The organism is Antribacter soli (assembly GCF_021568775.1).
Classification (GTDB): domain Bacteria; phylum Actinomycetota; class Actinomycetes; order Actinomycetales; family Cellulomonadaceae; genus Antribacter; species Antribacter soli.
Map to the genome: position 1 here is coordinate 114444 of NZ_JAKGSG010000025.1, position 113141 is coordinate 227584.

Sequence of the window (113141 nt, forward strand, 5' to 3'; positions counted from 1 at the left end):
CTGGCGCACGACGCCGGCCTGGCCGTCGGCCAGAAGAACGCGGCCGAGATCGCGGCGACCGCCCGGGACGACCTCGGCTTCGACTTCGCGATCGCCGAGGAATGCCTCGCCTACGACGAGTGCGGCGCCTACACCGCCGCGTACGGCGAGCACGTCCTCGTGGTCGAGTACCCGGACACGCTCGGCACGCCGTTCGAGGAGGCGTGCGCCGCGCCCGGCACCCTTCCCCTCACGATCCTGCGCGACCGTGCCCTCGGGACGCCCGACGACCCCGGGTACGTCCACGAGCAGTGCTGAGGGTCAGCGGAGGCTGCGGAAGAAGTCGCGGATGTCGTTCGCGAGCAGCTCGGGCTCCTCCATGGCGGGGAAGTGGCCGCCCTCGGTGAACTCGCTCCAGTGGCTGACGGCGTTCCACGGGTCCAGTGCGCGGCGCATGAGCGGGTGCGTGTCGAACACCACCCATCCGGCCGGCACGCCCGAGGGCGCGACCCAGTCGAGCCCCGAGTGCTCCGACTCGTAGTAGAACTGCGCGCTCGACGCACCGCTGCGGGTGAACCAGTACAGGCTGACGTTGGTGAGCAGCTGGTCGCGGTCGACCGCCGCGTCCGGAGTCGCGTGCGCGCCGCTGGTCCAGGTCTGGAACTTCTCGGCGATCCACGCGAGCTGCCCGACGGGCGAGTCGGTCAGCGCCGCGCCGATCGTGTCGGGGCGATGGTTCTGCATCTCGAAATAGCCCCGCTCGGCGGCGTCCCTGGTGCGGACCTCCTCGATCTGGGCGACCTCGTCCTCGGACAGCCCTTCGGGGTAGGGGAACTTGTCGCCGACCATCCCGAGCATCCTGCCGTCGCTCCCGACGTGGGTGCCGATGACGCGCTCCGGATAGAGCGCCGCGAGCCGGCCGGTGGTGCCCGCGCCGATGTCGGTGCCGTGTGCGGCGAACCGCTCGTACCCGAGTCGCGTCATGATCTCGGCATACGCCTCGGTCGTGCGGGCCACCTCCCAGCCCGTCCCCGACAGCGGGGTCGAGAACCCGAACCCGGGCAGCGACGGGATGACCACGTGGAACTCGTCGGTCAGCAGCGGGATGAGGCGCTGGTACTCGACGAACGAGCCCGGCCAGCCGTGGCTGAGGATGAGCGGGGTGGCGTCCGGGTTCGCCGAGCGCACGTGCACGACGTGGAACGTCTGCCCGTCGACGACGGTGGTGAACTGCTCGTACTCGTTGAGCGCCGCCTCCTGTGCGCGCCAGTCGAACCCGTCGCGCCAGTACTCGGCGAGCTCCGTCAGGTACGCCTGCGGGATGCCGCGGCTGAAGTCCGTGCGGTCGTCCCGGCCCGGCACGGGGAGGGGCCGACGGGTGCGCGCGAGCCGGTCCCGCAGCTCGTCGACGTCGGCCTGCGGGATGTCGATGCGGAACGGGGTGAGTGCGCTGTTCTCTGTCATGACACTCACGATGCCAGGTGAAGCGGACAGGTGCTGTCCGCTACTGCGCGAGGCTCGGTCGGTGACCCAGCGCGCCGGCGGCCGCCGGGGAGCAACTGGGGCGACGGTCACCCCTTCCGTCGCGCCTCTCGCCGGCGCTTCCTCGCCTCGGCCGCACGTTCCTCGGCGTCGTCCAGCTCGTCCTCGGCCGCCGAGAGCTCCGTGCGCGCCTTGTCCTCGGCCGCGTGCGCGTCGTCGAGCGACTCGCGGGCGGCATCGCGCTCGGCGACGAGCCGTTCGATCTCCGCCTCCAGGCGCGCCACCTCGTCCTCCCGCTGCCCGACGGCGTCGATCGCCTCGCGCAGCCGCTTGCGAGCGTCGTCGTGGCGAGACTCGAGCCGGTCCACCTCCGCGGACGCCTCCTCGACCTCACGCTCGGCGGCCGCCAGCCCGTCGCCGCCGTCGGCGTCGTCCCCCTTCGCCGCGCCGCCCTTCGCCCGCTCGCCGCCCGCCACCTCGGTGCGCAGCGCGACGACGTCGGCCGGCTCACCACCCTCGTCGACGACGCCGAACCCGACGTACTGCAGCGCCTGCGACAGCCGCCCCGCCCGGACGGCCGCCGCGGCGTCCGCGTCCATGACCGCCGCGGTGAGCGTCTCGGCAAGCCGGTCGAGCACGCTCGCCGACACCGGTCGCCCGTCCACCTCGCCCGCCTCGCGCAGCGCGCCGACGAGCGCCTCCGTCCGCTCGCGCCGCAGCCGGTCCAGCGCCTTGATCCGGCCCCGGTCCCGGTCAGCCGTCGCGGCCCGCAGCTCGTCGCCGATCGACGCCAGCGCCTCGAGCTCCTTCGGCTGCTCCCGCGCGACGTGGTTGGCCACCCACGCGGCGACTGTCGGCTTCGTGAGCTTCTTGACGCGCTCGGCACCGACGCGGTCGCCGCTGCCCGCGACGCGCTTGACCACCGCGTCGCGCGCCGCGACGAAGTCGTCGAGGGGTCCCGTGTACAAGGCGTCGACCAGCGCGTCGACGTCGGCTCGCTCCTGCGCGCTCACGCCTCCAGGGTGGCACGACGCGGTGGGGACCGGCGCAAGGGAAGCGTTCGTTCCGGGTGAAAAAAGCATTCAACACAGCTCGCGAGCGCCGGACCGGGTAGTTCACCCCGCACCGGATGATGACGGCCCATTGCGCCGATGCCACCGTCGAGAGGAGAGCCAGGGGGGCTTCCCTCCGCAGACAATGGCGTCTGCTGACCCCCTGGCTCTCCTTGACCGGGAACGTCACGCGAAGCTCCGCATCCGGCCGGTCGAACCCACCGGCCGGATGCGTCAGCCGGTCGCCGGCTCAGCTCCCGCCGGCCTCGAGCTTCACCTCGAGCGGCTCGTACTGCGCACCCATGACGTCCACGCCCGCCTCGACCAGCTCCGCGGTCGCCTGCTCCACGTACTCGGTGGTGTAGGCGGACTCCGGCGGCTCGGAGGTGATGACGGTCGCGCCGGTCTCGTTCTTGGTGCCCATCGCGATGGCGACGGTCTGCTCCCACTGGTCGGCGTTCATCAGGCCGATCCCGCTGGTGGAGGGCCAGATCAGCTTGTTGACCTCGTTGGCCTGCCAGAGCTGGTGCGAGGCACCGAGCGTCGAGCCCGCGGCGGTGACGATCGTGGCCGCCTCCTCGGGATGGTCGCGCACGTAGACCCAGCCTTTCAGGGATGCCTTGAGGAACGCCACCGTGGTCTCCTCGTACGCGGGGTCCTCGGCGAGCCGGGCGGAGTCCGCCCAGACGGCGTCCTGCAGCATGGCCGTGCCGTGGTCGTTCCAGTCGATGACGTTCAGGTCCTCCGGCTGGTACAGCTTACCCGTTTCGGGGTTCTCGGTCTCCAGCACCTGCGCGTACTCGTTGTACGTCATCGCCTGGGCGGCGTCGATGTCCCCGGCGAGGAAGCCGTTCATGTCGAACGCCTGCTGCACCAGCTCGATGTCGCTCGACGTGTCGACGCCCGCCTCCTGCATGCCGGCGAACAGCTCCCACTCGTTGCCGTAGCCCCACGAGCCGACCTTCTTGCCCGCCAGGTCCGCCGGCTCCACGATGCCCGAGTCCTTGAACGCGATCTGCATCGTCCCGGACCGCTCGAACACCTGCGCCACGTTCGTCACCTGGGTGCCCTGCTCGATGGACCCGAGCACCTTCGGCACCCAGGAGATCGCGTAGTCCGCGTCACCGGACGCGAGCACGTCGATCGGGACGGTGTCCGTTCCCGCCTCCTGGATCGTGACGTCCAGGCCCTCGTCCTCGTAGTACCCCTGGTCGACGGCGGCGTAATACCCGGCGAACTGCGCCTGCGCCACCCACTGGAGCTGCAGGGTCACGGGTATCAGGTCGCTGTCGCTCTCCGGCGTGCCGGCCGACGCGCCTCCGCACCCGGTCAGCGCCAGGGCGACGGCGCCGGTGACAGCGGTGAGCACATACTTGCGATGCATGTCTTTCCTCTCGTTCGGGGGCTTCTCTGGGGTGCCCGGCGCCGGACGTGTCACCTCCGCGCGGAAGGTGACCCTCCGGCGTCGGGCAGCCTTTCGAGAAGGGTGGTCACGGCGTAGAAGACGAGTCCCGTCACGACCGCGCCGACGACGTACGCCCAGGCGAGGGCGTACCGGCTGGAGGCGACGGCGGACGTGATCGCCTTGCCCAGGCCGTCGACAGGTCCGCCGAAGTACTCGGCGACGAGCGCCGAGATGACGGCGAGCGAGGACGCGACCCGCAACCCCGTGAAGAAGAACGGCAGCGCTCCGGGGAGGGTGACGTGCCGGGTGGCCTGCCAGGGCGTGGCGGCGTGGGCGCGCAGCAGGTCACGGTGGACGGGCGCGACCGTGCGCAGGCCGCGCAGCGTGTTCACGTACACGGGCACGAAGACGGCGATCGCGGCGACGACCACCCGCGCTGTCTGCGCATCCGTGCCGAACATCGTGTAGAAGACCGGGGCCAGGCACACGATCGGTACCACGGCCGTCGCCGTGACCAGGGGATTCGCCGCGTCAGCGGCGAGGCGCCACGCCGCCGACACCCCTGCGGCCACGAGCGCGGCGACGGTCCCGACCAGGAGCCCGAGCGCCGCGTTCCGGGCCGTGCCGAAGGCCGCGGTGGCGACGACCTGCAGGTTCGCGGCGAGCTCGGTCGCGATGTCCGCAGGCGCCGGCACCACGTAGGCCGCGATGCCCAGGCCGGTCACGGTGGCCTGCCACAGCACGACGGCCGCGACGCCGACGACGGCCGGCGCGCCGACCGCGAGCGCGCCCTCGCGCACCCGGCTCACCGGCCCGCCCGGTCCGGCGCGCCGGCGGCACCCCGGTCCCGCGCCGGCAGGCCGGCCTCGCCGGCGTGCAGCGCCTCGCGCACTGTCGACACCCGTTCGAAGAACGCCGGGTCCTCGCGCAGCGCGATGCCGCGCGCGGCCCGCTCCGCCGGGGAGCCGAGCGCGATCTCCAGGTCCGCGACCACGCGACCGGGCCGGGGCGTCATCACGACCACCCGGTCGGACAGGTACACCGCCTCCGGGATCGAGTGGGTCACGAACACCACGGCGGCACCGGTCTCCGCCCGGATCTTGAGCAGCTCGTCCTGCAGGCGTTCGCGCGTCATCTCGTCCAGGGCGCCGAACGGCTCGTCCATGAGCAGCAGCCGCGGCCAGCGGGCCAGGGCCCGCGCGATCGCGACGCGCTGCTGCATCCCGCCGGAGAGCTGGTCCGGGCGGTGGCCGGCGAAGTCGGTCAGCCCGACGAGCGCGAGCAGCTCGGCCGCCCGGGCCGCACGCTCGGCGCGCGACGCCCCGTGGAGCTGCAGCGGCAGCTCCACGTTGGCCTGCACCGACCGCCAGGGCAGCAGGCCGGCCTGCTGGAACGCGATGCCGTAGTCCTGGTCCGCGCGGGCCCGCGCGGGCGTCTTGCCGAACACGGTCAGGCTGCCCGACGTCGGCGTGTCCAGGTCCGCGACGAGCCGCAGCAGGGTCGACTTGCCGCACCCCGACGGCCCGATCAGCGACACGAGCTCGCCCGCCGCGACGGTGAGGTCGACGTCGGACAGGGCGACCGTGCCGCCTGCTCCCCCGGCCGGCCCGAACACCCGGCCGACGCCGGTGGCGACCACCGCGCTCACCGTGCTTCCTCCCCGGTCTGGTACCGGCGCAGCCCGGCGCCCAGCAGGGCCACGACCCCCGTCGCCGCCAGGCCGACCAGCGCGGCGCCCGCGATGGGCGACCACTGCTTGGCCGGGTCGGCACTGGCCGACGCCCCGAACTCGACGATCATCCGGCCCAGCCCGCCGCGCAGTCCCGTGGACACCTCCGCCACGACCGTGCCCACCACGGCGTTCGCGGCGGCCAGCCGCAGGGCGGGCAGCAGGAACGGGACCGACGCCGGCACGCGCAGCCGCCAGAACGTCGCCCACCAGCCGACGCCGTACGCCCGGAACAGCTCCAGGTGCACGTCCGTCGAGGCGTGGTCCGGGGAGGTGAACCCCCGCAGCGCCCCCACGGCGACCGGGAAGAACGCCAGGTAGGACGCGATGACGGCGACCGACATCCAGTCCTGCCAGTCCAGCGCCCCGATCTCGAGCCGGGAGCCCCACCGCTTGACCAGGGGCGCGATCGCGATGAGAGGCACGGTCTGGCTCAGCACCACCCAGGGCAGCAGACCCGCCCGAGCGGGCAGGAACCGGGCCATGAGCACGGCCACGAGCAGCCCGACGGTCACGCCGGTCAGCCACCCGACCGCGGCGACCCCCAGCGTCGAGCCCGCGCCCCGCAGGGTCGCCAGCCAGAGCGGTTCCGCGTCGGCGGCGGACGTCAGCGGCTCGGCCGCGCGCGCCACCATGTCCCACAGGTGCGGCATCGCCACGTCGGTGGTGCGCGGGAGGATCCGGGTGTCCCCGAGCACCCAGCCGTCGTCGGGCAGGAGGGCCTTGTACGCCTCCCAGGCTGCCGCCAGGGCGAGGACGCCCGCGAGCCCGGCCGGCACACCCCGTGGCAGGGCCCGCGACGTCGGGCGGCTCACCCGGCGGCCCCGCGCAAGGCGGGCATGACCTGCTCGCCGTAGGCGCGCAGGGTCTCCTCCTTCGCGTCGTGCTGCAGGTAGACGGCGAACTGGTCGCAGCCCAGCGCCTCGAGCTCCTTGAGCCGGGCGACGTGCTCGTCCGGGGTGCCGACGAGGCAGAACCGCTCCACGACGTCGTCGGGCACGAAGCTCGTGTGCGTGTTGCCCGCGCGCCCGTGCTCCGCGTAGTCGTAGCCCTCGCGGCCCTTGATGTAGTCCGTCAGCGACTTCGGGACGGCGGAGCCTTCGCCGTACCGGGCCACGATGTCGGCGATGTGGTTGCCGACCATGCCGCCGAACCAGCGCACCTGGTCGCGCATGTGCTCGCGGTCCTCGCCCACGTAGGCGGGGGCGGCCACGCAGAACTTCAGGGCCTCGGGGTCGCGGCCTGCCGCGGCCGCCGCCTTTCGTACGGCGGCGATCATCCACGCGGCGATGTCCGGGTCGGCGAGCTGGAGGATGTACCCGTCGCCCACCTCGCCGGTCAGGGCGAGTGCCTTGGGGCCGTATGCGGCGACCCACACGTCCAGCCGGGAGCTGTGCGCCCAGGGGAACCGCACGGTGTGGCCGTTCACCAGCGCCTCGCGGGAGCTCGCCAGCTCCCGGATGACGCCGATCGCCTCACGGAGCGTCTCGAGGTTCGCGGGCTTCCCGCTCAGCGTCCGGACGGCGGAGTCACCGCGCCCGATGCCGCAGATGGTGCGGTTGCCGTAGGTCTCGTTGAGCGTGGCGAACATCGAGGCGATGACCGTCCAGTCCCGCGTGGCCGGGTTGGTCACCATGGGTCCGACCATCACTCGCTGCGTCGCCGCGAGGATCGCCGGATAGATCACGAACGGCTCCTGCCACAGCAGGTGCGAGTCGAAGGTCCAGACGTAGTCGAACCCCGCCTCCTCCGCGGCCACCGCCAGCCGCACGACGTCCGACGCCGGCGGGTCGTTCTGCAGCACGATCCCGAAGTCCATCGCTCCACTCCTTCGTCCGGCGGGTCAGACCAGGTACTGGCTGAGCCCGCGCTTCACGAACCGGCCGTAGCCGGCCCTGCCGTGGAAGACGCCGTCGTCCACGACAACCTGCCCGCGGGAGAGGACGACGTCGACGTGCCCGTCGATCTCGAAACCCTCCCAGGCGGAGTGGTCCATGTTCATGTGGTGGGTCGCCGCGCCGATCGAGGTGTGGCCGGCGGGGTCGTAGACCACGACGTCGGCGTCGGCCCCGGGCTGGATGACGCCCTTGCTGCCGTACATGCCGAACATGCGCGCCGGTGTCACCGAGGTGAGCTCCACCCAGCGCTCCAGGCTCAGCCGACCGGTCACCACGCCCTGGTACAGCAGGTCCATGCGGTGCTCCACCGTGCCGATCCCGTTCGGGATCGCCCGGAAGTCTCCGCGGCCCAGCTCCTTCTGGTCCTTCATGCAGAACGGGCAGTGGTCGGTGGAGACCACCTGCAGGTCGTTGGTGCGCAGCGCCTGCCACATGGCGTCCTGGTGCCCCTCCGCACGCGCTCGCAGCGGCGTGGAGCACACCCACTTGGCGCCCTCGAAGGCGCCGTACTCCTCGCTGGACGCGCCGAGCTGCTCCTCCAGGGAGAGGTAGAGGTACTGGGGGCAGGTCTCGCCGAACACGTTCTTGCCCGCGTCGCGCGCCGTGGCGATCTGCGCCACGGCCTGCTTCGCGGACACGTGGACCACGTAGAGGGGCGCTCCGGTGAGGTCCGCGAGCATGATCGCCCGGTGCGTCGCCTCCTCCTCGAGCTGCCAGGCGCGCGCGACCCCGTGGAAGTACGGGTCGGTCTTGCCCTGGGCGACGAGCTGTTCGGCGAGCACGTCGATGGCCGGGCCGTTCTCGGCATGCATCATCGTGAGCAGGCCCTCGTCACGGGCGACCTGCATCGCCTTGAGGATCTGGGCGTCGTCCGCGTAGAACACCCCGGGGTAGGCCATGAACAGCTTGTAGCTCGTGATGCCCTCGTCCACGAGACTGCGCATGGCGGCCAGCGAGTCGGCGTCGACGCCGCCGATGATCTGGTGGAACGCGTAGTCGATCGCGCAGTTCCCGTCCGCGCGCTTGTGCCACGCCTCCAGGCCGTCCTGCACGCGTTCGCCGTACCGCTGGACCGCGAAGTCGACGATCGTCGTGGTGCCGCCGTGGGCCGCCGCGATCGTGCCGGTCTCGAACGTGTCGCTCGCCGCCGTGCCGCCGAACGGCAGCTCCATGTGCGTGTGCGCGTCCACGCCGCCCGGCACCACGTACTTGCCGCTCGCATCGATGGTCCTGTCCGCGACCAGCCCGACGGACCCGGCCACGCCGGGAGCGAGCAGGGCGACGATCTTCTCGCCGTCGATCACGACGTCGGCCTCGGCGGTCCCGGTGGCGTTGACGACGGTGCCGCCGGAGATGATGAGGTCAGGCATGAGACTCTCCTAGGGTTGCGCCGGATCAGGGCGCGGTGAGCGCGTCGTAGGCGTCGGGGCGGCGGTCGCGGAAGAACTGCCACCGCTCGCGCACCTCGCGGACCAGGCCCAGGTCGAGGTCGCGGACCACCAGCTCGTCCTGCGTGGACGAGGCGATCTCACCCACGTAGTTCCCGTCCGGGCCGACGGCGTACGACGACCCGTAGAACGGGACCGCCTCGGTGCCGTACTCGTTGTCCTCGGTGCCCACGCGGTTGCTCGCCACGATGAACACGCCGTTCGCGACCGCCGCCGCCGGCTGCTCCAGCTCCCACAGCCGGTTCGAGATGCCCGGCGCCGTGGCGTTCGGGTTGAAGATGATCTCGGCGCCGTTCAGCGCGAGCGCGCGCCAGCCCTCGGGGAAGTGCCGGTCGTAGCAGATGTAGACGCCGATCTTCCCGACAGCCGTGTCGAACACGGGAAAGCCGAGGTTGCCAGGGCGGAAGTAGAACTTCTCCCAGAACTTCGGGAGGTTCGGCAGGTGGTGCTTGCGGTAGGTGCCGAGCATCGTGCCGTCGGCGTCGATCACCACTGCCGAGTTGTACAGGACGCCCGGCTGGTCCTCCTCGTAGACCGGCAGCACCATCACGAGCCCGAGCTCCGCCGCGAGCGCCGCGAACCGCTCCGTCGTGGGGCCCGGGATCGGCTCGGCGTACCGGTAGTAGGCCGGATCCTGGGTGATTCCGAAATACGGCCCGTAGAAGAGCTCCTGGAACGCGATGACCTGCGCGCCCCGGCTCGCGGCCTCGCGGGCCCAGCCTTCGTGCAGGGCAAGCATGGACTCCTTGTCCCCGGTCCATCTGGCTTGCGTGAAAGCAACTCGCACCGTAGTCATTCCAAGCCCTTCGCCTCGGCAGGACCCCAGCCAAGTGGGCGTCGGTTTCGCCTGGCACACCCTGCTCGTTACTACAGTGTGACAAGTGTTCCGGGAGGCCGCCCGGCTGGCACAGGAGTTCAGACGGGGTCGGGAGAGCGCCTCAGGCCGTGGCCGTGGTCGGCTCCTGGACGGCCTCGACGACTGCTGCAAGGTCCGCGCCGGCCCGGAGCAGCGCGACGGTCCGCGCGCCGATCTGGTCGAGACGCCGGTCCAGGATGCGGCGGGTCTCCTCGACGCCTTCGAGCCGGTGGAGGGTTGCGGTGATCTCGCGGACGGCGGGGATGCCGTAGCCGCTGCCGCGGAGGGCGGCGACGATGCGCGCCTCGCCGATCGTCGCGGGTCCGTACCGACGGGCCCGCAGCGACGTCACCCGCTCCGGGTTCACGAGCCCCTCCTGCTCCCAGTACCGCAGGGTCGACGGGCGCACGCCGAGCGCGGCCGCGAGCTCGGTGATCGTCATCGCGTCACCGGCGCGCCCGCCGTCGGACGCGGTCGCTTCGGCCTCGATGGCCCGCAACGCCTCCTGAGCCCGCAGCGCCTGCGCCCGTTCGCGGCCGAGACCTGCGTGCACCTCGCTGATCGCGGCGGCGGCTTGCGCGATCGTCCCCGATCGCAGCTCGGCGAGCACGCGGCGCGCGACGACGGGCCCCGTCGCCTGCGCGAGCCCCCGGTAACCACGAAGGGCCTGCACATGGATCGCCGCGAAGCGCCGGTAGCCCTTGGCCGAGCGGGTGGCCGGCGGGATGACCCGCAGGCGTTCCAGGTCCCGGACCTGTTGCACCGAGTACCCCGACTCCCGTGCCACATCGATCGACCGCAGCGGCCCTCGGCGGCTGCTCGCCTGACCGTCCATCGCCTCAACCCCACAGACGCACTTGAAGGTGATGCTTGAACCATGAGTATGGAGCAGATCATCGCGACCGTCCGCGGCTTCGACGGCGCGCTCGTGTTCGTCCCGGGGCCGGGCGGCGACTCCCCCGAGATCGCGTGGGGGGATGCGTTCTTCTACTACGCCCCCGACGGGCGGATGCCGCAGCACGTCCAGCCCTACGCGACGATCGTCACCAAGGACTACCCGGACGACACGGCCTCCGACCTCGACCCTCCGGGCCGCTGGCGCGTGAACGTCCACGTCGACCGTGCCACCTTCCGCGAGCTGACCGGCGAAGAACCCCGCGGCCCGCACCGCCCTCGGAACTTCGCGGCCGCCGACGTCTTGCTGCCGCACCCGGTGTACGGCGCGCTCGGCTGGGTTGCCGTCGTCAACCCCGGCGAGGAGTCCGAGGGCCTGGTGGTGGCGCTGCTCCGCGCCGCGCACGACGCCGCCCGCGCGCGGTTCGAGCGGCGAGGCGGGGCATACTTCACGTCACCTGACCAGCCCGGCGACGGGACCAGCCCATGACCGATGGAGGCCGCCCGTGAGACGGCACGCGCACGCAGCACCGGCCGAGACCGCCTCGCGGCTGCCTGCCGGCTTCCGGCTCGGCGTCTCGACGTCGGCCTACCAGATCGAGGGAGCCGCCCGCGAGGACGGCCGGGGCACGAGCATCTGGGACACGTTCGTCCGGCGCCCCGGCACGGTGCGCGACAGCGGCACGGGCGAGGTTGCCATCGACCACTACCACCGCCTCGAGGAGGACCTCGACCACGTCGCCGAGCTCGGCGTGAGCGACTACCGCTTCTCGATCGCCTGGCCGCGCGTCGTCCCGGCCGGTCGCGGGACGGCCAACGGAGCGGGGCTCGACTTCTACGACCGCGTCGTCGACGGGCTCCTCGCCCGCGGTGTCCGGCCCGTGCCGACGCTCTACCACTGGGACCTGCCCCAGCCGCTCGAGGACGCCGGCGGGTGGATGGGACGCGACGTCGCGTACGCGTTCGCGGAGTATGCCGACGTCGTCGCGCGGCGCCTGGGCGACCGCGTGCGCGACTGGATCACGCTCAACGAGATGAACGTGCACACGCTCTACGGCTACGCCCTGACCGACCATGCGCCCGGCCGCGGCCTCGGGCTCGGCGCGCTGCCGTCCGCCCACCACCAGCTGCTCGCCCACGGCCTCGCCGTCCAGGCCCTGCGGTCGCACGACGCCGGCCGCGTCGGGATCGCCGCCCAGCACTTCCCGGTCGAACCGGCGTCGGACGATCCCGCCGACGTCGAGGCGGCGTACCTCTTCTCGGAGCTCACCAACTGGATGTTCTCGGACCCGATCCTGCGAGGTCGCTACCCGAGCGACGAGCTGCGCGGCCTGCTGCCCTGCTCGGACGAGCAACTCGACGAGGACCTGCGTGTCATCTCCGCGCCGCTCGACTTCTACGGCGTCAACTACTACGAGCCCACCCGCGTCGAGGCGCCGCGCGCAGGCAAGGACTACTCAGGGGTGCTGGAGGTGGACGTGCCGGACGGGATGCCGTTCTCGCCCGTGCCGTACGGCGCGCCCGAGGCCACCGACTTCGGCTGGTCGGTCGTGCCCGGGGCGCTGACCGCGATCCTCCTCGAGCTGCGCGACCGCTATCCCGCACTGCCTCCGGTGATCGTCACCGAGAACGGCGCGTCGTTCCACGACGTCGTCGATCCCGACGGCGGGGTGCACGACGAGCCGCGCGTCGACTTCCTGCGCCGGCACCTCGGCGCGGTGGCCGACGCCGTCGAGGCGGGCGTCGACGTCACCGGGTACTACTGCTGGTCGGCGTTCGACAACTTCGAGTGGGCGGCCGGCTACGGGGAACGCTTCGGACTCGTGCACGTCGACTACGCCACGCTGGAGCGCACGCGCAAGGACTCCTGGTACTGGTACCGCGACCTCGCCCGCGCCGTCCGGGGCGCCACGCGGGACGCTGGGAAGGACCACGCCTGAACCGGCCCGCCCCGCCGGCGCGATCACGCGCCCGCGCGGCGGAAGCCCGTTGCCCGCGAGCCCGCTCACAGATCTGGGAGAGAGCTAGAGCGCGGTGTACCCGCCGTCGACGGGGAGGACCGCTCCGGTGACGTAGGACGACTCCGACGAGGCGAGGAAGAGGACGGCGTCTGCCACTTCCTCGGGCGAGGCGAGGCGTCGGAGCGGGATCTGGGACTCGCGCTCGCGTCGGTACGCGTCGGGGTCGGACCTGCGCTGGAAGGATGATTCGACGACCGGGGTGGCGGTCAGGCCGGGAGCGACGACGTTGACCCGGATGTTGCGCGGTGCCCACTCGATCGCCGCGCCCTTGGCAAGCATGATCAGACCGCCCTTGGCCGCGGAGTAGAGCACTTCCCCAGGCATGCCGACCATGCCGAGCCGTGAGCCGACGCAGACGAACGATCCCCCTGCGGGGGGCATCAGCGGGGCGAAGTGCTTCATCACCAGGAACGCGCTGAGCAGGTTGCTGCGGAGCACGTTCTCGGCGTCCTGGTAGTCCATCTCCATGAGCGGGCTGCTCACCTGCAGACCGTGGTTGAGGACGACCACGTCGACGGTCCCGTAGGTCTCGGCGGCTCGCGCGGCGAGACTGCGCACGAACGCCTCGTCGTTGAGGTCCCCGGCGACGTACAGATCGTCCGGCTCCGCGGTGTCGAGCTGATCCCTGCGACCGGTGAGGAGCAGGCGAGCGCCCTCGCGGCGGAAGTGGGAGGTCACCGCCTGTCCGATCCCGCTGTTGGCGCCGGTCACGAGTGCGGTGACCTTCTCAAGTCTCATCTCAGCTTCTCCTGGTGGGTTGGGAGTGGATACATGGGGCATGCTTCGTGGGCAGTCAGCTGAGGAGTCCACGGGCGGCGACCGGCCAGCGCTCCAGCATCGTGCCTTCGGTGTCGGTCACGACCAGCTCCTCGAAGCTGTTCACGACCGGGCAGACGTGATTGGGCACCACCGGGACCACCGCGCCGACGCTCGGACGCGCTTCGCCGCCCGGTACTGCCGCAAACCCGTGGTACTCGTTGAGCTTCGCGAGGACCGCCTTCTTCCCGGCGATGCCGCCGTACCCTCGTTCGGGGTCGCCTTCGCGGCCCAGGGCCTTGGTGCCGACGTCGAGGATCACCTGACCGGGGACCCGGTCGCTGACCACGGTGGCGGCGACGAACAGGGCGATCTGGTCCTCCTCGCACGCGCCGAGCCGGGTGTTGTTCAGGTCGCCGAAGACGTACTCGCCGGCACGGATCTCGGTGATCACGCTGCTGGTCGAGAACGCGACCGTCGGCGTCGAGCCCGCGCTGACCACCTCGGCGGTGATGCCGACGTCGCCGAAGCTGCGCACAGCGGCGGTCAGCGCGGCCTGCTGGTCCTGCGCCGCCGGCTCACGGGAACCGGGACCAGAGCTGCCATGCCCCGGATAGGTGTAGACCCCAACCGGCACCAGCCCGCGCTTGCGGGCCGCACGTGCGAGGTCACCCGCGGCCTCGGGCGGGGCTCCGGACCGGCGGGCGCCACAGTCGACCTCCACCATCACCTGGAGCCGGTCCGGCTCCTGCCTCATCGCTGCGGCGAGGGCCTCGATCGCGGCAAGGTTGTCCACCCCCACGCGCATCCGGGCGGTCTGCGCCAGACGGCGGATCCGGTCGCCCTTGGTACCCGACGGCCAGACCGGGTAGGCGAGGAAGATGTCCTCGAACCCGGCCTGGGCAAAGACCTCCGCCTCACCGACGTTGCCGGCGGTGATCCCGACCGCCCCCGCCTCGAGCTGGCGGCGACCGACCTCGACGCACTTGTGCGTCTTGACGTGAGGCCGCAGGTCCAGACCGTGCTCGACGGCGAAGCCTTGCATGCGGTCGATGTTTCGCTGCATGACGTCGGCCAGCACGATCGGCGTGGGGGTGTCCACCCGCTCGACCAGGCGGTTGAGTACTCGTTGAAGCCGGTGCATGCTGCACTCCTCGAAAAGCTGGCGGTTGAACGGCACGGTGCGACCCCCCACTGAGAGGCCGGTCGCGCATGTCGGCTGGTCCTACACCGCCGTGCAGACCATCTGGATCTCGACCGGGCTGTTCAGCGGCAAGCTGGCGACGCCGATGGCAGTGCGAGCGTGCCGTCCGTTCTCGCCGAGCACGTCGACGAGCAGCTCGCTGGCCGCGTCGGCGACTCTCGACTGGTGACCGAACTCGGCCGTGCTGGCCACGAAGACCAGCATCTGCACGATCCTGACCCGGTCCAGGCCGCCAACCGCTTCCGCGGCAACAGCGAGCGCGTTGAGCGCGGCGTGACGCGCCAGCCCGCGGCCGGTCTCGAGGTCGACCTCCCGACCCAGGACGCCCTGGCCCAGAAGCCGGCCGTCCTTGTAGGGCAGCTGACCCGCCACATACACGCTGGAGTCAACCGTCCGGTGGTTCACGTACGTCGAGCTCTTCCCGACGGCGGGAAGGTCAAGACCGAGAGCCTTGAGTCGCTCCACGGCCGAACCAGACGTGGCCTGGATGGTGGTCATCTGCTCTCGTCTCCTGCCGGGTCACTATCGATTGTCGATTGTCGACCATACGCCACCGTGGTCGACTGTCAACACGCTTCGTGGGACGCCCCTTCGGGGCGCTGACGCGCCCTGCGCTCAGGCGGGCCCGGCGTCCTCGGTGCCGGCTCGCAGCGCTGACTGGAAGTGCTGTGCCAGCTCCCGCCGGAACACATCGATGTCGCCCTCCAGGGCGACCGCGGCCAGTCTCTCGTGCTCGACAGCGAGGTCGTGAAGGTTGTTGTAGGAGCGGTGGTCGACCGTCAGGTACAGGCGCAGCTTGGCTTCCCAACCTGCCCAGAGGCCGCGGAGAACACCGTGGCCCGAGAACTCGTAGAAGAGCCTGTGGAACTGAAGGTGCGCATCGATACTGGCCGGGATGTCGTTCTGTTCCGTCGCCCGATGAAGCTCCTCGATCGTCCGAGTCAACCTGGGCCGCTCGGGACCGCGCAGCGCTTCGAGGGCCAGCTCCGCGGCGTACGGCTCGACGAGCAACCGGATCGAGGCGATCTCAGCGACATCCTGAGCGCTCACCTCCATCACGAACGCCCCGCGGAAGGGGATCCTCACGATCAGGCCCTCCTCCTCGAGCCTGGTCAGTGCCTCGCGGAGGGGCGACCGACTGATCCCGAGGTCCTCGGCGATGTCCCTCTCGCGCAGCTGTCCACCGGGAGGGACGGTGCCATCGAGGATGGCTGCCCGCAGCACCCGGTACACACCGTCCGGGGTCGTCGTCCGTGCCAGCCCACCGAGCTTGAGGTCCATCCCCGCCGCCTCTCCTGGTCGTTTGTCGACCATACCGGACGACGAGCTACCTCGGCTCAAACCAGGTTGACCGTCAAGGACGCGGAAGGCCCAGGAGAACGGGCAGGTCGGCGATGTCGGTGATCCGCTCGTACCCGAGCCACGACTCGTCGTTCTCGAAGCCCCGGTCCACGTACACCTTGTGCTCGATGCCCATGACCGCCGCAGGGCGGAGGTCGTACATCGGGCTCGCGGAGACGTGCACGATCTCGTCGGGGGCCACGCCGAGCTTGTCCAGCATGTACTCGAACGCACGGAGCCGGGGCTTGTAGACACCCATCTGCTCGGCGGTGATCACCACATCGAACGGGGCCTGGAGATTCTCCACCAGGCGCGACGCGTGCGCGTCGTCGCTGTTCGTCACGATCACCAGCGGGTACGCCTCTGCCAGGCGCTTCAGCGCCTCGGTGACACCTGGGTACGGGCCCCAGGTGGGGACGTGGTCGTACACCGCGCGCGCGTCACCCTCGCTGTACTGCAGGCCGAACCTGTGCATGGCGCGCTCCACGGAACGGCCGACGATCTGCTCGAACGACTTCCACTCGCCCATGCACTCGTCGATCCGGTACGCCTTGCAGGCCTGCAGGAACTCGGCGGCCACCTCCGCCGGCAGCCGGTCGCCCAAGACCTGGCGGATGGCGTCGTTGATACGGAACTGGATCAGCGTTCCGTTCATGTCGAACGTCACGAACTTGGGATTGACATCGAATACCACGAGTCCTCCTGGTTTCAGGGCCGAGCGGTCTGGAGCCGCCCTGGTCGATTGTCGACCATATGTGTATCGTGGTCGACTGTCAACAACTTCTGGGCCAGGCCGCGACTCCCCCGCAGGCGCCGTCTGCCCCGTGCCTCGGCGGCCGTCGCCGGCCCTGAGCCCATGTGAGGAGTACGAATGAAGGTCACGTCCTACTGGCTCGACTCCGCGCCCGAGGGTCCCCCCGAGCGGTCGACAACCACTGTGGAAGGGCGCACCGACGTGGCCGTCGTCGGCGGTGGCCTGACCGGCGTCGTGGCAGCGCTCCATCTCGCTCGACGCGGGGCGAAGGTGGACCTGTTCGAGCAGCACACCGTGGGGTTCGGCGCCTCCGGTCGCAACGGCGGCATGGCAACCACCGGCATGTCGATCGGCATCAGGGACGCGGTGGCCAAGATGGGCTTCGACAAGGCCGCGCCGTTGTACCGCGCCTACGGCCAAGCGATCGACCTGATCGAGAGGCTCGTCACCGAGGAGGGCATCGACTGCGACTTCACGCGCCCCGGCAAGCTGATCCTGGCGTCGAAGGCGGCGCACTACCAGGGATTCGAGAAGACCGCCGAGCTGTTGAACACCCGTCTGGACGCGGAGACGCAGCTCGTCCCCAAGGACGAGCTGCGTCGCGAGATCGGATCGGACGCCTTCCACGGCGCGATGGTCGATTCGAGGAGCGCCGCCCTCCACGTTGGCAAGTACATCCGGGGGCTCGGCGTAGCGGCGGAGCGTGCCGGCGTGACGATCCACGAGAGGGCGCCGGTGCTGAAGCTGACCAAGCTGGGCTCAGGCCACGAGCTCCAGACCCCTCGCGGCCGGATGCAGGCCGACCAGGTGCTCCTGGCAACAGGCGCATACACGCGCAGGCCGTTCGGCTGGCACCAGGTCCGCATCGCCCCGGTCGGCAGCTTCATCATCGCCACCGAGCCGCTCGGCGCACGTGTGTGTGATGACCTTCTGCCCACGCGAAGAGTGGCCTCGGACTCAAAGAACCTCCTCAACTACTTCCGGATCACGCCCGACAACCGCCTGCTCTTCGGCGGCCGAGCACGGTTCGCGATGTCCAGTCCGCAGTCGGACGAGAAGAGCGGCAGGCTCCTCCGCGACGCCATGGTCCACACCTTCCCGCAGCTGTCCGACGCCAGGATCGACTACTGCTGGGGAGGCCTGGTCGACATGAGCATCGACCGTCTGGTGCATGCCGGCGAGCGTGACGGCGTCTACTACTCCATGGGGTACGCCGGCCACGGAGTCCAGATGGCCACCTATATGGGGCGCCAGATGGCCGAGCACATGTCCGGAGTTCCCGAGGCGAACATCTGGCGCGACGTCGAGTTCCGTCGCATCCCTGGACACTTCGGTCCGCCCTGGTTCCTGCCCGTCGCCGGCGCCTACTACAAGCTCAAGGACCGCGTGAGCTAGGTGTGATGTCCAGGGAGGTTGTTCCGGGTTCGTGACGACACGGGCTCGGGTTACCGGGTGACGAAGGCCTCCGGTTGTGGAGTGGAGCTGTCGAGGAACCACTTTCACCACCGGAGGCCTTCGTGTCACACGCTAATGCCCTGCTGACCCCGCGTTCGCGTCTGAGGTTGGCGCGTCTGGTCGTTGATTCCGGCTGGACGTATGCCGCCGCGGCGAAGATGTTCATGGTCTCGCCGCGGACCGCCAAGAAGTGGGCCGACCGGTACCGGGCCGAGGGCGCCGCGGGCATGGTCGACCGCAGCTCGCGCCGCGCCCGCACCACAGCCCGACCCGGACCCCGCAGCACCTGGTCAGGGCGATCGTGGCCCTGCGCTGGCGCCACCGCCTGGGCCCGGTGCAGATCGCCGGACGCCTCGGCATGCCGGCCTCCACGGTGCACGCGGTGCTCGTGCGCTGCCGGATCAACCGGCTGTGGCGTATCGACCGGGTCACCGGTGAGCCGTTGCGCCGCTACGAGCACGACCACCCCGGCTCGTTGATCCACGTGGACGTGACCAAGTTCGGCAACATCCCCGACGGCGGCGGGTGGCGCTACGTCGGCAAGCAGGAGGGCAAGCGCAACCGAGAGGCGACCGCACGCCGCACCGGACGACGCGGCAGGCAGTATCGCCCGGCGATCGGTACCGCGTTCGTGCACACCGTCATCGACGTCCACTCCCGCCTCGCCTTCGTCGAGATCTGCGCCGACGAGAAGGCCGCCACCGCCATCGGGGTGCTCGAGCGTGCGGTGGCATGGTTCGCCGAGCACGGCGTCAGCGTGGAGCGAGTGCTGTCCGACAACGGGTCGGCCTACAAGTCCCACGCCTGGTCACAGGCCTGCGCGCGGCTCGGGATCACCGTGAAGAAGACCCGCCCCTACCGCACGCAGACCAACGGCAAGATCGAGCGTTTCCACCGAACCCTCGGCGAGGGCTGGGCCTACGCCCGCTTCTACACCTCAGAGACCGAACGCAGAGCGGCCCTGCCCGGATGGCTGCACTTCTACAATCACCACAGGCTCCACACCGCGATCGGCAACCAGCCACCCATCAGCCGACTGACCAACCTCCCTGGACATCACAGTTAGGCCGTCTCTCCTGGGGCCGCCGCTCTGCCCGGACCGGCGCCCACGGGGCGATACAGCAGCGGCCCCCGCGCCCTGACCGGCGCGGGGGCCGGCCCCATCGTCGGAGCCCCGGTCAGGCGGAGAGACACTCCTCGATGGCCGGCCCGAGCAGGGATTCGAGCAGCACGAAGTCGGCGTCCGTCAGGTAGTTGAACGGAGGGACGTCCTTGCCCTGGTGCGCAGCGCCGCCCCCGGCGACCGCCCGGCTGTGGATCAGCGGCTCCTCGGTGAGCCCCTTGGCGGTCATGAAGTCGGCGACGACGCCGTCGGCCACGAACGCACACTGGGGCAGGCCGAGCTCTTCGGCGATCAAGAGCTCGCCGAGGTCGCTGAGCGGCAGCCACGCCGTGCCGCCCTGACCGAGGTGCGCGTACGCGGCGTCGTTCCAGTCCTCCTTGTAACAGTGGAAGGCCGACGCCGTGCCGGCGAGGGCGACGGACAGCGCGGCCGTCCCGGCGACCACGGCGAGCAGGCGCCCGGTGACGCGTCTGGTTCTGGACATCCTTGTCCCTCTCTCGGTGGCCGACGCCGTCGGCCGGGTGGGTAGCAGCGCCCGCCCCCCTCAGCAGCGTGAGCCGGTCGGGCGTGGCTGTCCATCCAGGGCAGCGAGTTCACCCACCCCTCAGGCGGTGCCCTGGGAGAACCACGGAGGATTGGCGCCAGGCCGTTCGACCGTGGCCGCCGCGATGTCGCGGGCGAAGGACACGATCTCCTCCAGAGTCGGCACCGGAACCGTTCTCAGGAGGGTCCGGCGGTCTGCGCCGTCGAGGTCCGCGGCCAGCAGACCATGGATCAGCCCGCCCATGAACGCGTCGCCCGCCCCGATGGTGTCCACGACCTGCACGGTGCGCCCCGGCACGTCGAGCTCGACGCCCGGCGCCAGGAGCACCGCGCCCCGAGCGCCTCGCGTACCGACGACGATGGCGGGCCCGGCGTCGGACCAGCGACCGAGCACCGCGCCGAAGCTGTCCCCGGGATACAGCCAGGCCAGGTCTTCGTCCGACACCTTGACGACGTCGGCGAGCTGGACGAGTCGCTCCACCCGGCGCCGGACCGCGGGTCGGTCCGGGCAGATCGACGGCCGCAGGTTGGGGTCGTACGTGACGATCGCCGTCGCGCGTGCCTCCTCGACGAGCCGCAGCACGTCGCCCGCACCCGGCTCGAGCAAGGTCGAGATGCTTCCCACGTGGACGATGCTCGCGACCCCTGCCCGGGGCAGGCTCGGCGCCCAGCTCAGGGCGAACTCGTAGGTGGCGGCGCCGTCGGGGCCGAGGCGGGAGGCCGCCACGGAGGTCGCCCCGCTGCCCTCGCTGCCGGGCACCAGCTCGACGCCGGACTCCGTGAGCCACTCGTGGATGCGGCGACCACGATCGTCCCGGCCGATCGAGGTGGCGAACCGCGGTCGATGGCCGATCCGGCCCAGCGTCACCGCGACGTTCGCGGGGCTGCCGCCCGGGTGCTCGCGGTGCGTCCCGTCAGCCGTCGTGACGACGTCGGTGAGCGCCTCGCCGACGACGAGGACCCGGCCGTCCTGGTACGCGTGCACAGCTTTCTCCTTCAGCGTCGGCGCGGAGGGGCGCCCGGTAGTCCGGGCGCCCCCGCGCAGGCCGGGGCGGTCAGGCCTCGGCGGCGCCGGTCATGATCGCCACGGCCTCGGTCATGGTGTGCGACTTCGGCGTGATCGTCGCCACGCGCTTGCCAAGCCGCTGGATGTGGATCCGGTCGGCGACCTCGAAGACCTGCGGCATGTTGTGGCTGATGATGATCACCGGCACGCCCTTGTCCCGCAGGGTCCGCACGAGCTCGAGCACCTGGCCCGACTCGCGGACGCCGAGCGCCGCCGTCGGCTCGTCGAGGACGACGACCTTCGAGCCGAACGCCGCGGCCCGCGCGACGGCGACCGCCTGACGCTGGCCACCGGACAGGTTCTCGACCGGGACCGTCACGTCCTGCAGGGTCGAGATGCCGAGCTCGCGCAGCTCGCGGCGGGCCCGTTCGCGCATGCCCGCCCGGTCGGTCATGCGGAACACCGAGCCGAGCACGCCCTTGCGCCGCACCTCGCGGCCGAGGAACAGGTTCGAGGCGACGTCGAGCGACGGAGCGACGGCCAGCGTCTGGTAGACGGTCTCGATCCCCGCGGTCCGCGCGTCCTGCGGACGCTTGAAGTGCACCGGCTTGCCGTCGAGGAGGATCCCGCCCCGGTCGGGGATCTCGGCCCCGGTCAGGCACTTGATCAGCGTCGACTTCCCGGCGCCGTTGTCGCCGATGATCGCGAGGACCTCGCCCCGGTAGAGCTCCAGGTCCACGCCGTCGAGGCCGACGACGCGACCGAAGGTCTTGACGAGACCGTGCGCCTCGAGGATGGGGGTCGTGGCCGGACCGCCGGGGCGGTCGGTCTGCGTGGTGGCGTCGATGGTGGTCACTTGCGCACCTTCCTGATCCACTGGTCGAGCGAGACCGCGATGATCACGAGGACGCCCACGGCAAGGGTCTGGTACAGCACGTCGAGGCCGGCGAGCGACAGCCCGTTGCGGAACACGCCGACGATCAGCGCGCCGAGCAGGGTTCCCCACACCGTGCCGCGGCCGCCGAACAGGCTGGTGCCACCGATGACGACGGCGGTGATCGAGTCGAGGTTCAGGTCGACCCCGACGTTGGGGCTCGCCGCGTTGGAGCGCCCGATCTGGATCCAGGCGGCCAGTGCGAGGATCGCCCCCGCGGACAGGTACACGCTCAGCAGAACTCGGTTGACGCTGATGCCCGAGAGCCGCGCCGCGTCCTTGTCGTCACCGACCGCGTAGACGTGCGTACCCCAGGCGGTGCGGGAGAGCACGAGGGCGACCAGGAGGTAGGCCCCGAGCATGAGGAGCACACCCGTGGAGATCCGGACGCCGAACACCGGGAAGGTGGTCCCCGTCCAGGTCATCAGTGAAGGCATCTCGGCCCCGCGGACGGTGGCGCCCCGCGAGTACAGCAGCGTGATGGCCAGGAAGATGTTGAGCGTGCCCAGGGTGGCGATGAAGGGCGGCAGCTTGAGCCGGGTCACCAGCAGGCCGTTGAGCCCGCCCGTGGCGAGGCCCACGACCAGCCCGATCATCAGCGCCGGCACGGCCGGGACGCCGGCGGCGCTCGTGACCTGGGCGATGACCATCGAGGCCAGGACCATGGCCGAGCCGACCGACAGGTCGATGCCCGCAGTGAGGATCACCAGCGTCTGGGCGACGGCGAGCGTGCCCACCACGGCGACCTGCTGCGTGATCAGGGACAGGTTCCCGGGCGCCCAGAACCGGTCGTTGAGGAAGCCGAAGACGATGACCGACACCACGAGCACGATCGCCGGGCTCAGGGCCGGGTAGCGGTGCAGGAGGCCGCGCGCGCGGTCGATCGGGGTGCGGTGGTCGAGAAACTCGAGGGCCGGGTCGTGGGCCGGCAGCATGGATGTGCTCACAGGAACTCCTTGGTCGTGCGGCGGGACGCGGCGCCGCGCCGCCCGGAGGCGACGCGGCGCTCCGTCGTCAGCCCCAGCAGATCTCGGACGCGGCGGCCGAGTCGATGGACTCGACGCCGTCGACGGGGGTGTCCGTGACGAGCGCGACACCGGTGTTGAAGAAGTCGAGACCCTCGGTGGTGTCGGGCTTGGTGCCCGTCGTGGCGAGCTCGGCGATCGCCTCGACGCCCAGCTCGGCCATCTTCACCGGGTACTGCTGGCTCGTGGCGCCGATCACGCCCTGCTTGACGTTGTCGACGCCCGCGCAGCCTCCGTCGACGGAGACGAGCAGGACGTCGCCCTCCTTGCCGGCCGCCTGGAGGGCCTGGTAGGCGCCATAGGCCGCAGGCTCGTTGATCGTGTAGACGACGTTGATGTCCGGGTTCTTGGTGAGCAGGTTCTCCATGGCGGTGCGCCCGCCGTCCTCGGCGCCCTGGCTCGCCTCGTTGCCGACGATCTCGTAGTCGCCGCCGCTGTACGTGCCGGTCGACTCCTCGTCACCGTTGACCTCGGGGTCGGCCACGTCGATCCCCATACCCTCGAGGAAGCCCTGGTCGCGGTTGTAGTCGACCGAGACGACCTTGTCGTCGAAGAGGTCGAGCAGCGCGATGGTGGCCTTCTCGCCGTCGAGCTGGGCGGCCGTCCACTCACCGATGAGCTGGCCGGCCTCGCGGTTGTCGGTCGCGAACGTGATGTCCACGGCGTCGGCCGGGTCCGGCGGCGTGTCGAGGGCGATGACGTAGAGGCCCGCGTCGCGCGCCTTGGCGATGGCATCCACGACGGACGGGCCGTTCGGCGTGATGAGGATGCCGGCGTCACCGCGGGCGATCGCGTTCTCGATCGCCTGGATCTGCGTGTCCTCGTCGCCGTCGGCCTTGCCGGCGGCCATGGTGAGCTCGACGCCGTGCTCCGCAGCGGCCGCCTCGGCGCCTTCCTGCATCGCGACGAAGAACGGGTTGGTCGTCGTCTTGACGATCAGCGAGACGCCGACAGCGTCGCCATCGCCATCGCCGCCGCCCCCGCCGGAATCGTTGCCGCAGGCGGTGAGGCTGAGCGCCCCGAGGGCCATCACGCCGGTCAGTGCCACACCTCGCCGCAGCGAGGCTCGGTTGCTGTTCACAAGGTTCACCGTCGAACTCCTCCGTGGGGGGCTTGCGCCCGACAACGTTGTCACGTCACTGTCTACCTGACTCTCCGGGTAGGGTCAAGCCAACGAAGGCAAGGAGTGACCATCTCGTGACATCGGTGTCAGGCGATTCCTCGCCGTCGGCCACGCGGCGTCGGCCGACGATGCGCGATGTCGCGCGCCTCGCCGGCGTCGGGATCAAGACGGTCTCGCGCGTCGTCAACGGAGAGCCCAACGTCTCCGCCGCGACCGCGGAGCGCGTGCGCCGCGCCGCCGCGGAGCTCTTCTACGAGCCGGATCTCCACGCCGGCAACCTGCGGCGTGCCGACGGCCGGTCCCGCACGCTCGGCCTCCTCGTCTCCAGCGTCGCCAACCCGTTCGCGGCACAGGTGCACCGCGCGATCGAGCGCGTCGCGACCGAGCGCGGCTACGCGGTCTTCGCGGCAAGCCTCGAGGACGACCCCGGCGCCGAGCTGAGGGCCGTGACGGCGCTCGCCCAGCGCCGGGTCGACGGGTTCATCGTCACGCCGGTGCGCGACGACCAGTCGTACCTGCGCGTGCACACCGACCGCGGGACGCCGCTGGTGTGCCTCGACCGCGAGCCGCACGGCATCGAGACGGACAGCGTGGTCACCTCGAACGTCGAGGGGGCGCGCGACGCCGTGCGCCACCTGGTGTCGTACGGGCACCGGCGGATCGCCTTCCTCGGCGACCTCGAGCGGATCAAGACGGCGAGCCTGCGGCGCGACGGGTATGTCCGCGGGCTCACCGCTGCCGGGATCGAGGTCGACCCGGCCCTGATCGTGCTCGGCCTGCACGACGACGCGACCGCGACGGCCGTCGCCCGCAGGCTGCTCACGCTGCCCGACCCGCCGACGGCCATCTTCTCGAGCCAGAACCTGATCACGATCGGGACGATCCGCGCCCTGCAGCAGCTCGGCCTGGAGCACGAGGTCGCACTCGTCGGGTTCGACGACGTCGAGACCGGCGACCTCATCAAGCCCGCGATCACGACGATCTCGCAGGACGCCGACCGCATCGGCCGGCTCGCCGCGGAGCGCCTGTTCGCACGCCTCGACGGCGACACCAGCGCCCCACGGCACGTGGTCGTGCCCACGCGGCTCGTCGTCCGCGGGTCGGGCGAGATCCCGGGCCCGGCGGCTCTCCACAGGACCAGGTGAGTCGTGCGACCGGTCCGGACCGGCACGAGACGGCCGATGGGACAGCGAGAAGGCCGGGGCTCTCGGCCCCGGCCTCGCTGTGTTCGACCGACCTGACGGTCAGCCGGTGATCACGATGTACGGGCTGCTGAAGCCCGCGAACGTCAGCGTGTAGGTGAAGCTCGCCAGCGTGATGCTGCCCGCGAGGACCGAGGGGGTCCAGTTGGGGTTCGGGCAGTCGGCTTGCGTCAGGACCTGGGCCGCGGTCGGGGCCGTCGAGGTCTGCGCCGGGACGGCGAGCCGGCCGTTCTTGGTCGGGAAGACCTGCGCGGTGGTCGAGGTGGTCACCGAGTCGTCGTGGGACTCGACGAGCTCACCGCCCCGGTTCGTGCACTGGATGGTCGCCGAGTAGGTCGCCACCAGGGAGACCGTCGCGTTGGTGTTCCCGACACCGGCGAGCTCGAACGCGGAGCAGCTGACACCGGTGGCGGTCTCGGTACAGCCGATGGCTCCCGCCTGCAGGTGCGTGCCGTTGGGCGCGAACTGCGGGAAGGTGGCCGCCGTCGCCGGGCTGGCGAAGACCAGCACGGCGAACAATGCCGTGATGGCGGCCAGACAGGCGCGCAACGTACGCGTGGAAATGGACATGGGTGCACTCCTTCGTGCTCCTGGTGCTACAGGGTGCGCCCAGAGGGCGCTGGATTGTTCGGCGCGATTGGGTTCTGCGCACGTGGGTCGCTGGCCGCGACGCGCGAGAACATTTGCCGTTCAACACTGAGCGGTTCGGTGGTCCCGCCCCCTCGACCCAGCGAATCCCAAACTCGTCCCGCTCGCCACTCGGCAGCGCAGGTTTCGCTTCATTTCGAATGGCACTTGATTGCCCCTGAGAAATTGCCCCTGAGAAACATGAGCAAATGCGAAATGAGATCTGAATTCCGGGAATTCACGACATGGCGCCACCTCCGGTCCCCGATCGTGACCAAGCTCGCTGCTCCTCGTGCGGCGCTCGTCCCCGGCGTGGCAGCATGAGGCCCCGTGCGAAGAACCCCTCTCGTCGAGGTCGTAGGACCAGCAGGCCCCGTCCGATGAGCGAGCTCGCCCGCCGGCTCGGGACCACCGACGCCGTCGTCGTCGGCCTCGGCTCGATGATCGGGGCCGGCGTCTTCGCCGCGTTCGCGCCGGCCGCGCAGGCGCTGGTCGTGCGCGCCGGTGCCGAGGCGGCTGCCACGGGACTGATCCTCGCGCTGGTCGTCGCGGCGGCCGTCGCCTACGCGAACGCGACGTCGTCGGCCCAGCTCGCCGCGCGGTATCCGACGTCGGGCGGCACGTACGTGTACGGCCGGGAACGGCTCGGGCCGTGGTGGGGGTACGTGGCTGGCTGGGGGTTCGTCGTCGGCAAGACGGCGAGCTGCGCAGCCATGGCGCTGACCTTCGCCGCCTACGCCGCGCCCGCGGGCTGGGAGAAGCCGGTCGCCGTCGCGGCCGTGGCGCTCCTGGCGGCCGTCAACTACCGCGGCGTCACCCGCACGGCACGGCTCGCCCGGTGGATCGTCGCGTTCGTCCTTCTCGCGCTGGGCCTGATGATCGCGATCAGCCTCTCCGCGGGCTCCTTTGGCGGTACGCAGTGGAGCACACCGGCGGCGTTCGCCACGCCGTCGGGCGTGCACGGGCTGCTCCAGGCCGCCGGGCTGCTCTTCTTCGCCTTCGCCGGCTACGCGCGCATCGCCACCATGGGCGAAGAGGTCCGCGACCCCCGGCGGTCCATCCCTCGGGCCATCGTCGTGGCGCTGGCCCTCACCGTCGTCGTGTACCTCGGGGTCGCCGTGACGGTGCTCGTGACGCTAGGCCCCGCCGGGATCGCGTCGTCCCCGGTTCCCCTCGCCGCCTCGGTGGAGCGGGCCGGGATGCCCTGGGCGGAGGTGCTGGTGCGAGCCGGCGCGGCGGCGGCCTCGCTCGGTGCGCTGCTCGCGCTGATCGCCGGCGTCGGCCGGACGAGCCTCGCTATGGCACGCGAGGACGACCTGCCGAGGTGGCTCGCTGCCGTTCACCCGCGGTACCGGGTGCCGCACCGCGCCGAGGTGGCGCTCGCCGTCGTGGTGTGCGTGCTCGTCCTGCTCGTCGACCTGCGCGGCGCCATCGGCTTCTCGTCGTTCGGCGTGCTCGTCTACTACCTCGTGGCGAACGTGTCGGCCTGGACGCAGCCCACCACGGAGCGACTGTTCCCTCGCTGGTTCCAGGCGGTCGGCATGGTCGGCTGCGTGGCGCTGGTGCTCTCGCTGCCGGCGTCGGCCGTGATCGGCGGGTCTGTCGTCCTGCTCGCCGGGATCGCCGAGCGCCTGGTCCGGCTCGGGCGAGCCCGGCCCGACTGAGCGGCCCGGTCTGGCCCGAAGTGCGGTGGAGTACGCTCTGCTGCTGCAGGACGATTCACAGGCACCGATGGAGGTTGCTGACGATGGACCCCGAGTCGGACCTGACCCTTTCCGCCGGCGATGGTGATGAGACCCTGACCCCGGTGACGCACCTGGCCGACACGTCGCCCGGTGCCGCCAACCGCCTTCCGCCGCGCGCCTGGCTGCGCACCGACGCGCCGCAGCTCAGCCTGAACGGCACGTGGCAGTTCCGCCTGCACGATCGCGCCCCGGTGGACGATCACGGGTCGGTGCCCGCGTTCGTGCTGGACGACGTCCCGGCCGACGGCTGGAGCGAGATGCCCGTGCCCGCGCACTGGGTGCTCCAGGGTCACGGTCGCCCCGCGTACACCAACGTCCAGTACCCGTTCCCGATCGATCCCCCGCACGTCCCCGACGAGAACCCCACCGGGGACTACCGCCGCTGGTTCGAGGTCCCGCGCGCCTTCGACGACGCCGCGCGCGTCCTGCTCCGCTTCGACGGGGTCGAGTCCCTGGCGAAGGTCTGGCTCAACGGCGTCGACGTCGGCTGGTTCACGGGGAGCCGTCTCGCCACCGAGCTCGACGTCACCGATCTTCTGCGCCCGGGGTCCAACCTGCTCGCTGTCCGCGTCCACCAGTGGTCCGCGGCCAGCTACCTCGAGGACCAGGACCAGTGGTGGCTTCCCGGGATCTTCCGCGACGTGACCTTGCTGGCGCGGCCGTCCGAGCCCGTGGACGACGTGTTCCTCCACGCGGACTACGACAGCGCCACCGGTGCCGGCCGGCTCGACGTGGCCGTGACCGGCGCGTTCCCCGTGCGGGTGCGGTGCCCTGAGCTCGGGATCGACGCCACCTGGCAGACCCCCCAGGAGGCGTCGCCGTTCGAGATCGAGGCGGTCGAGCCGTGGTCGGCGGAGGTGCCCCGGCTGTACGACGTCGAGGTCGCCTCACCGGGAGAGACCGTCCGGCTGAGGGCGGGGTTCCGCCGGGTCGAGATCCGTGGCGAAAGCCTGCTGGCGAACGGGCGCCCCCTGGTGTTCCGGGGCGTCAACCGCCACGAGACCCACCCGGACCTCGGCCGGGTCTTCGACGAGAGCGCCCTGGTGCGCGACCTGCACCTGATGAAGCGCCACAACGTCAACGCGATACGGACGTCGCACCAGCCGCCGCACCCGCGCACCCTCGAGCTCCTCGACGAGCTGGGCTTCTGGGTGATCCTCGAGTGCGATCTGGAGACCCACGGGTTCTGGGACGTCGGCTGGCAGGGGAACCCCACGGCAGACCCGGCCTGGCGCGAGGCGTGCCTCGATCGCATCCGGCGGACCGTCGAGCGGGACAAGAACCACGCGAGCGTCGTCCTGTGGTCCCTGGGCAACGAGTCCGGCACGGGAGCGAACCTGGCCGAGATGGCAGCCTGGATCAGGAGCCGTGACTCGTCCCGGCCCATCCACTACGAGGGCGACTACGCGGGCGCCTACACCGACGTGTACTCCCGGATGTACCCCACGCTCGAGGAGATCGAGTCGGTGTGCGGCACCACGACGATGCCCGTCCACGAGGTAGGGCCGGCCGAGGGCGCCCGGCAGCGGGCCAAGCCGTTCATCATGTGCGAGTACGCGCACGCCATGGGCAACGGGCCAGGATCGCTGGCGGACTACGAGGCGCTCGTCGACCGCTACCCGAAGCTGCACGGCGGCTTCGTGTGGGAGTGGCGCGACCACGGGATCAGGCACCGCACGCCGGACGGCACGGAGTACTTCGCCTACGGCGGTGACTTCGCCGAGCCGGTCCACGACGGCTCGTTCATCATGGACGGCCTCGTCCTGTCCGACGGGACCCCCTCCCCCGCCCTCGAGGAGCTGGCGGCCGTGTGGGCGCCGGTGCGCCTCACCCTCGGCGCGACGACGCTCACCATCGAGAACCGCCGCCACACGGCGAGCACCGACGACGTCGAGCTCCACTGGCTGCTGGAGCGCGACGGGCACGACGTCGCCTCCGGGCGGCTCGCCCTGCCGAGCACGGCGCCGGGCGCCACCTCGACGATCGTCCTGCCCGAACAGGCGCTCGACGTCGGTGGCACGGGCGAGACCTGGCTCACGGTGCTCGCCACCTTGCGCGACGGAGCCGCCTGGGCGGAGCCGGGTCACGTCGTCGCCCGCGCGCAGCGGCTCCTGGCCGAGGCCGCACGTCCGGCGGCCCCCGCGGCGGGTGCCTGGCGCGGGCCGTACCGCCTGGGCGACGCGATCTTCGACACCGACGGCGACCTCGTCGCGTGGGGCGACCTGCCGATCCGCGGCCCGCAGCCTGAGCTGTGGCGCGCGCCCACCGAGAACGACCGGCACGCGAGCCAGGGCTCCTACGAGACCGCCGACCCGGCCCTCACCGCGGGTCGCGGGGACCCGGACGCCCCGCCGTCGGCCACGCGGTGGAGGGAGCGGGGGCTGCACCGGCTGCGGCACCGCACCCTGTCGGTCGTGCGCACCGAGCACGGCCTCGTGCGGCGCCTGCGCTCGATGCCGGCCAACGCCACGTACGGGATCGAGTCCACGTTCACCTGGGCGCTGCGGACCGACGGCCTGCACCTGGCGTTCCAGGTGGTCCCCTTCGGTCCCTGGGACTGCACGTGGCCGCGGGTCGGCGCGCGGTTCGAGCTCGGCGCCGAGATGGCGCGGCCCGAGGTGGAGTGGTTCGGCACCGGCCCCTCCGAGTCGTACGCCGACAGTGCCGACGCGGCCTACGTGGGCAGGTTCCGGGCGCACGTCGACGACCTGCGGGTGCCGTACGCCAGGCCGCAGGAGTCGGGGCACCGGCCAGGGCTGCGGAGCCTGGAGATCGGCGCGCTCCGCCTCGACACCGTCGCGTCGGGCACGTCGCCCCGCCCCGGCTTCCAGCTCGCGCGGCACACGGCCCAGCAGTGGTCCGAGGCGGAGCACGACCACGAGCTGCCGGCGTCGGACGCCCTGTACCTGTACCTCGACGCCGCGCAGCACGGCCTCGGGTCGCGCACGTGCGGCCCCGACGTCCTGCCACGTCATGCGCTGTGGCCTCGCGCCGCCGGCTGGGAGATCGTGCTGCGGGCCTAGAACCTATGGCCGCAGCGCGCTCCAGACGGTTACGGCGCCCGAGTGGCCCGCGCGCACGACGAAGAAGGCCGCGGTGGCTGCCAGGAGCAGGACGAGACCGGAGAGCACAGAGGTCATGGCGCTGCCCCAGGCGCTTCCGACGAGTACCAGCACCAGGGCAAGCACGCTCAGCCCGACGGCGGAGGCAACCGCGGGGACACCCCAGCGCTCGTGCTGGGCGATCCTGGTCCGTTCCGCCTCGACGGCCACGTCGTAGCGCTCGGTCTTGAGCTTGTCCCCGCTGAACTTGGTCGCCACTGCGGCGAGGGGTGTGACGACGGCCAGGGCGATCACGGCCCAGTCGAGCACGCCGGACCAGGAGGAGACGGCGACGCGCGTCAGGCTGACGGCGATGAGCAGCGGTGTCAGGACCACGGAGGCGTGGACGACGAGCGGGTGCAGGGGCGGGATCTGAGCTGTCATGTCAGGTCCGTTTCTCGGTGGTCGGGTGCGAGGGCCCCGTCCCCATCACGATCACCTTCCGGCGGCGTGAGGTTGTCGATCATCAGTCGGATCGTCTTCAGGAGGGCGTCTGCCTCGTCCGGATCCAGGCCGACGACGGCGGAGCGGTTGATCCCCCGTCCGATGCGGACGAGGTCGTCCTCGATCTTGCGGGCGCGGTCGGTGAGCCACACCTGCGCGCTGCGGCCGTCGTCGGGAGCCGGCGTCCTCGTGACGAGGCCGTCCCGTTCCATACGACGCAGCGTGTTGGCCATCGTCGCCTGCGCGATCTGCACCCGTGCGCACATCTCGCGCTGAGTGAGGCCGTCCTCTTCGAACAGGCAGAGCAGCGCCGGGAACTGTCCCGGAGTCACCCCGAACGGCGCGATCTGCACCCGAAGCGCGGCCTCGTAGACCCGGGCCAGGTGGTTCACCTGATAACCGAGCGACACCTGGCGAAACGACGGCCTCGCACCCATCCCTGTCCTCCGAATCTACATCGCTTGCTATGTAGCGTAGCACGGGGCCATCCGGGGACCCGTCGGCCAGACAGACGCGACCATGTAGTTGTTCACGTTCTGGGCCGCAGCACGTGGACAAAAAAAAGGGGGGGGGTTGAAAGACGGCCCCCGGCCGGCCCGGGTGCTCTGCGTCGCCTTCCTGACGTGCTCGGCGATGAGCGCGTACGTCTCCCGGGCGGTGTCGACGTCGTTCATGTCGTAGGCGTGGTCCACCCCGGGGATGTCACGGTGGGTGACGAGGGCGCCCGCGTCGCGCAGCCGTCGTGCGTAGGCCGCACCCTCCTCGCGGAGCCGGTCCAGCTCGCAGGTCAGGACCACCGCCGGCGCGATGCCTGTCAGATCGGCGCTGTCACCCGCATGGGCCGGTGAGGCCAGGCGGTCGGCGCGCATCGCACGGTCCGGGATGTAGGCGCTGTCGAACACGTCGCCCATCCAGGGCATGAGCAGCGGCTTGACGGCCAGTGCCTCCTTGTCCCGTGCGGCGGTGACAAGGTCCAGCGGAGGGTAGTGGAGCACCTGGAGCGCGATGGCCGGGCCACCCTGCTCGAGGGCCTGGCGTGCCACGGCCGCCGCGAGCGCCCCGCCCGCGCTCTGGCCGCCGACCGTGAGCCGCGTCCCGTCCCAGCCGTGGGTGTCCCCGGAGTCGGCGACCCACCGCACGACGTCGTAGGCCTGGTGCGGCGGCGCGGGGAACCGGTGCTGCGGCGCGACGGCGTAGTCGACGTTGACGACGACCACTCCCGCCTCCGCCGCGAGGTACCGGCACAGCGGGTCGTCGATCTCCACGTCGTTCATGACGAACCCGCCGCCGTGGAAGTTGACGTGCACCGGCGGGTTCGGGGCGTGGTCGACGGGCCGGTAGACGAACGCCCTCGCCGGGCCGATCGAGGTCGGAACGCTGATCTCCTCGACCTCTGCGCGGTACTCGGCGAGCGGCGCCTCCTTGCCGCGACTGGCCAGCCGGCGACCGGCCAGTGCCAGGCGCTGCATCCCGAGCGCCACCGCCGAGGCCACGTACACATTGCTGAGAGCGGACATCTCCTCTTCCTTTCCCGGGGGGGCCGGCGTCGTCGCCGGCCACGGTGCGTCAGTAGCGGTAGACGGTCTGCGCGGTGTGCACACCACGCGGCCCATAGGGCGCCTTCTCGAGCCAGGTGGACGCGGCCTCGTCCTCCGGGGCGCGATCGGCGGCGGCCCGGACCTCTGCGGCCTTCTCGGGCGAGGGGCGCAGGTGCGCCAGCGCCTCCCCCGCGGCGTCGCGGTTGAACAGCGCTGCGGACCGGCGGGCCCGGGCGAACGACTCCACGGCCGTGCGAGCGGACGCCCTCGCGCCCGCCGCGAGCGCGAGGACGACGGCCGACGCCGCCGCCTCGGCGTCGGGCACGCCCGAGTTGAGGCCCCGCGCGCCGAACGGCGCGAACAGGTGGGCCGCCTCCCCGACGAGCAGCACCCGGCGGGCCGGGTCGGCGAAGTCGTGCGCGACGAGCTGGAGGAACTGGTACGTCGACACCCACGAGGTGCGCTCCGAGTACCCGGGCGGGAGCACCGCGTCGAGCCACTCCTGCACCCCGTCCGGCGAGGCGAGCTTGTCCGGGTCGTCGCCGTCGACAAGCTGCAGGTCGACCCGCCATCCTCCGGCGAACGGCACGATGAGGACGTTGCGGCCGTCGACCGCCGGGTGGGCGTAGTGGAAGTGCCGCTCCTGCGCCAGCGTCGGCTGCTCGAGCTCGTCGACGTCCACGACGATGTACCAGCCGTCGTCGCGCCCGCCCTCCATCCGGGTGCCGATCTGCTTGCGCACGGCCGAGCGCGAACCGTCCGCGGCGATCACGTACTGCGCCTGCCAGCGGTCCCCGCCGAGGGTGGTGAGCCGCACCCCGTCGTCGTCGGCGACGACCTCGTCGACCTCCTGCTCCCAGGCGAACTCGACCCCCGCGGCGACCGCCCGCTCGTAGAGGTATCGCTCGATCTGCACCTGCGGCAGGCTCGTGAAGTGCGGGTACGTCCCCGGCGCGGGGTCGGGATAGGTCTTGGCGTAGACCTCCTTGCCCTCGTAGAACGTGCGCTGGGTGTTCCAGTAGACGCCGTGCTCGTACAGCTCGGCGCCGAGCCCGGGGCTGAGCCGGTCGAGGATCTGCAGCGTCTGGCTGTGCGTGAAGATCGCGCGGCTGCCCGGGCGCTGACGCCCCTGTGGCCCTGCCTCCAGGACGGTCACCGGGCGGCCGAAGGACCGCAGTGCCAGGGCCGCGACCAGGCCGACCGGCCCCGCGCCCACGACGAGCGTCTCGCGCTCGCGGACCTCGCCCCGCTCAGGCGTGCTGTTCATGGTTCTCCTCTTCTGGGGTCCGGACGACGACGACGGCGTCCAGGACGACCGGACCGCGGGCCGTGACCCGCACCGGGTTGAGATCGATCTCGGTGACGTCGTGATGCTGCGTGAGCACGTCGCTCACGGCGAGCAGGGTGGTCGCGAGCGCCGCGCGGTCCACGGGTGGCGCCCCCCGGAAACCGTCGAGCACTGCTGCGGGCAGCGCGTCGACCATCTCGGCGGCGCGCTCGGCGGACAGCGGCGCGAGCCGCAGCACGGGCTCGGAGCCCGGGCCGCCGGCGAGCTCTACCCCGACGCCGCCGAGGCCGAGCAGGACGACGGGCCCGAAGACCGCGTCGCGGACCCCGCCGACGATGAGCTCGGTGCCTCGCGGCGCCTGCTCCTCGACGAGGTAGCGGCGCCCGGCGGTCCGGCCGTCGATCGCGTCGATCGCGTCGAGGGCCGCGTCGAGCTCCGCGTGGCTGCGGACCCCGACGTGGACGCCGCCGACGTCGGACTTGTGCAGCACCGCCGCGTCGAGGACCTTGACGACCACGGGAGCGTCCGGGCCGCCGAGCTCGTCGAGGCCGTCGTGGGCGGCGTCCCGGTCCGCGACCGCCCGCCGGCGCATGGTGCGCAGGCCGTGGGCCTCGAAGAGCGCCTTGGCCTCGTCCTCGTCCAGCACGCGCCCGATCGTCCGCGTGGCGGTGACGGCCGGTGCGTCGGGCACGGCGCGGGCGGCGGCGTCGCTGACCAGCGCGGCCAGGCCGACGGCGAGGTCGCCGGGGCTGGAGTACAGCGGGACGCCGATCTCGTCCAGCCGCGCCTGGTGCCGCTCGACCGCCGAGGCGGGCCCGCCGGTCGCGTAGAGCACCCGGCCGGCGGCTCCCCCGACGGCGGTCACCGGGTCCAGGACGCCGGGCTCGTCGAGCGCGTACACCCCGATCGCGGCGATCCCGGGCTCGGCGGCGATGGTGCGCAGCACGGCGGGGAACGTCTCGGAGGGCCGCCCGGTGTCGACCGGGTTGCGCTGGTAGGTCAGCGGGGGCAGCAGCTCCCCGAGCAGGTCGAGGGTCGCGGGCGCGAGCTCGGGGACCCGCACGCCCCGGACGCCGAGCGCGTCGGCGACGACGAGGCCGGGCCCGGCCTGACCGGTGAGCACCGCGACGCCGGTCGCGGACCGGGGCGCGGCGGGCAGCCGCACGGACCGCAGCGCCTGGAGGGCGGCGACCATCTCGTCGAGGCTGTCGACGACGACGGCTCCCGCCTGCGCGAGGGCGGCGCGGGTCAGCGCGTAGGAGCCGGTGAGCGACCCCGTGTGTGACTTGGCGAAGTCGCCGACGTCCGAGCGCCCGACCTTGAAGGCGACCACCGGCTTGCGGGCCGTGACCCGGCGCAGGGCCTCGACGACCGCGCCGCCGTCGGCGATGCCCTCGACGTGCAGGCCGACGGCGGTGGTCGCGTCGTCCTCCGCGTAGAAGTCGAGCATCTGCGCGAAGCCGACGTCGGCCGCGTTGCCCAGCCCCACGCCGAGGCGCAGGCCGATGCCGGCGCGGTCGAGGAGGAAGGCGATCGCGAGGTTGACGCCGCCGGACTGGGCGACGATCCCGACCGTCCCGGGCCGCAGCCCGGCGGCCGCGGGCATGAAGTTCGCGAACACGCCGTCGACGGGGTTCATGAAGCCGGACGTGTTCGGGCCGAGCAGCCGGACACCTCCGCGCCGCGCCGCCTCGACGGCCTGCTCCTGCAGGTCGTGGCCCTCGGGGCCGCTCTCGGCGAAGCCGCCCGCGCACACGACGGCGGCACGCACCCCGGCCGCCGCGGCCTGCTCGATCGCGCCGGGGACGACCTGCGGCGGGACGACCAGGACGGCGAGATCCACCGGGCCCGGGAGCTCACCCAGGCCGGTCAGCGCGGTGCGGCCGAGCACGGTGCCGCCGCGGGGGTTGATCGGGAAGAGTTCCCCGTCGAAGCCGTCGAGCGCCTGCATCATGGCGTGCCCGGCCTTGTCGGGGCTGGCCGAGGCGCCGATCACCGCGATGCTGCGCGGTCGCAGCAGGGCGTCCAGCGGGTGCGCGGAGCGTGCGGACGAGCCGAGGGGCGCCTCACCGGCGCGCGTGGCGGTCATCGTGCGCCCGGGCGACGCCCGTAGGGGATCGCCCCCTCGTCGGTCACCGGGACGTCGAGCCGGCCGAGCCGGTCGATCTCGACCACCACGCGCTGCCCCGCAGCGATCGGACCGACGCCCGCGGGGGTGCCCGTCGCGATGACGTCGCCGGGGTACAGGGTCATGACGTGGCTGGTGTAGGCGACGAGCTCGGCGACGTCGAAGATCAGCTCCTTGGTGCGCACCTGCTGACGCAGCTCACCACCCACCCAGCAGCGCAGCTCCAGGTCGCCGGGGTCGCCGACCTCGTCGGCTGTGGTGATCCAGGGGCCGAGCGGCGTGAACGTGTCGAACGACTTGCGGGTCGAGCGGTCCTCGGTGGACCGGACGGTGATGTCCAGGGTCGGGGCGTAACCGAGCACGTGGTCGAGGGCGTCGGCGACGTCCACGCGGCTGGCCGTCTTTCCGATGACGACGGCGAGCTCCCCCTCCTGGTCGGTACGCACGTCGCTGTACGGCAACCGGATCGAGTCGTCGGGGCCGATGACCGAGGAGTTCGCCTTGAGGAACACCCCGTACTCGGCGATCGTCTTCTGCTCGCCCATCTCGGCCTTGTGGTCGAGGTAGTTGACCGGAGCGCCGACCACCTTGCCCGGCCGGGCGATCGGCGCGGCGAGGCGAGCGCCGTCGAGCGGGCGGGTGGGCAGCCCCTCGAGCGGCAGGGCGGTGAGCTCGGCGAGGGTTCCGCCGCGTTCGAGGAACGCGAGCAGCGGACCGCCCGCGCCGGCCCCCGCGACCCCCAGGGCATCGGTCAGGTCGACGAGACGGTCGCCCACGACAGTGTGCAGGCGTGCGTCGACGGTGCTGGCTAACCTCATCGTCAGTTTGCTCCTTGGAACGGCATTGTGTGACACAACTATTGGCGAACGGCGTAAGATATGTCAAGTATCGAGCGAGGACCACAGGAAGGTCGCCCATGACGAAGGTGCCCGGCGGGGAGCACCCCCGCCTGCCCCGCACACGCCAGGGCTCGCCGCCGAGCCTGCTGCTGACCCTGCTCGGCGACTACTGGTGGGGGCACGCCGAGCCGCTGCCCTCCGCCGCCCTCGTCGAGCTGCTCGCCGACTTCGGGGTCAGCGACGTCGCCGCCCGCGCCGCGCTGAGCCGGATGGTCAAGCACGGCCTGCTCGCGACCACGCGCTCCGGCCGGAACACCTTCCATGCGCTCACGCCGCGCGCACAGGAGGTGCTGGGCAGCGGCGCCGCCCGGATCTTCAGCTTCGGCGCCGACGACGGCGCACCCTGGGACGGCCGCTGGAGCGTCGTCGCGTTCTCCGTGCGCGAGGCCAACCGGTCGGTCCGCGAGGCGTTGCGCACGCGCCTGCGCTGGCTGGGCTTCGCGCCGCTCTACGACGCGCTGTGGGTCTCCCCCCGCGAGCACCACGCCGAGGCGCTCGCCGAGCTGGTCGACCTCGGGGTCGCGGCGGCCACCGCCTTCGTGGCGACCGCGCCCGACCTGCCCGCGAGCGTGCCCCCGCAGAGCGCCTGGGACCTCGACGGCCTCGCCGCGGTGTACGAGGAGTTCGTCGACGCCTGGGAGCCGGTCCACGCAGCGCTCGGCCGGGGCACGATCGACCCGGTGGACGCGCTCGTGCGCCGCACCGAGCTCATGGACGCCTGGCGCGCGTTCCCCGGCCTCGACCCCGACCTGCCGACGTCGCTCCTGCCGGCGGGCTGGCCCCGGCCGCAGGCCCGCAACCTGTTCCTCGACACCTACGAGCGGCTCGGCGTGCCCGCCTCGGCACGCGTGCGCGAGGTCATCGCCCGCCACGCGCCCGAGCTCGCCGACAACCTGGCTCCGCAAGGCCCGCTCGTCAGCTGAGCGGCCCGTCCGCGAGCGCTGCCCGCAGTTCCGCCGGCACCGCGCACGGAAGGCCGTCGTCGTCCACGTGGACGCAGGTGGTCGAGCCCTCGATGCAGCTCACGCCATCCTTGAGCACCCGCCACGCGTAGGTGATCGACGTCCGGCCGACGGCCGACGCCGCGATCTCGACGACGACCTCGTCGCCGAAGTGCAGCGGGCCGACGAAGTCCACCTCGATCCGGCGGCGCGGGAACCGCGTGAGCTCGGGCGAGCCGAGCGCGCGGAGCAGCTGGTGCTCCGCGCGCTCGGCCCAGCGCAGGGCCGCCGTGTGGTGGATGCGCCCGCCCGCGTCCGTGTCGACGAACTCGACACGGACCGGCTCACGGTGCGAGGGCATCGGTCTCCAGCGGGGGCAGCGTGATGCCGCTGGTCTGCGTCGAGGGGGCGAAGGTCGACGCCCACGCCTCCGCGATCTCCTCGGCAGGCCACCCGCCCTCGCGGTAGGTGACGGCGAGCTCCTCGGAGTACGAGTACAGCGAGAGCTTGTCGCCGCCGACGCCGATCGCCTGGCCGGTGACCTCGGCGCTGCTGTCCGAGGCGAGCCACACGATCAGCGGCGCCACGTCCTCCGGGCCGCCGAGCGCGTGCTCCTGGCGCACGACCCGCGGCAGGGACTCGCCGCGCTGGTACGCCTCGGCGACCTCCTTGTACACGGGGATGGTCGCGGTCATGGCCGTGATCGCCGTCGGGATCACGGCGTTGACCGTCACCCGCGCGCGCGCCAGCTCCAGCGACCACGTGCGGGCCATCGCGATGATGCCCGCCTTGGCCGCCGCATAGCTCGTCTGGCCGAAGTTCCCGTGCTGCCCGGCCGGCGAGCCGACGACGACGATCCGGCCGCCCTCGGCCTGGTCGCGCAGGCGGATCGCGGCCGCGCGCACCGTGGTGAACGTACCGCGCAGGTGCGTGTCGACGACGAGGTCGAAGTCGGCGTCCTCCATCTTCCAGAGCACCCGGTCGCGGATCACCCCGGCGTTGGCCACGAGGATGTCGAGCCGGCCGAACTCCTCGACCGCGGTCCGCACGAGCAGGTCGGCGGTGCTCGACGGGCCTACGGGGGCGACGACGGCGGCCGCCGTACCGCCCGCTTCCGTGATCTCCCGCACGGCCCGCGCGGCCGCGGCGCCGTCGACGTCGTTGACCACGACCTGCGCGCCGGCCTCGGCGAGCGCCTTCGCGTAGGCCAGGCCCAGCCCCTGCCCGCTGCCGGTGACGATCGCCACCTTGCCGGTCAGGTCGATCTGCGTGCTCGGCTGCTGGTTCATCCGTAGTACCTCACGATCATCACGGCGACGGCGGCGGGCTTGGTCTGGTCCTCCACCTCGAAGGTGTTCTCGAACACGACCTGGTACCCGCCGGGCACGTCGGCGACCTCGCGCAGCGTGGACGCCACGCGGATCCGCGCGCCGACGCGCACCGGGGCCGGGAAGCGCAGGCGGTCCAGGCCGTAGTTGATGCCGGTCGCGACGCCGGTGACCTCGAGGATCTCCGCCATGAGCGGCACGACGAGGCTCAGCGTGAAGTAGCCGTGCACGATCGTCCCGCCGAAGGGCGTCCCCGCGGCGAACTCGGCGTCGAGGTGCACAGGGTTGTGGTCGCCGGTGAGGTCGGCGAAGCGGTCGACCTCCTCCTGGGTGATCGTGCGCCACGCGGACGGGCCGAACACCGTCCCGACGTACTGGGGCAGGTCGGCCAGGGCCACGGTCGTAGGTGCTGTGGGCGTGGTCGGTGCTGATGTCATCGGCTCGCTCGCAATCGGGGTGGGTGGATCAGTCAGGTGGGTGGGGTGGGGTTGGGTGAGGTGGCTATCCGTCGACGCGGACGACGACGGCCCCGGCGGAGTCGCCCGCCGCGCACCCCGTGAACAGGCCGATGCCGCCGCCGCGCGCGTGCAGCGCGTAGATGAGCTCGGTGATCGCCCGGGCGCCGGTCGGACCCTGCGGGTGCCCGTAGACGAGCGAGGACCCGTACGGGTTCATCCGCTCCAGCGAGTAGCCCATCTGGTCGGCGAACCAGAGGTCGTTCACCGCGAACGGGTTGTGCGTGGTGACGACGTCGACGTCGGACATCTCGATCCCGGCGTCCGCGAGCGCCACGCGGGCGGCCGCGACGGGGGCCTTGGGCATGTACGCGGGCTCGGCGCGGCCGAACCCGGTGGCCAGGATCTGTGCGGTGATGCCGTCCTGCCCGATCTCGCGGGCCCGGTCGGCCGTCGCGACGACGACGCCGGCGCAGCCGTCGGCCGGGTGGGTCTGCGCCCCGTAGGTGACCACTCCCCCGGGCTTGACGGGTGACAGCTTGGCCAGGCCCTCGGCGGTGGTCGGGAAGACGCCGTGGTCCTCCTCGACCCAGTCCTCGCCCTTCCTGCGCGGGACGCGCACGGGCACCATGTACCTGCGCTGGATGGCACGGTCGTCGGCGAGCGCGCTCACGTACTGCTCGTAGCGCATCAGCGCCACCTCGTCGACCTGCTCGCGCGTGTAGCCGCCGTCGACGGCGGTGTTCTCCGCGGTGTCGTTCATGCTCTGGCCGGTGGTCGGGTCGAGCTTCATGGGGTCGAGCACCCAGTGCTCGGCCAGCGGAGCGCCGCCGGTGCTGCGCTGGCTGGAGTAGAGCATGAGCGGGCCGTTGCTGGTCCGGTCGGTGATGACGCCGATCGTCGTGGCGTGCGCGCCGAGCTCGACCTGGGTGGCCAGGTGCTCCACGACCACCGCCGACGTCGCGCAGGCCCGCGAGAGCCACGGCCCGCCGTACTGGCCCGCGCCCAGGCGGCGGGACACGAGGGTCACGCCGTAGAACCCGTACTGCTGGGGCACGGTGCAGCCGAGCGTCCACTCGGTGATCTCCTCGGGCGGCAGCCCGCGGGCCTCCAGCGCCCGGCCGGTGACGTCGACCGCCATGTCGAGGCTGTTCACCTCCGCCAGGGGGCCCTGCCACTTGGCGAACGGCGAGGTCCAGCTCAGGCCGAAGGGGATGTGCGCGTCGCGAAACTTCATGAGTGCTGACCTGCCTCGAGATCGGGGACCTGGGCGCGCAGGGCGCGCATGCTGAGCTTTCCGCTGGGGCTCCGGTCGAGGGCGTCGACGAAGAAGACCTTGCGCGGCTTCTTGTAGCCGGCGAGCCGCCGTCCGACCTCGTCCTGGACCTCCGCCGCGGTGAGGGGCGATCCGGGCACGGTGACGACGTACGCGGTGACGACCTCGCCGTACAGGGGGTCGGGCGAGCCGAAGACGACCGCGTCGGTCACGTCCGGGATCTCGAGCAGGGCGGACTCGACCTCGCCGGGGAAGACCTTCTCCCCGCCCGTGTTGACCACCCCCGACCCGCGGCCGAGCAGCTCGACGAACCCGTCGCCGAGGACCCGGACGTAGTCCCCGGGCATGACGTACCGGACGCCGTTGATGGTCGGGTAGGACTGCGCGGTCTTCTCCGGGTCGCCGTCGTAGCCGAGCGGCATCGCCCCGCGGTAGGCCAGGACCCCGGTGGCCCCCGGGACGTCCTGGACCTCGCGCAGCTCGGCGTCGAACACGACGGTGCCGGGGGCGAGCCGCGGCCTGCACGGGATGTCCTGCGGTCCTTCGACCACCCCGTAGGCGAACGGGCCGCCCTCGCTCGAGCCGAAGATGTCGACCAGCGTCGACCCGGGCGCGTGGGCGATGAGCCGCAGCTTGAGCTCGTCGGACCACGCCATCCCCGAGCTGAGCACGGTCGTGAGGCTCGACACGTCGAGCCCGGCTCCCTCGGGAGAGTCGAGCACGTCGACGAGCGGTCCGACGACGGCGTTGCCGGCCACGATCAGCCGGGTCACGCCCTGCTCGTGGATGGTCCGGGCGGCGGCGAGCGCGTCGTAGCGAGCGGACGGCAGGAAGATGACCGATCCGCCGAGGACGAGCGTGTTCATCACGTTGAACAGCGCCATCGCGTGCATGAGCGGGGTGAGGGGCAACGTCACGGTGGGCGGGAGGTCCGTCCGTGCGGCGATGCGCGTCACCTCGTCCAGGTCGGTGGGGACGTCGACGGGCAGCGAGCCGTAGATCGAGAAGAGCTGGCTGTCGAACAGGTTGCCGTGGGTCCACACGACGGCCTTGGGGGTGCCCGTCGTGCCGCCGGTGAACATGAAGATCTGGTGGTCCGGCGACAGCGGCTGCGGGTCGAGCGGCTCGGCGTCGAGCGCCGTGGCGAAGGGCCGTCCGGGCTCGGTGGGGCCGTCGTCGTCGGGCACGGCGAGCACGAGGTCCGGCAGCGGGACGTGCGCGGCGGCGTCGCGTACGTGCTGCCCGAGGCTCGTCGGGTGGACGAGGGCGTCGGCCCGCGAGGCGCGCAGCAGGGCGGCGAGCTCGCCGCCCTGGTAACGGAAGTTGATGTTGACCGGGATCGCGCCGATCTTGTACGCCGCGTACACGGTGATCAGGTACTCGACGCGGTTGTACATGAAGATCGCGATGCGCGACCCGGCGCGCAGGCCGTGGGACTGCAGCGCGCCGGCGAGCCGGGCCGCGGCGTCGTCCAGGTCGCGATAGGTCATCGTGCGCCCGTCGGCGAGGACCGCCGGACGGTCGGGCACCGCGCGGGCCACGGACTCCCAGATGGTCGCGTAGTTCGCACGGCTCAGGTGGTTGCTGGGGATCGGCTCGGTCACTGCTCACATCCTCGTGGGCGGGCCGTGGTCGACGCCCTGGGCGGGCGGCCGAACCGGCGGCGAGGACTCGATCGTGCCTCACCACCCACGCGAACGTCAAGCGTTCTCGTGACGCCCGTCACGAGATTGTTGAATGTCAGGACTCCCGGACGGCCCGCCCGCCAGAGCCTTCGAGCTCTTCGAGGTCGGCTCGCGCCGGGCCGCCGAACGCCGCGCGCAGGCGCCGGAACGTGGCCGCGGAACGTTCGGACGGCCAGTCCGCCGAGAGGTGCTCGGCCGGCAGCCTGGGGTCGGCGCGCAGCAGAGCGAGCCAGTCGGCGCCCAGGGCCGTCATGTCCCGCAGCGGGTGGGAGGAGGCCTCGACGTCGGCCCAGGCCCCGAGAAACTCCAGGTGGTGCGCGCGGATCTCGTCCAGCCGCCAGGCCGCGCGGACCGCTCGCGTCGCCGAGAAGCCCTCGATCTCGTACGCGCGGAACGCGGACAGCTCGACCGCGGCGAGGTCGTCGTCGAGCGGGCGGAACGCGGACGCCACGTCGACCTCGCCGGGGGCGATCCACAGCCCGTCGCGCAGCAGGCCGAAGCCCGCCCAGGTCAGGGTCGCCCGCACCCGGTGGCGCGCGTCGCGCTGGCTCTCCGGCACGGAGAACGTCACGAGGGTCCAGCCGGTGCCGAGGGGCGCGAACGGCTCGTCCGCCAGCACGCGGACGCGCGCCTCGCGGAGCACGGCCTCGCTCGTGGGGGTCAGGCGGTACGCCACCTCGCGGCCCGAGCGGACCTTCGCGAGCAGGCCGCGGCTGACCATGCGGGCCAGCGTCGCGCGGGTCGCCGCCTCGCCGACGCCGAGCTCGGCGAGCAGCCCGATGAGCACGGCCGCGGGCACGCGCTCGAGGTCGGCGTCGAGCACGAACTCCCCGAGGAACGTGAGGAGCAGCTGTTCGGGGCGGCGCGCCGCCCGTCCCGCGACAGCGCGTTCGGGACCGTCCTGAGGTTCCGGCATGTCGCGGAGTATTCCAGAGCGAGCCCGACGACACCGGGCCGTTGACATGCATGACACGAAGCGACCGGACCCAGCAGCCGGCCTGAGCGCGCCCGACCTTCGTCAGGCGTCGTCGTTCGCGTGGTGGCCGTGCGCGTCGAGGATCCGGGTGAGGAGCCGGCGCAGCGTGACCGTCTCCTCCTCGGTGAGCCCCGCGGTGAGCGAGGCGTCGACCTGCGCGGCGTGCGGGACGAGCCGACGCACCTCGGCGGCGCCGGCTTCCGTGAGCCGGACCACGTTGCGGCGGCGGTCGGCCGCGGCCCGGGCCCGCTCGACCAGCCCCCGGGCCTCGAGCCGGGCGACGAGCCCGGCGACCGTCGAGCGGTCGAGGTCGAGCGCGTCGCCCAGCTCGCGCTGGCTGGCGCCGCCCGTGCGGCGGAGCACGTTGAGCACGCCGAACTGGACGTTGCTCAGCCCCGGACCCACCTCCTCGGCCCAGACGGCCAGGTGGACCTGCTGGGCGCGCCGGACGAGGAAGCCCATGTGCTCGGGCAGGTAGAGGGAGAGCCGCTCTCCGACGTCGTCGGCCGGGGCGGCGCTTCGCTGGGTCATGGACAGATCATCACAGCCAGCGCGGCGGGGGCGGCACCGCACCGCCGTCGGAGGTGAGCACACCGGCGGCCCCGCGGCCCGTCGCCCACCGGGTCAGGGCCGCGGCGGTCCCGCGGAGCGTCACCGTCCCACCCGGCACCGCGCCGGGCTCGGCGACAGGCACCTGGTGCTCCCGGTCGACGGGTTCGAGGACGAGGGGCGGCAGCCCGGCCGGGCCGAGGCGGCGCCGCCAGGCACCGACGACGTCGGCCAGCAGGGCGTCGACCAGCTCGGCCGGGAAGTCGTCGAACGAGCCGCCGTTGTCGAGGTCGACGGCGTGCACCCACACCTCCCGCGTCCGCATCCAGACGGTCTCGGACGCGGGCACGACGCGGCCGAGCGCCGTGCGCACCGGGGCGTGCCAGGCCTCCTCGGGCAGGTCCCGCCACTCCACGTCGAGGTGCACCGCGGCATGGGCGCAGAGGTTGCGCAGGGCCCGGGCGGGGAGCGTCGCGGCGAACTCGATCTCCTGGTCGCGCTCCTCGGGCGAGGCGTACATCGGCGTCTCGACGCCCGTGGCCGCCCACTCGGTGAGCCGGGTGAGCGCACGGGCGTTGAGGCCGACGTGCGCGACGACGTGCCGTCGCGTCCAGCCGGCCACCAGCGACGGCGCGTCGAGCTGGTCGCCCGGCAGCTCGTTGAGCTTGCGGGAGAAGTACGCCTGCCCGCGCCGGGCGAGCAGCAGGCCCGCGAGGAGCTCCGCGTCGGTGGTCTGGTCGGTGCGGGCAGGCATGGCTCAGCCCTCCTTGACGACGGCGTTGCGCAGGGTGCCGAGCCCGGTGATGGACGTGACCAGCTCCTGCCCGGGCGCGAGGTAGCGCGGGGGCTTCCGGGCGTGGCCGACGCCGCCGGGCGTACCGGTGGCGATGACGTCGCCGGGGTGGAGCGTGACGATCGCCGAGATGTAGGCCACGAGCGCGGCCGGGCCGAAGACCATGTCGTCGATCGCGGTGCGCTGCACCGGTTCGCCGTCGACCTCCGTGACCAGCTCGCCCCCGGGCTCGACGGCGTCGAGCGTCGTCAGCCAGGGGCCGAACGGCGTCGTCGCCTCGAACGTCTTGCCCTGCAACCACTGCGGGGTGCGGTACTGGAAGTCGCGCATCGTCACGTCGTTGATCACGGCGTAGCCGGCGATGGCGTCCTCGGCCTCCGCGACGGTGAGCCGGCGCGCGGTCCGGCCGACGACGACGGCGACCTCGCCCTCCCAGTCGACGGCGTCCGCGGCGTGCGCCGGCAGGACGACGGGGTCGTACGGGCCGATCAGCGCCTCGGGGAACTTGGCGAAGAGCGTGGGGTGCTCGGGCAGCTCGCGGCCCATCTCGAGGATGTGGTTGCGGTAGTTGAGACCGACGCAGACGATCTTGGACGGGCGCAGCACCGGCGGCGCCCAGGCCTGCGGGTCCAGGTCGGCGAGGTCGTGCGCCGGGCCGCTCGCGGCGCGCGCGACCGAGGCCCACCGCGGGTCCTGGAGCAGGTGGCCGACGTCGGCGTGGCCCGGTATCTCGACCGCGACCTGCTCGTCGACGCGGACGGCGACGGTGCTCGCGTCGAGACGGAGGGTTGCGAGTCTCATGCGAGGTCCTCGTTTCGCTGGCCGGGGCGGTAGGTGCGCGTGAAGTGCAGCCGGTCGACGATCGGGCCGTCGTTGAACCGGAACAGGTCGAACTGGGTGTCGGCGTGCAGCGACCACGGGACCCAGCTCGGCACGGCGAACAGGTCGCCGGTGTGCAGCACGTGCTCGGTCTCGCCGAGCACGACGGTGCCCTCGCCCTCGAACACCTGCCACACCGAGGAGCCGACCTCGTGCGTGACCGGCGTGGAGGCGCCGGCGCGGAGCCGGTGGAACTCGCAGCGCAGGGTCGGCATGACGTCGCCGCCGGTGGTCGGGTTGACGTAGCGGATTGCCGCGTGGCCCTGCCCGACGGTCGCCGGGTGCCCGGCGTCCTCCAGCGCGAGCTGCTCGGTCAGCGCCCGGTCGGTGTGCTCCCAGCGGTAGGCGGCGAGCGGCGAGCTCGTGGTGTCCTCGAGGCCGCTGAGCGGGCGCAGGCCGGGGTGGGCCCACAGCCGCTCGGAGCGGGAGACGTCCGGGGACGCCTCGTCGGTGACGCGCTCCGAGCCGAACTCGAAGAAGCCGACGTCGGCGTAGTGCGAGAACGGCACGTCGAGGCCGTCGATCCACGCCATCGGCTTGTCGGTGTCGTTGTGGTGGCCGTGGAAGTTCCACCCGGGGGTGAGCAGGAGGTCGCCGCGGCGCATCGCGACGGGGTCGCCGTTGACGACCGTCCAGACTCCCTCGCCCTCGACGACGAACCGAAAGGCGTTCTGGCTGTGCCGGTGCTCCGGCGCGGTCTCGAACCCGCCGAGGTACTGGATCGCGCACCACAGGGTCGGCGTCGCGTAGGCCGTGCCGGGGAGCCCGGGGTTGGCCAGGCCGATCGCCCGCCGCTCGCCGCCGCGCCCCACGGGCACGAGCTCGCCCGAGCGCTCGGCGAGGCCGAACAGCGTGGACCACTCCCACACGTGCGGCACCGCCTTCGGCGACGGCGTGAAGGGCATCAGGTCGTCGCGCTGGGTCCACAACGGGGACAGGTTGTGGGTGTCGAAGTCCGCGTAGAGCTGCTTGAGCTCTGGGGAGTCCCCCGTGCCGTCCATCTGCTGCATGGTCACTGCTCCTTGGCCTCGTCGCCATTCGTTGGTATGCCAACTATATGGTCCGAAGCCCGCCATGGGAAGCACGGGTCTCAAGGGGGTTCGACGGCGGGGCGTGTCGCGGATCCACATGGTGAGAAATCCCGGCAAACCCCTGGCGGTCCCGGACACCACGGGTAGACCTCGCGGCAAGGCGCCGGCACCCGGCGCGATCGACCCAGCTGCGAGGTACCGATGACAGACCAGAACCCCTCCCTCACCGTCGTCGCCGTCGCCGGGAATCCCCGGCCCGGCTCCCGGACGCTCGACGCCGCACGAGCGGCCGCACGACGGATCACCGAGCTGCTCGGCCCGGATGCGGCCGGGGCCGACGACCTCCCGATCGACCTCGCCGAGCTCTCCGGCGAGATCTTCGCCGCCGACCGGCCCGCGGTGGCCGCCGCGCTCAGGCGGCTGGCCGCCGCGTCGGTCGTCGTCGTCGCCACCCCTGTCTACAAGGCTTCCTACACGGGCCTGCTCAAGTCGTTCCTCGACGGGTACGGTCCCGACGGGCTCGCCGGCGTGGTCGCCGTGCCGCTGGTCGTGTCGGGCAACCCGGCGCACTCGCTCGTCGGTGAGGTGCACCTGCGGCCGGTACTCGTCGAGCTGGGCGCGGTCGTGCCGACCCGGGCGCTCACCGTCGTGGAGTCCCAGCTTGCCGACCTGGGCCCGGTGATCGATGCCTGGGCGGACCGGTGGGGCGACACGCTGCGGCGCGCCGCGGGGCTGCGTGCCGCCGCCAGCCTTGCGGAGGTCGTCCGATGACCGCCGACCTGACCGAGCTCGAGGCGCGTCTGGCCGAGCAGGACGAGCCGCACCTGTCCCCCGACGAGTACAAGGCGGTGTTCCGGCAGCACCCGGCCGGGGTCGCCGTCGTCGCGCTCAACCACCGGGGCCGGCCGGTCGGCTTCACGGCGACGTCCGTGATCTCCGTGTCGGCGGCGCCGCCGCTGCTGGCGTTCTCGCTCGCGTCGACGTCGTCGTCATGGCCGGCGCTGGCCGAGGCGCGCACCCTCGCGATCAGCTTCCTCGCCGACCACCAGGACGACGTGTCCGCACGCTTCGCGACGAGCGGCGTCGACCGCTTTGCCGCGGGAGGCTGGTCTTCGCTGCCGACCGGTGAGCCGGTCGTCGACGACGCGCTGTCCTGGGTGCGCGGGCGCGTCGTGCAGCGCACGCCGGTCGGCGACAGCTTCCTCGTCTCCGTGCGGGCGCTCCGGTCGAGCGTCAGCCAGGGCACCTCGCCGCTCGTGTACCACGACCGGACCTATCACCGGATCGGCGACCACTCGGCTCTCTGAGCACACAGGTGGCCCGGGCGACATCGCCCGGGCCACCTGCGTTGCGTCCTACCTCGGCAGTTCCTTCGGCGGGCCGTCAGGCGGTCGCCGCGGCACGGGCGGGTAGGGTCGCGTACCGGCTCGCCGGGCGGGGCAGGCCGAGCGTCTCCCGCAGGGTCGTCCCCGGGTACTCCGTGCGGAACAGCCCGGCCTCCTGGAGCAGCGGGACGGTCCGGTCGACGATCGCCGTCAGGTCCGTCGTGAGCGACGCCGGGCGCAGGAGGAAGCCGTCCGCGGCGCCGAGCAGCACCCACTCCGCGACGAGCGCGGACAGGGCCTGCGCGGTGCCCGCATGGATGAGCGAGTCGGTGTCCCAGGTCGCCCCGTCGAGCTGCTCGAGCAGGTCCAGGCGAGCGTGGGCGCTCCGGGCGTCGTCGCCGATCACGACGAACGCCTCGACGAGGACGCGCAGCTCGGACCGGCCGCGGCCGGCCGCCTCGGCCCGGTCCAGGATCTCGGTCCGGAGGGCGGCGGCCTCGCCCAGGCTCGTCGCCCGCACGCGGACGACGTCGGCGCGGCGCGCAGCCAGGTCGAGCGCCTCCGGTGACGTCACCCGGATCACCACGGGTGGCCGCCCCTGCGGTGAGCGCGGCGCGATCGAGGGCACCTTCTTCACGAACCGGACGCCCTCGTGGTCGAGGGTCACGTCATCCGCGAGACGGCCCGCGCGGACGTCCCGGGACCCGGCGTCGTTCTCCCCCGCGTCCCACAGCTTCGAGACGACGTCGATCGCCTCGGCCGCCGTCGACCGGCCGACCTGCCACGCGGCGCGGCCCTCGCTGACATGGTCGATCGTCGTGATCGCCTTCGACACGTGGAAGGGCTCCGTGTGGGTCGTGTCCACCGTCGGCACCAGGCCGATCCCCGAGCTGCGGGGCGCGACCCGTGCCGCGACGAGCGCGGCGTCCAGGCGGCCCTGCGCTCCCCGCCGGACGGGCTGGAGCGAGAACGCATCGTCGAACGTCACGAGGTCGAGCCGACCCCGGCGCGCCGTCGCGACCAGCTCGACGAGCCGCTGGGGGTCGAACAGGCGCTGGGCCTGCGACCCGACCGCGCGCCAGACCGCGGGGCGAGCGCCGGCGTCGGACAGGTCGACGCCCAGGTGGACCGTGCGGCTGCGGCTCTCATGGAGCCGGTCGTGGGGGCGGGGTACGGAGGTGCTCGTCATCGCTGTGTCCGTTCTCGGGGCGCGCGTCAGGGCGCGACGAAGCCGTCGGGGACGGCAGAGGGACGCCCGCGCCCGGCGGCAGGCGTGGCGGAGGAACGGCCGGTACGGCCGTGATGCTTGGGTCTACCCAGGGCGCGAGCGGCGGCCCTGTCGGATCAGCGCGGGATCAACAACAGGTGCAGCAGCCGACGAAGCAGGAGCGACACAGGAGGGCGGCAATGGCGGTCGTCGCCGTGCCGTTCGTCTCACGGTGCATGTCGTTCTCCTTCGGCCCGGATGTGCCGGAAACTACGATCCGGGCACCCGCGTGTCAATGGCTGGTCGACGAGTCCCACATGCTGGACCCTCGCCACCGGAGGTCCGCGCGGCCCCGGCTACCTGCTCTGCAACAGGGCTCCGGTGACGGTCAAGCCCGGGCCGAACGCCATCGCGATCACGTGGTCGCCGGCGTCGACGGGCCCGATCGAGGCAAGATTCAGCAAGATCGTGGCGGAAGAACAGTTGCCGTAACGGGACAGGATGTCCCGCGAGTGCTCGACGTCGGCGTCCGTCAGCTCCAGCGCCCGTTGCACGGCGTCGATGATGCGCGGGCCGCCCGGATGGATCGCCCAGTGCCGGACGTCCTCCCGACCCAGCCCGCGGTGGGACAGCAGCCGGTCGACGAGCGCGGGGACGTGCCGGCCGACGACGGCGGGCACCCGCCGGGACAGGGTCATGCGGAAGCCGTGGTCCGTGATGTCCCACGTCATGTCCTCCGTGGAGGCGGCGTCCGTCAGGGTCTCGACCGCCACGACGTCGAGACCCTGACCCGCACGGTCGGAGGGTGCCACCACGACCGCAGAACAGGCGTCGGCGAAGAGCGCGTGGGCGACCGTCTGCTCGGCGTCGTGCGGAGGCGGCTGCACGTGCAGGGACGGCAGCTCGGTGCAGACCAGCACCGCGGGGCGGCGATGGGCGGTCACGAAGTCGCTGACGGCGGCAAGCCCCGGGATGGCCGCGTAGCAGCCCATGTGCCCGATCGCGAGCCGTCGCAGCGACGCCGGCATCCCGAGATCCTTGGCGAGCTGGACGTCCAGGCCGGGGTTGCTGTACCCCGTGCAGGACACGGTCGCGAGCAGGCCGACGTCGTCCGCGGAGAAGGGCGCCGTCGCCAGGGCGCCGCTCACGGCCTCCTTGGCGAGGGGCAGCGCGTCGGCCTGGAACCGGCGCATCCGCTGGGCGGTGCTCCAGCCGCTGACGTCCTCGTTCAGCGGGCTGGCGGCCAGGTGCCGGGTGCGCACCCCGGCGCCGCGCCAGAGCCGCTCGGCGACCAGTTCCTGCCCGTACTGGGTCCCGTAGTAGCCGCTCCAGAGCTGGTCCTGGTCGTAGGCCGCCGGGGTGCTGCTGCCGAAGGCGACGATGCGCCCCAGCATCGGCAACGCCGCGCCCGGGTGGAGGGTGCTCTCCATCCGTGAACACTAGCCGCGGTTGACCCTGGACGCCTGGGACGTCCGGCGCTTCTCACCCGGCGCCGCCCGTCCTCACGGCATGCACCGGCGGGCTCTCTTGCGGTTACTGAGGAACCAGTAGAGAGTGTCCGGATGGGCACCAGACACGAGGTGAGCGAGCTGCCGCCGGCTGCCGACCTGGCGCGTGCCGACTCGCTGGCGCGGGAGATCTTCTCCGAGGTGGCCAACAAGTGGGCGTTTCTGATCATCGAGTTCCTCGGGCAGCGCACCATGCGCTTCGGTGAGCTGCGCGACGAGGTCGGCGGTATCAGCCACAAGATGCTCACCCAGAACCTGCGGATGCTGGAGCGTAACGGCCTGGTCGAACGGACCGTGTACCCAACCATCCCGCCACGGGTCGAGTACGCCCTGACGGAGGCGGGTGAGGCCTTGCGCGGCGTGGTCGACGGCATGTGCGGCTGGACCCAGCGCTACCTGAGCCACATCGAGGAGTCGCGCGACAGGTTCGGCGCCTCGCAGTCCTAGTCGATCACGGCCATCGCCTCAACTTCGACGAGGTGCTCGGGAACGTCCAGTGCTGCGATGCCGAACAACGACGCCGGCGCCGCCGGCGTCACACCGAGCTTGGCGGACGCGCGGGCGATGCCGTCGAGCAGCTCTGACATCCGGTCCGGCGTCCAGTCCACGACGTGCAGGGTCAGCTTCACCACGTCGGCGAAGGACGCCCCGACGCCGGCCAGCGCCGTGCCGACGTTGAGGTAGCACTGCTCGACCTGAGCGGCCAGGTCGCCTTCGCCGATCGTCTTTCCGTCGGCGTCCCAGGCGACCTGCCCGGCGACGTTGATGAGCTTGGAACCGGTCGCCACGGACACCTGCTGGTACACGTCGATCTGTGGGAGTCCGGTCGGGTTGACGAGGGTTACGGCCATGATGAGTGCCTCCTTGGTGCTCTCTTTTGGTTACCAGAACACCGTAGGAGATTGGCCGCGAGCAGGGAAGAAGGCACTTTTCCGAGACCTGGGAACGTTTCGGTAACCTGTCGGGTCTACGAACACCAGGGTTGAACGCCCAGGCGACACCGCCCAGGAGGGCCCGGCGCCACTGCCCGGTGGATGCCGGCCGGGCGGCACCTGGGGATGCAGTGGTCGAACGCCTCGCTGACCGTATCGGCGCCGGCGCCCGGAAGCCTCTGATCAGCCGAAGGCGTGCGACACCAGGCCGCCCAGGATGCGCGGGGTGACGACGCCGCGACCCAGGCCCACCTCCACGAGGTCGTCGAAGACGTCTTGGTCGGCGCGGGCGGCGCGTAGGCCGGCTTCCAGGACGCCCGGCCCGTTCAGCGCGTGGGAGATCGCCGTCGTACCGGCCAGGTGGGCGGACAACAGCCGGCGCACGGCGCGGCGGTGCAGCCCGCCGGCGTCACGGTCGCCCGCCTCCACGGCCGAGCGCCCGGCGCACGCCCCCGAGGCCACCGCGTAGTAGATGCCCTCCCCCGTCAGCGGGTTGACGAGGGAGGCGGCGTCGCCGGCGAGGAGCACCCGTCCATCGGGCTGGTGCCATCGCGCCGAGGACAGCGGCAGGTGGTGCCCGCGCCACCCGACCGCTCCCCCGATGGAGCCGGGCAGGAGCTCCTCGAGCTGGGCAAGCATGAGGCGGCGGCCGGGCGCCCCGAGCGAGGCGTCGAGGACCTCTCCGTAGCCGACGTTCGACCAGCCGTCTCCGAGGTCGAACGACCAGGCGTAGGACGGCCGGCGCGTCCGGCCGAACCGGATCACCTGCCGACCGCGGAAGTCGCGGGGCGTGGGAGCGTAGGCGCGCAGCGCCAAGGCCCACCGACGGCGTGTGCCGAGGCCGACGGCGCGGCGCAGGACCGAGTGGACGCCGTCGGCCCCGATCGCGACCCTCGCCTCGACCGTCCCGTCCAGCACCACGCGGTCCGGCAGGATCTCGACGGCGCGCACATGACCCCGGCGCAGGTCCGCACCCGCGGACACGGCAGCGTCGACCAGCCGGGCATCGAAGACCAGGCGCGGCACGACCCAGGCAGCACGTCGCATCGGCCGCACGAGCGTCAGCCGGCCGAAGCCGAGCTCCAGCGTGCCGACAGGCGTCCGGTCGTCGACGAGACCGTGCACGCCGAGACCGGCGAGCACGTCCAGGGCGTGCGGGGCCACGCCATCACCGCAGGGCTTGTCCCGCGGGAAGTCGGCGCGATCGAGAAGCAGCACCCGCGCGCCGGGGCGGGTCCGAAGCGCCGCGATCGCGGCGGCCGAGCCCGCCGGTCCCGCTCCGACGACGACCACGTCCCACACCTCGCCAGTCTCCGCGCACGGGCCAAGGACGGCGACCCGGTCAGGCTCGCAGCGCGAGGCTGATCACGTCGACCGCCGCGATGCCGATGGCGGCGAGGAAGGGCAGGCGCCCGCGACCGCCCATGGCCACGCCGGCGAGGACCAGGCACAGGGCGAACGGCCACCAGGCCCACCACGCCGTCGCGCCCGGGCCCAGCACGGTGACTGCGGAGGCGACGACCAGGACGAGGGGCGCGAGCCAGCGCAGCGTCCGGGCGCCCAGGCGGTGCGGCAGTCCGTGGACGCCGGTCTGCGCGTCGTCGGCCAGGTCGGGAAGGGCGTTGAGCAGGTGCGCCCCGACCCCGAGCAGGGCCCCGGCGGCCACCATCCAGACCGGCGGCAGCCGAGGCTCGGGAAGGGCGAGGGTCACGACCGCCGGCAGCGCGCCGAAGGCGACGGCGTACGGCACCGCTGACCACGCCGTGCTCTTGAGGCCGAGGTTGTAGGCCCACCCGGAGGCCACCCCGAGCAGGAGGTGCACCGCCGCCGAGGCGAGCCCGCAGGCCAGCGACAGCCCGACACAGAGCACGGCGGCGGCGACCAGGGCCGCGCGCACCAGGGCCGGCGACACGTCGCCCAGGGCCAGCGGCTTGTCGAGCCGCCCTACCTGCCGGTCGCGGGCCGCGTCGATCAGGTCGTTCGACCAGCCGATCGTCAGCTGCCCCGTGCCGACCGCGGCCGTGACCAGGGCACCGGTGCCCAGGCCGTGACCCGCGCCCACCGCGAGGAGCGCGGTCAGCGTCGTGACCGCGACCGTGGGGGCGGGATGGCTCGCGCGCAACAGGCCCGGCAGCGACGACGGAGACCGCATGGGCCAGAGCCTAGGGCGCGACCGCGCACTTGTGCGCGCGAGCCCCGTCCGGCGCTCGATGCGCCTACGGTTGGCAGGTGACTTCGGAGCTGCTGTTCACCGTCCTGGTGCTGGCCGTCGGTCTCGAGCGGCTCGCCGAGCTGGTCCTGTCCCGACGGCATGCCCGGTGGGCCTTCGCGCGGGGGGCCAAGGAGTACGGCTCCGGGCACTACGGGCCGATGGTGGTCCTGCACAGCGCCCTGCTGGTCGGGTCCGTGGCCGAGGTGTGGTTGCTCGGGCGCGCGTTCCTGCCGGCCCTCGGGTGGACCATGCTCGCGATCGTCGTGGCCGCGCAGGCACTGCGCTGGTGGTGCATCGCGACGCTCGGCCGGCAGTGGAACACGCGGGTGATCGTCGTCCCCGGCCTGGCGCTCGTGAACCGGGGGCCCTACCGGCTGCTGCGCCACCCGAACTACGTGGCGGTCGTGCTCGAAGGTGCCGCCCTGCCCCTGGTGCACTCCGCCTGGATCACGGCCTGCCTCTTCACGGTTCTCGACGCCTGGCTGCTCACCGTCCGGATCCGCGTGGAGGATCGGGCTCTGGCCACGGCGTCCAGCCCGGCGGCTTCGTGATGCCGAAGACCGCGCTGAGAGACGTGGTCGTCGTCGGCGGCGGGCCGGTCGGCCTGGCCGCCACCCTGTACGCGGTCCGGGCCGGCCTGTCGGCGACCGTGCTGGAGCCCCGGGCCGGCCCCGTCGACAAGGCGTGCGGCGAGGGCATCATGCCCGGCGGCGTGCGGTCGCTCGACGCTCTCGGCGTCACGCCCGCGGGCCGCGAGCTGGCGGGCATCCGCTACGTCTCGGGCGCGCACCAGGCAGAGGCCGGGTTCGGCACCGGGCATGGTCTGGGAGTGCGGCGGACCGCGCTCCACGACGCCCTGCACGCGGCCGTCACGGCCTCGGACGTGGAGATCCTCCCGCTGGCGGCCGAAGGAATGGTCCAGACGTCGGGCAGCGTACGGCTCCACACGCGTGCCGCCGGGGCGCGGCCCGGCCCCGACGTGGCGGGGCGCTACGTCCTCGCCGCCGACGGGCTGCACTCACCCACGCGGCAGGCGCTGGGCCTGCAGGTCGCCGCCAGGGCTCCGAAGCGCTACGGGCAGCGCCGCCATTACGCCACGCAGCCATGGACCGACCACGTCGAGGTCCACTGGGGACCGTCCGGGGAGGCCTATGTCACCCCGGTCGGCGACGACCTGGTGGGCGTTGCGGTGCTCAGCGCTCGTCGGGCAGCGTTCGACGACCTGCTCCCGGAGTTCCCGCTGCTGCGGGAGCGGCTGGCCGGCGCCGGTGCCGCGACCCCGGTCCGGGGCGCGGGCCCGCTCCGCCAGCGGACGTCCCGCCGCGTCGCGGGGCGGATCCTGCTGGTCGGTGATGCGGCCGGCTACGTCGATGCCCTGACCGGAGAGGGGATCTCCACGGGCCTGGCCCAGGCACGGGCTGCAGTCGCCGCGATCCGGGCGGACCGGCCGCAGTCCTACGAACACGCGTGGCGCGGTGCTGTCTGGCGCAGTGCCGCGCTGACCCACGCGCTCCTCCAGGCCACACGTCCCGCGTGGTCACGGCGCGCCATCGTGCCCACCGCCGCCGCGCTCCCCGCCGTCTTCCGTGCTGCCGTGGACGAGCTGGGCCGGTCTCGCTGAAGCGCACCGGCCGGCGTCAGGGGAGGGTGAGGCCGGCCACCGGGTCGTGGCCCGACCGGAGCACCGCCCGCGCGCCCCGCGCCAGCCACGCCAGGTAGGCGCGCTGGAACGTGGGGACCAGCAGGCGCAGGGCTCGCGCCCACCACGCGACGGGCCGCGAGAAGGCGACCGCCGTGAACCACAGCCCGTCGGCGTCGCGCTCGATCGCGAACGCTTCCTCACCCGTGAAGACGTGCCCGGGCAGGGTGCCGTAGCCGAAGGCGACCTTTGCGTCGGACCGCTCCACCCAGATCACCTCGCACGGCTCGACGAGCCGCAGCCGGCCCACCCCCAGCCGCGTCGTGACCCGGACGCCGACGGCGGCGGCCGGCGCCGACGTGGCGAGCTGCACCCGCGCCCGGGCATGGACGCGCCAGGACAGGAGTGCCTCGCCGACAAGCTCCAGGTCGTCCCGGCTGCCCGGCCCGAGGTGGTGCCGCACGCGCAGGTGCGCGTACCCCGGCGGAAGGTCGTCGCCGGCGGTTGCACCGACCTCGCCATACGTGAACTCGTGCCCGACGGCGTCCGGGGCGCCCTCGCCCGTCGCCCGGCTCGCGGCACTCACGAGCCGCTCCCCTCGGTCGCGTCCGATGCCGCCAGGCGGACCAGGCGCAGGACGTCGTCCGTCACGCCGCGTGCGATCGGAAGCCTGGCCAACCGCACGAGGCGAGCCACGACCTGGGCGCCGTGGCTCGCGAGGGCGAGCGACCGACGTCGGCCGGGCGAGGTGTCGTGGACCCAGAAGAGGGTGAGCCCCAGCTGGCCGTACCAGAGGAGCTCCGGTAGGTCAGCACGCAGGTGCGGCGGGACGTCGTGGGCACCGGCCACGACCTCCGCGAAGACAGCACGCGAGGCCGTCCGCGCGGGCGTGGACTCGGCCGAGAACGGACTGGTCCGCGCGCCTGGGCGGATCGCGACGGACACCAGCTCCGTGCCGACCACGTGGTACGGCTCGAACGCCTCGACGGACGCCTGCCAGGCGAGCCGGAGCCGGTCTTCGAGGCGTGTCGGGCTCGGGCGAGGTGAGTCGACGGCGTCCGGCGTCGTCCCGAGCCGCTCGGCGACCAGGCGGGCGTGGTCGGCCTGGACCTCGCGGTACAGCTCGTGCACCAGGTCATCCTTGGACGGGAAGTAGTAGTACGCGTTCCCCGTGCTCACGCCCGCTTCGGCGGCGACGCGGCGCATCGTGGTGCGCTCGTAGCCGTCGTCGCGGAAGAGCCGGAGGGCCGTGCTGCGCAGGAGCTCCCGGGTGGCCTCGGCCTTCGCCGTTTTGAACATGTTCAGAATCTAGCGCATGACCCCTCACGATGAGCCACGGGCTGACCGCCGGCGGCAGCCGACGTCGCCCAGCCGGTAGCGTCTGCCTCATGCGACTGGGCGTCCTCGACATCGGTTCCAACACGGGACACCTTCTGGTGGTCGACGCCCATGGTGGCGCGGCGCCGCTGCCCGCCTCGTCGTACAAGCAGCCGCTGCGCCTCGCCGAGCACCTGGACGAGGACGGCGCCGTCCGCCAGGCAGGCGTCGACGCGCTCGTGGAGTTCACCGGGGAGGCCGTGCGCGTCGCGGAGGACAAGGGCTGCGCGGAGATGCTGGCGTTCGCGACGTCCGCCGTGCGCGACGCGATCAACTCCGAGGCCGTGCTCGACACCGTGCACGAGCGCACGGGCGTGCGGCTCGAGGTCCTCAGCGGCGAGGACGAGGCCCGGCTCACGTTCCTGGCGGTGCGACGGTGGTTCGGCTGGTCGGCGGGCCGGCTGGCCGTGTTCGACATCGGCGGCGGCTCCCTCGAGATCGCCGGCGGGGCCGACGAGGCGCCCGACGCCGCCTGGTCGCTCCCGCTCGGGGCCGCTCGCCTGGCCCGGACCCACTTCGCCGTCGTGCCCGACGCCGGGGCGCTTCGCGCCCTGCGCCGCGACATCCGCGCCGACATCGCCCGCAACGCCGGGAGCCTGCTGCGCGCCGGACGGCCCGACCGGGCGGCCGCGACCTCCAAGACCTTCCGTTCCCTCGCGCGGATCTGCGGCGCCGCCCCGTCCGCCGAGGGGCCGCTCGTCCGCCGCGTGCTGTCCCGCGAGGCCCTGAGCGAGAGCGTCGGCGAGCTGGCCGGCATGACTCCCGACGACCTGGCCCGCCTGCCCGGCGTCTCGCCGAGCCGGGCACACCAGATCGTTCCCGGGGCGCTCGTCGCCGAGGCGTGCATGGACATCTTCGACCTCCCCGAGCTCGAGATCTGTCCCTGGGCGCTGCGCGAAGGCGTGATCCTCGAACGCCTCGACCGGATCCCCCACATCAGCATCGGCTGAGGGGGCGACCGGCACGGCTCACGCCGCGCGGTCCCACCAGTCGAGCACCCGCGTGGCGTAGAGCGTCAGCCACTTCGAGGGCTCCCCCGCCGGGACGTCGACCTCGAACCAGACCCGCCCCGGGTGGCGTCGCTCCTGGAGCCAGGTGCCGTCAGGCTGCCGGGCGGCGCGGATCATCTCGATCGCCTCGGCCATGCGCGGGTCGGGTCGTCCGCCGTCGAGCAGCCTCGCCTGCCGGAAGTACTCGGCGGCGTTGAGCACGCTGTAGAACCAGCGGAACGGGTAGGCGTACCGGTTGACCCAGTACGCCACCGGCTCCCCCGTCGACAGGCGCCGGTAGAGGTCGCGTTCGAGCAGGTACTCCTCGCCGCTGCGCCGCGCCTCGCGCGTCGCGTCGGTCCCGCCGGTGGCGGCGTCGTACGCGATCAGCCCCTTCAGCGAGTTCAGCGTCGAGTGGAACGACGACCGCGTGGAGCCCGCGACCCACTCGCAGTTCCACCCGCCGCCGGGCATCCGGTGCTCGAGGAACCACTCGACGATCCCGGTGATGTCGGCCCCCAGCCACACCCCGTTCGCCACGGTCCAGGCGTTGATGCAGCAGTCGACCTCACCGCCCCAGTACGGCAGGTCGTCGTACTCCCATCGGCTGTTCGTCGCCAGGAGCTCGGCCGTACGCCGCTCCCGCAGGACGCCCGGATCGAGGCCCCACTCGCGCAGCATGGTCAGCGACCAGGTCGTGGCCGTCCACGGTTGCCCGGCGCCTTCGGCGGCCTCCGGGCCCGAGAAGTCGAAGCCGGCGGGGAAGTAGGCGCCGCCCGCCCACTGTCCGTCCGGGTCCTGCAGCGCGAGGAGCCGCGCGCCGAACCCCTCGGTCGCGATCCTCGCGCGCGTCGCCTCCCACACGTCGGCCGGCTCGTGCAGGAGGTCTCGCTCGACCTGCCACCGCACCGCCGGGTCGGAGTCGAGCAGCCACGCGAGGGTGTCGTCAACCATGGATCGACTGTAGCGAGAACCCGCGCGCGGCCGACGTCCGACGGCGGAAAGGTCCAGGATGGAGTCGAGGGGACGACGTCGACGACGCGGAGGACGAGATGGGCTCGACGAAGCACGACAAGGGTGACACGACGGTGGAGATGCGCCGGGGCGGGCTGAAGAAGCTGATCTCGCTCGTGGCCATGGCACTGACGGTGGCCGCCGTCGTCAAGGAGCTGCGTACGCCGGCGGACGAGCGCACGTGGAACGGCAAGGTCGCCGCGGTGGTGCCCTACGACTTCCGCGTGCCGACCCTCGCGCGCATCCGCGAGCGGCTGTGGAACCCCGAGGGCGAGCACTTCGTCGGCCCGCGGGTGTTCGGGGTCGGCTGGACGATCAACGTGGGCAAGGTCGTGGCCGTGGTACGCGAGAAGCTGGCCGGCTGAGTCGGGCACGCCCCCACTGGTCAGGAATCGAGAAGCGCGGTCGCCGGGGCCGCACGTAGCGTGGCGGTCATGGACATGAGCACCGAGCTGCACCTTGCCGACAGCCACGATCTGATCCGCGTCCAGGGCGCGCGGGTGAACAACCTCAAGGACGTCAGCATCGAGATCCCGAAGCGGCGCCTGACGGCCTTCACCGGCGTCTCCGGTTCCGGCAAGAGCTCGCTGGTGTTCTCCACGATCGCCGCGGAGTCGCAGCGGATGATCAACGAGACGTACAGCGCGTTCGTCCAGGGGTTCATGCCGACGCTGGCGCGGCCCGAGGTCGACGCGCTGGACGGCCTCACCACGGCGATCATCGTCGACCAGGAGCGGATGGGCGCCAACCCGCGCTCCACGGTGGGCACCGTGACGGACGCGAACGCGATGCTCCGCATCCTGTTCAGCCGGCTCGGGGAGCCGCACATCGGGCCCGCCACCGCCTTCTCGTTCAACGTCCCGACGACCAGGGCGAGCGGGGTGATGAGTACCGAGAAGGACGGTCGCACCGAGAAGAAGGTGGTGCGCGAGGCCGTGTACCTCGGCGGCATGTGCCCCCGCTGCGAGGGCCGGGGCTCGGTCTCCGACCTCGACCTCACCGCCGTGTTCGACGACTCGAAGTCGCTCTCCGAGGGAGCGATCAAGGTGCCCGGGTACACGGCCGACGGCTGGATGGTGCGCGGCTTCGCCGAGTCGGGCTTCGTGGACCCGGACAAGCCGATCCGCGACTACAGCAAGAAGGAGCTCGACGACTTCCTCTACAAGGCGCAGACCAAGGTCAAGATCCAGGGGATCAACATGACCTACGAGGGCCTGATCCCCAAGATCCAGAAGTCCATGTTCTCCAAGGACCTCGACGCGCTCCAGCCGCACGTGCGCGCGTTCGTCGAGCGCGTCGCGACCTTCACCACGTGCCCCGACTGCGACGGCACCCGCCTGTCCGAGGCCGCACGGTCGTCGAAGATCGCCGGCCGCTCCATCGCGGACGTCTGCGCGATGCAGATCACCGACCTCGCCGACTGGGTCCGGAGCCTGGACCTGCCTGCGGCGGCGCCGCTGCTCAAGGGCCTGGGAGAGAACCTCGACTCCTTCGTCGAGCTCGGCCTGGGCTACCTGAGCCTCGACCGCCCCTCCGGCACGCTCTCCGGCGGCGAGTCGCAGCGCATCAAGATGCTCCGGCACCTCGGGTCGTCGCTCACCGACGTCACCTACGTCTTCGACGAGCCCACCATCGGGTTGCACCCGCACGACATCGCCCGCATGAACGACCTGCTCCTGCGGCTGCGCGACAAGGGCAACACCGTGCTGGTCGTCGAGCACAAGCCCGAGACCATCGCCATCGCCGACCACGTGGTCGACCTCGGCCCCGGAGCCGGCACCGCCGGCGGCACCATCTGCTTCGAGGGCACCGTCGACGGGCTGCGGCGGAGCGGCACCGTCACGGGACGGCACCTGGACGACCGCGCCTCCCTCAAGGAGACCGTGCGCACACCCGCCGGCGCGATCGAGATCCGCGACGCCACCACCCACAACCTCCAGGGAGTCGACGTCGACATCCCGCTCGGCGCCCTCGTCGTCGTGACCGGCGTCGCCGGCTCCGGCAAGAGCTCGCTCGTCCACGGGTCCGTGTCGCCGCAGGACGGCGTCGTCATGATCGACCAGAGCGCGATCCGCGGCTCCCGGCGCAGCAACCCCGCCACGTACACCGGGCTCCTCGAGCCCATCCGCAAGGCCTTCGCCAAGGCCAACGGCGTCAAACCGGCGCTCTTCTCCGCCAACTCCGAGGGCGCCTGCCCGACCTGCAACGGCAACGGCGTCGTCTACACCGAGCTGGGCTTCATGGAGACCGTGGCCACGCCCTGCGAGGACTGCGGCGGCAAGCGGTTCCAGGCCTCCGTGTTGGAGTACACGCTCGGCGGCCGCGACATCGCCGAGGTGCTCGCGATGCCCGTGGCGGAGGCGCTGGACTTCTTCTCCCACGGCGACGCCAAGACCCCGGCTGCTGCCGCCGTCCTCGCCCGGCTCGACGACGTCGGTCTCGGCTACCTCACCCTCGGCCAGCCGCTCACCACGCTGTCCGGCGGCGAGCGCCAGCGCCTCAAGCTCGCCACGCGGATGGGGGAAAAGGGCGGCGTCTACGTCCTTGACGAGCCGACCTCCGGGCTGCACCTCGCCGACGTCGAACAGCTGCTCGGCCTGCTCGACCGGCTCGTCGACTCCGGCAAGTCCGTCATCGTCATCGAGCACCACCAGGCGGTCATGGCGCACGCGGACTGGATCATCGACCTCGGGCCTGGCGCCGGCCACGACGGCGGCCGGATCGTCTTCGAGGGCACGCCCGCGGACCTCGTCGCCGCCCGATCCACCCTCACCGGCGAACACCTCGCGGCCTACGTCGGCGCCTGACCGGGTCGGGTCCCGAGTGCCCGGGCGAGGTCCTCGGCCGACGTCACGGGCCGGTCGCAGACGAACCCGCGGCACACGTACGCGGCCGCCCGCCCGTCGACGAGCGGGCGGTCGGCGAGGAGCGGCACCCCCGGAGCGTCCGGCTCACCGACGGCGACCACGAGCCCGGGCGACGTCGCGCGGCGGGCGACGCGCTCGAGCTCGTCCCGCGCCGCGTCGTCGTGCCCGACGACGGCGACCTGCAAAGGGCCAGCGGCCAGCGCCTCCGCGACGGCGAGCGTCCATCCCGCGAAGCGCGGTGCTTGCCTAGCGAGCCCTCCCGCGGCCGCCACAGCGGCCTCGGCGGCCTCGCGATGCCGGGGCGAGCCGGTCAGCGCGGCGTAGGAGCACAGCGCGCCGGCGAGCGACGACTGCCCCGAGGGCTCGGGCCCGTCGGCGGGGTCCTTCGGGCGGCTCACGAGACGCTCGGCGTCGTCGGCGACGTCGAAGAAGCCGCCGGAGCCGTCGCCGAACCGCGCGAGCGCGACGTCGAGCAGGTCACGTGCCCCCTCGAGCCACCGCGCCTCGCCCGTGGCCTGGTGCAGCGCGAGGAGCCCCTCGGCGAGGTCACCGTGGTCGGCGGCGACGCCGGGTGCCGAGCCGGCGACGCCGTCGCGCGACACGCGCCGCAACCGCCCGTCGACGAGGTGGACGCGCAGGACGAGCTCCGCGCACCGGCGTGCCGCCTCGACGTACGCGGGGACGCCGAGCAGGACCCCCGCCTCGGCGAGAGCGGCGATCGCCAGCCCGTTCCACGCCGTGACGACCTTGTCGTCGCGGGCCGGCTGGGGCCGCCCGGCGCGGGCGGCGCCCAGCCGGGCGCGGACGCCGGGCCACCAGTCCGGGTCCGGGTCGCTGCGGAGCTGGAGGGTCGAGGTGCCCTGCTCGAACGTGCCCTCGGGCGTCACGGTCAGGACCCGCGCGGCGCGCGCGCCGTCGTCGGGCCCCAGGACCTGCGAGAGCTGCTCGGGCGTCCAGACGTAGGTGAGTCCCTCGACGCCGTCCGTGTCGGCGTCGAGCGCCGAGGCGAAGCCGCCGTCGGGTGTGCGCAGGTCCGCAAGCAGGAAGTCGGCGGTCTCGCGGACGACGCGCTCCGCGAGCGCCGAGCCGGTCGCGCGATGCAGGTGAAGGTAGACGCGCACGAGCTGGGCGTTGTCGTACAGCATCTTCTCGAAGTGCGGCACGACCCACGCCGCGTCGACCGCATAGCGCGCGAACCCGCCGGCGAGCTGGTCGTAGATGCCGCCGCGGGCCATCGCCTCGCACGTGCGCTCGACGTGGCCCAGCGCCTCGGGGTCTGCCGTACGGGAGTGGTGGCGCAGGAGGTGCTCGAGCGTCATCGACGGCGGGAACTTCGGTGCGCCGCCGAACCCGCCCCTCGCCGGGTCGGCGTCGCGGGCGACGAGGCGCACGGCGCGGTCGAGGGCGACGGCGTCGAGCGCGGCCGGCGCCGGAGGAGAGGACCTGCGCGCCACCGCCTCGGTGATGGCCGCCCCCTGCTGCACGACGGCGTCGCGGCTCTCCGTCCACGCCTGCGTGACGGCGTCGAGCAACGCCAGGAAGTGCTCGCGCGGGTAGTAGGTACCGCAGTAGAACGGCTCGCCGTCCGGGGTGAGCATGCAGGTCATGGGCCACCCGCCCTGCCCCGTCATGGCGGTCGTCGCCGACATGTAGACGGCGTCGACGTCGGGACGCTCCTCGCGGTCGACCTTGATGGCGACGAAGCGGGAGTTGACGGCAGCGGCGACGTCGTCGTCCTCGAACGACTCGTGCGCCATCACGTGGCACCAGTGGCACGCCGCGTACCCGACGGACAGCAGGACCGGAACGTCGCGCCGCCGGGCCTCGGCGAACGCGGCCTCGCCCCACTCCCACCAGTCGACGGGGTTGTCCGCGTGCTGGAGCAGGTACGGGCTCGTCGCCGTCGCGAGGCGGTTCGGCATCTCATCAGCCTAGGTGCGGGGGCGCGCCACGAGCGAGAGACCTCTTGCTGGATCTCAGGCGCGCGAGGGACAGCCCAGGGGCGGGCGAAATTTTGGCGGCGGCGGGCGAAGTTGCCTCCAGCGACGGGACTGACGGTCTTGATGGTGCCTATCGTGGCGAGCGCGGGACCCGGTTCGGGGAACGTCAGGAGGGAGCCACCATGCTGGACGACACCAACGGTGCGGTCGCCACGGCGGAACGCCGCGGGCTGGCTGTCCTTGATGCGCTGTGGCTCCTGGACTCCGGGCGTGAGGAGAGGTTCGACCGCATCACGCGGCTGGTTCAGGACGCCTTTGGTGTGCCGCTGGCATTCCTGAACCTGGTGGACGACGACCGGGTCATCATCAGCTCCGCCATGCCGGGCGAGCTGCGCGGTATGTATCGTCCGCGCCCGGAGACGTTCTGCTCGGTGACGGTGCAGCAACGGGAGCCGCTCGTGGTGCCGGACGCCACGAAGGACCCGCGGTTCGCTCACCTGCCGCTCGTCGCGGGCGAACCAAGGCTGCGGTTCTACGCGGGCGCCCCGCTGACGGTGCAGGGCACGCGGATCGGCACGCTGTGCATCGTCGACACCAAGCCCAGGACGGTCACCGGCGACGAGCTGGCCGTCCTCCAGCGCTTCGCCCGCTGGGCGGAGCGAACGATCGCCGAGGACCTGGACCGGGTGCAGGTGGAGGACATGGTGCACAACCTCCAGCCCCGGCCTGTCGTCCGCCGGGGTTACCGCGTGGCCGGGCTGGCGATGGCCGCGGAGGTGGTCGGCGGCGACTTCTGCACGTGGTGGGAGAACGGCGAGCGGGTCGACCTGTGCATCGCCGACGTGATGGGTAAGGGCGTCTTCGGCGCCGTGCTCGCTGCCGGGCTGCGGTCGGCGCTCACGGCGCGTGGTGGGCTCTCGCCCGCGGAGGCCGTCCAGGCGGCTGAGATGCAGCTCGGGCCCGAGATGGCCAGGTGCGGAGCCTTCGCCACGCTCCTGCACGCGTCGCTCGACGCCGCGACGGGTGAGCTGACCTACGTCGATGCCGGGCACGGGCTGTCGGTCCACGTCCGCTCGGACGGCAGCCACGAGCGCGTCGGGTCCGCCGGGGTCCCGTTCGGCCTGCTGGACGACGTGGGGACCCGCCCCGAACGGACGCTGACGCTCCGTCCGGGAGACTCCTTCGTCTCGGTGAGCGACGGCGTCCTCGAGCTGTACGACTCGACCCTCACCGCCCTGGACGAGGTGGCGGCGCTGGTCAACGTGTCGGCCGACGCAGACGACCTCCTCGCCCGCATGGAGAAGCACGCGAGGCGGCACGGACTGCTGGACGACGACGTGACGGTCGTCGTCGTCGCGCGCGACCGGGACTGACGCCGCCTCTTCGCCGCAGGCCGGCTCAGCACGTCCCGGACTCCGTCGTCGCGCCCTCGAGGGGCGACATCCAGGCGGCAAGCATGTCGAGAACGTCGCCGGGAACGCTCTCGTCTGCCTCGTGAGAGACCGGGCCGACGGCGGGCGGTCGGCCGGAGTCGGCCGCCCCGCCCGCCTTGGGCGCACGTCAGCCCACGGGACTTCCGGCCAGCTCCGCCATCTCGTTGATCTCCTGCGTCTGGGCGTCGATGATCGTCTGGGCCAGGGTGGTCGCCTCCTCGTTCACGCCGTCCTCGATCTCGGCCTGCGACATCTCGATCGCGCCCTGGTGGTGGGCCGTCATCAGGTGCAGGAAGTGCTCGTCGAACTCCGCGCCACTGAGCCCGCCGAGCATGGCCATGGCCTCCGCCTGGTCCATCCCGTCCATGTCCATCCCGCCCATGTCCATGCCGGAGTGGTCCATCCCCTCCAGGTCCTCGCCCCAGCTGGTCAGCCAGCCGGTCATGAGGTCGATCTCCGGCTGCTGCGCCCCGGCGATCCGCTCCGCGAGGTCCTTGATCTCAGGGGTGCTCGACTTCTCGGCGGCCAGACCGGCCATCTCGACCGCGCCCTCGTGGTGGATGATCATCATCTGCGCGAACCCGGTGTCGGCGTCGTTGTGCTCGGACCCCGCGGCGGTCGTGCCCGCCTCGGCGTCACCCCCGGCGGGGTCCTCGGTGCCGGAGCAGGCGGCGAGCGCCACCGCCAGCGCGATGGCGGCGGTGGTGGCACGCAGGGTTCGACGGAGGGTCAGGGTCACGAAGGGTTCCTCTCTCTGGCCGCCGGTCGGCGGCACGGGTTTTCGACGTGTCCGAGTCTGGGCGTTCCGCCCTGCGCTCCGTCTCGCGGCCGGATCAAGATTCGATGAAGAACGCTCGAGGTCGCCCCGATCGGCCGGGGCGGTCCGATGGGTTGGGACAATGGGCCGGTGCCTGTTGCCCCCTCACCCCAGCGTGTGGTCGTCGTCGACGACGAGATCCCCCTGGCTCGCCTGCTCGGCGGGTACTTCGAGCGGGAAGGCTTCGAGGCGCACCTGGTCCACGACGGCGCCGCCGCCGTGGAGGTGCTCCGCGAGCTGGATCCCGACGTCGTCGTCCTCGACCTGGGCCTGCCGGGGCTCGGCGGGATCGAGGTGTGCCGGACGCTGCGGACCTTCTCCGACTGCTACGTCCTGATGCTCACCGCGCGCGCCGAGGAGATCGATACTGTCGTGGGGCTGTCCGTGGGCGCCGACGACTACGTGACCAAGCCGTTCCGGCCGCGCGAGATCATGGCCCGCGTGCAGGCGATGATGCGCAGACCGCGCAGGCCGACAGGCGCACCTCGGCCCGCCGAGGCGGCGCGCACGCCCGCGATCGAGATCGGGGCGCTGCGGATCGACGTCGAGGCGCGCGAGGTCGGTCTCGACGGCGAGCCTGTGCCGCTGACGCGCACCGAGTTCGATGTCCTGGCCGCGCTCGCCTCGCGGCCGGGCACTGCGTTGTCCCGGCAGGCTCTCATCGGGGCGGTGTGGGGTCAGGACTGGTACGGCGACGAGCACCTGGTCGACGTCCACGTGCTGCACGTGCGGCAGAAGCTGGGCGACACAGCCACCGAGCAGCGGTTCGTCCGCACGGTGCGCGGGGTCGGGTATCGGATCGGAACGGGGGCATGACCGCCATCACCGGCGCCACCACGCCCTCCCCCGCTCGTCACGCGTCGGCACCCGCGCCCGGCTGGAGGCTGGACTCCGGGCCCGGCCGGCGCTCGCGGGGTCTCATCCGGCTCGACACGGTCACCGGCGCGACCTCCACGTCCGAGGGCTACCGGCACTCGCTGCAGTCGGCGATCGACCAGCTCGGCTGACCGACGTCGTCCGCCCCACGCTACGGATGGTGCGGACCCGCAAGGGCCGGCCAGCGGTGACGCGCGGCCCGGGCGGGCAGGTCGACGACGAACGTCGCGCCCCGCCCGGCGCCCGCACTGAAGGCGGACACGGCACCGCCGTGAGCCACGACCAGCGCCCGGACGATCGCCAGGCCGATCCCCGAACCGCCATGGCCACGATCGCGAGCGGAGTCGACGCGGTAGAACCGTTCGAACACGTGCGGCAGGTGCTCGGCCTCGATCCCCTCCCCGGAGTCGGCCACCGTGAACCGCACCCCGTTCCCACACCGCTGGGCAGTCAGCCGCACCTCTCCTCCCGCCGGCGTGTGCCGCAGAGCGTTGTCGAGCAGGTTTCCCAGCACCTGACCGAACCGGTCCCGGTCCGCGGCCACCGGCGCCACACCGTGCTGCACGTGGGTGGTCAGACGCACCGCCCCGCTCGCGTACTGTGCGCGTACCGCGTGGGCCGCCACCTCCACGAGCTCGCCCGGATGGACCGGCACCAGGTCGAGCGGCATCGCTCCGGACTCCGCCCGCGCGACGGCGGACAGGTCGTCCGCGAGCCGCGTCAGTCGCGACGCCTGCGCCCGCAGCACGTCCGTCGTCGCGGGCGTCAGCTCCTCCACGCCCTCCTCGAGCGCGTCCAGGTATCCCGCGATCGTGGCCACCGGTGTCCGCAGCTCATGTGCGATATCGGCCATCAGCCGCCTGCGCATCTCCTCGTTCCTGCCCAGGCGCCCCGCCATCCCGTTGATGGCATCAGCGAGCTCGTCGAACTCGGAACCGATGCGCGGCTGCACCACCCGCACGTCGAACCGGCCCGAGGCGACCTGAGCTGCCACCGCCGACATGCCGCCCAACGACGAGCCCACCCGGCGCGACATGACAAGGCTGATCACCAGCGACGTCATCACCGAGGCGCCGAGCGCCACCGCGAGCGTCACCGTGCTGGCGGATGCGAACGCCTCCAGCGCGTGCGCGGCAAGGCTCCCCGGCTCGTGCGCTGCCCGCTCCAGGTGCTGGCGGAAGACCCCCGGGCCCACCGCGGGAGCGACCAGCCACGCCGCCAGGCCGCCTGACACCACCACCAGGACCATGGCCGCGACGAGGCGGCTCCCGATGCCTGAGAACCTGGATACCACCCGTCCCGCTCCCATCGCTCGCCTCGGTGCCGCCTGACGCCGCACGCGACGTCAACCGCCCGCGACGTCAATGTAGTCACCCGCGCCGCCGGTTGACTCCCCGTCGGGGCGATGCTGCAGTGAAACCATGGCTCGCGCGGTGGAGACGGACTACCTGGTCGTGGGCGCCGGGGCCGCCGGGATGGCGTTCGTCGACGCGCTCATCGACCACGACCCCGAAGCGCGGGTGATCCTCGTCGACCGGCGCGCCGGCGCCGGGGGCCACTGGCTCGACGCCTACCCGTTCGTCCGCCTGCACCAGGCCTCGCCGTTCTACGGCGTCGCGTCGACGCCGATGGGCACCGGGCGGCTGCAGACCGAGGGCCCCGAGACCGGCCTGCACGAGCGCGCCACGGGCGCCGAGATCACCGCCTACTACGCGAAGGTCCTCGACGACCGGCTGCTCGCCTCGGGCAGGGTCGAGTTCTACCCGGGGCACGAGCATCTCGGCGGCGGGACGCTCCGCTCGCTCGGCACCGGCGGGACCGTCGAGGTGCGCGTCCGGCGCCGCGTCGTCGACGCACGGTACCTCTCCCCCGACATCCCGGCGACGACCCCGCCACCGTTCGCCGTCGACGACGGTGCGCGCGTCGTACCGGTCGGGACCCTGCCGTCGCTCGAGCTCGGTGGGATGCCCGAGCGGTGGGTCGTCGTCGGCTCCGGGAAGACGGCGACCGACGCGTGCATCTGGCTGCTTGCCCAAGGTGTCGATCCGGACGCCATCTGCTGGGTCCGGCCGCGCGACCCGTGGATGCTCAACCGCGCCGTCATCCAGCCGAATCCGGCGATCTTCCTCGGCATGGCCGGCGACCTCCTGGGCGCCGCGGCGGAGGCGACGTCGCCCGACGACCTCTTCCTCCGCCTCGAGGACCTCGGCATCATGCTCCGCATCGACCGCTCGGTGACGCCCACGATGGCCAAGACGCCGACCCTCGCGCGGTGGGAGCTCGACGAGCTCCGCAGGATCGAGAACGTCGTGCGCCTGGGGCACATCCGGCGCGCCGTCAGCGACCGGCTCGTGTTCGACGGCGGTGAGGTCGTCACGGGACGAGGCTCCGTCGTCGTGCACTGCGCCGCGCCCGGCCTGAAGTACTCGCCGCTGGTCCCGATCTGGGGCGAGACGATCACGCTGCAGCCGATCCGGACCGGGTTCCCGTGCTTCGGGGCCGCGCTCGCAGGGTTCGTCGAGGCGACGCGCGACGACGACGCCGAGAAGAACGCACTGTGCCCCCCTACTCCGTACAGCGACACGCCCACCGACTGGATGGCGATGCAGGTGCTGGGCAACCGAGCGTCGTTGCGGTTCGGCGCCGACCCGGAAATCCGCGCATGGGCGAACACGACCGTGCTCAACCCGTCGCGGATCGGGCCTGAGCACGTCGGCCGGGCTGACGTGGCCGACGTCGTCGCGCGGTTGAAGCGGAACGCGCCGGCCGGTGTCGCGCGCATGGCGGAGCTCGCCGGGCTGGCCTGACCGCCCGGCGAGCTCCAGCTCAGGCGATGTTGGTGATCAGGCGACGACCCGGAACGACGCGTCGGCGCGAACCTGGTCCGACGAGAGCGGGTCGACCCGCAGGACGTAGTTCAGGTGGCGGAGGTAGCGGTCCGGGTAGTTGTGCGAGCGGAACATGACGTGCGCCGAGCTGAGCGGGCTGGCGACCTGCTGGAACGTCGCGTCGGCGGCGAAGGTCGCGGAGCCGTCGTGCCGCTCGAGCCGGATCTCGTAGGCGTAGTGGCGCAGGTAGTAGCCGGGGAAGTTCACGGACTCGAACGAGACACGGCCGCTGCTCCCGGGGACCAGGCCGCGACGGAGGCGGAACTGGGCGTCCGCGGCCGGCGAGACGTTCGGGTCGATCCGGCCCACGTTGTTGGCGTGCCGGATGTACCGGTCCGGGAAGTTGTACGACTGAAGCCGGTTGATCCCGGTCGCGGCGGGGGCGTGCAGGAGCGTGCCGAAGCCCAGCTGGTCGTACCCGCCCGAGGCCGTGCCGTAGTCTCCGCCGCCGCCGTCGGGCCGGATGCTCTCCGCCATCTGCCGGACCCACGGGGCCGAGATGCCTCGGCGTCCCTCGTAGTGCCCGAGGATCGACTCCCACACCGGCCGGATGTGCCCCCGGCCGGCGGAGCTGACCTCGGTGTGGGTGGCCCACCCGACGTGCGGGGCGGTCGTGCTGGGGCCGGACTGCCAGGTGTAGTCCGTGAACGGCACGTCGAACCCGAGGTTGTACTTCGCGACGTACTCGGCAGCCTTGAGGAACCTGTTGCCGCCGTAGCCGTAGCAGTCCACGCCCTGGTTCCAGGCCATCTCGCAGAACGCGCCCAGCAGGCCCATGCCCAGGACGGTGTGGCCCTGGTCCCGGCCGCTCTCCTGGAACTGCGCGAGGCCTTCGCTCTCGTAGACGTACGGGATCGCGTGCTCGATCGACCCGTTGCCCGCACCCGTCTCGAAGTAGTCGATGGCGCGGGCCACCAGGTCGTCGCGGTCCGCAAAGATGCCGATCGCGAGGATCGAGGCCATGTTGCAGAGGTCCCAGTTGGCCCAGTAGTTCGTGATGACCGCGCCGTTGTGGTTGGTGAGGAACTGCTCGTTGAGCGGGTGGAAGATGTTGAGGAGCATGTTCCGGAACCGGGTGCGGTCGAATCCCGGGTGGTCGCGCACGAGCTCGGCGGCGTTGGCGAACTGGTAGCCGTAGATCCCCGCGGCGAGGAATCGGTCCGCGTTGCCGGTGACCGTCCGCAGGGTCCCGGACCAGGCGTTGAGGATCGCGACCGCGGTGTTGCCGTGCGCGGCGCTCCCGGAGAGCCGCCAGCGGAGGGCGTTCTGGTAGGCGGCGTGGATGTCGGGATAGAGCTGGGCGTAGTTGGACCCGTCCCCGCCGCGGATCACGGTCTCCAGCGGGCGCGCCGTCCAGGTCGACTGCGACCGCCCGTTGGCGACGAGGCGGTCCCAGCCGGACTTCCACGGCTGGAGGCTGGAGGCGACCCGGTCGCGGGCCCGGGTCAGGTCCGAGGCGGTGTGCAGCATGCTCGGGTGCGCGGTCACCGCGGCTGCGGTGGCTGGGCTCACGCCGAACACGGCGGAAGCGGCGGGCTCCGCACCCCAGGCCAGGACCGGTGCTGCGGCAGCGCCGATCAGGAAGGACCTGCGGGACACCGGTGGGACGGTCGTGCGTGCGTGGTGGTGCGCGTGCTCGTGTCTGGTCATCATCAGCCCCATTGCGTTTGATGGTGGGCTCTTCGTTGAGCCGCCACGAGGTTAACGTCACCAGCGGGCCGCTGGGAAGACGTTTTCCTGGAGTTTTTTCACCCTGGATTCTTTCGCCAGAGCAGGTTGCCGCCTTCGGGCCGCGTCAGAAGGGTGGGGCGTTGCCGGGGTCAGGGCGTGTCGGCTGGGTGGGCGAGGTGTCGGCCGTCGGGTGGTCGGTCGGTGTGCGGCCGAGGAGTCGTCGGGTGTGGTCGTGCAGGCTGGTGACGTCGGCGGCGCCAGTGCCGGTCTGGGTGCTGGTGCTGGTGGGTGCCGGCCTGCCGAGGGTGGTGGCGGGCCGTGCATAGGTGTTGCCGGTGGGTGCGGTCCAGACGGTGTGCCCGGTGTCGGGGTGGCGGTGGGCGGTCCAGCCGTGGTGGGTCTTGGCGTTGTGGTGCCGGCGGCACAGGGATTGCAGGTTGCCGGCCCGGGTCTGGCCGGGGGTGCCCGCCGGCTGGTGCGCGGGGTCCAGGGTGTGGTCGAACGGGGTGATGTGGTCCAGGTCGGCGCCGGTCGCGGGGCGGTCGCACTGCGGGAAGCAGCAGGTGCGGTCCCGGTCGAGCACGGCGGCGCGTAGGGCGGCGCCGGGGGTGTAGGTGCTCGTGGAGTGGTCCAGGAGTATCCCGGTGACGGGGTCGGTGACCAGCCGCTGCCAGGTCCCGTCGGCGGCGAGCGTTGCGGCGGTGTCGGCGTCGATGGGTCCGCACCCGTCCAGGTGCCCGGGGTGGCTATCGAGCCCGGCCAGGGTGGTCGCGGCGATGGTGACCTTGACCTGCGCCCGCACGGGCAGCACCGTGATCCGGGTCGCGCCGCACAGGCACCCCCCGCACACGCACCCCGACCCGACGGCGGTGGTGCGGGGCACGCCCGCCGCGTACTCCGGGGCCGTCACGGTCCCCTCGATCGCCGTCACGGTCGTGTTCGTGGTCGTGGTGGCCGGCGGGGTGCAGGTGGGCCGCTCGGGGACGACGAGGCGGCCGGTGAGGATCGCGGTGAGGGCGTCGGCACGGGCCTGGGCCAGGGTGCGGGTGGATCCCGCTGCGCGCTTGAGCGCCCGCGCGGCGGTGTCGACGCTCTGCCAGACGGCGGCGGCGTCGGTGGCGGGCAGGTGCGCACTGAGCCAGGCCATCGTGGAGCCGTCGACCGGGTCGAGGTAGACCGCCCGGGCCTCCCGTTCGGTTCTGGCCTGCTCGACCACGCTCAGGTGGCGGCGGGCGTGGTCGTTCATCTTGTCCCGCACCCAGCCGCGGGACCGGTCCGCCGCCCCCGGCAGCACATCGTCGATCGCGGCCCGGCGCTGGGCGAGGGTCAGGGTCTTGCCGGCGAACAGCAGCAGGTCGGCCTTGACCACCTCGATCCGCCCGGCAACCAGCGCCTCGGCCACCTCGGGATGGGTGGAAAGGCCCGCGCCGCGGGCCATCATCTTGTTCGCCTCACCGTCCGGGACCCCAAGGTGCGCCCCCAGCTCGGACGCGGCCGCGGTGTGCTCGGCCGACCAGCCCCGCCGGGAGGCGAGCTCGGCCGCGACCGCCGCCTGCCCGGCCAGCGCCCACCCGATCAGCCGCTGCCAGCCCGCCGCCACGTCCAGCAGCCCGGCATCACCCAGCCCGGACAGGACCGCCTGGCCCCCGTCGTCCAGGGACGGCACCGCCCGGCCGGTGAGGCTGGCCAGCACCCGCGCCAGCCCGGCGGGCACGTTCTGGAGCTCACCGGCCATGCGGCCGTCCCGCCCGGGCGTCATCGCCAGCACCACCACGACCACCCCCGCCGCCCCCTGTCCGGACCCCGAAGGGGTCCGGCGCCTGGCCCCCTGCCCGACACCAGCCAGCCTATCGAACAACCGTGCGACATGCCAGATGATGACGAAAGATGTGGATAAATACTTTATCCACAGGCCCCCGCGTCAGCGTCGGACCCGCACAACACCACCAACACGCCCCACGCCACCAACTCGACCCTGTGCAACGGCCGGTTCCACGCCGCCCGGCCCAGCTGGACGGGCGACGGGAAATGTCTATGTCGAGCTGCCGGGGCTCCGGCAGGGTGACGATCATGGAAGAGCCCGCGCGGTACCGGTCGCCCAGCGAAGCACGCCCTGCCTACCTCGCCGATGCCCGCGGACCTGCGACGCCAGTGGCAGGCGGACGCCGCCGTGCGGCCGAGCCCGCTCGACCAGCGCACCGCCACGGCCTACGACGCCATCGCCCTGGAGGCCGCCGTCGGCTACGACGCCGTGCTGCTGTCGCCGGTGACCCCGCTGGGCACGACCTCGGTCGTGTCCCCAACCTCTCAGGACCGGGCGGTCACCACCACCCGCGGAACCGAGGTGGTGTCCGACCCGACCAACGTGCTGGCGATCGAGGCTGCTGGTCGCCTGGCCATCGAGCCGCGGGCGCACGTGCGGCTCACGACCGTCCACCAGACGCTGCGCCCCGGACCGGTCCAGCCCGTAGCGGGGCGGACCGCCCACTTCCGTCTGTTCGCTCTCGCCGAGGCGGGACGCGGCGAACCCGAGGACGGGTTCGAGGTGCACGCGGTCGCCGAGCAGCTCGCAGTGCACCTGCGCACCATCCACACCGCCGCCGACCGCTTCGGCCTCCAGGCCGGTGTCCCCGAGGCGATCGTGTGCGTGGACGAGGCGCACGCCAGGCTCGGCGACCGCGTCAGCGCGCGACTCACCGCGATGGGTCTGGCCGTCACGCGCGAGCCTCTGTTCTCGGGCTACTACGGCGGCCTCCGCGTCCGGGTGCGCGTACCCGACCCGGCGGGCAACGCACCAGAGATCGTCGACGTCGGCGCGTTCGACTGGGTCGCGCAGCTGACCCACGACCGCCGCCACCGGTTCATCGCGAGCGCGCTCGGCCTCCAGCTCCTGCCGCTGTGCTACGCCCGCGCACAGCGGTCATGACACAAATGCAAGGCTGCCGGGCACGGGCACATGAGCGGGGTAGACCGGCTCGATCGTCAGGAGTCCCGATGCGCCGCAGCTTCCGCCCGCCGACGCGCCTGGCCGCCGTCGTACCTGCCGCTGTCGCGTCTGCACTCGCCGTGAGTGCCTGCGGCCCGGCGCCGGACGCGGGGCTCGTGGTGTCCGACGTCGGCCGCAACGGCGTCACCGTCGCGGACACGGCCTCCGTGGACGACGTCGTCGCAGCGACGCAGCGCCTCGGCCTCACGATGCTTGATCCGACGACGGGAGGAGACACCGTCGGCCAGTGCGCGCCGTCGGACCAGGTGGCACCGGTGAACGTCGTCTCTCCGGCGTCCCTCGCCGTGGCCCTGGCCATGCTTGCGGAGGGTGCCGAAGGGCACACGGCGCAGGAGCTGGACGCCGCCCTGGGCGCGACGGGCACCGAGCGTACCGACGCGTACAACGCGCTGATCGCGGCTGTCGGTGAGTACGACGGCGACCCCGGGGTCGCCCAGGACGACGACCTCCCTGAGCGGCCGGTGCTGCACCTGGCCGACCAGGTGGTGCTCGACGACGGGTTCGCCGCGAAGCAGGACTACCTCGACGCGTTGGCGGCTGCGTTCGGTGCGGGGGTACAGCAGGCTGACCTCTCGACGCAGGACGGCAAGGCCGTCCTGGACGCCTGGGTGCAGAAACACTCCGGCGGCCTGATCGAGCGGAGCGCGATCGAGCCCGACCCCGACCTCCGGCTGGTGCTGCAGAACGCGGTCGTGCTCGTGGCCGGCTGGCAGACGCCTATGGGCGACCCGTTCGACGCGCCGTTCCGGCTGCCTGACGGGACCGAGGTCCAGGCCGAGGCGGTCGGCGAGGGGCTCCACGTGGCGCGGGCGGAGCACGACGGGTGGACCGCGGTCCGCCTCCCCTACACCGAGGGCTTCCACGCGGATGTGATCCTCCCGCCCGAGGGAGAGGATCCTGTGCCCGACGACGCCGTGGCAACCGCCCTGGACGCGGCCCTCACTGCCGCAGAGCCCGCTTCCGTACAGGTCACGATGCCAACCCTCGACATCGCCACCGAACCCGTCGACCTCTGCCCCGCCCTCTCGGCAGCCGGCCTCGGCGGCCTGTTCACCGATCCCGACCTCAACGGCATCTCCGACAAGGACCTCGTCATCCAGCAGGCCGCCCAGCAGGCGGTGCTCAAAGTCGACGGCGACGGCACCGTCGCCGCCGCGGTCACCGAGATCGGCGCCGCCGTGACCAGCGCCGAGATCGCCGACGACACGTTCACCGTGGACCGCCCCTACACCTTGCGCATCGCGCACGCGCCGACGGGCTGGCCGCTGTTCCTGGCCTCGATCAGCGACCCGCGGCACTGAGCAGACGTCTTCAGCGGGTGATGCGGAAGCCCGTCTCGCCGCGGGGCGGGAGCTCCGCGACGTCCACGGCGGTCACAATCGCCCCCAGCGGGCCCTCGCGCAGCACGGTGACCAGGGCCTCGACGGCGTCCGGCTCCCCCTCGACCTCCGCCTCGACCGTGCCGTCAGGCGCGTTCCGTACGAAGCCCCCGACGGGCAGCCGGCGCGCTGCGTCCACCACGGCGGCTCGGAAGCCGACGCCCTGCACCCTTCCGTGCACCGTCACGCGTACCCGCCGGGCCATGCCGTCAGGATATGCGGCCGGGGCAGCCCGTCAGCGACCGGGCCGGATCATCGTCATCCCCGCGACCGTGGCGCGATCGAAGGTCGGCAGCATCGCCGCGGCCTCCTCGAGCCCGATCACGCGCTCCACGAGGTCCTGCGGCCGGAGCGCACCCTGCTCGATGAGCGCGAGCATCCCCGGGTAGTCGACCGCCGCCATGCCGTGGCTGCCGAGCACGTCGAGCTCCCACCCGATCACGCGTGCCATGGGGACGCGCGGGTGCCCGTCGACGGGCGGCAGGAGGCCGATCTGTACGTGGCGGCCGCGCCGGCGGAGGCTGAGGATCGCGTCGGCGCACGTCTGCTCGCTGCCGACGGCGTCGACGGCGACGTGGGCGCCGCCGGTCAGCGCGTGCACGGCCCCGGGCACGTCCGTGATCCCGTCGGCGACCACCACCTCCTCGGCACCCAGCGACGTCGCGACCGCGAGCGCCTCCGGGTTGCGGTCGACCGCGACGACCCGCGCACCGAGCGCCACGGCGATCATCACCGCGCTCAGCCCGACGCCCCCGGCGCCGACAACGGTCACCCACTCGCCCGCGCGGAGGGCGGCGCGGCCTGCGAGTCCGCGGTAGGCGGTGGCGAACCGGCAGCCGAGAGCGGCGGCCGCCTCGAAGCTGACGTCGGCCGGGATGGCGACGAGGTTGGTGTCGGCCGCGTGGAGCGCGACGCGCTCCGCGAACGAGCCCCAGTGCGTGAACCCTGGCTGCTGCTGGTCGGGGCACACCTGGGCGTCGCCCTGCGCGCACCACTCGCAGCGGCCGCAGCCGCAGACGAACGGCACGGTCACCCGGTCGCCGACAGCCCACTTCTCCACGCCGGCGCCGACCGCCGACACGACGCCGGCCAGCTCGTGGCCGGGCACGTGCGGCAGCGCGATGTCGTCGTGGCCCACCCAGCCGTGCCAGTCGCTGCGGCACAGCCCGGTCGCCTCGACCTGGACGACGACGCCGCCCTCGGGCGCGACGGGCTCGGGCACATCCCGCACCTCGGGGGTCGCGCCGATGGCGTCGAAGATCACTGCGCGCATCGCGCCTGCCTTTCCTGAAGCCGCGGTTCGACGCCGACCATACCGGCGGCGATCCTCTCGGTCCGACGGCGGCACCGGTGGTGGGCCGGCGGCTCGCCCGCCGCCTGGGCTACGGTGCTGGTCGTGGACCTTCTCCCGTGGGCCGAGTACGCCGCACGCTTCCCGCGTCAGCGCCTGTCCGCCGGCGTCCTGCTCCACAGCGACGACGGGCGGGTGGTCCTGGTGGAGCCGACGTACAAGCCCGGCTGGGAGATCCCTGGCGGGGTCGTGGAGGCTGACGAGGCACCGTGGGCCGCGGCTGCCCGGGAGGTACGGGAGGAGCTCGGGCTGGAGCTCACGGTCGGCCGCCCGCTGGTGATCGACCACCTCACTGCCCAGGCAACGGCGGAGAGCATGCTGCCGAGCCTGCTCGCCGCCGGCCACATCACGCCTCAGGAGGCCGCCGACGCCACGGCGGCGCTCACAGCCGGCCTCTGCTGGATCTTCGAGGGCGGGCAGGTGACCGACGGCGACCTCGCACGGTTCACGCTCGACGACACGGAGCTCCGTTCCGCACGGCTGTGCCCTCCTGACGAGGTCCACCGTCTGGCCAAGCCGTCACTGGCCCGACGCGTCGCCTGCGCACTCGACGCCCAGCGAACCGGGACCGGACCGCTGCTCTGCGAGAACGGCGTGACCGTCTGACCGGCACGCCGGGACCACGCGGGCTCGCGCTCGATCGTGCCCGGCCGCGGCCCCACAGAATTTCCGTTGGTTCCCCCACGGCCGGCAAGGTCCGCCGGCGCATCCACCCTGCCCTGCAGCGGGTGGAAGGGCGTCTCCCGCGTCGGTGGACGTCAGACTCGGCGTGCGAGCAGGCTGAACGTGTTGGGGACGCGTCCGTCCCAGGCGGCAGCACCGACGCCTGCTGGGAGCCAGAACGGCTCGGGGTGCTCCTCGAGGTGCTCGATCTCGAAGCCTGCACGTCGACATGTCATGACGATCGTCGCGAGCGTGTTCTGATGCTCCACGGCGCCATTGCCGGGGAACGTGTCGTTGACGTGCGAGGGCGCAAAATAACCGCGATCCGCGCGAACTCGGATCTCATCGGCATCCCAGGCCCACAACGGCACGAGCGGATGCGCCTCGTAGACGTAGAACCAGCCGCCTGCCCGGAGAAGGCGGTGCACCTCCGCGAAGAACGCTCGGAGGTCGGAGACCCAGATGAGCGCGCCCTTCCCGGTGTAGACCAGATCGGCGCTTGCACCGTCCAGCCCGCTCGCGGGCATGACCGCCCGCGTGTACCGGCACGGCACACCCAGCTCGTCGGCTCGGCGCTGCGCGCTCGAGACGGCCGCCTCGCTGTAGTCCAGTCCGTGCACGGAACGCGCCCCAAGACGCGCAAGAGCGATGTCGTCCAGCCCGTGGCCGCTCATCGGATGAACTACCTCGGCGCCGCCGACGATCTCGCCAAGAGCGTCAACCTCGGCAGGGAAGAGCTCAGCGGTTCGTGCCCGCTCGAGGTGCTCGGCGTACTCGTGCTCGTACTTGCGCGAGGCGATCGCCCACGCAGCCCGGGTCGGGTCACCAGTGACGTCCATCCGGCAACCCTGCCATCGTCGCCGCCATCCACCGAGTCCTTTTGCCGAAGCTCGGCATCGGGCCGACCCTGGACCTCCGAGCTCGATGAGTGATGACATGTCGAGAAGCTCTGACCGGCTCCGCTCAGAAGGTGAAGGGGCCACGACAGGCGCGGCCCACGACATCAGGAGACCACCATGCCGAAGTACCTCCTCCTCAAGCACTACCGCGGCGGCCCTGCGCCCCACCGTCCCGTGCCCCCGATGGACCAGTGGGCCCCCGAGGACGTGGAGGCGCACATGGCCTTCCTCAAGCACGTCAGCGAGCTGCTCGAGGAGAACGGTGAGTTCGTCGACGCGCAGGCGCTCACGCCGGAGCGCACCTGGGTGCGCTACGGCGGCCCGCATGCCGCGCCGGTCACCACCGACGGCCCGCTGCCCGAGACAAGCGATCTCGTGGCGGGCTGGTACATGATCGACGTCGAGTCGCACGAGCGCGCGGTCGAGCTCGCGGCCTACGTCTCCTCCGAGCCCGGCCCGGGCGGGAAGCCGCTGTACGAGTGGATCGACGTCCGGGAGGTCATGTCCTAGGCGCCCTCGGACGACGGACCCGGCATGATCGACGAGCCGACGCGACGGCTGGACGACGGTGCGCTGCGCGCCCTCGTCCCTCGGGTGCTCGCGGGCATGGTCCGGCGGGGCGAGGACTTCTATGCCGCCGAGGACGCGCTGCAGGAGGCGCTGCTGGAGGCGCTGCGGGTATGGCCCGAGCACCCGCCGCGCGACCCCCGCGCGTGGCTGGCGACGGTCGCGACCCGGCGGCTCGTCGACGCCCGCCGCAGCGAGGCCGCCCGGCACCGCCGGGAGGAGGCGACGTATTCCGAGCCGCGGCCCGCCGCCACCGAGGAGGGCGACGACGCGCTCTTCCTGCTCTTCTGCTGCTGCCACCCCGACCTCACGCCCGCCTCCCAGGTGGCGCTGACCCTGCGCGCCGTCGGCGGCCTCACCACCCGGGAGATCGCCGACGCCTTCTACGTGCCGGAGGCGACGATGGCGCAGCGGATCAGCCGGGCCAAACGCGCCCTGCAGGGGCGTCGCCTGGACCAGCCCGGCGACCTCGCCGTCGTGCTGCGCGTGCTCTACCTCGTCTACGCGGCCGGCCACGCGGGCCGGGTGGACCTGGCCGGCGAGGCGATCCGGCTCGCCCGCCAGCTCACCCTCGCCACCGAGGAACCGGAGGCGCGAGGCCTGCTCGCGCTGATGCTCCTCAACCACGCCCGCCTCCCGGCGCGACTCGACCCAGAGGGTCGCATCGTCACGCTCGACCGACAGGAGCGCGGCCTGTGGGACACCCGCGAGATCGCCGAGGGCGTACGCGTCCTGCAGTCGGCGCTGGCCGTCCAGCGCCCCGGCCGCTACCAGGTCGAGGCCGCCATCGCCGCCCTCCACGACGACGCGGCACGCGCCGAGGAGACCGACTGGCCGCAGATCCTCGCCTGGTACGACGACCTCGTCGCCCTCACCGACGACCCGGTGCGGCAAGACCCCGCCGCGGTGCTCGGGCGTGCGGTCGCGGTCGGCCACATGCTCGGCGCCGCCGCAGGGCTGCGTGAGACCGACCGGCTGCGCGAGGTGCTCGGCGAGCGGCACCGGTGGCACGCCGTCCGCGGCTACCTGCACGAGCTCGGCGGCGACCTCCCTGCCGCCGCCACGGCGTACGCGGATGCCGCCCGCCGGGCCACGGAGGTCGCCGAGCGTGACCACCTGGTCCGTCAGGCCGCCCGCGCGCGGGCCGCCGAGCCATGAGGAAGTCGGCGCACTGGACGCCCGCCGTAGGCTCCCACGCGGAAGAAGCACGATCGATCGGGCGAGCCAGGAGCAGGCATGAGCACCAGCGGTGAGCGGGCACCCGGAAAGGGGCGTGTCGTCGTGGTCGGGTCGGCCAACGTCGACCTGGTCGTCGACGTGCCGCGGCACCCGCGCGGTGGCGAGACGGTCCTCGGCGGAGAGCTGCGCCGGACTCCCGGCGGCAAGGGGGCGAACCAGGCCGCCGGAGCCGCACGCGCGGGCGGCGCCGACACCGTCCTGGTCGCGGCACTCGGGCGCGACGACGGCGCGGAGCTCCTCCTGCGTTCGCTCGGCGAAGCAGGGGTGCACACGACCGGTGTGCGCCGCGTCGGCGCCCCGACCGGCACCGCCCTCATCACGGTGTCTCCTGACGGGGAGAACGCGATCGTCGTCGCCCCGGGTGCGAACGACCACCTGTCGGTCGACGACGGCGCGCGCGAGCTGATCGCCACCGCTGACGTGGTCCTCGCTCAGCTCGAGATCCCGCTCGAGACCGTGGTCGCCGCAGCCGAGGCGCGCCGGCCCGGCGCCACGTTCGTCCTCAACGCGGCGCCGTCGCGCGAGCTGCCCGAGTCGCTGTGGCGCGCGGTCGACGTCCTCGTCGTCAACGAGCACGAAGCGGCTGACCTCGCCGGACGGCAGGGGGGAGCTCCCCCGGACGAGCCCGCGGACCTCGCGAGGGCACTGCTCTCGCGGGTGCCTGAGGTCGTCGTGACGCTCGGCGGCGACGGGGCGCTCGTGGCGGGCCGCGGCCGCCGGGACGTCCGTGTCCCGGGGATCGCGGTCGACGTCGTCGACACCACTGCGGCCGGCGACACGTTCTGCGGCGTGCTCGCCGCCGAGATCGCACACGGTGCAGACCTGGCGGACGCGGCCCGGACGGCGGGGGTCGCCGGCGCGCTCGCCGTGACCCGGGCGGGCGCGCAGGAGGCGGTCCCCGACCGCGAGGAGGTGCTCGCGGCGATCCGTCGCGAGGAGGAGCGGTGAGCGGGCGAGATTCATGCCCGCTGCTGCCTTGACCGGTGTGCTCGCCCGCTGAGGCGTCATCATGTCCAGTAGCACCTACTGGCGGGAGGCCTCATGGACGCGGCACCGACCCCGACCCACCGGACCGTCGCCGTCGTCGGCGCGTCCGGCGCGGGCAAGACGACGCTCACCGAGGCGCTGCTGCACCGCGCCGGCGCGATCCCCCGCGCGGGCCGCGTGGAGGACGGCAGCACGGTGACCGACCACGAGCCCGAGGAGGCAGCCCGAGGCATCTCGCTCGGCCTCGCGCTCGGGACGCTCACCTGGACGTGTCCCGACGGCACCGTGAGCACCCTGACGCTGGCCGACGCGCCGGGCCACCCGGACTTCGCGGGCGCCGTCGACACGGCCCTGTCGGTCGCGGACCTCGCGCTCGTCGTCGTCAGCGCGGTCGACGGCGTGCAGCCCGGCACCTGGACCGCGTGGGCGACCGCCGAGGCGCTCGGCGTGCCGCGCCTCGTCGTCGTGACCCAGGAGGACCGGGCCCGCGCCGACTTCCGGCGCGTGCTCGCCGAGCTGCGCGAGGCCTTCGGCGAGCACCTGTGGCCCATCGAGCTGCCGCTCGGCGAGGAGCAGTCCTTCAGCTCCATCGCCGACGTGCTCAGCGAGCACGCCCTCGTCTACGACGACGCCGGCCGGCACCACGACGAGGACCTGCCCGCCGAGGTCGTCGACGAGGAGCACGGGATGCACGTCGACGTGACCGAGGAGCTCGTGTCGCACGACGACGAGCAGCTCGACGCGTACCTGTCGGGCCAGGAGCCGGCGGCGGCGGACCTCGAGCGCACGCTCGCACGCGAGGTCGCCGCGGGCGAGGCGGTGCCCGTCGTCGTCGCGTCCGGGGTGACCGCCACGGGCGTCGACCGCCTCGCCGACCTGCTGTGCGAGCTCGCGCCCGCACCGAGCGCGCATGACAGCCGCATCGTCCTGGGCGGCGGCGCCGACGCCGCCGCCGAAGACGGCGGACGCGTGCTCGCGGTGGCCGCCGACCCGTCGGGCGAGCCGCTCGTGCACGTCTTCCGCACCGTGGCCGACGCCTACGTGGGTCAGGTCTCGATGCTCAAGGTGCTCTCGGGCGTCGTGCGCACCTCCGACCGCCTGCGCAACGCGACCACGGGCGCCGACGAGCGCCTGCACGGCCTGTTCCGGCTGCAGGGCAAGGAGCACCTTCCGGTGGACCAGCTGTTCGCGGGCGAGGTGGGGGCCGTGGCCAAGCTGGGCGGCTCGCCGTCGGGCACGCTGCTCTGGTCGCGGTCGTCGGGGCAGGCGCGACCCTTCCTTCCGCCGACGCGCCAGCCCGTCTATGCCGCGACGCTCGTGCCGGCGTCGCAGTCGGACGACGAGCGCATGTCGACGGCGCTCGCCCGGCTCGTCGCCGAGGACCGGACGCTCGTCGTCGACCGGGTGGGCGATGCGACCGTGCTGCGCGGCCTCGGCGACACGCACCTCGCCGTCGCGGTCGAGCGGCTCGCGCGCGTGTTCGGCGTCCACGTCGAGACCGGGCCGGTGCCCGTCGCCTACCGGGAGACGATCGCTCGGCCCACGCAGGCCGAGGGCAAGGTCAAGAAGCAGTCCGGCGGGCACGGCCAGTTCGCCGTCGTGCAGCTGCGGGTCGGGCCGCTGCACGAGGGCGGGTTCGAGTTCGTCGACTCGGTGGTCGGCGGTGCGGTGCCCCGGCAGTACATCTCGGCCGTCGAGCACGGCGCGCGCGACGCCATGGCCGCCGGAGGGCCGCAGGGACACCCGGTCGTCGACCTGCGCGTCGAGGTGTACGACGGCAAGGCGCACTCGGTGGACTCCTCCGACATGGCGTTCCGCACCGCGGCGGCCACCGGCGTCAAGGCGGCCCTCGCCGAGGCCGGGACGGTGCTGCTCGAGCCCCTGGCGACCGTGACCGTGACCGTCCCGCCCGAGCACCAGGGTGCGGTGCTCACCGACCTGTCGGGACGGCGCGGACGCTTCTCCACGACCGAGCTGGCCGACGACGGCCGTGCGCGCGTCGTCGCGACCGTGCCGGAGGCGGAGCTCGGCCGCTACGTCCTCGACCTGCGGTCGCTGACGGGAGGCCGTGCCGATCTCACGATCCAGCCCGCCGGCTATGAGCGGGCGCCGGGCGTCGCACGGGAGTGAACCCGGCCGCGCCCGGGGCTGACGGTCAGCGGCTGAGCTCGATGAGCGCGAGCAGAGCCCGGCCGTAGGCCTCGGCGGGCTCCGGGTCGGCAAAGGCGCGAGGCCGGCCGCGGAGCTCGACCTCGACCTCGTAGGCGCCGTCCGTGCGGCGCAGGGCGCGGAAGCTCGCGCGCAAGAGGGTGCGCAGCTGGTCCTCGCGCGGCAGCCAGAGGGCGTCCTCGATCGCGACCGAGTCCAGCGCCCACTCGGTGGTCCCGTTGAAGCCGAGGATCGTGCCCGTCGGGTACTCGTGCGCCTCGATGGTCATCGTGCTCACGGTGAAGACGTCGCTCGCGAGCTCGGGCGCCTCGATGCGGAACCGGTCGCCGTCGACCGGGTTCCAGACCAGGCCGGCGTCTCGCAGCTTCGCGGCAAGCTCGGTAGAGATCACCGACCCATTGTCGGGCACAGGAGTGCGCTCGCCTGTTCGTCGCTCTCACCAGGAAGAACGTCTCCGGTGGTGCGCCGAGGTGAGCCCCGGGGTCGCGTCGAGGTCCAGGGTGGCGGCGCCGCCGCCGGCAGCAGGACGGCTCGAGGCCGGTGCGGCCCAACCCACGTTAACGTAAACATCGTGACCGTTTCGTGACCTCAGGCCTCTTGCGTGGATTTCATCGACGGTTAGGTTTAGGCGCGAAACAACCTGGCGGCGCCGGCAACGAGGCTCGGCGCCCGACCGCAGAGAGGCGGAGGCTTGCAGTGGTGACGCAGACGAGCGTTGGGCGGCACGAAGCCTTGCCGACAGGGAGTGGGAAGGCCGTGCCGACGAAGAGTCGGAAGCCGCTGCTGAGAAGGATCGGCGACAACAGGACGCTGCTCCTCATGTGCCTTCCGGCCCTCGCGTTCTTCATCGTCTTCAGCTACGCCCCGCTCCCCGGGGCGTGGATCGCGTTCACGAACTTCAACTACCGGGACGGGATCTTCGGGAGCCCCTTCGTCGGGTTCAGGAACTTCGAGTTCCTCATCAAGTCCGGGCAGCTGTGGCTCCTCACGAAGAACACGATCCTCTACAACGTGGCCTTCATCATCCTGGGGAACATCCTCCAGATCGCGCTGGCCATCATGCTGAACGAGATCCGGTCGAAGTACTTCAAGAAGATCAGCCAGGCTGTCATGTTCTTGCCGTACTTCATCTCCGTCGTCCTCATCGGCGTCATCGCCTTCAACCTGCTGAACTACGACACCGGCGCACTCAACGCGCTCATCCAGCAGACCGGCGGGGACCCGATCAAGATCTACAGCATCGCCGGCGCCTGGCCGATCATCATCATCATCTGCCACCTCTGGCAGAGCACCGGGTACGGATCCATCGTCTACTTCGCCGCGATCATGGGCATCGACAACTCCCTGTTCGAGGCGGCCGCGATCGACGGGGCGTCTGCCTGGCAGCGGATCCGGTACGTCATCCTCCCGAGCCTGAAGCCCACGTTCATCATTCTTCTCCTGTTCTCGCTGGGCGGGATCATGAAGGGTAACTTCGGGCTGTTCTGGAACCTCGTCGGAAACAATGCGGCCCTCTTCCAGACGACGGACATCATCGAGACCTCCGTGTACCGGATGATCATTTCTCAGAACAATTTCACGTCATCCACAGCGGTCGGGCTGTACCAGTCCCTGTTCGGGTTCGCGCTCGTCATGCTGTGCAACTGGATAGTACGAAGGATCAACGAAGACTATGCGTTGTTCTGACACGAAGGGTTCGAGATGAGATACGTGGTCGCGGCGAAGGCGCCGCGCAAGGTCAGGCTGGGCAGGAGCGACTATGCGCTGCGGGGCATCTCGTACGTCACGGTCACAGCGTTCGCCGCCTTCTGTGCACTCCCCTTCGTCCTCATCCTCTCGGCGTCCTTCTCCAGCGAGTCCGCGATCATGAGGGACGGCTTCGGCCTGCTGCCCAAGGAGTTCACGTTCGCCGCCTACGAGTACATCTTCCGCGCTCCGAGACAGATCATCGGCTCGTACGTCGTCACGATCGTGATGACGGTGGCGGGAACGGCCATCGGGCTGTTCATCATCGCCATGACGGGATACGCCCTGCAGCGGAAGGACTTCCCCTTCAGGAACAGCATCTCGTTCTTCATCTACTTCACCACGCTCTTCTCGGCGGGGCTCGCGCCCACCTACATCTGGGTCGCGCGCTACCTCGAGCTGAGGGGTAGCTATCTGGCGGTGTTCCTCCAGCTGCTGATGACCCCGTGGCTCATCATCCTCATGAAGAACTTCGTGCGGTCCGTCCCCTACGAGATCATCGAGTCCGGAAAGGTGGACGGGGCGGGCGACTTCCGGATCTTCCTCCAGCTCGTGCTGCCCATGATGAAGCCCGCGCTGGCGACCTGCGGACTGTTCCTGGCCCTGGGGTACTGGAACGAGTGGTATCTGTCCTCGCTGTACCTCGGCAGCACGGTCGAGTTCAAGCCGCTCCAGTACCACCTGTACAACATCATCAACACGGCGAATGCCCTGAGGAATTCTGTGGCCGGCTCGAACGTGAGCATCACAGAGCTTCCGAGCAACACGCTGAAGATGGCGAGCGCCGTGGTGGCGACAGGGCCGATCGTGCTGCTCTACCCCTTCGTCCAGAGGTACTTCGTCAGCGGCATCACGGTCGGTGCGGTCAAGGGCTGACCGCTGACGACGACAAAGACCTGCACAACCCAACGAATCAAGGGAGTCTCAATGATGAGGAAGTCTCTCGCCAGGGCCGGGGCTGCGGCCATCGTCCTGGCTCTGAGCACGACGGCCCTCGCGGCCTGTACGCCAGGCGAAGGCGCCGAGTCGGGGGAACCGACGAATATCACGATGCTCGTGCTGGGCGACAAGCCCACCAACGGTCGCCTGGAGGCGATGCTCGAGAAGCTGAACGTCAAGCTGGAGGCGGAGGCGAACGCCAACCTCGACCTGTTCTACGTCGAGTGGGCCGACTGGCAGACGCAATACAACACCCAGCTCCTCTCCGGTGATGACGACATCGACCTGATCACCACCGCGACGGACTGGCTCTTCGCGTGGGAGAACGCCGAGAAGGGCGCCTTCCTCCCGCTGTCCGAGGAGATGCTGCAGGAGTACGCGCCGAAGACCTGGGAGCAGGTCGACGCGGAGGGGCACTGGGATCTGACCAAGCTCGACGACGGGCAGATCTACTTCATCCCCGAGGACAACTTCACCCAGTACACGAACCACGGGTTCTTCTACCGCGGCGACTGGGCCACCGCGGCGGGCATCCCGGACGGCACGATCACGAAGTTCGAGGAGTTCACGACCTACTTCTCGTGGGTCAAGCAGAACCAGCCGGAGGCCTACCCCTGGGATGTCTCGGGAGCCAAGGACGCCGCGCTGATCGGGTACCTCCAGGGGCACACCGACGGCCAGACGATCCAGCAGATCAGCGCCGGCAACTACTACCCGTTCCAGACCACGGAGTCGGACCCCTACACGGTGACGTCCTGGTACATGGAGGGCGACGAGCTCCTGGAGGCTGCCGAGCTGGCGAAGGAGTGGAACGAGATCGGCGTCTGGCGCGAGGACGCGCTGAACTACGACGGCGACACGCGTGAGGAGTTCTACGCGGGTCTGTCCGGCGCGGACCAGCACCACACGCAGACGTTCATCGGCTCGATCGTCGACAACATGACGAAGAAGCAGCCGGGGTCGGACCCGAAGTTCTTCTACTTCGGCCAGGAGAACGGGAACTTCTTCAACGACATCCTCACGCACGGTGCCATGGCCGTGAACGCCACCTCGAAGAGCCCCGAGAAGGCGCTCGAGGTCTACGACATCATCCGGAACGACGAGGAGGCCTACCGGCTGCTCAACTGGGGCATCGAGGGCACCGACTACGTCATCACGGAAGACGGCAAGCTCGGCTTCCCCGAAGGCTACGACTCTTCGACGGACGCCCTGGGGTCGAACTTCTGGGCCGGACGCATGGACGACTTCGAGCTCGACAGGGTGACGGACGCGCCGAACAAGCAGGAGATCTACGACGAGCTCGCCGCAGCGGCGAAGGACTACGAGTACTCGACGCTCGTCGTGAACAAGGACCTCATCGATCCCACGCTGGCGGCCATGGGCGGAGTGCTCTCCGAGTACATCCCGCAGCTCCAGTACGGCAAGTTCGACGACCCGGCCGCCGCCATCGCCGAGATGCGGCAGAAGCTGGAGGACGCGGGCTACGAGGACGCCAGGACTGCCATCCAGACCGACATGGACGCCTGGGCTGACGAGCGCGGCCTGAAGTAACCACGGCTTGACCCATGGTGCTGTGCAGGCCCGTGCGCGAACGGCGCCGGGCCTGCACAGCCCCTCCTGAGAGACAAGGCGATCGTGAGAAGAATCTTCGACGCGGACTCACCGCTCCTGCGGTTCCTGACCAAGGTCGCGGACCTGATGATCCTCAACATCGTGTTTGTCGTCACGTCCGTCCCGGTCATCACGCTGGGGGCCTCGCTGACCGCCCTCAACTACACCGCCATGAAGATCGTGACGAACGAGTGCGAGTCCGTGACGGGCGACTACTTCAGGTCGCTCCGGGCGAACTTCAGGCAGGGCACCCTCCTGGGCCTGGCCGTGGCGTTCCTGGCGCTGGTCCTTGCGGCCTGGTACATGGCCGTGGAGATCCTCGACGTGCCCGCCCTCGCCCAGCTGGTCCTGCAGGCGATCTGCTACCTGGTGGCCTTCAGGGTCGTGCTGGCCGCGCTGTACGCGTTTCCGTACCTGGCGAAGTTCGAGAACAGCGTGCGGGACGTGCTGAACAACTCGCGCCTGATGTCCCTCCGGCACCTGTTCGCGTCGCTGACCGTCCTCCTTGTCACCGCGCTGCCCGTCGTCATCACGGTCTTCTACCCGGCGGCGACGGTCTACGGACTGCTCTGGTTCCTGATCGGCTTCGCGGGAACAGCCTTTGTGAACGGGTTCGTGTTCACGAGCATCTTCGGCACGTACATCGCACCCCAGACGACCGTCTCCGTGGAAAGCGCAGGAGTGAATTGACCGAGACGATTGCGGCCGCCGTCGCCCTCGGCCCCTCGGGGCTCGTGCTCGACGGCAGCGAGCAGGTACGCCTGTGCGCCTCGCTGTTCTACTTCCGCATCCCCCGCGAGTCGTGGGCCTCCCGCCTCGAGGCCGTGCGGGCATCGGGCTACGACCTCGTGGACGTCTACGTCCCGTGGAACTTCCACGAGGTCGCCCCCGGGCGGTGGGACTTCGAGGGGCGGCGCGACGTCGCGGCGTTCCTCGACCTCGCGCACGCCGCGGGCCTGCGGGTGATCGCCCGCCCGGGCCCGTACATCTGCTCGGAGTGGGACGGCGGCGCCCTGCCCGCGTGGCTCACGCTCGAGGAGGGGCTCCGGCTCCGGCAGGCCGAGCCGCGCTACCTCGCCCACGTCGAGGCCTGGTTCGACCAGGTCCTCCCGCTGCTCGCCGCGCGCGAGCACGGGCGCGGCGGCGCGGTGGTCGCTGTCCAGCTCGAGAACGAGCTCGACTTCTTCGACTGCGAGGACCGCGCCGGGTACGTCGGCCGGCTGCGCGACCTCGCCCTGCGGCACGGGGTCAGCGTCCCGCTCGTCGCGTGCGCGGGGCAGGGCGACCTGACGGGCGCCACGGGCGACGTCGACGGCGTCGCCCCCGCCTTCAACTTCTACCCGGACGACCGCTCGTCGTTCGTCGAGCCCGAGGTCCGGCGCTACGCGGACCTCGTCGCCGACCGCGGCCTGCCGCTGCTCGTCACGGAGACGAACCGGCTGCACGCGACGCTCCGGCGGCTGGTCGTCAGCGGGGCCAAGGTGGTCGCGCCCTACCTCCAGGCGTCCGGGTACGACTTCGGCTGGACGCCGTCGGTCGGCAACTGGGGCGACCCGGGCGGCTTCATGTCGCACGACTACGACTTCGGCGGCTACCTCGACCCCGTCGGCGCCGCGCGCCCCGAGCACGCGGAGGCGCGCGTCCTGTCCGCGGTCCTGCGCACGCTCGGCCCGGCGCTCGCCCGGGCCTCGGCCGAGGCCGCGCCAGGCGCGTACACCACCGACGTCGCCACGAGCGCGTCGCCCTCGCGTCTCGTGCTCGACGGCGGCGGCGAGCTCCTCGGCGTCCCGAACCTCACCGAGGAGCCGGGCACCGTCACGCTGCCCGGGCCCGCGGACGGGTCGCCCGAGGTGACGGTCCCGCTCCCCCCGGCGTCGTGCCTCCTCGTCCTGCGCGACCTGCCCCTGGCGCCCTACGGCCTGCCCGGCACGCTCCGGCTCGCCACGGCCGACCTCGTCGGCGCCGGGCCGGACGGCCTCGCGCTGTCGGCGCGCGGCACGAGCGTGGTCGTCCTCGAGGTGCCCGAAGGCGTCGCGGCCGCCGAGCTCGCCGCGCCCGCCCCGGGCGCCCCGGTCCGGGCGACGCTCGAAGCGGGAGGTGCGGTGTGGAACGTCGTCGTGCTCCACCCCGACGACGTCGGCGACCAGTGCGCCGCCCCGCCCGCCGAGGGCGAGCCCGTGCTGATCGAGACGGCCACCCGCCTCGACCTCGGCACCCGGACGGGCACCACGACACGGCACGACCTGCCGCCGTCGTCCGAGGGGGTGGGCGTCTACCGCGGACGCACGCACTACGGCGTCGACGTCGGGGGCCTGACCGAACTGCTCCTCCAGGGCACCTCGGACATCGCGGACCTCACGCTGGACGACGACGTCCGGCCCACCCTCGCACGGTTCGGGGCCTCGGTCGTGGTGCCGGTCGCGGGAGCGCGCCGGCTGGAGGCCACCGTCGAGACCTGGGGCCACGCCAACTTCGACGACGTGCGGCTCCCCGCCCTGCAGATGGGATCGCTGCGCGGGCTCGGGCGGGTGTGGTCCGTCGTCGGGCGCGAGGACGTGTCCGCGCTGTGGGAGGTGACGGGGCAGGGAACCTGGTCCGGCGACCCCGCGCCCCTGCGGACGCTGGCGGGCTGGAGCAGCACGCGGGCCGGCAGGCCGGTCACGTACCGGCGCGGCCTGCCTGTCGACGGGCGATCGCACCACGCGCTGCGCCTCGACGGGGTCGAGGGCTCGGCGTCGGTCGTCGTCGACGGCATCACCCACGTCGTCACGCAGGACGAGCCCTGGCTCTCCCTCGCGCCCGGCGAGGGCGCGAACGTCGCCGTCACCGTGCCGCACCGTCCGGGGGCCGGGCTGAGCGCCGAGCTGCTGCGGCTCGAGCCGGTGCGCGGCTGGGACGTCGAGCCGCAGCCCGACGTCGCCCTCCTGGCGCTCGCCACGACCGACTCGACCGGCGAGCGGGTGAGCCTCCCGCTCGACCTCGCCCCCGGTGTCGAAGCCTGGTTCGACGCCGAGGTCCCTGCCGGCGGGCTCTCGCTCCGGTTCGAAGGGCGGCAGGTCCGCGTCAGCGCGTTCGCGAACGGCGAGCTGCTCGGCCGCGTCTGGCTCGGCGACCCCGCCCGGCCGCGCTTCACCGGCGGCGACCCCACCCGGCTCTGGCTGCCCGCCGCGTGGAACACTGGGGCTGTCCGGTTGATCGTCCGCGCAACACGCGGGGAGGAGTCCGCGCTCCTCGGACGCGTGCGAGCCACCGTGGTCCAGGAGTGAACATGGCCGTCCCCAGGAGGACTTCGCGCGACATCCGCAGCGAGTCCCGGCTGGACGCCCTCCACGCGGTCCTCGCCGCGGGAGAGACCACGCGGAACGAGATCGCGGCGGCCACCGGGCTCAGCCCGGCCACGGTCGCGACCGTCGTCGGCGAGCTGATCGCCGAGGGCATCGTCGCCGAGACGAAGCTGACCATCGGCCGGGTGGGCCGGCCGACCGCGACCCTCACGATGAACGCCGCCCGCGGGCGCGTCGTCGGCATCGACGTCGCCGAGACCTACGTGCGCGCCGTCATGTTCGACGCCGCGCTCAACGAGGTCGCGTCCGTCGAGGAACCGCGGGACGAGCACGTCCACGACCCAGCCAGTGTCGTCGAGGGCATCGGCCGCGCGCTCGACAACGTCCTCGAGCAGGGTGGCGTCACCCGCGCCTACGTCCTCGGCGTCGGCGTCGCCCTCCCCGGGCTCGTCCAGGGCGCATCGGGTGTGTCCGTCACCGTGCCGCACTGGAACTGGCACAAGGTCGAGCTCGAACGCCTGCGAGAGCGCGTGGGCCTTCCGCTCATCATCGACAACCCCCTCAAGGTCATCGCCACCGCCGAGCTCTGGCTCGGCCGCGGCCGGTACTGCTCCAGCATGATCACCATCAACCTCGGCACCGGCGTCGGCGCCGGGATCGTGCTCGAAGGCCGCATCCTGCGCGGCGCGACCAACTCCGCGGGCGAGTGGGGGCACTCCCTCCTCGTCCTCGACGGCCGCGAGTGCCGCTGCGGGCGTCGCGGCTGCGTCGAGGCGTACATCGGCGCACCCGGCATCCAGCAGACCCTCCGCGAGATCGAGCCCGGCCACCCCCTCGCCGACCTCACCATGCAGCGCGACTTCATCGACGCCATGGCCGAGGCCGCCGAACGGCCCGACCCCGACCCCGCCGTCCAGAAGACCATCGAGCGCACCGCCTACTACCTCGGGTCGGCGCTCGCGGACCTCGTCGCGGTCATCAACCCCGAGATCGTCACGCTCACCGGCTGGACCACGTGGGCTCTCGGCGAGCACCTGCTGCCCGCGACGCGCGCCCGGCTGGTCGAGCAGGCGCCCGGCCGGTCCGCCGACGACCTGCGCCTCGAGGTCTCGACCGTCCGCGGCAACTCCGTCGCGACGGGCGTCGCGACGATCGCGCTGGAGCGGTTCCTGACCGACGTCGGCCTCCTGACGACGCGGATCCCGCTCGCGCTCTGACGGCTCAGTAGCTCGCCCGCTCCCCTGCCGTTCCGTCGTCACGGATCCACGTGTCAGCCAATGCCTCCGACCCTCGGGCGAGCATCGCGACGTCGGCCCCGACGAGCACGAACGACGCCCCCGCGTCCAGGTAGGCGCGGGCCGCCGACGGGTCGAAGGCGTTGACGCCGACGGGCTTGCCCGCGGTGCGTACGGCCTCGAACGTCTTGAGCACCGCGGCGGTGACGTCCGGGTGCGTCTGCTGTCCGAGCAGGCCCATCGAGGCCGCCAGGTCGGACGGCCCCACGAACACGCCGTCGACCCCGTCGACCTCCGCGATGGCGGCGGCGTTCTCGACGCCGGTCACGGACTCGACCTGCACGAACAGAGACACGTACCGGTCGGCGTCCTGCATGTAGCCCTCGACCCGGTTCCAGCGCGCGCCGCGGGCCAGCGCGCTCCCCACACCGCGCACGCCGCGCGGTGGGTAGCGCACGGCCCGCACGACGGCGCGGGCCTGCTCGGCCGTGTCGACCATGGGCACCAGCACGTTCTGGGCGCCCAGGTCGAGGATCTGCTTGAGCACCACGGCGTCGCCCGACGGCGCCCGCACGAGCGGGGTGACCGGGTGCGGCGCCACCGCCTGCAGCAGCGCCGTCATGGTCTCCAGGCCGATCGGTGAGTGCTCGCCGTCGATCAGCAGCCAGTCCAGGCCGGCGCCCGCGCAGATCTCCGCCACCAGCGGGCTGCCGGTACACACCCACATGCCGATCTGCGCTCGGTCGGACCCGGCGATGCGGTCACGGAACGTGGGCGGAAGGGTCAGACGAATCGGCACGAGACGGTCCCCAGCTCTCGGTAGTCGGCCAGCACGGTGTCGCCGGGCTCCACCCACATGGGCCGGGTGAAGGACCCGGCCAGGATGATCTCGCCGGGTTGCAGGGCGTCACCGTGCTGGGCGAGCTTGTTCGCGAGCCAGGCGACGCCGGTGGCCGGGTGGTTGAGGACGGCCGCGGCGACGCCCGACTCCTCGATGACCTCGTTGCGGTACAGCAGCGCCGAGACCCAGCGCAGGTCGGTCTCGCCGACCTTCACCGGGTTGCCGCCGTAGACCATGCCGCCCATCGCCGCGTTGTCGCTGATCGTGTCGACGATGGTGCGCCCGGCCATCTCGATGCGGGACGACAGGATCTCGAGGGCAGGCACCACGTACTCGGTCGCGCGCAGCACGTCGAACACGGTGGCGTCCGGCCCCTTGATGCCCTCGCGCAGCACGAAGGCCAGCTCCACCTCGATCCGGACGTTCGAGAACCGCGAGTGCTCGATGACCGACCCGTTGTCGAAGACCATGTCGGCGAAGATCGCGCCGTAGTCCGGTTCGGTGATGCCTGTCGCGGCCTGCATGACCTTCGACGTGAGCCCGATCTTGCGGCCCACCGGGCGGCGCCCGGCCTCGATGCCGCGCCGGCGCCACGTGTTCTGCACGGCGTAGGAGTCCTCGACCGTCATGCCGGGGTACCGCGCGGTCAGGAGCGGCACCGTGCTGCGCTCTGCCTCCGCGCGGGCCAGCTCGTCGGCGATCGCGGTGATCGTCGCGTCGTCAAGCATGAACGCTCCCCTCAGAGCTGGTGCCCCAGCTTGTACTCGCCCTGCTTCCATGACGGCAGCGCCTCGGCGTCGTCCCCGGCACGCGTGTAGGAGAACCCGTCCGCGCCGATGGTCACGGCCATCTCCGAGGTGTCCGTGCGGGCGACGACGGGCTGTGGGTTGCCGTCCAGGTCCAGGACGAGCGAGGCCTCCGTGTACCAGGACGGCACCACCGGGTTGCCCCACCAGTCGCGGCGCTGGTTGTCGTGCACGTCCCAGGTCACCACGGGGTTGTCGGGGTCGCCCGTGTAGTAGTCCTGCGTGTAGATCTCCACACGGTGGCCGTCCGGGTCGCGCAGGTACAGGTAGAACGCGTTGGACACGCCGTGCCGGCCCGGACCGCGCTCGATGCGGTCCGACAGGCGCAGCGCGCCGAGCTTGTCGCAGATCGCGATGATGTTGTGCTTCTCGTGCGTGGCGAACGCGACGTGGTGCATGCGCGGGCCGTCGCCGCCCGTCATCGCCGTGTCGTGCACGGTCGGCTTGCGGCGCATCCACGCGGCGTACGTCGTGCCTTCGTCGTCCTGGATGTCCTCGGTGACGCGGAAGCCGAGGTCCTCCATGAACTTCACGGCGCGCGGCACGTCCGGCGTGACCTGGTTGAAGTGGTCCAGGCGCACCAGGGCGCCGGGAGTGTGCAGGTCGTACCGCCACGCGAGACGCTCGACGTGGTCGACGTCGTAGAAGAACTCGTAGGGGAAGCCCAGCGGGTCGGTCACCCGCACCGAGTCGCCGACGCCCTTGGTGAAGCCCTCCTTGCGGCGCTCCACGCGGCAGCCGAGCTCGGTGTAGAACTCGACGGCCCGGTCGAGCTCCTCGGGGCTGCGCACCCGGTAGGAGAAGGCGGCGACGGCGGCCGCGGGCCCCTTGCGCAGCACGAGGTTGTGATGGATGAACTCCTCGAGGCTCCGCAGGTAGACGGCGTCCTCGTCCTCCTCGGTGACGACGAGGCCGAGCACGTCGACGTAGAAGTTCCGGGAGGCGGCCAGGTCGGTGACCACCAGCTCCATGTACGCACACCGCAGGATGTCCGGCGGTGGCGCCAGGGGCGTGGGGATCGGGTCGCTGGCGGTGATCGGCGCGTCGCTGGTCACGACAGGCCCGGTGGTGTTTGTCATCGTCAGGCTCCCTTGCCGAACGTCGGGTTGTGTACCTTGCCGAGCGTGATGTGCACGGCCTGCTGGTCGGTGTAGAAGTCGATCGAGCGGTAGCCGCCCTCGTGCCCGAGGCCGGAGGCCTTGACCCCGCCGAACGGCGTGCGCAGGTCGCGCACGTTGTTCGAGTTGAGCCAGACCATGCCCGCCTCGACGGCCTGCGCGAAGTTGTGCGCGCGCTTCAGGTCGTTGGTCCACACGTAGGCGGCCAGCCCGTACCTGACCCCGTTGGCCAGGGCGAGGGCCTCCTCCTCGGTGTCGAACGGCGTGATCGCCACGACCGGGCCGAAGATCTCCTCCTGGAAGATCCGGGCCGACGGCGGCACGTCCGCGAAGACGGTCGGAGCCACGTAGTTGCCGGTCTCGAAACCCTCCGGGCGCCCGCCCCCTGCCACGAGCCGGCCCTCGGTCCTGCCGATCTCGATGTAGGAGACGACCTTCTCGTAGTGCTCGGGGTGCACCAGCGCGCCGACCTCTGTCTTCGGGTCCTGCGGGTCGCCGACCACAACACGCTTCGCCTGCTCGGCGTACCGCTCGACGAACTCGTCGTAGACCGCGCGCTCGACGAGGATGCGGCTGCCGGCGGTGCAGCGCTCGCCGTTGAGAGAGAAGACGCCGAAGATCGTCGCGTCGATCGCGGCCTCCAGGTCGGCGTCGGCGAAGACGATGGCCGGGGACTTGCCGCCGAGCTCCATCGACAGTCCCTTGAGGTACGGAGCGGCGTTGGCGAAGATGAGCTGCCCGGTGCGGCTCTCGCCCGTGAACGAGATCAGCGGCACGTCCGGGTGCTTGACGAGCGCGTCCCCCGCTTCCTCACCGAGGCCGTTGACGAGGTTGAACACTCCGTCGGGCAGCCCGGCCTCCTCGAAGATGCCGGCCCAGAGCGATGCCGAGAGCGGGGTGAACTCCGCGGGCTTGAGCACGACGGTGTTGCCGGTCGCCAGCGCGGGGCCGAGCTTCCAGGACTCGAGCATGAACGGCGTGTTCCACGGCGTGATGAGGCCGGCGACGCCGATCGGCTTGCGGTTGACGTAGTTGATCTGGCGGCCGGGCACCTTGAAGGTGTCGTCCGACTGGGCCACGACCAGGTCGGCGAAGAACCGGAAGTTCTCCGCGGCCCGGCGCGCCTGGCCCAGCGCCTGGGTGATCGGCAGGCCGGAGTCGAAGCTCTCCAGCTCCGCGAGGCGCGCGTCGCGGGACTCGACGATGTCCGCGACCCGGTGCAGGATCCGCGAGCGCTCGCGCGGCAGCAGCCGCGGCCACGGGCCGTCCACGAACGCGTCGCGCGCCGCGGTGACGGCGAGGTCGACGTCGGCCGCCTTTCCTGCCGCCGCCCGCACGTAGACCTCGTTGGTCACCGGTTCGAGCACGTCGAACGTGCCACCGTCCGCCGAGTCGACGAACTTGCCGCCGATGTAGTGCTGGATGCGGTCGGGCAGGCCGGCGGGCACGTGCCTGGTCGTCTGGTCGGTCATCGTGTCTCCGTGTGTCGTGTCTGGTGGTGCGCTCCGTCGGCGCGGGCGTCCAGGAAGGCCTGCATGGTCGCCCAGCGGTGGTTGCGCGCAGCGATCTCGATCTCGAGCGGGTCGGCCTTGCGGGCGATCAGGTCGAGGATGTGGACGTGCTCGGCCACGGAGTCGCGGGCCCGCCCGGGCACGAAGGCGAACGTGGAGTCCCGCAGCCCGGAAAGCTGAGCCCATCCGCGGTGGACCATGTCGAGCAGCAGCTGGTTGGGGCACGACTCGAACAGCACCGAGTGGAACTGCCGGTTCAGTGCCGTGAACGCGTGCGGGTCGAAGTAGTCGAGCAGGGCGCGCAGCTGGTCGTTCACGTCCGAGGCCCGCTTGAGGTCCTCGGCGGAGATGCCGGGCGCAGAGAGGCCGGTCGCCGCTCCTTCGACGACGCCCAGGGCCTGCATGGCGTCGACGTACCCGTGCTCGTCGACCATCGCGACCCGCGCACCGACGTTGCGCTCGAAGGTGACCAGGCCCTCGGCCTCCAGCCGCCTGATCGCCTCGCGCACGGGCACGACGCTCATCGCGAGCTCGTCGGCGATGCTCTGCAGCACGAGGCGGTAGCCCGGGCTCAGCTCGCGGTGCGCGATGCGGTCGCGCAGGTACGTGTACGCGAGCTGGGACTTGCTGGACGCGGTTGCCTCGGCGCCGGCGACGGTCATCGTGCACTCCTCCACGCCTGGTAGCGCGCCCGCCACTCGGCGTTGGGCGGGAACAGCCCGTCGACCGGATGGCCGGCAGCGACCTGCTCGGCGACCCAGGCGTCCTCCTCCTCCTGGGCGAGGGTCGCGTCGGCGACCTCCTCGGCCAGGTGCGGCGGGATGACGACGACGCCGTCCGCGTCGCCCACGACGACGTCGCCAGGCAGCACGGTCGCGCCGCCACAGGCGACGGCCACGTCGGTGTCCCACGGCACGTGCCGGCGGCCGAGCACCGCGGGATGGGCGCCCTTCGAGAAGACGGCCAGCCCCGTGGCGGCCACGGCGTCGAAGTCGCGCACGCCGCCGTCGGTGACGACGCCTGCGGCCCCGCGCACTCGCGCGCGCAGCGCGAGGACGTCGCCGAGGGTGGCCGAGCCCGTCTCGCCGCGCGCCTCGATGACGATGACCTCGCCGGCGCCGACGGCGTCGAACGCACGCTTCTGTGCGTTGTAGCCGCCGCCGTGCGAGGCGAACAGGTCCTCGCGGTTCGGCACGAAGCGCAGCGTCCGTGCGCGGCCCACGATCGTCGCGCCCGGCACGTTCGGCCGCACGCCCTCGATGATCACGTTGTCCAGGCCGCGCCGGCGCAGCTGGGCGGAGAGCCCCGCGACGGGCGCGCGCCGCAGCTTGCCGGCGAGCTCGTCGGTGAGCACGAACGGCTCCGGCTCGGGCTCCAGGCCCGCGGCCTCGCGACTCCCCCACGCCTCGGCACGCTGCGTGTCGTCGATCTTCGGGCCCGCGCCGACGTCGCCGAACGGCACGTCGCCCTGCACCACGGTGGTCACCAGGCGGCCCGACGACGGCGCGCCGGGCGCCGTCGGGGCGTCCACCTCGACCTCGACGACGTCGCCCGGCACCACGACGCTCGACCCGGCCGGCGTACCCGTGAGGATGACGTCGCCCGTCTCGAGCGTGAGGTGCTGGGACAGGTCGGCCACGATCTGCGCGAACGAGAAGAGCAGCGCGTCGTCGTCGGTCGTGCCCTCCTGCACGAGCTCGCCGTTGACCCAGGTACGGACGCGAAGGCCCGCAGGGTCGATCGCGCGGGCGTCGAGGAGAGCGGGGCCGATCGGCGTGTAGCCGTCGCGGCCCTTGGAGCGCACGTTCGAGCCCTTGTCGGCCCAGCGCAGGTCGTAGACGCCGAGGTCGTTCGCGGCCGTCACGGAGGCGACGTGGTCCCACGCCTTCTCGACGGGGACGTGCCGGGCCGGCTCGCCGATGACCAGCGCGATCTCCCCCTCGAAGGCGAGCAGCTCCGTGCTGGCGGGCCGCTCGGCCACCCCGCCCGTGGCGGCGAGCGAGCTGGTCGGCTTGAGGAAGTACGACGGTGCCGCGGGTCGCCGTCCGCGCTGGTCGGCGCGCGAGACGTACGCAAGGTGGACGGCGACGATCTTCCCCGGCCGCACCGCGAGCGGCACAGCCACGGGCAGTGTTCGTGTCTGTACCCGAGGGGCCTGCGCTTCCGTACCCATGAGCTCCCTTGCCCGTCGTTCCGCTGGTTCCACGACCTCTGGCGTTTCGTATCACAGATCGTATATGGTCGGGGGTAACACGGCAAGGCCCCTCCGGCCTCGCCCACGACGACGGGCCTGCCGACGACGGCCGGCCCGGATGACAAGGGAGTCATGTTGCAGTTCCACCACCACGGATATGTGACCGGCGACCCGCACGTACGGCCGGCCGAGGGCTACGGTCTCGAGCGGCCTGCCGAGCCGCCGGACGAGGTCGACGTGCTCATCGTCGGCAGCGGCCCGGCGGGGATGATCGCCGCCGCGCAACTGGCGCAGTTCCCGGGCATCCGCACGCACCTCGTCGAGCGACGGGCCGGGCGCCTCGAGATGGGCCAGGCCGACGGCATCCAGGCGCGCAGCGTCGAGACGTTCCAGGCGTTCGGGTTCGCCGAGCGAATCACCGCCGAGGCCTACCGGATCACCGAGATGGCGTTCTGGAAGCCCGACCCCGAGGTTCCGGGGAACATCGTCCGCGCCGCCGTCCCGCCGGACGACCCCCACGGGATCAGCGAGTTCCCGCACCTGATCGTCAACCAGGCGCGCGTGCTCGACTACTTCGCCGACGTAGCGGCCACGGCGCCCGCACGGCTGACGCCGGACTACGGCCTGGAGGTCGTGGGGCTCACGGTGGCAGACCGGGGCGAGCACCCGGTCACCGTGACGCTGCGGCACACGGCCGGGCCGCACCAGGGCGCCGAGCGCACGGTGCGCGCCCGCTACGTCATCGGGGCCGACGGGGCGCACAGCGCCGTACGGCACGCGATCGGCCGCAAGCCCGTGGGCGACAAGGCCAACCACGCCTGGGGCGTGATGGACGTGCTCGCCGTGACCGACTTCCCCGACGTGCGCACCAAGTGCGCCATCCAGTCGCACGACGGCGGGTCCATCCTGCTCATCCCGCGCGAGGGCGGATTCCTGGTGCGCTGGTACGTCGACCTCGGCGAGGTGCCGCCGGGCGACGGCGCCCGCGTCCGCGCGACGTCGCTGGACGAGATCATCGCCAAGGCCAACGAGATCATCCACCCCTACACGCTGGACGTGAAGGACGTGCCCTGGCACAGCGTGTACGAGGTCGGCCACCGGGTCACCGACGGGTTCGACGACGTTCCCGACGAGCTCACCGGCGTCCGCACGCCCCGGGTGTTCCTCACCGGCGACGCCTGCCACACCCACAGCGCCAAGGCCGGGCAGGGCATGAACGTGTCGATGCAGGACGGCTGGAACATCGCCTGGAAGCTGGCCCACGTGCTGACCGGACGGGCACCAGAAGCCCTGCTGGCCACCTACTCGGCGGAGCGGCAGGTCGTCGCGCAGGAGCTCATCGACTTCGACCGGGAGTGGTCGCGCCTCATGGCCACGCCTCCCGAGGACCTGCCCGACCCGACCTACCTGGAGGACTTCTACGTCAGGACGATCGAGTTCCCGTGCGGGTTCATGACCCAGTACCAGCCGTCGATGATCGTGTCCGGCGGCGCCCACCAGGAGCTCGCCACGGGCTTCCCGGTCGGCAAGCGGTTCAAGTCGGCTCCGGTCGAGCGCGTGGCCGACGGCAACCCCGCACACCTGGGGCACCACGCCCGCGCCGACGGACGGTGGCGTGTCTACGCGTTCGCCGACGCCGCCGCGCCGGGCGAGCCCTCGGCGCTGCGGGACTGGGCCGAGTGGCTGGGCACCGCACCCGGCTCTCCCCTGCTGCGGCACACGCCGGCGGGGACCGACCCGGACTCGGTGCTCGACGTCAAGGTCGTCTACCAGCAGGACCACTTCGGCGTCGAGCTCGCCGACGTGCCCGATGTCTTCAAGCCCCGGGTCGGCCCGTTCGGACTGGTCGACTACGAGAAGGTCTACGCCACCGACCCGGCACAGGACATCTTCGGGCTGCGTGGCATCGACCGCGCCGGCGCAGTGGTCGTCGTCCGGCCCGACCAGTACGTGGCCGCCGTGCTGCCGCTGAGCGCGACGGATGAGCTCGCGGCATTCTTCGCCGGTGCGCTGCTCCGGCAGGACACCACGCGCATCAAGGAGAACGCATGACCGCCACCCGCGAGCACGACCTGCTCACCGCCGTCCCCGACGGGCTCCTCATCGGCGGCCGCTGGCGTCCTGCCTCTGCGGGGGCCACGCTCACGGTCGAGGACCCGGCGACCGGCAAGACCATCAAGACCGTCGCCGACGCGGGCCCCGACGACGGCATGGCGGCGCTCGACGCTGCCGTCGCCGCCGCAGCGGAGTGGGCGGCGACGCCTGCCCGGGTCCGCGGTGAGATCCTCCGCCGCGCGTTCGACCTCCTGCAGGAGCGCCGAGAGGACTTCGCCCTCCTGATGACCCTCGAGATGGGCAAGCCGCTCGCGGAGGCGCGCGGCGAGGTGACGTACGGCGGCGAGTTCCTGCGCTGGTTCTCCGAGGAGGCCGTGCGGGTCACCGGCCGTTACGGGCCGAACCCCGAGGGAACCGGGCGCATGATCGTCACCCAGCACCCCGTCGGGCCCTGCTTCCTCATCACCCCGTGGAACTTCCCCCTCGCCATGGCCACGCGCAAGATCGCACCGGCGCTGGCGGCGGGCTGCACCGTCGTCGTCAAGCCTGCGGCCCTGACGCCGCTGACGACCCTGTATCTCGCGAACCTGCTGCAGGACGCCGGCCTGCCCGACGGCGTGGTCAACGTGATCACGACCTCCAGCTCGTCCGCCGTCTCCGGCCCGATCATCGCCGACCCCCGGCTGCGGAAGCTGTCGTTCACCGGGTCGACGCCGGTCGGCCGGCGGCTGCTGGAACAGGCCGCAGCCGGCGTGCTGCGCACCTCGATGGAGCTGGGCGGCAACGCCCCCTTCGTGGTCTTCGAGGACGCCGACCTGGACAAGGCCGTGGAGGGAGCCCTCGCGGCGAAGTTCCGCAACATCGGGCAGGCGTGCACGGCCGCGAACCGCTTCCTCGTGCACCGCACGGTCGCCGTCGAGTTCGCCCGCCGCGTCACCGCGGCGGTCGACGGCTTCGTCATCGGGCGCGGCACCGACCCGGACGTGACCATCGGCCCTCTGGTGGACGACAAGGCAGTTGCGAAGGCCGAGGCGCTCGTCAAGGACGCGGTCGCCCGAGGAGCCGAGCTGGCCTCGGGCGGCTCGCGGGTCGAGGGGGCAGGGAGCTTCTTCGAGCCGACCGTCCTGACCGGCGTCGCGCCCGGCAGCGACATCCTGCGGGAGGAGATCTTCGGTCCGGTGCTCGCGATCGCCCCGTTCGACACCGAGGACGAGGCGGTCGCCCTGGCCAACGACACCGAGTACGGGCTCGTCTCGTACGTCTACACGGAGAGCCTCTCGCGGGGCCAGCGCATGATCGAGCGGCTGGAGACCGGGATGATGGGCCTCAACGTCGGCGTCGTCTCCAACGCTGCAGCGCCCTTCGGCGGCTGGAAGATGTCCGGCCTCGGCCGGGAGGGCGGCGCCGAGGGGATCCACGAGTACCTCCAGACCAAGTACACGCTGACCCCAGCCTGACGGCGGCCGGCAGGCGCGCGGCCCGGCCTGCGGCTACACTCCCGATCGTCGAGGCGGACAATGCGCCGCCTGCGCTCGAAAAAGGGGCGCGCCGCAGGCCCAGAGCCTGGCCCGCAGGGGACACATACGGACTGCACCACTCATCCGTCCCTGTTTCCCTGGAGGCCCCGTGCCCACCGTGTCCGCACATGTCGCCCGTACGCTCGCCCAGCACATCGATCACGTCTTCGGCGTGATGGGCAACGGCAACGCCTGGTTCCTGGACGCCCTCGAGCGCTCGACGAGGGCGCGGTTCACCGCCGTCCGGCACGAGGCGGGCGGCGTGGTCGCCGCCGACGCCCACTTCCGCGCGTCGGGCCGCATCGCCGCCGCCACCGCCACCTACGGTGCGGGCTTCACCAACGCGCTCACGGCGCTCGCCGAGGCCGCGCAGGCCCGGGTGCCGCTGGTACTGCTGGCGGGTGACGAGCCGACGTCGGGCCCGCGCCCGTGGGACGTGGACCAGATCGCGCTCGCGGCCGCCGTCGGCGCCCGCACCTACACGGTGGGCCGCGCGGACGCTGCGGCCACCACCGTCATCGCGATCGAGCACGCCCTGACCTACCGGGTGCCCGTGGTGCTGGCGATCCCCTACGACGTCGCCGCCCTCGAGGCCGGCCCGGTCCCCGATGCCCCGGAGCTCACGCTTCCCGGGCCGATGGCCCCGGCGGGTCCGTTCGACGCGGCCGCCATCACCGACCTCGCCCGGCACCTCGCCGACGCCGAGCGGCCGCTGCTGCTCGCGGGTCGCGGCGCCTGGCTCGCCGGCGCGGGCGAGGCGCTCGGCGATCTCGCGGACGCGACGGGAGCGCTGACCACGACGACGGCGCTGGGCCGCGGCGTCTTCCGCGACGGCCGGTACGACCTCGGCGTCGCGGGCGGCTTCGGCGCCGAGGGGGCGATGGCGCTGGTGCGCGCGGCGGACGTCGCCGTCGTGCTGGGCGCGTCGCTCAACCAGTTCACGATGCGCTTCGGCGAGCTGTTCGCGCCGGGAACGCGAGTCGTCCAGGTGGACATCGCGCCCGCCGCGACGCACCGGCACGTCGGTGGCTTCGTCCGGGGCGACGCCGCGCTCGTCGCCCGCGCCCTCGTGGAGGAGCTGCGCACGCTGAGGGCGAAGCCGTCCGGGTGGCGCGAGACCGTGGACGTCGCCGCGGCCCGCAGCTACGAGACCGGCCCGGCGGACGGGATCGCGCCCGACGGACGCCTCGACCCGCGCACCGTCGCGCACCGCCTCGCCGGCCTGCTGCCTGCCGACCGGGTCGTCGTCTCCGACGGCGGGCACTTCATCGGCTGGGCCAACATGTACTGGCCCGTCGCCTCCCCCAACCGGATGATCATGGTCGGCACCGCCTTCCAGTCCATCGGGCTCGGCTTCCCCAGCGTCGCCGGCGCCGCCGCGGCACGCCCGGACGACGTCGTCGTGCTCACCACCGGCGACGGCGGCGGGCTCATGGCCCTCGCCGACCTCGAGACCGCGATACGCACCGCCGGCGGGCGCGGCATCGCCGTGGTGTGGAACGACGCCGCCTACGGCGCCGAGGTGCACGTGTACGGGCGGCTGGGCATCACCGAGGAGCTGATGCGCATCCCCGAGACGGACTTCGGCGCCCTCGCCGCCGCCGTCGGCGCGGAAGGCGTCGTCGTGCGCTCGCTCGCCGACCTGGACCGCGTCGCCTCGTGGGCGGCCGAGCCCGTCACCGGCCGCCACTTCCTGCTGGTCGACTGCCGGGTCTCGGCGTCCGTCGTCGCCCCCTACCAGGAGGAGATCCTGCGGGAGAACGGCGTCCGCTAGAGCGTGTCCTCCCCCTTCATCGAGGAGCGGGTCGGCCGCCTCACGGCAACCGCCCCCTGCCCGGCTTCCTCGCGTCCCTCGGCCCTGCCGGCCTCGTGGGCTTCCCGGAGCCACTGGGCGACGACGCCGACGTCCTCGTGGCGGCTGGTGAGCCGTTCCACCATGCCCTCGTCCTCGCCGGTCCGCGTGACGCCGGCGTCACTGAGCGCGTACACCAGGTGACGGCGGCTGAGCTGCTCCAGGTCGTCCGTGCGCACCCGCACCAGGTCCTCGAGGTGGCCCGTGAGCCGGATGTTGTCGGCCAGTGTCAGCATGTGCCGGACGACCAGCAGCACCACGACCGCGACCAGCAGAACGGCCAGCACTCCGTCGGTCAGCCGGGACGGGTCGCTCACGGCGACCACCAGGACCGCGCCCACCGGAAGGTAGGGAAGGAGCTCGCGCACCAGGGCTCGAGGATCCGCCCGACCCTCGGTGACGTTCTCCCAGACCGGAATCGACGCCGCCAGCGCGAGCAGCATGTAGCCGTAGGTCCAGCCGAGGTCCCATCCGCTGCCCGCCGCCTCCCGCCCCTGCAGGGCGAGGTAGCTGATCCCGGTGTCCGCGCAGGCGATGGCGGCGAAGCCGGTGGCCACCAGCAACATCGGCGCACGCTCCCGGCCGGTCGCCCGGACCGCCACGCCCGTCGCGACCGAGATGATCAGGATGTCTGTCAGCGGGTAGTACAGGTAGACGGCGAGATAGATCCACGAGGCCTCGCCCAGCTGCTCGACCAATGGACCCACGACCAGGATCCAGCTGATGAACAAGAGCGCCGCGCCGACGATGAGCCCGTCCGCGATCGCCCGTGCCCGACCTGCCCCCGAAAGGCTCCGGCTGGGCAGTGTCAGCATCGCCCCGACCGCAAAGGGCACGACGGCGACGAAGAAGATGTCCGCCGGGCCGGGATAGGTCTGGGTCTCCGGTGCGATGACCTGGTAGTAGAACCAGACGATGTTCCCGACCGCGTAGCACGACGCCGCGCCACCGAGCAGCCACCAGGGCAGACGACGGCCGCGGGGACGACGTCTCGCCGCCCGGAAGCACGCGATCGCAGCCAGCGTCGAGAACACCACGAAAGACGCATCGGAGACCGCGCGTGTTGTGTCCTGCCCACCGTAACCGCCCAGCCCAAAGGCAGCCAGTGCGGCGCCGAGAACCGTAAAGGCGATCGCCGTTCTCCGGAACGGCAGCCAATCCGCGCTCGCTTGAGTCATGAAATGACGAGCCCCCCATCGAACGTCAATTCAGCGCTGCCAACAAATGATCGGCGGCTCATTTCATCGTGCCACAGGAACGTGCGATCTCGCCTGGGAGACGAGGACATCGCCCCGTGGCCGGACATGCACGGAATGCACGGTGTCGTGCGCTCACGGTCAATACGGCGGGTCCCGGCGCTGCCGACAATCGTCGCGAACGCGCGTCACGTCAAGGAGGCCTGATGTACACCTACGACACACTCCTGGCCAAGGTCACCGCCACCGGCGGCACCTTCCGGGAGGTCACCGACCCCGCCACCGGGGTCCTGATCGGCCTCGCCCGGGTCGGCACCCTCGCCGATCTCGACAGCGCGGTCGCCCGCGCCGTCGACGCCCGGCACGGATGGGCAGCGCTGCCGGACGGCGACCGCCGTCAGACCCTCCTGGAGCTCGCCGACGCCGTCGACGCATCCGCCGAGGCCCTGGCGCTGATCCTGTCCCGGGAGCAGGGCAAGCCCCTCAACGGGCCGAATGCGCGGTTCGAGGTCGGTGCGTGCGCGAGCTGGCTGCGCGCTACCGCCGCCCTGGAGCTGCCGACCGAGACCGTCCTGGACGACGAGTCCGGGCACGCCGAGCTCTCCTACCGGCCGGTAGGCACAGTCGGCGTCATCACGCCGTGGAACTGGCCGATGATGATCGCGATCTGGCAGATCGCCCCGTCGCTGCGCATGGGGAACACCGTCGTCGCCAAGCCGTCGGAGCACACGACCCTCTCGGGCCTGGCCCTGGCGGCGGTGATCAACGACGTCCTGCCCGCGGGCGTGCTCGAGGTCGTCACGGGTGCGGGCGACGTCGGCGACGCACTGGTGCGCCGACCGGAGATCGGCAAGGTCATGTTCACGGGCTCCACCGCGACCGGCTCGAAGGTCATCGCGGCCTCGGCGGGCAACATCACCCGCCTCACGCTCGAGCTCGGCGGCAACGACGCGGGCGTCGTCCTGCACGACGTCGACCCCACCGCGATCGCCGAGGACCTGTTCTGGGGCGCGTTCATCAACACCGGCCAGACCTGTGCCGCGCTCAAGCGGCTGTACGTGCACGACGACGTCTACGACGCCGTCGTCCAGGCCCTCGCCGAGTTCGCCGCCAAGATGCCGATGGGCGTGGGCACCGACGAGGCCAACGTGCTCGGCCCGCTGCAGAACAAGATGCAGTTCGACGTGGTCGACACGCTCGTCGAGGACGCCAAGGCGCGCGGCGCCCGCATCGTGCTCGGTGGCGACCCCGACCGCGACCGCCCCGGATACTTCTACCCCACCACCCTCGTCGCCGACATCGACGACGAGGCCGCGCTGGTCCAGAAGGAGCAGTTCGGGCCCGCCCTGCCGATCGTCCGGTTCAGCGACATCGAGGAGGTGATCGCGGCGGCCAACGGCGTCGAGGACGGTCTGGGCGCCTCGGTGTGGTCGGCCGACCGGGATGCAGCCGTCGCGGTCGCCGGCCGCCTGCAGGCGGGGACCGTCTGGATCAACAGCCACGGCGGTGTGCACCCGTTCGTTCCGTTCGGCGGGGCCAAGCGCTCCGGCTACGGCCTCGAGTTCGGCACCGAGGGCCTCAAGTCCGTCGCCGTCCCGCAGGTGATCAGCGGCTGAGCGCCGCCGCTGCTACACCATCGCGTCCCGCACCGGCACCGAGTCGACGATCTGCTCGAAGGTGGTGACCTGCCCGTCCCGCAGGTGCCACACGTGCGCGACCCGTGCCGTGAAGGACTTCCCCGTCGCTCGACAGGTCCCGGTGTAGGTGCCGATCCCGACCTGCACCGGGCCCGCGTCGAGCAGCCTCTCCAGGGTGAACCGGTACCCGTCGAAGTCGCGGCCGATCGCCTCGAAGACGTTCCTCCGCACCTCTTCGGGCCCGGTGCAGGTGCCCGCGCGGGGGAAGCCCGCTGCCTCGGTCCAGCGGGTGGACTCGGACAGCGGTGGGAGCATCGCGTCGAGGTCGCCTGCCGCGGACGCGGCGTAGTGAGCGGTGACGATGTCGTGGTTGGTCCTCATGAGGGCCTCCTTCGGTACGGGTCGGTCAGACGGGCTGCACGTCGGGGTAGCGAACGGCGCCGAGCGGGTAGATGTGCCCGCCGGCCCGCCGGTGGTCAGCCCTCCCCTCGGCGTTGATGCCGACGAAGACGTCGGTGGTCCGCAGCTCGTACCCGAGGTCGTGCAGCCAGACGCTTGCCACGGGGATGACGAACTCGCGGAAGCAGAACAGGTACAGGCCGTCGGCGAACTTCCACAGCGTCGACAGGTCGACGTCGCCGTGGCCGCGCTGCTCGCCCTGGAGACACACGGTGCCGGCGGGACGAGGACGGCCTTGATGAGGCCCTCGGCGCGCTCGCGCACCGCCGCGAGCGCCCGCTCCACGTCCGCGTGCGGGTACACGTGAGTGACGAGCGACGCGAACGGGAAGCGGCCCTGCGCGAGCAGGTCGAGCGCGCGCTCGTAACCGCCTGCGGCAAGGAACGACGGCAGGACGTCGATCTCCCGCGTGAGGAGGTACTCGTCGGACGGGATCGACACGACGGGGCCCGAGCCGCACGCGCCGGCGAGGACCACACGTCCGCCACGGCGGACGATCCTGATCGCGTCGAGCTGCGCGTCGACCGAGCCGGCCGACTCGATCACGACGTCGGGGCCGCCGGGAAGGCGCTCGCGGATCGCCGCGACGAGCCGTTCGCCACGCTCGGCGACGGTGTCGGTGGCACCGAAGGCGCGCGCGAGGGTGCGACGCTCGGTGCGTCCGGCGACGACGACGACCTCGCTCGCCCCTGCGGCCGAGGCGGCGGCCGCGGCGAGGAGGCCGATGGGACCGGGGCCGATGACGACGACCTTGTCGCCGAGGCCCACGCGGCCGCGCTCGACGGCGCGGACCGAGACGGCGAGCGGCTCGACGAGCACGGCGGTCTCCAGGTCGAGCCCGTCGGGGACGCGGTGGACCACACCCTCGCGGGGCACGACGAGGTGGGTGGCGTACCCGCCGGAGAACGGGCGGGTCGTGCGGGGGATGTTCACGCCCGTCTGGCGGCCGGGGCCAGGATGGCGCACGGGGTCGTCGAGCTCGCAGAGGTTGTGGCGGCCCTCGCGGCACCGGTCGCAGCGGTGGCAGGGCACGAGCATCTCGACGGCGACGGGGTCGCCGACCTCGAGCCCCCGGTCGTCCCCATCTCCGTCCACGGGGCCGACGGCGACGACGACGCCCACGAACTCGTGCCCGGGGACGAGCGGGAACGGGTCGCGTGGGCGCGCAACCGTTGTGCGCTCGCGCAGGGGTGCGGCAGAGCCGCGTGACCGCGCTAGGCGACCCGGGCGCGGAACTCCGACGGCGTCTCGCCGTAGGCCGCCTTGAAGGTGCGGGAGAAGTGCGGGGCGTCCGCGAACGACCAGCGCGACGCGATCGCCGTCACGGTCGCCGCCGCGAGCGCCGGGTCGGCGAGGTCGGTGCGGCAGCGCTCGAGGCGCCGCGTGCGGATGTAGGAGGAGACCGAGATCCCCGCGTGCTGGAAGAGCGCGTGCAGATGGCGGACAGAGATGTAGTGCGCCTCGGCGATCGCGGTGGGCGAGAGCGCCGGGTCGGCCAGGTGCTCCTCGATGTGGGCGTAGATCGCGTCGAGCAGCTGATCGGCGGGCACTGCCCGGTCCTCGCCGAGCTGGTCGCGCAGCAGGATGGTGACGAGGTCGACGGCGTTGCGGGCGAGCCGCCATCCGGTCGACGCGTTCACGAGGTGCAGGCGGCCGGCAAGCTGCTCCAGCACCGAGCTGACCATCTCGCCGAGCGAGTCGTCGCTGCCGAGCGCCGTCGCGGTGAGGCGGGCGACGCGGTCGTCGGACAGGTCGACGAGCCGCTTGGGGAACATCGCCACGATGGTGCGCATCCGGTCGTCGAACACGAGGGTGTACGGCCGGGTCGTGTCGTAGACGGCGACGTCGCCGGGCCGCAGGACGACGTCGTGACCGTCCTGGCAGATGTAGCCGGTGCCCTCGAGCATGAGGCTCACCTTGTACGCGGGCTCGTTCGTGCACTCACCGATGAGGTTGCGCGTGCGTTCCACCACGTGCGGCACGGACGCGATCTCCACTAGGTTGAAGTCCCGCAGGGACGCCGCGCGGACCGAGGCACCGAAGTCGTGCGCGCGCTGGCTCGACACCCTGAGCGGCACGAACGACTTGTCGACGATGCCCCGGAAGTCTGAGAGCGACCCGATCCGCTGGAGCACGGAAACCGTGCCGAGCGAGGGTGCGTACGTGGAAGACATCCTCACCTCCGTCGGGCTCGTTCACGCCGATGTGGAGCCCAGGTCACCGGCGATCGTAGCCCCAAAACCTCCGGCACCGGTACTGACTCCTGGCGGCTCGACGCCGCCGTGCACGGAACGACAACCGCTCTTCGCGCCGGTTCAATCCGCGGCCCTCCCGCGTCCGCTTGCCTTGCACCTGGCAGGACGTGCATCCATGCCTGCCCCCCAGTACGAAGGAGTGCTGCAATGAATCGCATCCTCAGGGCGACGGCCGCCCTCGGCGTCGGAGCGCTGGTCGTCGCGCTCTCCGCCTGCGTCGCGGAGACCGACACCGGAACCATCCAGGGGGCGCCCTCCGCCGACGCGGACGACCTCAGATGCGGCCTCGGCACCGGCGAGGAGGCGACCGGCGAGCCCATCAAGGTGGCCGCGGTCGCGACCGCGTCGGGCGGCGTCGACTTCTCGTCGTCGCCCAGCTCCGCGAAGGCCTACTTCGACTGCGTCAACGACAACGGCGGCATCAACGGCCGGCCGGTCCGGTACGAGTTCGGCGACGACGCCCTCGACCCGACGAAGACCGCGCAGCTCGCCGCCGGTTACGCCTCCGACACGTCGGTCGTCGCGATGGTCGGCGACGCGACCTTCGTCGGCTGCGACGTCGCCAACGTCGAGTACGAGAAGGCGGGCCTGTACTCCATCACCGGCGTCGGCGTGCCGCAGGCCTGCTTCGAGTCCTCGAACATCGCGCCGGTCAACGCCGGCCCACGCACCTCGGCGCTGGCCACGCTGCAGTACTTCGAGCGGCAGGGCCAGGCCGACCCGTTCTTCGCGATCGGCCTCAACACCCGCGGCAACGGTGACTGGGTGGCCGACGGTATCGAGAAGTACACCCAGCAGGCGGGCATCGACCTGGTCGGCGACGTCCTGTCCGACCCGGCGGAGAGCAACTTCCTGCCGCTGGTCAGCCAGGTGAAGCAGGCCGCCCCGGCGAGCCTCGTCGTCGTCGACCCGGCGCCCATCACGGCGTCGATCCTTGCCACCGCCGAGCAGCAGGACGCCAAGGGCGACATCCAGTGGGCCTGCACCGCCTCCTGCTACGACGCCCAGTTCGGCGAGCAGATCGGCTACTACTGGGAGGGTTTCGTCGCCAACTCCGAGCTCGCGCTCGTGACCGCCGAGGGCGAGGACGCCAACCAGTGGCGGGCCGTCATGGACGAGTACGCGGACGCCGACGCCCCGCGCGACACGTTCAGCCAGGCCGGTTTCCTCGCCGCGAAGATCTTCGTGGACGCGCTGCTGCCGCTCGACACCGAGAACCTGGACCGCGAGACGGTGTCCGAGGCCGTTCTCGGGGTGAGGGGCTATGAGTCCGACCTGCTCTGCGCCCCCTGGTACTACGGCGAGGCCGACGAGCACCACGCCAACCACGCGACGCGCATGGCGATCATCGAGAGCGGCACCTACGTCGAGCTCGAGGGCTGCCAGGACGTCGCGGACCCCGACATGGCCGAGATCCTGGAGCGTGAGCAGTCCGAGGGACTGCTCACCGAGTAGGGCGGCCGCACCGTGAACCTGCTCCCCTTCGTCGTCGCCGGCCTCGTCATCGGTTCGGTCTACGCCCTGTCCGGGGTCGGGGTGCTCGTCCTGTACCGCACGACGGGCGTCCTGAACTTCGCCCACGGCGCCGTCGGCGGCATGGCCGCACTGCTGGTGTGGCAGACGGTCGAGCTGCGGATGCAGCCCCCGGTCGCGATCGCCCTGGGCATCGCGGCCGGGGCCGCGATCGCCTTCCTCTTCGGGCTGGTCGCCGGGCCGTCCCTGGCCCGGGTCGACCAGCTCCGGAAGGCGATCGCGACGCTCGGGCTCGCCCTCGCCCTGCTCGGCGTGATGCTGTTCGTCTGGAACGACAAGGCGCGGACGATGAGGCTCGAGACGAGCCGCATCTCCTTCGACGTCGCCGGGGCGCGGGTCAACGTCACCCAGCTCGTCTGCCTCGCCCTCGCGCTGCTCGTCGTCGTCGGCACGCTCCTCGCGCTGCGCCACACGTCGATGGGGACGTCGATGCGGGCGCTCGCGAGCGACCGTGAGCTCGCCGCCGTCGTCGGCACCAACGTGCGGCTCGTCGAGAACACGGCCTGGGCGGTCTCCGGCGCGGTCGCCGGCATCTCCGGCATCCTCCTGGCCGACCAGACGCGGCTGGAACCCGCGTTCCTCACATTCCTCATCATCCCGGAGCTCGCTGCCGTGGTCATCGGTCGTTTCGTCTCGCTCTGGCTCACCCTCGTCGGCGGCCTCGCCGTCGGCGTCGGGCAGTCGCTCGTCTCCGCCTGGCCCACGGTCAGCGCCTTCAGCACAGCGGTGCCGTTCGTCGTCGCGACGATCGTCATCCTCGTCGCGACCCGGCGTCGGGTCGTCACGGTCGGGGTGGTGCGCGCATGAAGCAGGACTTCTTCTCCCGGACCGATGTGCGGGGCGCACTCGTCGGGCTCGCCGTCGGACTCGTGCTCGCGCTCGGACTGCCGTTCCTGCCCGGCGTCGGCGCGGGGCTGGCGCTCCGCACCCTCACGGTGTGCGCGATCTACGCCCTGGCCGCCGCCGGCGTCGGCGTGCTGTACGGCCGGCTGGGCCTCGTGTCGATCATGCAGATCGGCCTGGTCGCCGTCGGCGGCTGGGCCACCCTGCGGATCTACCACGCCACCCACCTGCCGTTCGAGGTGGTCATGGTCCTCGCGGCTCTGGTCACGGCCGTCGTCGGCGTGCTGGTGGGCCTGCCTGCCCTGCGCCTGTCGGGCCTCAGCCTCGCGATCGTCACGCTCATGGTCGCCGGCGCGCTCGAGGTGCTCGTCACGTACGCCGGCTTCCCCAACGGCGGCAACGGGTTCCTCGGCCGCGTGTCGGGCGGCACGCTCGCGGTGATCATGCCGCGGCCGGGCCTCGGACAGTCCGACGACGAGTTCTTCCGTTACGTCGGGGTGGTCGTCGTCGTCGTCCTGGCGCTGCTGCGGTGGTTGCTCATGGTGCGGCCGGGTCGTACCTGGGCCGCGATCCGGCAGGGTGAGGCCGGCGCGGTCTCCCTCGGCGTCAACACCGTCGCCCACCGCCTGCTCGCACTGGC

General features: G+C 72.1%; 104 protein-coding genes and 2 pseudogenes (2 of these 106 cut by a window edge). 41 read left to right on the plus strand and 65 right to left on the minus strand.

The annotated features are described in order from the left end of the window. Window positions 1-297, plus strand: the end of a protein-coding gene (locus L1785_RS07965; protein WP_308113294.1) for an endo alpha-1,4 polygalactosaminidase. The gene continues 558 nt to the left of window position 1, outside the view; 297 of the gene's 855 nt are visible here — the last part of the coding sequence; its start codon lies off the left edge, out of view; the stop codon is at window positions 295-297. 3 nt (window positions 298-300) lie between these two features. Here the strand turns inward: L1785_RS07965 and L1785_RS07970 are convergent, their stop codons facing one another. From L1785_RS07970 to L1785_RS08015, 10 genes are all read right to left on the minus strand, one after another. Further along, window positions 301-1443, minus strand: a complete 1143-nt coding sequence (locus L1785_RS07970) for an epoxide hydrolase family protein (protein WP_236088682.1) — start codon at window positions 1441-1443, stop codon at window positions 301-303. Between the two features lie 107 nt (window positions 1444-1550). Then, the gene (locus L1785_RS07975) at window positions 1551-2474 is read right to left on the minus strand and encodes a coiled-coil domain-containing protein (protein ID WP_236088683.1); all 924 of its coding nucleotides are present in this window, start codon (window positions 2472-2474) and stop codon (window positions 1551-1553) included. Window positions 2475-2763: 289 nt separating this feature from the next. Further along, the gene (locus L1785_RS07980) at window positions 2764-3897 is read right to left on the minus strand and encodes an ABC transporter substrate-binding protein (RefSeq protein WP_236088684.1); all 1134 of its coding nucleotides are present in this window, start codon (window positions 3895-3897) and stop codon (window positions 2764-2766) included. Between the two features lie 50 nt (window positions 3898-3947). Next, on the minus strand, window positions 3948-4727 hold the full coding sequence (locus L1785_RS07985; RefSeq protein ID WP_236088685.1) for an ABC transporter permease: 780 nt from the start codon (window positions 4725-4727) through the stop codon (window positions 3948-3950). Beyond that, window positions 4724-5566, minus strand: a complete 843-nt coding sequence (locus tag L1785_RS07990; protein ID WP_372461831.1) for an ABC transporter ATP-binding protein — start codon at window positions 5564-5566, stop codon at window positions 4724-4726. Before L1785_RS07990 ends, L1785_RS07985 begins: the two co-directional genes overlap by 4 nt. Next, window positions 5563-6462, minus strand: coding sequence for an ABC transporter permease (locus tag L1785_RS07995; RefSeq protein ID WP_236088686.1), 900 nt, complete (start codon window positions 6460-6462; stop codon window positions 5563-5565). Before L1785_RS07995 ends, L1785_RS07990 begins: the two co-directional genes overlap by 4 nt. Continuing rightward, complete coding sequence (locus L1785_RS08000; protein ID WP_236088687.1) at window positions 6459-7466, minus strand: TIGR03842 family LLM class F420-dependent oxidoreductase; 1008 nt, start codon at window positions 7464-7466, stop codon at window positions 6459-6461. The genes L1785_RS07995 and L1785_RS08000 overlap by 4 nt, the downstream gene beginning before the upstream one ends. A gap of 24 nt (window positions 7467-7490) precedes the next feature. Beyond that, a complete protein-coding gene (gene hydA / locus L1785_RS08005; RefSeq protein WP_236088688.1) occupies window positions 7491-8915 on the minus strand; it encodes a dihydropyrimidinase in 1425 nt (474 codons plus the stop codon). A 25-nt stretch (window positions 8916-8940) separates the two neighbouring features. Continuing rightward, window positions 8941-9789 (minus strand): nitrilase-related carbon-nitrogen hydrolase, encoded by an 849-nt coding sequence (locus L1785_RS08010; protein WP_236088689.1) that lies wholly within the window; start codon window positions 9787-9789, stop codon window positions 8941-8943. Window positions 9790-9931: 142 nt separating this feature from the next. Beyond that, window positions 9932-10684 carry a MerR family transcriptional regulator gene (locus tag L1785_RS08015; RefSeq protein WP_236088690.1) on the minus strand — a complete coding sequence of 251 codons (753 nt, stop codon included), beginning with the start codon at window positions 10682-10684 and terminating at the stop codon, window positions 9932-9934. A 42-nt stretch (window positions 10685-10726) separates the two neighbouring features. Between L1785_RS08015 and L1785_RS08020 the strand changes: the two genes are divergently transcribed. Together L1785_RS08020 and L1785_RS08025 are read left to right on the plus strand one after the other, a co-directional pair. Further along, window positions 10727-11233, plus strand: coding sequence for a DUF6194 family protein (locus tag L1785_RS08020; RefSeq protein WP_236088691.1), 507 nt, complete (start codon window positions 10727-10729; stop codon window positions 11231-11233). 16 nt (window positions 11234-11249) lie between these two features. Continuing rightward, entirely contained in the window at window positions 11250-12683 is a 1434-nt protein-coding gene (locus tag L1785_RS08025) for a GH1 family beta-glucosidase (protein ID WP_236088692.1), read from the plus strand. Window positions 12684-12767: 84 nt separating this feature from the next. Here L1785_RS08025 and L1785_RS08030 read toward each other — a convergent pair whose 3' ends face one another. The 5 genes from L1785_RS08030 to L1785_RS08050 form a co-directional block, all read right to left on the minus strand. After that, window positions 12768-13502, minus strand: coding sequence for an SDR family NAD(P)-dependent oxidoreductase (locus L1785_RS08030; protein ID WP_236088693.1), 735 nt, complete (start codon window positions 13500-13502; stop codon window positions 12768-12770). Window positions 13503-13557: 55 nt separating this feature from the next. Then, complete coding sequence (locus tag L1785_RS08035) at window positions 13558-14664, minus strand: alanine racemase (protein ID WP_236088694.1); 1107 nt, start codon at window positions 14662-14664, stop codon at window positions 13558-13560. 81 nt (window positions 14665-14745) lie between these two features. Then, on the minus strand, window positions 14746-15222 hold the full coding sequence (locus L1785_RS08040; RefSeq protein WP_236088695.1) for a RidA family protein: 477 nt from the start codon (window positions 15220-15222) through the stop codon (window positions 14746-14748). A gap of 117 nt (window positions 15223-15339) precedes the next feature. Then, on the minus strand, window positions 15340-16005 hold the full coding sequence (locus tag L1785_RS08045) for a GntR family transcriptional regulator (RefSeq protein ID WP_236088696.1): 666 nt from the start codon (window positions 16003-16005) through the stop codon (window positions 15340-15342). 73 nt (window positions 16006-16078) lie between these two features. Next, window positions 16079-16759, minus strand: a complete 681-nt coding sequence (locus L1785_RS08050) for a haloacid dehalogenase type II (protein WP_236088697.1) — start codon at window positions 16757-16759, stop codon at window positions 16079-16081. 177 nt (window positions 16760-16936) lie between these two features. Here L1785_RS08050 and L1785_RS08055 point away from each other — a divergent pair, with 177 nt between their 5' ends. Both L1785_RS08055 and L1785_RS08060 read left to right on the plus strand, forming a co-directional pair. Then, window positions 16937-18214 (plus strand): NAD(P)/FAD-dependent oxidoreductase, encoded by a 1278-nt coding sequence (locus L1785_RS08055; protein WP_236088698.1) that lies wholly within the window; start codon window positions 16937-16939, stop codon window positions 18212-18214. Window positions 18215-18336: 122 nt separating this feature from the next. Further along, a pseudogene (locus L1785_RS08060) lies at window positions 18337-19340 on the plus strand (IS481 family transposase). A gap of 112 nt (window positions 19341-19452) precedes the next feature. Here L1785_RS08060 and L1785_RS08065 read toward each other — a convergent pair. The 5 genes from L1785_RS08065 to L1785_RS08085 all read right to left on the minus strand — a co-directional run bounded on the left by L1785_RS08065 (window position 19453) and on the right by L1785_RS08085 (window position 23986). Continuing rightward, window positions 19453-19881 (minus strand): hypothetical protein, encoded by a 429-nt coding sequence (locus tag L1785_RS08065; protein WP_236088699.1) that lies wholly within the window; start codon window positions 19879-19881, stop codon window positions 19453-19455. A 120-nt stretch (window positions 19882-20001) separates the two neighbouring features. Next, window positions 20002-20925 carry a carbohydrate kinase family protein gene (locus tag L1785_RS08070; protein WP_236088700.1) on the minus strand — a complete coding sequence of 308 codons (924 nt, stop codon included), beginning with the start codon at window positions 20923-20925 and terminating at the stop codon, window positions 20002-20004. 70 nt (window positions 20926-20995) lie between these two features. Then, complete coding sequence (locus tag L1785_RS08075; protein WP_236088701.1) at window positions 20996-21802, minus strand: ATP-binding cassette domain-containing protein; 807 nt, start codon at window positions 21800-21802, stop codon at window positions 20996-20998. Continuing rightward, on the minus strand, window positions 21799-22815 hold the full coding sequence (locus tag L1785_RS08080; RefSeq protein ID WP_236088952.1) for an ABC transporter permease: 1017 nt from the start codon (window positions 22813-22815) through the stop codon (window positions 21799-21801). Before L1785_RS08080 ends, L1785_RS08075 begins: the two co-directional genes overlap by 4 nt. Window positions 22816-22894: 79 nt before the next feature. Beyond that, window positions 22895-23986 carry a substrate-binding domain-containing protein gene (locus L1785_RS08085; protein ID WP_372461846.1) on the minus strand — a complete coding sequence of 364 codons (1092 nt, stop codon included), beginning with the start codon at window positions 23984-23986 and terminating at the stop codon, window positions 22895-22897. Between the two features lie 116 nt (window positions 23987-24102). Here L1785_RS08085 and L1785_RS08090 point away from each other — a divergent pair, with 116 nt between their 5' ends. Next, on the plus strand, window positions 24103-25173 hold the full coding sequence (locus L1785_RS08090; RefSeq protein WP_236088702.1) for a LacI family DNA-binding transcriptional regulator: 1071 nt from the start codon (window positions 24103-24105) through the stop codon (window positions 25171-25173). Window positions 25174-25272: 99 nt separating this feature from the next. Here the strand turns inward: L1785_RS08090 and L1785_RS08095 are convergent, their stop codons facing one another. Beyond that, a complete protein-coding gene (locus L1785_RS08095) occupies window positions 25273-25800 on the minus strand; it encodes a hypothetical protein (RefSeq protein WP_236088703.1) in 528 nt (175 codons plus the stop codon). 437 nt (window positions 25801-26237) lie between these two features. On the opposite strand from L1785_RS08095, the gene L1785_RS08100 reads away from it, so the two are divergent. Both L1785_RS08100 and L1785_RS08105 read left to right on the plus strand, forming a co-directional pair. Then, window positions 26238-27521 carry an APC family permease gene (locus L1785_RS08100; protein ID WP_236088704.1) on the plus strand — a complete coding sequence of 428 codons (1284 nt, stop codon included), beginning with the start codon at window positions 26238-26240 and terminating at the stop codon, window positions 27519-27521. Window positions 27522-27604: 83 nt separating this feature from the next. Then, complete coding sequence (locus L1785_RS08105) at window positions 27605-30625, plus strand: glycoside hydrolase family 2 TIM barrel-domain containing protein (RefSeq protein WP_236088705.1); 3021 nt, start codon at window positions 27605-27607, stop codon at window positions 30623-30625. Window positions 30626-30628: 3 nt separating this feature from the next. Here the strand turns inward: L1785_RS08105 and L1785_RS08110 are convergent, their stop codons facing one another. From L1785_RS08110 to L1785_RS08135, 6 genes are all read right to left on the minus strand, one after another. Beyond that, window positions 30629-31087, minus strand: coding sequence for a DUF2231 domain-containing protein (locus L1785_RS08110; protein WP_236088706.1), 459 nt, complete (start codon window positions 31085-31087; stop codon window positions 30629-30631). After that, entirely contained in the window at window positions 31084-31539 is a 456-nt protein-coding gene (locus L1785_RS08115) for a MarR family winged helix-turn-helix transcriptional regulator (protein WP_236088707.1), read from the minus strand. Before L1785_RS08115 ends, L1785_RS08110 begins: the two co-directional genes overlap by 4 nt. A gap of 72 nt (window positions 31540-31611) precedes the next feature. After that, window positions 31612-32664: an alpha/beta hydrolase fold domain-containing protein gene (locus L1785_RS08120; protein ID WP_236088708.1), complete on the minus strand. Its 1053-nt coding sequence runs from the start codon at window positions 32662-32664 to the stop codon at window positions 31612-31614. Between the two features lie 49 nt (window positions 32665-32713). After that, a complete protein-coding gene (locus L1785_RS08125; RefSeq protein WP_236088709.1) occupies window positions 32714-33952 on the minus strand; it encodes an FAD-dependent monooxygenase in 1239 nt (412 codons plus the stop codon). Continuing rightward, entirely contained in the window at window positions 33936-36062 is a 2127-nt protein-coding gene (locus L1785_RS08130) for an acetate--CoA ligase family protein (protein ID WP_236088710.1), read from the minus strand. Before L1785_RS08130 ends, L1785_RS08125 begins: the two co-directional genes overlap by 17 nt. Continuing rightward, on the minus strand, window positions 36059-36919 hold the full coding sequence (locus L1785_RS08135; RefSeq protein ID WP_236088711.1) for a fumarylacetoacetate hydrolase family protein: 861 nt from the start codon (window positions 36917-36919) through the stop codon (window positions 36059-36061). The genes L1785_RS08130 and L1785_RS08135 overlap by 4 nt, the downstream gene beginning before the upstream one ends. 98 nt (window positions 36920-37017) lie before the next feature. On the opposite strand from L1785_RS08135, the gene L1785_RS08140 reads away from it, so the two are divergent. Further along, window positions 37018-37923 carry a PaaX family transcriptional regulator gene (locus L1785_RS08140; RefSeq protein ID WP_236088712.1) on the plus strand — a complete coding sequence of 302 codons (906 nt, stop codon included), beginning with the start codon at window positions 37018-37020 and terminating at the stop codon, window positions 37921-37923. On the opposite strand, the gene L1785_RS08145 is transcribed toward L1785_RS08140, so the two are convergent. The 10 genes from L1785_RS08145 to L1785_RS08190 all read right to left on the minus strand — a co-directional run bounded on the left by L1785_RS08145 (window position 37916) and on the right by L1785_RS08190 (window position 46892). Next, window positions 37916-38302 carry an acyl-CoA thioesterase gene (locus L1785_RS08145; RefSeq protein ID WP_236088713.1) on the minus strand — a complete coding sequence of 129 codons (387 nt, stop codon included), beginning with the start codon at window positions 38300-38302 and terminating at the stop codon, window positions 37916-37918. The two genes, L1785_RS08140 and L1785_RS08145, sit on opposite strands and share 8 nt — an antisense overlap. Next, complete coding sequence (locus tag L1785_RS08150) at window positions 38286-39230, minus strand: SDR family NAD(P)-dependent oxidoreductase (protein ID WP_268914993.1); 945 nt, start codon at window positions 39228-39230, stop codon at window positions 38286-38288. The genes L1785_RS08145 and L1785_RS08150 overlap by 17 nt, the downstream gene beginning before the upstream one ends. After that, the gene (locus L1785_RS08155) at window positions 39227-39706 is read right to left on the minus strand and encodes a MaoC family dehydratase (RefSeq protein ID WP_236088714.1); all 480 of its coding nucleotides are present in this window, start codon (window positions 39704-39706) and stop codon (window positions 39227-39229) included. The genes L1785_RS08150 and L1785_RS08155 overlap by 4 nt, the downstream gene beginning before the upstream one ends. A 64-nt stretch (window positions 39707-39770) precedes the next feature. Further along, window positions 39771-40961, minus strand: coding sequence for a thiolase family protein (locus L1785_RS08160; RefSeq protein ID WP_236088715.1), 1191 nt, complete (start codon window positions 40959-40961; stop codon window positions 39771-39773). Beyond that, the gene (locus L1785_RS08165; RefSeq protein WP_236088716.1) at window positions 40958-42604 is read right to left on the minus strand and encodes an AMP-binding protein; all 1647 of its coding nucleotides are present in this window, start codon (window positions 42602-42604) and stop codon (window positions 40958-40960) included. Before L1785_RS08165 ends, L1785_RS08160 begins: the two co-directional genes overlap by 4 nt. 136 nt (window positions 42605-42740) lie before the next feature. Beyond that, window positions 42741-43601 carry a PaaX family transcriptional regulator gene (locus L1785_RS08170; RefSeq protein ID WP_236088717.1) on the minus strand — a complete coding sequence of 287 codons (861 nt, stop codon included), beginning with the start codon at window positions 43599-43601 and terminating at the stop codon, window positions 42741-42743. A 102-nt stretch (window positions 43602-43703) separates the two neighbouring features. Next, complete coding sequence (locus L1785_RS08175) at window positions 43704-44192, minus strand: MarR family winged helix-turn-helix transcriptional regulator (RefSeq protein ID WP_236088718.1); 489 nt, start codon at window positions 44190-44192, stop codon at window positions 43704-43706. 10 nt (window positions 44193-44202) lie between these two features. After that, window positions 44203-44964 (minus strand): maleylpyruvate isomerase family mycothiol-dependent enzyme, encoded by a 762-nt coding sequence (locus L1785_RS08180; protein ID WP_236088719.1) that lies wholly within the window; start codon window positions 44962-44964, stop codon window positions 44203-44205. 3 nt (window positions 44965-44967) lie between these two features. Further along, window positions 44968-45804, minus strand: a complete 837-nt coding sequence (locus L1785_RS08185; protein ID WP_236088720.1) for a fumarylacetoacetate hydrolase family protein — start codon at window positions 45802-45804, stop codon at window positions 44968-44970. After that, window positions 45801-46892 carry a cupin domain-containing protein gene (locus L1785_RS08190; RefSeq protein ID WP_236088721.1) on the minus strand — a complete coding sequence of 364 codons (1092 nt, stop codon included), beginning with the start codon at window positions 46890-46892 and terminating at the stop codon, window positions 45801-45803. Before L1785_RS08190 ends, L1785_RS08185 begins: the two co-directional genes overlap by 4 nt. Before the next feature lie 222 nt (window positions 46893-47114). On the opposite strand from L1785_RS08190, the gene L1785_RS08195 reads away from it, so the two are divergent. Both L1785_RS08195 and L1785_RS08200 read left to right on the plus strand, forming a co-directional pair. Continuing rightward, window positions 47115-47684: an NAD(P)H-dependent oxidoreductase gene (locus L1785_RS08195; protein WP_236088722.1), complete on the plus strand. Its 570-nt coding sequence runs from the start codon at window positions 47115-47117 to the stop codon at window positions 47682-47684. Next, window positions 47681-48220 (plus strand): flavin reductase family protein, encoded by a 540-nt coding sequence (locus L1785_RS08200; RefSeq protein ID WP_236088723.1) that lies wholly within the window; start codon window positions 47681-47683, stop codon window positions 48218-48220. Before L1785_RS08195 ends, L1785_RS08200 begins: the two co-directional genes overlap by 4 nt. Before the next feature lie 76 nt (window positions 48221-48296). On the opposite strand, the gene L1785_RS08205 is transcribed toward L1785_RS08200, so the two are convergent. Together L1785_RS08205 and L1785_RS08210 are read right to left on the minus strand one after the other, a co-directional pair. Further along, a complete protein-coding gene (locus L1785_RS08205; protein ID WP_236088724.1) occupies window positions 48297-49427 on the minus strand; it encodes an LLM class flavin-dependent oxidoreductase in 1131 nt (376 codons plus the stop codon). A gap of 374 nt (window positions 49428-49801) precedes the next feature. Next, on the minus strand, window positions 49802-50875 hold the full coding sequence (locus L1785_RS08210) for a type III polyketide synthase (protein ID WP_236088725.1): 1074 nt from the start codon (window positions 50873-50875) through the stop codon (window positions 49802-49804). Window positions 50876-51007: 132 nt separating this feature from the next. On the opposite strand from L1785_RS08210, the gene L1785_RS08215 reads away from it, so the two are divergent. Beyond that, a complete protein-coding gene (locus L1785_RS08215; RefSeq protein WP_236088726.1) occupies window positions 51008-51400 on the plus strand; it encodes a winged helix-turn-helix transcriptional regulator in 393 nt (130 codons plus the stop codon). On the opposite strand, the gene L1785_RS08220 is transcribed toward L1785_RS08215, so the two are convergent. From L1785_RS08220 to L1785_RS08230, 3 genes are all read right to left on the minus strand, one after another. Beyond that, entirely contained in the window at window positions 51397-51804 is a 408-nt protein-coding gene (locus tag L1785_RS08220; protein ID WP_236088727.1) for a RidA family protein, read from the minus strand. The genes L1785_RS08215 and L1785_RS08220 overlap by 4 nt on opposite strands. Window positions 51805-52068: 264 nt before the next feature. Then, a complete protein-coding gene (locus L1785_RS08225) occupies window positions 52069-53178 on the minus strand; it encodes an NAD(P)/FAD-dependent oxidoreductase (RefSeq protein ID WP_236088728.1) in 1110 nt (369 codons plus the stop codon). Window positions 53179-53227: 49 nt separating this feature from the next. Beyond that, entirely contained in the window at window positions 53228-54037 is an 810-nt protein-coding gene (locus L1785_RS08230) for a UbiA family prenyltransferase (protein ID WP_236088729.1), read from the minus strand. Window positions 54038-54114: 77 nt separating this feature from the next. Between L1785_RS08230 and L1785_RS08235 the strand changes: the two genes are divergently transcribed. After that, entirely contained in the window at window positions 54115-54648 is a 534-nt protein-coding gene (locus L1785_RS08235; RefSeq protein ID WP_236088730.1) for an isoprenylcysteine carboxyl methyltransferase family protein, read from the plus strand. Then, window positions 54648-55718 (plus strand): NAD(P)/FAD-dependent oxidoreductase, encoded by a 1071-nt coding sequence (locus L1785_RS08240; protein ID WP_236088731.1) that lies wholly within the window; start codon window positions 54648-54650, stop codon window positions 55716-55718. Before L1785_RS08235 ends, L1785_RS08240 begins: the two co-directional genes overlap by 1 nt. A 16-nt stretch (window positions 55719-55734) precedes the next feature. On the opposite strand, the gene L1785_RS08245 is transcribed toward L1785_RS08240, so the two are convergent. Then, window positions 55735-56322, minus strand: a complete 588-nt coding sequence (locus L1785_RS08245) for a DUF1990 domain-containing protein (RefSeq protein WP_236088732.1) — start codon at window positions 56320-56322, stop codon at window positions 55735-55737. After that, window positions 56319-57035 carry a TetR/AcrR family transcriptional regulator gene (locus tag L1785_RS08250; RefSeq protein WP_236088733.1) on the minus strand — a complete coding sequence of 239 codons (717 nt, stop codon included), beginning with the start codon at window positions 57033-57035 and terminating at the stop codon, window positions 56319-56321. The genes L1785_RS08245 and L1785_RS08250 overlap by 4 nt, the downstream gene beginning before the upstream one ends. Window positions 57036-57124: 89 nt before the next feature. On the opposite strand from L1785_RS08250, the gene L1785_RS08255 reads away from it, so the two are divergent. After that, entirely contained in the window at window positions 57125-58063 is a 939-nt protein-coding gene (locus L1785_RS08255) for a Ppx/GppA family phosphatase (protein WP_236088734.1), read from the plus strand. A gap of 18 nt (window positions 58064-58081) precedes the next feature. On the opposite strand, the gene L1785_RS08260 is transcribed toward L1785_RS08255, so the two are convergent. Further along, the gene (locus L1785_RS08260; RefSeq protein ID WP_236088735.1) at window positions 58082-59056 is read right to left on the minus strand and encodes a squalene cyclase; all 975 of its coding nucleotides are present in this window, start codon (window positions 59054-59056) and stop codon (window positions 58082-58084) included. A 98-nt stretch (window positions 59057-59154) separates the two neighbouring features. Between L1785_RS08260 and L1785_RS08265 the strand changes: the two genes are divergently transcribed. Then, on the plus strand, window positions 59155-59481 hold the full coding sequence (locus tag L1785_RS08265; RefSeq protein ID WP_236088736.1) for a DUF5808 domain-containing protein: 327 nt from the start codon (window positions 59155-59157) through the stop codon (window positions 59479-59481). Window positions 59482-59556: 75 nt separating this feature from the next. After that, a complete protein-coding gene (locus L1785_RS08270; protein ID WP_236088955.1) occupies window positions 59557-61923 on the plus strand; it encodes an ATP-binding cassette domain-containing protein in 2367 nt (788 codons plus the stop codon). Here the strand turns inward: L1785_RS08270 and L1785_RS08275 are convergent. Continuing rightward, entirely contained in the window at window positions 61908-63905 is a 1998-nt protein-coding gene (locus tag L1785_RS08275) for a thioredoxin domain-containing protein (RefSeq protein ID WP_236088737.1), read from the minus strand. The two genes, L1785_RS08270 and L1785_RS08275, sit on opposite strands and share 16 nt — an antisense overlap. Before the next feature lie 200 nt (window positions 63906-64105). Here L1785_RS08275 and L1785_RS08280 point away from each other — a divergent pair, with 200 nt between their 5' ends. Continuing rightward, window positions 64106-65296 carry a PP2C family protein-serine/threonine phosphatase gene (locus tag L1785_RS08280; RefSeq protein ID WP_236088738.1) on the plus strand — a complete coding sequence of 397 codons (1191 nt, stop codon included), beginning with the start codon at window positions 64106-64108 and terminating at the stop codon, window positions 65294-65296. A 187-nt stretch (window positions 65297-65483) separates the two neighbouring features. Here L1785_RS08280 and L1785_RS08285 read toward each other — a convergent pair whose 3' ends face one another. Continuing rightward, the gene (locus tag L1785_RS08285) at window positions 65484-66095 is read right to left on the minus strand and encodes a DUF305 domain-containing protein (RefSeq protein ID WP_236088739.1); all 612 of its coding nucleotides are present in this window, start codon (window positions 66093-66095) and stop codon (window positions 65484-65486) included. Between the two features lie 147 nt (window positions 66096-66242). Here L1785_RS08285 and L1785_RS08290 point away from each other — a divergent pair, with 147 nt between their 5' ends. Together L1785_RS08290 and L1785_RS08295 are read left to right on the plus strand one after the other, a co-directional pair. Next, a complete protein-coding gene (locus L1785_RS08290) occupies window positions 66243-66989 on the plus strand; it encodes a response regulator (protein WP_372461836.1) in 747 nt (248 codons plus the stop codon). Beyond that, window positions 66986-67180, plus strand: a complete 195-nt coding sequence (locus L1785_RS08295) for a hypothetical protein (RefSeq protein ID WP_236088741.1) — start codon at window positions 66986-66988, stop codon at window positions 67178-67180. The genes L1785_RS08290 and L1785_RS08295 overlap by 4 nt, the downstream gene beginning before the upstream one ends. 20 nt (window positions 67181-67200) lie before the next feature. Here L1785_RS08295 and L1785_RS08300 read toward each other — a convergent pair whose 3' ends face one another. Continuing rightward, entirely contained in the window at window positions 67201-68343 is a 1143-nt protein-coding gene (locus L1785_RS08300; protein ID WP_236088742.1) for a sensor histidine kinase, read from the minus strand. Between the two features lie 127 nt (window positions 68344-68470). On the opposite strand from L1785_RS08300, the gene L1785_RS08305 reads away from it, so the two are divergent. Beyond that, window positions 68471-69856 carry an NAD(P)/FAD-dependent oxidoreductase gene (locus L1785_RS08305; protein WP_236088743.1) on the plus strand — a complete coding sequence of 462 codons (1386 nt, stop codon included), beginning with the start codon at window positions 68471-68473 and terminating at the stop codon, window positions 69854-69856. A 36-nt stretch (window positions 69857-69892) separates the two neighbouring features. Here L1785_RS08305 and L1785_RS08310 read toward each other — a convergent pair whose 3' ends face one another. Together L1785_RS08310 and L1785_RS08315 are read right to left on the minus strand one after the other, a co-directional pair. Further along, complete coding sequence (locus L1785_RS08310) at window positions 69893-71587, minus strand: AbfB domain-containing protein (RefSeq protein WP_236088744.1); 1695 nt, start codon at window positions 71585-71587, stop codon at window positions 69893-69895. A 145-nt stretch (window positions 71588-71732) separates the two neighbouring features. Next, on the minus strand, window positions 71733-73388 hold the full coding sequence (locus L1785_RS08315) for an HNH endonuclease (protein WP_236088745.1): 1656 nt from the start codon (window positions 73386-73388) through the stop codon (window positions 71733-71735). A gap of 348 nt (window positions 73389-73736) precedes the next feature. On the opposite strand from L1785_RS08315, the gene L1785_RS08320 reads away from it, so the two are divergent. Both L1785_RS08320 and L1785_RS08325 read left to right on the plus strand, forming a co-directional pair. Then, a complete protein-coding gene (locus L1785_RS08320; RefSeq protein WP_236088746.1) occupies window positions 73737-74534 on the plus strand; it encodes a hypothetical protein in 798 nt (265 codons plus the stop codon). Window positions 74535-74602: 68 nt separating this feature from the next. Then, a complete protein-coding gene (locus L1785_RS08325; protein WP_236088747.1) occupies window positions 74603-75916 on the plus strand; it encodes a serpin family protein in 1314 nt (437 codons plus the stop codon). A 10-nt stretch (window positions 75917-75926) separates the two neighbouring features. Here L1785_RS08325 and L1785_RS08330 read toward each other — a convergent pair whose 3' ends face one another. Both L1785_RS08330 and L1785_RS08335 read right to left on the minus strand, forming a co-directional pair. Continuing rightward, a complete protein-coding gene (locus tag L1785_RS08330; RefSeq protein ID WP_236088748.1) occupies window positions 75927-76199 on the minus strand; it encodes an acylphosphatase in 273 nt (90 codons plus the stop codon). Between the two features lie 30 nt (window positions 76200-76229). Next, window positions 76230-77267 carry a zinc-dependent alcohol dehydrogenase family protein gene (locus tag L1785_RS08335; protein WP_236088749.1) on the minus strand — a complete coding sequence of 346 codons (1038 nt, stop codon included), beginning with the start codon at window positions 77265-77267 and terminating at the stop codon, window positions 76230-76232. A 123-nt stretch (window positions 77268-77390) separates the two neighbouring features. Between L1785_RS08335 and L1785_RS08340 the strand changes: the two genes are divergently transcribed. Next, complete coding sequence (locus tag L1785_RS08340) at window positions 77391-77951, plus strand: NUDIX domain-containing protein (protein ID WP_308113295.1); 561 nt, start codon at window positions 77391-77393, stop codon at window positions 77949-77951. A gap of 152 nt (window positions 77952-78103) precedes the next feature. Here L1785_RS08340 and L1785_RS08345 read toward each other — a convergent pair whose 3' ends face one another. Beyond that, window positions 78104-78847 carry a class I SAM-dependent methyltransferase gene (locus L1785_RS08345; RefSeq protein ID WP_236088750.1) on the minus strand — a complete coding sequence of 248 codons (744 nt, stop codon included), beginning with the start codon at window positions 78845-78847 and terminating at the stop codon, window positions 78104-78106. A 177-nt stretch (window positions 78848-79024) separates the two neighbouring features. Between L1785_RS08345 and L1785_RS08350 the strand changes: the two genes are divergently transcribed. The 4 genes from L1785_RS08350 (at window position 79025) to L1785_RS08365 (ending at window position 83830) form a co-directional block, all read left to right on the plus strand. Beyond that, window positions 79025-79417 carry a YciI family protein gene (locus L1785_RS08350; RefSeq protein ID WP_236088751.1) on the plus strand — a complete coding sequence of 131 codons (393 nt, stop codon included), beginning with the start codon at window positions 79025-79027 and terminating at the stop codon, window positions 79415-79417. A 24-nt stretch (window positions 79418-79441) separates the two neighbouring features. Continuing rightward, window positions 79442-80632, plus strand: coding sequence for an RNA polymerase sigma factor (locus L1785_RS08355; RefSeq protein ID WP_236088752.1), 1191 nt, complete (start codon window positions 79442-79444; stop codon window positions 80630-80632). A gap of 78 nt (window positions 80633-80710) precedes the next feature. Further along, on the plus strand, window positions 80711-81661 hold the full coding sequence (locus tag L1785_RS08360) for a ribokinase (protein WP_236088753.1): 951 nt from the start codon (window positions 80711-80713) through the stop codon (window positions 81659-81661). A 93-nt stretch (window positions 81662-81754) separates the two neighbouring features. Further along, window positions 81755-83830: an elongation factor G gene (locus tag L1785_RS08365; protein WP_236088754.1), complete on the plus strand. Its 2076-nt coding sequence runs from the start codon at window positions 81755-81757 to the stop codon at window positions 83828-83830. A 25-nt stretch (window positions 83831-83855) separates the two neighbouring features. On the opposite strand, the gene L1785_RS08370 is transcribed toward L1785_RS08365, so the two are convergent. Next, the gene (locus L1785_RS08370) at window positions 83856-84260 is read right to left on the minus strand and encodes a pilus assembly protein CpaE (RefSeq protein ID WP_236088755.1); all 405 of its coding nucleotides are present in this window, start codon (window positions 84258-84260) and stop codon (window positions 83856-83858) included. Between the two features lie 428 nt (window positions 84261-84688). On the opposite strand from L1785_RS08370, the gene L1785_RS08375 reads away from it, so the two are divergent. From L1785_RS08375 to L1785_RS08400, 6 genes are all read left to right on the plus strand, one after another. Then, on the plus strand, window positions 84689-85555 hold the full coding sequence (locus L1785_RS08375) for an ABC transporter permease (protein ID WP_236088756.1): 867 nt from the start codon (window positions 84689-84691) through the stop codon (window positions 85553-85555). Between the two features lie 15 nt (window positions 85556-85570). Further along, entirely contained in the window at window positions 85571-86491 is a 921-nt protein-coding gene (locus L1785_RS08380; RefSeq protein ID WP_236088757.1) for a carbohydrate ABC transporter permease, read from the plus strand. Window positions 86492-86542: 51 nt separating this feature from the next. Further along, window positions 86543-88105: a DUF3502 domain-containing protein gene (locus tag L1785_RS08385; RefSeq protein WP_236088758.1), complete on the plus strand. Its 1563-nt coding sequence runs from the start codon at window positions 86543-86545 to the stop codon at window positions 88103-88105. A gap of 84 nt (window positions 88106-88189) precedes the next feature. Beyond that, window positions 88190-88855, plus strand: coding sequence for a YesL family protein (locus L1785_RS08390; RefSeq protein ID WP_236088759.1), 666 nt, complete (start codon window positions 88190-88192; stop codon window positions 88853-88855). Next, complete coding sequence (locus L1785_RS08395; protein WP_236088760.1) at window positions 88852-91431, plus strand: beta-galactosidase; 2580 nt, start codon at window positions 88852-88854, stop codon at window positions 91429-91431. Before L1785_RS08390 ends, L1785_RS08395 begins: the two co-directional genes overlap by 4 nt. Before the next feature lie 2 nt (window positions 91432-91433). Then, window positions 91434-92666: an ROK family transcriptional regulator gene (locus L1785_RS08400; RefSeq protein WP_236088761.1), complete on the plus strand. Its 1233-nt coding sequence runs from the start codon at window positions 91434-91436 to the stop codon at window positions 92664-92666. Window positions 92667-92670: 4 nt separating this feature from the next. Here the strand turns inward: L1785_RS08400 and L1785_RS08405 are convergent, their stop codons facing one another. Genes L1785_RS08405 through L1785_RS08430 form a run of 6 tightly spaced genes read right to left on the minus strand, consistent with a single transcriptional unit; the run spans window position 92671 to window position 99133 of the window. Next, window positions 92671-93483 carry an HpcH/HpaI aldolase family protein gene (locus L1785_RS08405; protein WP_236088762.1) on the minus strand — a complete coding sequence of 271 codons (813 nt, stop codon included), beginning with the start codon at window positions 93481-93483 and terminating at the stop codon, window positions 92671-92673. Next, window positions 93468-94253 carry a 2-oxo-hept-4-ene-1,7-dioate hydratase gene (gene hpaH, locus L1785_RS08410; RefSeq protein WP_236088763.1) on the minus strand — a complete coding sequence of 262 codons (786 nt, stop codon included), beginning with the start codon at window positions 94251-94253 and terminating at the stop codon, window positions 93468-93470. The genes L1785_RS08405 and hpaH overlap by 16 nt, the downstream gene beginning before the upstream one ends. 11 nt (window positions 94254-94264) lie before the next feature. Next, window positions 94265-95410, minus strand: coding sequence for a 3,4-dihydroxyphenylacetate 2,3-dioxygenase (gene hpaD / locus L1785_RS08415; RefSeq protein ID WP_236088764.1), 1146 nt, complete (start codon window positions 95408-95410; stop codon window positions 94265-94267). 2 nt (window positions 95411-95412) lie between these two features. Next, window positions 95413-96921: a 5-carboxymethyl-2-hydroxymuconate semialdehyde dehydrogenase gene (gene hpaE, locus L1785_RS08420; protein ID WP_236088765.1), complete on the minus strand. Its 1509-nt coding sequence runs from the start codon at window positions 96919-96921 to the stop codon at window positions 95413-95415. Beyond that, complete coding sequence (locus L1785_RS08425) at window positions 96918-97622, minus strand: GntR family transcriptional regulator (RefSeq protein ID WP_236088766.1); 705 nt, start codon at window positions 97620-97622, stop codon at window positions 96918-96920. The genes hpaE and L1785_RS08425 overlap by 4 nt, the downstream gene beginning before the upstream one ends. Further along, window positions 97619-99133: a fumarylacetoacetate hydrolase family protein gene (locus L1785_RS08430; protein WP_268914995.1), complete on the minus strand. Its 1515-nt coding sequence runs from the start codon at window positions 99131-99133 to the stop codon at window positions 97619-97621. The genes L1785_RS08425 and L1785_RS08430 overlap by 4 nt, the downstream gene beginning before the upstream one ends. A 156-nt stretch (window positions 99134-99289) precedes the next feature. On the opposite strand from L1785_RS08430, the gene L1785_RS08435 reads away from it, so the two are divergent. The 3 genes from L1785_RS08435 to L1785_RS08445 all read left to right on the plus strand — a co-directional run bounded on the left by L1785_RS08435 (window position 99290) and on the right by L1785_RS08445 (window position 104500). Next, window positions 99290-101206: an FAD-binding monooxygenase gene (locus L1785_RS08435; protein WP_236088957.1), complete on the plus strand. Its 1917-nt coding sequence runs from the start codon at window positions 99290-99292 to the stop codon at window positions 101204-101206. Then, the gene (locus tag L1785_RS08440) at window positions 101203-102666 is read left to right on the plus strand and encodes an NAD-dependent succinate-semialdehyde dehydrogenase (protein ID WP_236088768.1); all 1464 of its coding nucleotides are present in this window, start codon (window positions 101203-101205) and stop codon (window positions 102664-102666) included. The genes L1785_RS08435 and L1785_RS08440 overlap by 4 nt, the downstream gene beginning before the upstream one ends. Before the next feature lie 169 nt (window positions 102667-102835). After that, on the plus strand, window positions 102836-104500 hold the full coding sequence (locus L1785_RS08445; protein ID WP_236088769.1) for a thiamine pyrophosphate-binding protein: 1665 nt from the start codon (window positions 102836-102838) through the stop codon (window positions 104498-104500). On the opposite strand, the gene L1785_RS08450 is transcribed toward L1785_RS08445, so the two are convergent. Continuing rightward, the gene (locus L1785_RS08450; protein ID WP_236088770.1) at window positions 104497-105615 is read right to left on the minus strand and encodes a hypothetical protein; all 1119 of its coding nucleotides are present in this window, start codon (window positions 105613-105615) and stop codon (window positions 104497-104499) included. The two genes, L1785_RS08445 and L1785_RS08450, sit on opposite strands and share 4 nt — an antisense overlap. Window positions 105616-105980: 365 nt before the next feature. Between L1785_RS08450 and L1785_RS08455 the strand changes: the two genes are divergently transcribed. Continuing rightward, window positions 105981-107390 (plus strand): aldehyde dehydrogenase family protein, encoded by a 1410-nt coding sequence (locus tag L1785_RS08455; RefSeq protein ID WP_236088771.1) that lies wholly within the window; start codon window positions 105981-105983, stop codon window positions 107388-107390. Window positions 107391-107402: 12 nt separating this feature from the next. Here L1785_RS08455 and L1785_RS08460 read toward each other — a convergent pair whose 3' ends face one another. From L1785_RS08460 to L1785_RS08475, 4 genes and pseudogenes are all read right to left on the minus strand, one after another. Then, window positions 107403-107792, minus strand: a complete 390-nt coding sequence (locus L1785_RS08460) for a nuclear transport factor 2 family protein (RefSeq protein ID WP_236088772.1) — start codon at window positions 107790-107792, stop codon at window positions 107403-107405. 25 nt (window positions 107793-107817) lie between these two features. Further along, window positions 107818-108081 carry a MoaF C-terminal domain-containing protein gene (locus L1785_RS23195; protein WP_236088773.1) on the minus strand — a complete coding sequence of 88 codons (264 nt, stop codon included), beginning with the start codon at window positions 108079-108081 and terminating at the stop codon, window positions 107818-107820. Between the two features lie 77 nt (window positions 108082-108158). Then, window positions 108159-108992 (minus strand): annotated as a pseudogene (locus L1785_RS23380) (zinc-dependent alcohol dehydrogenase); the annotation flags it as partial. A gap of 92 nt (window positions 108993-109084) precedes the next feature. Then, window positions 109085-110044, minus strand: coding sequence for an AraC-like ligand-binding domain-containing protein (locus L1785_RS08475; protein ID WP_236088775.1), 960 nt, complete (start codon window positions 110042-110044; stop codon window positions 109085-109087). Between the two features lie 228 nt (window positions 110045-110272). Here L1785_RS08475 and L1785_RS08480 point away from each other — a divergent pair, with 228 nt between their 5' ends. The 3 genes in view from L1785_RS08480 to L1785_RS08490 are tightly spaced (at most 12 nt apart) and all read left to right on the plus strand, a layout consistent with a single transcriptional unit that may run on beyond the window. Next, complete coding sequence (locus tag L1785_RS08480) at window positions 110273-111580, plus strand: ABC transporter substrate-binding protein (protein WP_236088776.1); 1308 nt, start codon at window positions 110273-110275, stop codon at window positions 111578-111580. Window positions 111581-111592: 12 nt separating this feature from the next. Next, on the plus strand, window positions 111593-112465 hold the full coding sequence (locus tag L1785_RS08485; protein WP_236088777.1) for a branched-chain amino acid ABC transporter permease: 873 nt from the start codon (window positions 111593-111595) through the stop codon (window positions 112463-112465). Next, window positions 112462-113141, plus strand: partial view of a branched-chain amino acid ABC transporter permease gene (locus tag L1785_RS08490; protein ID WP_236088778.1) — the 5' portion only. Its footprint extends 352 nt past the window's final position; the window shows 680 of its 1032 coding nt (coding positions 1-680); it begins with the start codon at window positions 112462-112464; its stop codon lies off the right edge, out of view. The genes L1785_RS08485 and L1785_RS08490 overlap by 4 nt, the downstream gene beginning before the upstream one ends.

Excerpts from the sequence above, each read along its gene's own strand:
- L1785_RS07970 (WP_236088682.1), bottom strand. The coding sequence starts at position 1,443 with ATGACAGAGAACAGCGCACTCACCCCGTTCCGCATCGACATCCCGCAG.
- L1785_RS07980 (WP_236088684.1), bottom strand. The coding sequence starts at position 3,897 with ATGCATCGCAAGTATGTGCTCACCGCTGTCACCGGCGCCGTCGCCCTG.
- L1785_RS08000 (WP_236088687.1), bottom strand. The coding sequence starts at position 7,466 with ATGGACTTCGGGATCGTGCTGCAGAACGACCCGCCGGCGTCGGACGTC.
- hydA (WP_236088688.1), bottom strand. The coding sequence starts at position 8,915 with ATGCCTGACCTCATCATCTCCGGCGGCACCGTCGTCAACGCCACCGGG.
- L1785_RS08010 (WP_236088689.1), bottom strand. The coding sequence starts at position 9,789 with ATGACTACGGTGCGAGTTGCTTTCACGCAAGCCAGATGGACCGGGGAC.
- L1785_RS08015 (WP_236088690.1), bottom strand. The coding sequence starts at position 10,684 with ATGGACGGTCAGGCGAGCAGCCGCCGAGGGCCGCTGCGGTCGATCGAT.
- L1785_RS08020 (WP_236088691.1), top strand. The coding sequence starts at position 10,727 with ATGAGTATGGAGCAGATCATCGCGACCGTCCGCGGCTTCGACGGCGCG.
- L1785_RS08030 (WP_236088693.1), bottom strand. The coding sequence starts at position 13,502 with ATGAGACTTGAGAAGGTCACCGCACTCGTGACCGGCGCCAACAGCGGG.
- L1785_RS08035 (WP_236088694.1), bottom strand. The coding sequence starts at position 14,664 with ATGCACCGGCTTCAACGAGTACTCAACCGCCTGGTCGAGCGGGTGGAC.
- L1785_RS08040 (WP_236088695.1), bottom strand. The coding sequence starts at position 15,222 with ATGACCACCATCCAGGCCACGTCTGGTTCGGCCGTGGAGCGACTCAAG.
- L1785_RS08045 (WP_236088696.1), bottom strand. The coding sequence starts at position 16,005 with ATGGACCTCAAGCTCGGTGGGCTGGCACGGACGACGACCCCGGACGGT.
- L1785_RS08055 (WP_236088698.1), top strand. The coding sequence starts at position 16,937 with ATGAAGGTCACGTCCTACTGGCTCGACTCCGCGCCCGAGGGTCCCCCC.
- L1785_RS08065 (WP_236088699.1), bottom strand. The coding sequence starts at position 19,881 with ATGTCCAGAACCAGACGCGTCACCGGGCGCCTGCTCGCCGTGGTCGCC.
- L1785_RS08080 (WP_236088952.1), bottom strand. The coding sequence starts at position 22,815 with ATGCTGCCGGCCCACGACCCGGCCCTCGAGTTTCTCGACCACCGCACC.
- L1785_RS08095 (WP_236088703.1), bottom strand. The coding sequence starts at position 25,800 with ATGTCCATTTCCACGCGTACGTTGCGCGCCTGTCTGGCCGCCATCACG.
- L1785_RS08100 (WP_236088704.1), top strand. The coding sequence starts at position 26,238 with ATGAGCGAGCTCGCCCGCCGGCTCGGGACCACCGACGCCGTCGTCGTC.
- L1785_RS08105 (WP_236088705.1), top strand. The coding sequence starts at position 27,605 with ATGGACCCCGAGTCGGACCTGACCCTTTCCGCCGGCGATGGTGATGAG.
- L1785_RS08110 (WP_236088706.1), bottom strand. The coding sequence starts at position 31,087 with ATGACAGCTCAGATCCCGCCCCTGCACCCGCTCGTCGTCCACGCCTCC.
- L1785_RS08120 (WP_236088708.1), bottom strand. The coding sequence starts at position 32,664 with ATGTCCGCTCTCAGCAATGTGTACGTGGCCTCGGCGGTGGCGCTCGGG.
- L1785_RS08125 (WP_236088709.1), bottom strand. The coding sequence starts at position 33,952 with ATGAACAGCACGCCTGAGCGGGGCGAGGTCCGCGAGCGCGAGACGCTC.
- L1785_RS08130 (WP_236088710.1), bottom strand. The coding sequence starts at position 36,062 with ATGACCGCCACGCGCGCCGGTGAGGCGCCCCTCGGCTCGTCCGCACGC.
- L1785_RS08135 (WP_236088711.1), bottom strand. The coding sequence starts at position 36,919 with ATGAGGTTAGCCAGCACCGTCGACGCACGCCTGCACACTGTCGTGGGC.
- L1785_RS08140 (WP_236088712.1), top strand. The coding sequence starts at position 37,018 with ATGACGAAGGTGCCCGGCGGGGAGCACCCCCGCCTGCCCCGCACACGC.
- L1785_RS08145 (WP_236088713.1), bottom strand. The coding sequence starts at position 38,302 with ATGCCCTCGCACCGTGAGCCGGTCCGTGTCGAGTTCGTCGACACGGAC.
- L1785_RS08150 (WP_268914993.1), bottom strand. The coding sequence starts at position 39,230 with ATGAACCAGCAGCCGAGCACGCAGATCGACCTGACCGGCAAGGTGGCG.
- L1785_RS08155 (WP_236088714.1), bottom strand. The coding sequence starts at position 39,706 with ATGACATCAGCACCGACCACGCCCACAGCACCTACGACCGTGGCCCTG.
- L1785_RS08160 (WP_236088715.1), bottom strand. The coding sequence starts at position 40,961 with ATGAAGTTTCGCGACGCGCACATCCCCTTCGGCCTGAGCTGGACCTCG.
- L1785_RS08170 (WP_236088717.1), bottom strand. The coding sequence starts at position 43,601 with ATGCCGGAACCTCAGGACGGTCCCGAACGCGCTGTCGCGGGACGGGCG.
- L1785_RS08175 (WP_236088718.1), bottom strand. The coding sequence starts at position 44,192 with ATGACCCAGCGAAGCGCCGCCCCGGCCGACGACGTCGGAGAGCGGCTC.
- L1785_RS08180 (WP_236088719.1), bottom strand. The coding sequence starts at position 44,964 with ATGCCTGCCCGCACCGACCAGACCACCGACGCGGAGCTCCTCGCGGGC.
- L1785_RS08185 (WP_236088720.1), bottom strand. The coding sequence starts at position 45,804 with ATGAGACTCGCAACCCTCCGTCTCGACGCGAGCACCGTCGCCGTCCGC.
- L1785_RS08190 (WP_236088721.1), bottom strand. The coding sequence starts at position 46,892 with ATGCAGCAGATGGACGGCACGGGGGACTCCCCAGAGCTCAAGCAGCTC.
- L1785_RS08195 (WP_236088722.1), top strand. The coding sequence starts at position 47,115 with ATGACAGACCAGAACCCCTCCCTCACCGTCGTCGCCGTCGCCGGGAAT.
- L1785_RS08200 (WP_236088723.1), top strand. The coding sequence starts at position 47,681 with ATGACCGCCGACCTGACCGAGCTCGAGGCGCGTCTGGCCGAGCAGGAC.
- L1785_RS08205 (WP_236088724.1), bottom strand. The coding sequence starts at position 49,427 with ATGACGAGCACCTCCGTACCCCGCCCCCACGACCGGCTCCATGAGAGC.
- L1785_RS08210 (WP_236088725.1), bottom strand. The coding sequence starts at position 50,875 with ATGGAGAGCACCCTCCACCCGGGCGCGGCGTTGCCGATGCTGGGGCGC.
- L1785_RS08215 (WP_236088726.1), top strand. The coding sequence starts at position 51,008 with ATGGGCACCAGACACGAGGTGAGCGAGCTGCCGCCGGCTGCCGACCTG.
- L1785_RS08220 (WP_236088727.1), bottom strand. The coding sequence starts at position 51,804 with ATGGCCGTAACCCTCGTCAACCCGACCGGACTCCCACAGATCGACGTG.
- L1785_RS08230 (WP_236088729.1), bottom strand. The coding sequence starts at position 54,037 with ATGCGGTCTCCGTCGTCGCTGCCGGGCCTGTTGCGCGCGAGCCATCCC.
- L1785_RS08240 (WP_236088731.1), top strand. The coding sequence starts at position 54,648 with ATGCCGAAGACCGCGCTGAGAGACGTGGTCGTCGTCGGCGGCGGGCCG.
- L1785_RS08250 (WP_236088733.1), bottom strand. The coding sequence starts at position 57,035 with ATGTTCAAAACGGCGAAGGCCGAGGCCACCCGGGAGCTCCTGCGCAGC.
- L1785_RS08255 (WP_236088734.1), top strand. The coding sequence starts at position 57,125 with ATGCGACTGGGCGTCCTCGACATCGGTTCCAACACGGGACACCTTCTG.
- L1785_RS08260 (WP_236088735.1), bottom strand. The coding sequence starts at position 59,056 with ATGGTTGACGACACCCTCGCGTGGCTGCTCGACTCCGACCCGGCGGTG.
- L1785_RS08265 (WP_236088736.1), top strand. The coding sequence starts at position 59,155 with ATGGGCTCGACGAAGCACGACAAGGGTGACACGACGGTGGAGATGCGC.
- L1785_RS08270 (WP_236088955.1), top strand. The coding sequence starts at position 59,557 with ATGAGCACCGAGCTGCACCTTGCCGACAGCCACGATCTGATCCGCGTC.
- L1785_RS08275 (WP_236088737.1), bottom strand. The coding sequence starts at position 63,905 with ATGCCGAACCGCCTCGCGACGGCGACGAGCCCGTACCTGCTCCAGCAC.
- L1785_RS08280 (WP_236088738.1), top strand. The coding sequence starts at position 64,106 with ATGCTGGACGACACCAACGGTGCGGTCGCCACGGCGGAACGCCGCGGG.
- L1785_RS08290 (WP_372461836.1), top strand. The coding sequence starts at position 66,243 with ATGGGTTGGGACAATGGGCCGGTGCCTGTTGCCCCCTCACCCCAGCGT.
- L1785_RS08295 (WP_236088741.1), top strand. The coding sequence starts at position 66,986 with ATGACCGCCATCACCGGCGCCACCACGCCCTCCCCCGCTCGTCACGCG.
- L1785_RS08305 (WP_236088743.1), top strand. The coding sequence starts at position 68,471 with ATGGCTCGCGCGGTGGAGACGGACTACCTGGTCGTGGGCGCCGGGGCC.
- L1785_RS08310 (WP_236088744.1), bottom strand. The coding sequence starts at position 71,587 with ATGACCAGACACGAGCACGCGCACCACCACGCACGCACGACCGTCCCA.
- L1785_RS08320 (WP_236088746.1), top strand. The coding sequence starts at position 73,737 with ATGCCCGCGGACCTGCGACGCCAGTGGCAGGCGGACGCCGCCGTGCGG.
- L1785_RS08325 (WP_236088747.1), top strand. The coding sequence starts at position 74,603 with ATGCGCCGCAGCTTCCGCCCGCCGACGCGCCTGGCCGCCGTCGTACCT.
- L1785_RS08330 (WP_236088748.1), bottom strand. The coding sequence starts at position 76,199 with ATGGCCCGGCGGGTACGCGTGACGGTGCACGGAAGGGTGCAGGGCGTC.
- L1785_RS08335 (WP_236088749.1), bottom strand. The coding sequence starts at position 77,267 with ATGCGCGCAGTGATCTTCGACGCCATCGGCGCGACCCCCGAGGTGCGG.
- L1785_RS08345 (WP_236088750.1), bottom strand. The coding sequence starts at position 78,847 with ATGGACGTCACTGGTGACCCGACCCGGGCTGCGTGGGCGATCGCCTCG.
- L1785_RS08350 (WP_236088751.1), top strand. The coding sequence starts at position 79,025 with ATGCCGAAGTACCTCCTCCTCAAGCACTACCGCGGCGGCCCTGCGCCC.
- L1785_RS08355 (WP_236088752.1), top strand. The coding sequence starts at position 79,442 with ATGATCGACGAGCCGACGCGACGGCTGGACGACGGTGCGCTGCGCGCC.
- L1785_RS08360 (WP_236088753.1), top strand. The coding sequence starts at position 80,711 with ATGAGCACCAGCGGTGAGCGGGCACCCGGAAAGGGGCGTGTCGTCGTG.
- L1785_RS08365 (WP_236088754.1), top strand. The coding sequence starts at position 81,755 with ATGGACGCGGCACCGACCCCGACCCACCGGACCGTCGCCGTCGTCGGC.
- L1785_RS08375 (WP_236088756.1), top strand. The coding sequence starts at position 84,689 with ATGTGCCTTCCGGCCCTCGCGTTCTTCATCGTCTTCAGCTACGCCCCG.
- L1785_RS08380 (WP_236088757.1), top strand. The coding sequence starts at position 85,571 with ATGAGATACGTGGTCGCGGCGAAGGCGCCGCGCAAGGTCAGGCTGGGC.
- L1785_RS08385 (WP_236088758.1), top strand. The coding sequence starts at position 86,543 with ATGATGAGGAAGTCTCTCGCCAGGGCCGGGGCTGCGGCCATCGTCCTG.
- L1785_RS08400 (WP_236088761.1), top strand. The coding sequence starts at position 91,434 with ATGGCCGTCCCCAGGAGGACTTCGCGCGACATCCGCAGCGAGTCCCGG.
- hpaH (WP_236088763.1), bottom strand. The coding sequence starts at position 94,253 with ATGCTTGACGACGCGACGATCACCGCGATCGCCGACGAGCTGGCCCGC.
- hpaD (WP_236088764.1), bottom strand. The coding sequence starts at position 95,410 with ATGACAAACACCACCGGGCCTGTCGTGACCAGCGACGCGCCGATCACC.
- hpaE (WP_236088765.1), bottom strand. The coding sequence starts at position 96,921 with ATGACCGACCAGACGACCAGGCACGTGCCCGCCGGCCTGCCCGACCGC.
- L1785_RS08425 (WP_236088766.1), bottom strand. The coding sequence starts at position 97,622 with ATGACCGTCGCCGGCGCCGAGGCAACCGCGTCCAGCAAGTCCCAGCTC.
- L1785_RS08430 (WP_268914995.1), bottom strand. The coding sequence starts at position 99,133 with ATGGGTACGGAAGCGCAGGCCCCTCGGGTACAGACACGAACACTGCCC.
- L1785_RS08440 (WP_236088768.1), top strand. The coding sequence starts at position 101,203 with ATGACCGCCACCCGCGAGCACGACCTGCTCACCGCCGTCCCCGACGGG.
- L1785_RS08455 (WP_236088771.1), top strand. The coding sequence starts at position 105,981 with ATGTACACCTACGACACACTCCTGGCCAAGGTCACCGCCACCGGCGGC.
- L1785_RS08460 (WP_236088772.1), bottom strand. The coding sequence starts at position 107,792 with ATGAGGACCAACCACGACATCGTCACCGCTCACTACGCCGCGTCCGCG.
- L1785_RS08475 (WP_236088775.1), bottom strand. The coding sequence starts at position 110,044 with ATGTCTTCCACGTACGCACCCTCGCTCGGCACGGTTTCCGTGCTCCAG.
- L1785_RS08480 (WP_236088776.1), top strand. The coding sequence starts at position 110,273 with ATGAATCGCATCCTCAGGGCGACGGCCGCCCTCGGCGTCGGAGCGCTG.